Origin of the sequence: Clostridium rhizosphaerae, from assembly GCF_016765585.1 — a bacterium.
GTDB classification, from domain to species: domain Bacteria; phylum Bacillota; class Clostridia; order Clostridiales; family Clostridiaceae; genus Clostridium_AT; species Clostridium_AT rhizosphaerae.
In genome coordinates this window covers 173,015-288,357 of record NZ_JAESWC010000002.1, presented here as the reverse complement: position 1 = coordinate 288,357, position 115,343 = coordinate 173,015, and the positions used below count along the sequence as shown (strand labels likewise).

The window sequence follows — 115,343 nt, the reverse complement described above, 5'->3', positions numbered from 1 at the left end:
AGAGGAACATAGCCCTTATTCAGAACGAAAAATACTCGGAAGTTATAGGAAAGACCTTCGATGTGCTTCTATCACAACAGGCAAAATACAGTGAGCTTAAAACCATGGTTTTAGGCAAGCTTGATATACTATACTCAGAAGACGTCAGCAGCGAGAGAATACTTGAGCAGATAGGCGACATAAAGATGGTCTTAAACGGCCTTGACAAGGCTATTTTTTTCATAAGGAAGCTTCATGAGAGAAAGGACTCCTTCAGCAGTCAGTTTAAGGAGCTTTTAAAGAGCGCTATGTTCATAAACTACAACGGAAGGTTTGACTTTGAAAAAGAGATAATGCAGAAGATAGAAAAGGATGCCTGTCTTATAGGAAATCTGGACAGAATATACAAACCTTTGTTCAAGCTTCAGTCACCAAATATCTTTTCGCTCCATGTTCCTTATGATGAGCAGAACATACAAGGGGAGAAAGTCTTAAAAGAGATTGAAGTTATGAGCGAGGAAGTTGAATTGGAAGATGAAAGGGAAGAAATAATGAGAGCCTACAATGCTTTCTATGAGGACTTTCTAAGGACGCTTTTAGATTATGGAATAAGATGCGAGAGCTTTTATCTTTCAGCTTTTCTTGAAGATTTGAAGAAGGACAAAGACAGCTATGTTGAGAAAACAAGATATGGTGGCCTTGTGAGAAATATGCTTCTATTTTTTGCACATGAAGGGGAGGAAATAAACTTAGAGGAAGTCAGAAAAGAACTTAGAAAGGTTGCGGTGGTTAATCCCTCAGAAAGCTTTGACATATTGTACTCCGTAAGCACACTGAGCAAATACTACAGGAAACTGCCAACAATAAAGATTTCAGTTTCTGATGAAACCTTCACTTTTTTAACGTCCATAAATCTGGAGGAAAAGACTGCAACAAAACTTACCGTTCCGGATATGGAATTTACTTTTATTCAGCAGGGAGGCCTTGAATGATGGAAGAGAAGATAAAAGGAGCTACAAAAATTTACTATCAGCTTTTAAAAGGCGGAGAAATAAAAAGGACGCTTAATAAGGACCTATACAACCTTTATGCAAACTACAGCGACGTTCAGGAAACTTTAAAATTTATGGCTGAAGAGAGCAAGTGCGACCTTCTTCTTACAACAGATGCGCTGTACATGATACCAAGACCAGAGAACGACATTATAGGTTTTAACTACAAAAATGATGAAGATTTTAAGAGCGTTAAGGATGAAACGGACTACTATCTGGGCCTCTACATAATAACAGTTATTATAAATGAGTTTTTTAATAGTATTTCACCAATGGAGTTCATATCCGTAAACGAACTTGTGAAAAAGGTTGAAAGAAGGCTTGAAGCTGCAGCATCAAAAGATAACGCAGAAGATATTGAAAATGAATACAAATATAATATCAGAAGCCTTAAAGATGCATGGTTTGCAAAGGAGAACATACCCGGGGACAAGGAAGAAAGACTGGGAAAGCAGACCTGGTCTTTTCAGTACAGGTACGGCTGCGTCAGGAAAATGATAATCTTTATGACAAATCAGGAGCTTGTTATGTATTCAAAGGAAGATGACGAGATAAGGCCTACACAGAAGCTTAACGACCTCATGAACTACTATTTCCTTGACAACAGACGAAAAGCTGAGATCGAAAGCATATTCTTTGACGGCATCAGGGAGGACGCATAATGTTTATAAATAGATACAAATATGTAAATTTCGTATATGGGGACAATAAAAACCGAATAATGACATGCGAGCCTTTTGAAGCCATGGGCAGAAATATGCAGGTGGAAGCCACCAATACAGCAGGCAAGTCCATATCCATAATTACACTTTTGCAAGCGGTTGTTCCTCTGGTGGATACGGACAAGAATGCAGTTGACGTATTTACCAGCAAGGAACCGGTCTATATGCTTATAGAATGGATTTCTGAAGACAACACAAGAGTTTTGACCGGTATAGGCATAGAACGAAAAATGCAGAACTTCGCGGAGGACGATAAAAGACAGGACAAGTCAAAACTATTTGACATAGTAACCTTTATAGTTGAATATGACAGGCCAAACAAATTTGACCTAGACAGCATAGAGATAACTTATGAAAAGGATGAAAAGCTCTTCTGCAAAAGCATATCAGAGGTATGCGCCATGTTTGAAAAGAACATGGAAAAGCCAGCAGGTGTAAAGTTTATTAAGCACTACAAGAAATCCTATCTTAAGGAGTACAAGGAGAAGCTTGAGGAATACGGCATATTCCCAGATGAATGGGCTACTGTCATAGCAAGGCTTAACAAGGGGGAATCTGTGCTTTCCAAATATTACGAGGATAACAATACAACGGAAAAGCTAATGAAGAACCTGATTGTGCCCACAATTGAGGAGAACATAGAAAATTCAAAAGGCAACTCATTTATTAAAGACATCCAGGAGTCACTTAAAAAATACAGGGAATTCTCAAAAGAACACAGAAATGAGCTTATAGAATACGATAGCCTATGCATAACAAAGGAAAAGCTTCAGGTGCTGATGAATGCGTCTACAGCCAGGATAGAGCTTGAGGAGTCAGAAGAGGATATAAGGATAAAATTCGGTGAGCTTTATAATTCCGTAGAAGATGCTCATAAATCCTATGGCTATAGGATGGAAGATAAACATAGGGAAAATGAAGAGCTTAATGCCAAGTCATTATCCATAAAACTAAACAGGGATTCCAAGGAATATTTCAATCTTGAAACTGAAGTAAAGAAGCTGAAGTCAGACATTTATACTCTAAGGGATGAACTGGAAATCACGGAAGACCTTATTGAAGATAACACAAGGATGGCGGCACTGTGCAGCCTAAAAGAGTGGACAGACAGAAGAAACAGAATAGTAAGCGATATTTCAAAGCTTGTGGCTGAGAAGGACAAGAAGGAAAAAACACAGAATGAAATAATGAAAAAACTTAACAATTTGGGCTTTTCAATAAGAGAGTATTATGAAAAGGAAATAAAGGAAGTACAGAGAAAACAGGAAGAAAATAAGCAGGAAGAATCAAAGCTTTTTGGAGAAGAAAATGCTTTAAAGGAAGAAAATATAAAGCTTATAGAGGAAGCAACGCAAACAGCAATACAGCAGGGTGAGCTTAAGGAATTCTTTAGAGGTTATGAAGCAAAGGAAGCTGAAGTAATAAAAAGGTACAGTGATGCTTCTGAGTATATAATTAATACTCTTGAAGGGAAAATGTTCAACATAGACAAGCTTGTAAAAGCCTCGGAGGACTTAATAGGAAACCTTAATGAAGATACTCTGAAGATTAAGAGTGAAATAACCGGTCTTGAAAATGAATTGAAGGACTCCGACATAAAAATGACTGAATTAGACTCTCTAATAAAGCAGAAGCATGAAACAGCAGCAAAGCAGGAGGAGGAACTTGAAAAATTCATTGAAGCAAAGGAATATCTTACAGAGACAGCTTCAAAGTTCCTTTTAGATGAGTCAAATATCTTTGAAAGAGAGCAATTTAAAAGAGAGATATCCGATGCAATATTAAAGAAAAAAGAAAAAGCAGACGGCCTAAGCGAAAATAGGAAAAAGCTTCTTAAGGAATTGGAGTTTCTTAAGGGGGACAGCAAGCTGCAGCTTCCGGACGCTTTCAAAGAGGAGATGGACAATCTTGGCATTAAAGTAATCAGCGGGCTTGATTACCTTAACAAACAGGGACTTTCAGCTGAGGAAAAAACAAAAATATATAAAGAGAATCCACTTATAGTAAGTTCTTTAATGGTCACAAGAAAAGAGCTAGAACTTATAAAAGGGATTTCCTTCAAAATAAACAGCAGCACACCAATACCTTTAATGCTGAGAGAAGACTTAAGTAAAGAAGGACTCTGGGAGCTTACAAATAATGTTGCTGAAAGTGCCAGCGGAAGATTCATAATGCTCTACGACAGCAGCATGCTTGATGAAAAAGCACTGTTTGAGAAGGTTGAAAGCCTAAATGAGCAGCAGTCTAAGCTGAGTATTTCAATAGCAAAGCTCAATGAGGACATTGAAGCCTTATACAGCCTGAAAAACAAGGCAGAAAGCTTTAACTACCATATGCAGTATGAGCAGAGAACCAGGGCTTCAATAAGCCTTCTATACAAAAATATAGAGGATATGGTAGCAAGCTCAAATGAGATCGAAAGAAAAATACCGGAGATAAAAGCTGGTCTTAGAGAGAAAGAGAACAGTATGGTGAAAATCGAAAACCAGATATCAAAACAGAAGGATAAAATAGACAAGCTTACTGAATTCAATGATAGCTACTGCGGAATATATAATAAAAACTATGTTAATAAGGAAGCTCTCTCAAGAAAAGCAAAAGAGATAGATAGAGCTCAAAAAACAAACCGGGAGAATCAATATTCCATAGGAAAGCGCAGGGAAGGAATTATTGAATACAGGGCAAAACTTAATGAGAGACTTGAAAGCTTAAAGGATAAAAACTCTGAGTACAACATATATAAAGAAGGCGTACTGCTTACGGAAGAGCCGACAGTGCTTATAGGCATGTTCAAAGAATACAGTTCAAACTCGGAAGCAAACAACATAAGCAAAATAAACGAAAACTTGAGCCGCAGGGAAGAAGAAAAAACAGAAGCTGAAAACAAGATGAAAAATTATGAGAGAACTGCCAAGACAAGCAATTTTGATCTTTTAATAAAAAGCCTTGAAGAATACGAGAGAACTCTTAATGAATTAAAAGATGAAAAAATGAAAATTTACGGGCAGAAGGAGCAAAAGACAGGTGCACTAAAAGAAAAGGAAAATAAATTGTCTGCAGATTATAATAAAATAGTAAATTCCTATGGAGTTCCGCCGCTGCCTCCGGAAGAGATAATAGAAATGAATTACAGCGAAGAAATGCTCAGCATAGACAGAGCAAAACAAAAAAATGAAAGTGAGCTTAAGGACTTGGCTGAAACTTCAAAAAACCTGGAAGTATATTCAGTACAGCTTGAAGACTATAAAGGCGTCACAAACAATTTTGAAGCAATGAGCATGGAAAAAATAAAATCTGACTACAGCAGCATCCAGGAAAGAAAATCCTCCTTGGATGCAAAGATTAAAGAATGCAATGACAATCTCATGAGAGCGCAAAGCGAATTGGCCCCTCATTTAAGCGGAGAAAGAATAGAGGTCTATAATACAATAGCAGGAATGACTGACATCAACATGAAGGCTGGCTTCCTTGAAAACGTGATTATAGCAACAGATGGAGAGTTAGACAGGCTTCTTGCAAGAAAGCTTGAAATAGATGGAGAGAAGGAATACATCTACAACATAATAAAAGACTACGTGGATGAGGTAATAAAGGGGCTTAAAAGGCTCAATGACATAGCAAGGATAAACAGGGAAAGGCTTATGAAGATAACACTTAAGGAGGAGAATATAGACTATAACGAGATAAAAAATATAATAGATTCTGTAGCCTCTAATGACAATCTAAATATAAGCAGCCTTGTGACAACATATTACCTTCTTGATGTTGTAGCAAAAATAAGGAGAATACAGGTGGACATAATGAAATATGAGCTGTTTAACAGCACCATGAAGAATTGGGACAGCTTAAAGACCAGTTCCACCGGAGCACAGAAATTCTGTATTTCCTTCATACTCCTTGCAGTGCTTCTTGAATACAAGAGGTTTGATGAAAGATACCCGGAAAGAAGCTCTCTTGGAAAGGTACTGGTTATGGACAATCCGTTTGGAGAGATTTCAGAAAACACCTTGCTTAAGCCAGTATTTGAATTGGCTGAAAAGCTTAAAATTCAGATAATATCCTATACACATATACAGAATCAGGCTATAAGGGACAGATTTGACAAGATATATCTTCTTAAAGTAAATAAAACAGCTTCGGGAAGGGAAATAGTAAAACTTGAAACCTATAAGGACACAATTACTGAAAGAGCTTCAGTAAGTCCGTTCTTTTTAGAGCAAGTTGCGTTTGATTCCATATAATAAAAAGAGGCCGGTTAAGAACTCATGTAGAGTTCTTAACCGGTCTTTTATATTTATTTGATATAAAATTTAGTTTGTGGAGGAATTTGGATAAAGTTGTAGAATAATGAAGTAGGTGTAAATATTTGATGAGGCTTTATGTCCATAATGGTAAGCTGGGCAAAGAATTATTTGGAGAATTGATTAAGCGAATTTAGAATATAATGCAGTGAACCGTATCATAAATAACGTAGACTTTGTTCTCAGGTACTGAAGTACCATGTAAAAGGGGTTTAATTCATTAGGTTACAAAATGGACAATTCGTTATCGAAATTGGGATATGGTCCTCAGTCAGATATATATCTTCTTCGATAACAAAATTGCACAAAACATCTAATTTTCAATTATTAACCTTTAGCAAAGAGAGAGAGAATACACAAAATTATTTACATACTCTCATCTCATCAAAAAACCTAGATAAGTAGTTGGATTATCTAGGTTTTTTCTTAATCTTTAAGTCTAGCTGGTGTATTATCAACACAATCCGAGAAATGCATATGGTTAAATTTCCACTTTCCATCTCTCTTTACTAATACTCCAACAAATCTCATAGAAAGAGTATTTTTATTATTTTCAATTAGAAGCGTATGTAATGCATTATTGATAGATTCTAGCATTAAATTTAGTAATTCTGTATTTGTTTTATTTTCTTTAAAATAGTATTCAAGAGCGCCTTTAGGCCATGAGCAAACCTTTTTTTCAGGCCAAGTAAATTTTATTAATGATTTTGAACAAACTACTGCTATATTATTTAAAATAGAGATAAAAGAATTTTCTCTGTTTAAATTAAAATCGCCCCAATACTTCCAATCAGATTCTAATAATTCTTTTGCTTCATTAAAGCCGTAGAAAACTTCTCCTGAATCTGTTCCAATTATAGAGGTAAGTTCATTATTATCAAGCAATTCTTCTCCATAACTATCTACTAAGCTGGCATCACGTTTATCATAAGCTTCTTGTAAAGTTTTTAGAACCTCTTGAACCTCTCTAATTTCTATACTATCTTTATTATCTATAGGAATAGTTTTATATTTATCATCAATATTTTCATTGTTTAACATATTTAAATCATCTGCACAGTAAGAAAGATTCATATGCTTTATCATCCATTTTAAGCCATCGTTAGCCATAACTATGGTAATTCTAAAAGGAAATACATATTCTTCTCCCATTTTTATATGATTTAAAGTTTCTGTAATTTTAACTGAAAGTCTAATTAAATCTGATTTTGATAAATCTTCATTATTTAGTGTTTTCGATAATTGCTCAATCATAGCTTCACATACTTTTTTTTCTTTAATATTTCTTGTATTTTTACCATGAAGAGCTATTATAGCTGTTGAATTCTCTACATTAATTATAGCTTTATCAATATCTAGTTCTATCTTTTCTAGATAGTTACTTTCATCTTCCCAATAGGTCTTTATCATATTAGTTATCTTTTCTAGTCCAAAACACCAGCTGTCTAGTCCAGCACCTATAAAGCTTGTATCTTCTTCATCTACAAAAAACTCTTTAACATAGCTTTTTATATTATAAAGGTTTCCTTCATTGTATTTTTCTTGAAAATTTATTAATCTTGATTTTATATCCTGAATGATTTGTTCCATATGTTTACCCCCCTTAATTAGAACATTTGAGAATAATTATTTATACTTATGCTTTTATTTTAATAGTTAATGTTGTGGAATTATACACCGAGAATATTTCTATAGAGTTTTTTATACAACACAGCAAAGAGCTCCTACTCATCATAAAGGGTAGGAGCTTCTCTATAAAATTATGTACTTTTAGAGTAAATAATCTTCCTAATGCTGTATACTGATAGAAAAAAGTCTTCAGCTAAAGCATCAATTGAATATCCTTGGTCATATTTACTACGTATTTCTTCATTTCTGTTTTGTATATAGTCTCTATGACCTGAATTTTCTCCCCACTTTTTTTTCTTTTGTGGTTCTGATGGAATATATACATATTGTCCTTGAATATATTTTTGAATTTCTTTAATTAAATTATCCGGTAATATTGTTTCTGCTTTTGCATAGTTCATAAAGCTCAGCTCCTTAAATATATATTTAAATTTAAGAAAGCAAAGCCTGCATTATGAATAATTAATGGCGATAAGACTTTATCTCTGTGCAAACCATCGCCAAGTCCATATTTACAGACTTTGCACAGAGTTTTCCATTAAAAATATAATCTTGAGTTAAAACAAAAATCATATTATTCACCCCCAGCTAGATTAATAATTACATAATGATATTATTATAAAGCTATAATATCATCTTTATTGATTATTCTCAATATTTTGTAAATATTAATGCGTTTGTGTATATGGATAATAGTTTATAAGTTAAGCTATAATTTAAAATTATGTGAAAGTATTTGCAGTATAATTAAGTATTTATTAATAAGGTGTGTATAGTATTACCTAGAAAGGAACTATCTATATAATTAATTTGATTTTCTATATATAATTAGATTATGAAATAAATGGATCCGTTAAATTTCAAAAAGATGCAAATAATCAGGAGGTTATATTATGAAAAGAGATAAAAAAGTATTAGAGATAGTAAAGAATAAAATTTTGAACGAGTATAAGAATGATATTTTACTGCTTGTAGTTTATGGAAATGATAAGGCGGATGAAGATGAGAATTTGGGAATACAGTTTTATTTCATTCCTAAAAATGAGAGAGGAAAAAACCTTTCAACTCAATTCATTATAGAAGGTGTAAGCTATGACTTGTTTCCGATAAGTTGGGAACGATTGATTGCCAATGCTGCGATGGATAGTCCCCAAGGGTATTTACTTTTGGTTACAAAAGTTATTTATTATTCCGATGAAGAAGCCCTTAATAGATTTGAAAATATGAAGGATAGTCTTAAAACTGTATTAAGTGGTAAGTATGATGAGGCTTTAGTAAATAAAGCTTATGAATACTTTAATGAGAGCTATATCTATCTTTATAATATGTATAAGTATAAAGATAGTATGAGTAGTGTAAGGCTAGAAGCAGGAAAATTACTCAATAAAATTGCAAATTCATTGGGCTTTGCAAACAGGGAGTATTATAAAAATGGAAATGGCTCTGTTTTGAGGGATTAGTAGAACAAGAAAGAAAATTTATGAGCAATATTATAAACGACGAGAGTGGTCTTTTTCTAATTGCGCAATTAAGCGGTAGAATCATAGCAAATTGTTCAGTTGGAATAGTTTCAAATAATAAAAGGTTTCTTCATAGAGCAGGAATGGGCATCACTGTAAGAAAGGAATATTGGAACAAAGGTATTGGGAAGATAATGATGAAGGAATGCATTAATTGGTGCAAAGAAAATGGTGTTGAACAACTTGAACTTGAAGTTGTTACACAGAATGATCGAGCTGTTTCAATGTATAAAAGTTTTGGTTTTGAAATTTAGATTTTCAATAATAAGAATTCTTCTTAGAAAAGTGCTAATCTTGCGAAGATGGAGCACTTTTTTCATTGCGCTTAATTTCTTTTATGTGGAAAATTCCATACTTTAAATAACGTATCAATCAATTGGAAGTAACAAATAATAAAAAATAGATTAGGAGAATAATTATGGAAAACAAAATTATAAAAATGTGGTGCTAAGAAGAGGTTATAAATGATAAATAAATGTAAAACATTGATAATACTAGTGATTTGTGCGAGTTTTGTATTATCAGGCTGCACAAATTCAGCAAATACAATTGGACTAAATCAAGTTCAGATACAATCAAATAAGAAACAAGAAGATATTAGTAAGATATTAAAGGAGTTTTTACAGCCCGGTGCTGAATTTATAACACTAAAGAAAGAGGATCATAAAGAAAGTATTTTTGTAGAAGACATAGATCAGGATGGTAAGCAGGAGGCGTTTGTTTTATACAGAGACACTAAAGAAAATAAGCAAGTTCATCTATTAGTGCTTAAAGAAGAAGGTGAAAAATGGAAGATACTATCAGATACAGCTACCGGCTTTAATACTCTTGATTATTTCAAGCTTAAAGACCTTGAGGGAAATAATAATAAAGAATTGATCTTGGGAGTTTCAGCTGGAGATTCTGAAGTGAAAAAAGAACTCTTTATTTACGAATGGCACAAAAGCAATTTGGTGAAAACAGTTAATCGCTCTTATGAAGGTATAGATATAGCTGATTATAATGGAGATAAAAAACCAGACCTGCTCATAGTAGATGGAGAAAGAAATAAATTACAAACTGCCCAATTGTTTAGTTATGAAAAAGGTCAGCTAAAAGTTTTATCTTCGGTGGAGTTGAATCCAGATAGCTTTCATGAGAACATTGTTTTCGGTAAATTAGCTGACGGGAAAAAGGCATTATATATTGATGGTGGATTGGGAGCACATTCCATGCTGACAGAAATTGTTGCATATAATAATGGAAAGCTCATTAAGGTTGGCAAGGAAGATGATGGCACCTTATTTAAAGCATACCCTCTTTATAGCAGGGACATAAATAATGATGGAGTTGTTGAAGTTGGAGGAATGTATATTACAAAAGGTTTTGAAGATGCAGCTATGGCAGAAATACCTTTTATTTATACCTACAGTGACTATCGAATAGATGGAAGCAAGCAAATAATTGAAGAAAGATACACCGATAACTGTAAGAAATTTTATATTACTATACCGCCTAAATTGTATGGCAAGGTAACAGTAAAAAAGCTTGATAACGGTGTTAGTCTTATATCCAATTTAGACGAGAAAACCTTATTTAAGGTAAAATGGATAAACAAAGAATCCTATGTTGCATCAAATACAAAGCTTAAAGAAACAAAGGATACTGTATTTTATACTGATACGAAAGAAGATTTGTCTATTCCAAATGATAATTTTCATTTGCTTCAGGATGAATTCTGAATATTAAAAAGTGGCCGGTTAAGAACTCATGTAGAGTTTTTGACCGGTCTTTTATATTTATTTGATATTAAAATTTAGTTTGTGGAGGAATTTGGATAAAGTTGTAGAATAATGAAGTAAGTGAAAATATTAGATGAGGCTTTATGTCCATAATGGGAAGCTGGGCAAAGAATTTAAAAACAAATATAAGTATCAATTATTACAAAGAAGGAGGGGAAGTGATTAAATGGAAGAAATTAAAATCGGTTCATCATTATCGTTCGGCAGTTATAATTGGCGTGTGCTTGATATTCAAAACAATGCGGCTTTGATTATAACTGAGTATATGATTGAACAACACCCCTATAATAATTACGCTGGTGATGTGACATGGGCTGACTGCTCGCTAAGAAAATATCTTAACGGTGAGTTTTATAACAAATTCACCGCGGCCGAACAGTCAAGAATAATTCCGGTAATAAATAAAAATTTGGACAATCAGTGGTACGGTTCAAGAGGCGGAGAAGATACTCTGGATTACATATTTCTTCTAAGCATTGAAGAAGTAGTGTGCAAATATTTCGGTGACAGCAGTAAAAACCTTGAAAATCGCAGTGCCAAACAACGATACTGGTTTCAAAAGAAAGACCAAAACAACGACAAGCGAAGATCTACATTCGATGGGTATGTATGGTGGTGGTGGCTTCGGTCGCCCGGGCGTGACAATAGAAGAGCCGTATATATCCATGGCGACGGCAATATAGGTATTCAGGGAAACGGCACCTTCCGCTACAGCAGTAACACTATTCACCCTTCAACAGGCGATAACTGTGGCGGTGTTCGTCCAGTATTCTGGTTAAATCTGGAATTATAAATCTTGGGCCACGTTTCAAGTGGTTTGGTTATAGTTAAAGCATAAAAAAATAAATTTAGAAAAGGAGAAATTTGAAATGAGCAAATATGAAAATGCAATGAAACTTATGGAGGAACGCTCTGGAAATGGCAAAGAGGAATTTATTGCCCTTGCGACAATATCACTATCCTCCAATGCTGCCGGTAATCCCTGCCCTGCGGTACGTATGGTTTGTGCTTATTATGAAGACGGCGTGTTTTATGTTTCTACAGACGCCCAAAAAAATAAAATGCTGCAAATTGAGAAGAACAACGAGGTTTCCGTCGCTGGGTTAGATTGGTACGCTTTCCATGGCACAGCTGAAAATCTCGGTTGGGTCAAGGACGAGAAGAATGTGGAAATCAGAGCAAAATTTAAAAAAGTTTTCGATTGGTTCGATGAAGTTGGCGACGAAGACAATCCGAACTCAATCGTTCTGCGTATCTCCCTCACAGAAGGTACGATTACTGACAACGAAGAAAAATACGGTGAACGTCAGTATGAAGTTGATTTTATCAATAAAACGGCGAAATAAATCCGTAGAGAATAAGCAGTTTCTAACTTGTTTAAAATATAGGCTCTGTTAAAGAACTGTGTTGAAAATTGGCTACTATCTGCAAAATTGGGTATAATAAGACTAACGAATGATTACGGAGGTATTACTATGCCAACTGTAGAGTCAGTAAAGAATGATATATAGGCTTTGGGAACAGCAGGACAAGAGGAAATACTGCACTATCTTGAAGAAGTATTTGTGTTAGGTTCATTTGCAACAGAAGTTACAAATGAAGTTAAGGAGAACAGATTTTCAAGGGGGAAAGTCTGCCCTCATTGTGGGCATGATGAAGTATCCAGAAATGGAAAGTATAACGGAAAGCAAAGATATATCTGCAAGTCCTGCCGAAAGACATTTACTGACTTTACACTCTCTCCAAAACACAATAGCAAGAAAGATGTTAAACAGTGGATACAATATGCCAAATACATGATAAATGGGTATTCCATAAGAAAATGTGCCGAAGAAGTTAAAATAAGCATACCTACATCATTCTATTGGAGGCATAAGATATTAGACGCAATTAGAGCCTTTATGGGTATTGGAAATGTTGGTGGCGTTATAGAAGTTGACGAAGCGTTCTTTAGGGAGTCCTTCAAAGGCGACCATAAGAAAAGCACTACTTTTACAATGCCTCGAAAAGCCCATAAAAGAGGCGTTAAGGGTAGTTATAGCAGTAAAGATGAAAAGAGAAAAAGAGGTATCTCAAAGGAACAGGTATGAGTTTTGTGTGCTATGGACAGAGCAGGAAATCTTATTACTGAACTTATATGTAAAGGAAGAATGAAGCATACAGATTTAGAAAGGCTATTTACTGGTAGGATTGAAAATGAAGCCATTCTTTGTACAGACTCACATAAGAGTTATATTCAGTTCACCAAAAATTTAGGTATAGAACTCCAACAAATCAAGCGTGGGAAACATAAAGAAGGAATATACCATATACAACATATTAATGCTTTCCATAGCAAAGTAAAGAAGTGGATGTATAGGTTTAATGGTGTTGCAACTAAATATCTGGCTAACTATATGTATTGGTTTAAATGGCTTGAAATCTTCAATACCGAGAAAGATACTATAAAGAGCAAAAATTTGTTGGTACAATCTCACACTTCTCATATAGACACAAAACTAAAGGATTTTAGGATAAGAGAAGCAATTTATTCATAACTTATGTAAAATATTTGTAATTTTACATTGATATTATGTATAATTTAATAAATAAACTGTTGTAAATGTTGTGAATGTGGGGGTTTATATGAAAAAAAGAATACTAATTGTGCTAACTTTGATTTGCTTGGTATCTATTATAACTAACATTTTTCAATTTAATAGAATTAGAAAATACAATTCAGATGAACGTTTTTACACTACTGCTGTTGAAAATTCTTTTAAAGGTTTCATCGCAGGTTTAGATTATTACGATGGCAAAACTAGTGCTTTATCAAATGAAAGTGCAATAAAAAATAGTGTGAGTGCTGTTGCAGGAATTAGAAATATTGCTCCTTTGTCATCATATAAAGACAATAAGCCACTCTCTTTAATGCTATTAAATTTAGATATGTTTTTTGTAATGGAGTCTAATGAATATATAAACAAAAATATAGATAGTATTAAGCCTCAATTAACTAATATATCGAAAAACTTAAATGATGAAAAAGCAATTACGGAGTTAAATACTGTATTGGAAAAGTTAGTATCAAACAAGTAAAACCTTAATTTACTTAAATAGTAATTTACTTAAAATGTAAGTAAGGGAACTGTTAATAGAGTTCCCTTTAAAAATGGTATATTATCAGTACTATTCTTTCACAGAGCCAAAATATAATATATAAATTTTTTTTGTAGGATATTAATTAAGAATGAAGCATTAATCTTTAAGATGTGGGTGCTTCTTTTCTTTTGCATTAATTTCCTGTTCGTAGTCACATATAAGAATTTACTAAATAATACTTTAGAATAATAATATATTTATGCAGTATGTATAAGGTGATAAAATGGAAAAACCTCACTTACTACTGATACGGAGAACCGTACCATAAGTAACGGAGGTTTTTTCATTATATGTTTCCGCATACAGCTCACGTGGAGTGTGTGGTGAGGATAGAGAAGAAATAGGCTGGTAGCAAAGGCCTGGGGCATTATGCCCCTTTTTCTTTTGTGTGTGTTATGTTTCCTCAGACTTAAGGTTTGTTATGGATTAGACCCCGGGGGTATATAAATACGCAAAAATCATAACAAATACGCAATTATATAGATAGACTTTGTAATCAATATAAAAGCAGGCTTAACCAAATAAGCTTTTATATATGCTATTTGCCTCCTTATATCTTCTATTTGATTCTAGATATCTTATTAATAATAACTGTACCTTGTTGTAGATATTCAAAAATCCTATTTTTTTATAAAAAGGTAATGTGATTTTTGTTACTTGAACATAAAAAATGTCTTCATCAAATTGAAAGATACTTAGGTATAAAGTATGGAGATAATGGTAATATAGAGAATTCTTATAGGTAGAAGTTAGATATCGATCAAATATTTCTTTACTATTTAAAAACTCCTTCAACTTTATAAGAACTTCTATATATATGCATGCAGCTATCATAGGCTCTTCGTTTGCATGCCAGGCGGATTTTTGCCATGGATCTGTATTTGTAGATAGAACAGGCGCATTCATGGCAAGTTTACAAAATGTAATACTTTCTTCGTATCTATTCATATTTAGATACAGGCTGGCAAGACTAGTATATATACCAAATATATTCTTATTTAATGAGAAGAATTCCGAACCACTGAGAACAGTCTTAAAATGATAGTCTGCTTTAGCATATATTTTTAATGACTCGTAGCATGACCCTAAAAAGTTATGACATTCCAAAGAATTTCTGTACCTTCCTGTCATTGCATAGCTGTTTAAAGCCTTCTCAAGGTAGATTACAGCTTTTAAAGGCTCAAGACTATGAAGATAAGCCACTCCTAAGCGGTAGTTTATCCAAGGTGTATCTTTCATTCTATAGGCTTTTTCTAAACGATTGATACCTTCGGTGTGATTGAGATTGTCATATAAAAATTTTCCTGTTGATAACAAAAATAGATACTGAAGGCCAATGTCTAAATTATAATAAATTTTATCAAGTTTATTTATTGAAGTTTCTAATTCTGTATAAGCTTTTCTATCAACCAGAATGTTGTACATGAGTTTATATATGTTGAATTCAATATTGTAAGCGGAATTTTGCAGGATTGGCTCTAAAGTCAACAATTCTGCAAAAGCCAGCTCTGCAGCATCATATTCAAAGCTTTCTATGTAAAAGGCAAGCTTATGCAGCTTTTGTCTTATTAATCCTATATACTTGACATCTGGAATAGTAGCGATTTTTAATCTTTTTAAGAGGGCCTCTATTATTTCTCTTCTAAGTCTTTTTTTACAGTTTTCAAAATAGCTCAAGTGACTTACAGAACATATTCCGTGAGCTAAAGCCTCCTGACTGATACAGGATTCCATCCTATTATATTTAATCCAGCAGGATAAAAAGTCATATTCAAATTCACTCCCCAATATACAAACAGTATTGTCCATAAATAAGCCTCCTAAAAAATAAATATTTTCACTAAATATAGTTAAATTATAGATAAATTGTATCACTTAAGTACGCTAAATTAAAACAATTATTCAATATAAATCTTTTGAAGTATTGCTGATATATTAATATAATTAATTTGTGAAAGAAGTATAAAAGGAGGGGAAGACATGGTTTCAAAAATTGAACCTTATAAAGGTATCGCAGCTACTTATGATGAAATAAGGCCAAGCTATCCTGAAAAACTTATTGAAGATATAATCACTAAGACTGGAATTAGTCTTGGTGACAGATTGTTAGAAATCGGGCCTGGAACAGGAAAGGCAACCATACAATTTGCTGATAAAGGATTTTCTGTCCACGGAATAGAATTAGGGGAAGATATGGCGGCGATACTCCGTAATAAGTGCAAGCAATATGAAAAAGTTACTGTGGATGTTGTACCATTTGAGCAATGGACAGGCGTAGATAATGAAGAGTATGATATGATTTACTGTGCTCAGGCCTTTCATTGGCTTGATCCGAAGATAAAATATGAAAAATGCCACAAACTTTTAAAGGATGGCGGATATCTCGTTCTATTCTGGTACAATCCTTGTGATGACGATTCACTTAAAGCAAAAGAAAGGCAAAATAAGATTAATACGATAGTCAAAAAATATGTTTCAATATCTTTTGTAAAAAATGAAAATTCACGAAGACGAGAACATGATGGAGTATATAAAGAAGATGAGAGATTAAAAGAGATTGAAAACTCAAGTTTATTTACTTTAGTCGAAAAAATAGAATATCTTCTTGAAACAAGAAATAATTCGGATGAATATTTAAAAGTTATGAAAACTGTACCAGCCTTTGCATCTATACTGGATGGTTTAGATGATATGTGCATTAGCAATATGAATAACGAAATTAAAGAGGTAATAAATGAATATGGTGGCTATGTAAGCTCATTTTTAAACTTTTCCTTGTACATAACAAAAAAAGTGAGTTAAGTTATTGAGCGGCTAATCATACCCCCCCTTTTGTTGAAAGGGGAGCCATCTTTGTTAAAGCTGGTATTTTAGCATATTAGTATCATCTTTCTAGCACAACCCATGTGGAGAAGGTAGCATGCTAGAACAGAATGTGATGGATCATAGTAATTGGGGCGGTAGCCCCTTTTATTTTTTTTGCTTTATCAGATGAGGATGCTCAATGTAAGTAACACTTTTTATTAGTGGGGAATATATTAATATTGGTGCACCGACATAAAGTATGTAAATGAGAGGTAATTGCAATGATCAAGCTTGCTTTGATAGGCTGTGGAAAATGGGGAAAGAATTATCTAAAAACAGTAACTGCAATAGAGGGCTGTGAATTGAAGTGGGCCTGCGACCTAGACTATCAAAGGCTAAATCAAGCAGCTCCTGTTTACCATCAGACCAGGTTCACTGAAAACAAAGCAGATATATTGAATGACAGTGAAGTACAGGGGATTATTATAGCCACAACACCTGAAAGCCATTACAAGTTGGCGAAGGAAGCAATAAGCAAAGGCAAAGCTGTTCTCGTAGAAAAGCCTGTGACAATTAACAGGAAAGACAGTAATGATCTGATTGAATTGGCTGCTGCACAAAATACCGTATTGATGGCCGGCCATACATTGATTTACCATCCTGCTATCAAAAAGATAAAGGGGCTTCTGGAAGAAAAACATATTATTGATGATCTATGTTACTTGAACATGTCCAGAACCAGTTCCGCCTCTCAGGCTCCCAAAGTAGATGTTCTTCATGATCTGGCAGTTCATGATATCTATCTTTCCCGCCACCTGATAGGGATGGACCCAATCTGGGTAATTGCCAATGGAGAAAGTTATATCCATAGTCCTTATAACAATGTTATTAATATACTCATGGGTTTTCCAAATGGTAAAATAGCTTCTATATTTGCTAGCTTCATTCATACGGAAAAAACTAGGAAAATGACACTGGTTGCATCGAAAACAAAATTAGTATTTGACGATGCACAGACCGCCGATAGAAAAATCCAACTCTTCGATAACGGAGAGCAGGAGTATTTCTTGGCAGTAGAAGAGAATCTGGAACCTCTGACACAGGAATGTCTTCATTTTATCGAATGCATTAGAGAAAACAAGGAACCTCTTAGCGGCAGTGAAAATATAGAATTTGTGGCAAAAATAATTGATTGCATTTCCGACTCTCTCGCAAAAGGAGGAGAAAAAATCATCATCAGCTGATGGAGAATGTTAGCATTATAATCAGGTAAGTGAGGTGAAATTATATTGGAGGTAAAGCGCTATTCAAAAGAACTTGAGAAGGAATGGGAGGGATTTGTGGGTTCCTCAGTTAACGGCACTTTTATGCAGGAAAGAAAATTCCTGGGCTATCATCCTTCAGACAGGTTTTCAGATCATTCCCTGATATTTATGGATGATAAGATAATCTTAGCCGTTCTTCCTGCTGCTGTAGTACAACAAGAGGATAAACGCATCCTGGTTTCTCACCCCGGCGCTTCCCATGGAGGGCTGATAATAAAGTCCAGTCTTAGCACTAAAAAATGCTTGGAGCTCGTAAGTGCCCTTGTTGAATGTTGTGCCATGAACGGTTTTGACTATATACGGCTAAAACCTGTTCCGAAGGTTTACCATAGAGAGCTTTCGGGCCAACTTGACTTTGCATTAAGGTTTTCTGGGTTTAGGCTTGAGTATACAGAGCTGGCCACAGTCCTTGAGCTGAAAAAAGATGAGGAAGCTTTTGTAAAACTGGTAATGAGCGACACAGCTTTTCGAAACTATCAGAAGGCATTGAAAAGTGGGTTATCAGTGGTTGAGGATGCCAACATAAATGATTTTTGGCCTATCTTAGAACATAAACTTAAACATAATCATAATGCAAAGCCAGCACATACATTTGATGAAATCAAACATCTAAAAACACTTTATCCAGACAGGATAAAACTCTTTGCAGCCTATGAAGGAGCAACTCCTGCAGCGGGTGTTTTGGCATTTTTACTGAACGAAAGAGTTATAAACTGTTTTTATATTGCCCACGACGATGGTTTCCAGCACCTGCGGCCGTTAAACCTTATTTTTGGTCATATGATGGAGTGGGGACTAAAAAACAGTTTTTTATATTTGGACTTTGGCATTTCCACTGAGGCAAAAGGAAGCATCGTCAATACAGGGCTGTTCCGTTTCAAAGAAGGTTATGGTGGTCATGGGATACTCAGAGAGTGCTATTTGTATGAAGTAAACAATAGTAAATAGTTTAAAGGGGTTGGGGTAGTGAAATTAGCAGGTCATCAACCGAATTATATTCCTTGGCCGGGATATTTTGTTAAGATGGCACAGTGCGATATTTTTTTTATTTTAGATACTGCTCAGTTTCAAACAGGCAGTTCACTTGATAATAGGAATCTTATCAAAACTTCCCAAGGGACTCAGATGCTAACTGTGCCGGTGAAACGCAAAGGCATGGGCTTGCAGCGATTTAATGAAGTTACTGTCATACCGGGGTGGAAAAGGGATCATCTTATGGCACTGAAAGTAAACTACGTAAAGGCACCCCATTTCAAAGAAGTATTCCCTATGATGGAGCAGGTATTGCAGGATACCGGATATCTTATAGATACCAACCTAGCTTTTATCAAGCTCGTACATGACCTGCTGGGACTTAAAACAAAGCTTGTCTTTTTATCAGATTTACCTCAATTTGGTGAGCTTCGAAAAAATGAACTGATAGCTGCAATCTGCTCCCACTTTTCTGCTGACAGCTATCTGTCCGGTATTGGAGGAAGGGCATATATTAAGCCAGAGGTTTTTGAAAAACAAGGTATTAAATTCGAGTATTTGGAATATGAGCCTGTAGTATATCCGCAGCTTTGGGGAGGTTTTATCCCCAATTTATCTATAGTTGATATGTTATTTAATTGCGGTGCACAGGGCACACGCAAGCTTTTGTTGAAAGAGGTGCAAGTATGAAAAGAATACTGTTTTTTGCACATAGTTCTAAATATACTCTTGGGCTGCCCCAGGGCTTTAGGGAACTGAATTGTCCTGTTTATATCCTCAGAGATTTAAGTAGAAGTTCTATTATAGACGCAGTTGACCACTTTAGGCCTGATATTATGATAACAACGGGATGGGCTTACCGCAGGTATAGCCGTGAGCATATAGACGAGCTTACTAAAAGAGCTGCTAAATATAAGGTGAAACATGTCTATTGGGCAACTGAAGATCCAAGATGGACGGAAAAGTGTTCCTTCAGGTGTATTGAAACCTATAAACCTGATGCAGTTATGACCATACATCCTGGCAGTGTAAATAAATACAGGGAGCTTGGGCTTCCTGCGGGGCATCTGGATTTTGGCTGCAATCCGGAATTTAATAAGTATGAACATCCAAGCAGTGAATATGACTATGATGTAGCTTTGATCGGAAATGGCGGAAGAGAGTGGAAGTCCTATCGTAAGGATAGCGTTCAGATATTACTTAAGCCTTTGGTGGAAAGGGGATATAACATTGCTATTTGGGGGAAGCGATGGGACAGTTTTAATGAGGAGCTGATGGGGTTTAAGATCCCAGCCCATATGATCAAAGGTGAACTGTCCTATGAGGAAACAAATAAAGTATATAATTCAGCTAGAATTATATTAGGCTTGCAAAATGACCATGACATGCTAACATCTCGGACTTTTGAAGTACTGGGTTCCGGCGGTTTTTTACTGACGGTACCAACACCATCTGTCACCAAGCTGTTTATAAATAATGTTCACCTATCCTGTGCTTCTTCCTCGGAAGATACAGTTGAACTGGTAAATTATTTTCTTAAAAATACTGCAGCACGTCAAGAGATATCTCGCAATGGCCAGCTGGAGGTTTACACAAAACATACTTATAAGGAACGGGCCAGACAAATTCTTGATTTCTGCTGTTCAGTTGAAAGGAATTGAAATGGAAATGGATAATCAGAAAACTATAAAACAAAAGGTTTCTCTAACTGGTACCAGCATTACTGGCGAAACTAATGCAAAGGTTACTTTTTATCCAGCCCCAACCAGTACTGGTATAATATTTATCCGTAATGACCTGCCAGGCAGCCCTAAAGTAAAATGCTCATTTGAAAAAGCAAATGTTGAATACAGATGGTCTTCTCTTGCTGATGGAGACGTTCGAATCGAACACACGGAGCATGCCTTGGCAGCCTTATCAGGATTAGGCTTGGACAACGTATTTATTGAGCTGGAACAGGCCAGTCTGCCCGTAACACCGGATTACAGCAGTAAAGAGTTCAAAGAAGCCCTCATTGGAGCTGGCATAGTGGAACAACCTGCCAAGAAGGAAATGATAAAAATACTTAAGCCCATCATTGTATATAAGCGTGAAAGCTTAGAGGATATGGAATATGAAAAGTTCCTGATAGCTCTTCCCTACGACGGATTCAAACTAACCTATATGCTTGACTATTCCAATGTGCCTGAGTTTTCTCAAGTAGCTGAAATGGACATAACTCCTGAAACCTTTGTAAGTGAGCTGTCAGATGCCCGTTCTTATATAATTGAGTCAGAGCTTGAAGAGATAGTAAACCTAACTGGGAAAGTCAGCTCAAATGTATTGGTAGTGAAATCCGGGGCTGAGTATAGCTCGTGGAAATGGCCCAATGAACCTGCTAGGCATAAAGTGCTTGACCTTCTCGGAGACCTTGGCTTACTTGGGAAAAAGGTACAGGGACATGTGATAGGCTTCAGATCCGGTCACCGGCTAAATCTAGAGCTGTGCAAAAAAATTTATGAGGAGTGTAATAATGATTGCTTTAGATAAACCTATGCTTGGCATAGAGGAGGTTGATTACATTGTCAGCAGCTTACAAAAATATGAATGAAATCAATGGTTCTCTGAGTGTATTAGTTACAGGTGCAGGTTCGGTTTACGGACTGGGTATTATCAGGTCACTTAAAGCATCGGTGCTTCCTGTTGAAATAATAGCAATTGATACAAACCCATATTCCCTAGGTTTATTTTTTGCAGACAAAAGCTTTATCGCTCCCCGGGCAGCAGATGAAGAAAACTATTATATGTTTATTAAAAACCTTTGTATAGATCATCAGATTAAAGCCATATTTATAGGCTCTACAGCGGAGCTTCCCTTTTATTCAAGAAATAGAGAATCCCTTGAAGCTTCTACAAGGTCAATGGTATTTGTAAATTCTCCGGAAGTGTTAGAGCTTTGTACCGATAAGTGGCTCACCATGTGCCATTTGTCTCGCTGCGGTTTTCAAATTCCCGCAACTATCAGGTATCCTGAAGATGCTGGTATGCTGTCCTCATTTATTGAAAGTGCTGGGTTTCCCCTGATAGTCAAGCCCCGTTTTGGACGTGGCTCAGTAGGTGTTGTTCTGGCTAAGGATAAAGAGCAGCTGCTTGAAAGTATAAAGGGTAAGGAAAGCCTACTTATACAGGAATACATCACAGATGAGGAGCAAGAGTTTACCGTAGGGATTTGCATAAATCAAAAGGGAAAGGTCATTTCCAAAATCGCTTTAAGGCGGTATCTGCAGGAAGGAGTTTCTATTGCTGCAGTTTCTGATAGTTATCACGATATTACAGATTATTGTGCGGTGGTTGCAAGTACACTGGGAGCGTATGGGGCTATAAATATTCAATTGCGCCTTAAAGATGATAAGCCAGTAATTTTCGAAATAAATCCCAGATTCAGCAGTTCCACAGGGATGCGGTTACTATTTGGAATAAATGAGCCGGAAAGCTTAATACGCTCAGAAGTGCTTTGCCAGGATGTAATACCCGGCTGCGCATCAACTGGTCTTGTACTCCGGCAATACACTGATTATTACTTCCCACTAGATAAGATCTTGCGTCCTAATATTACGTAAAAATTATTGAAAACCACGACTAATTAATTGATCGTGGTTTTTTATGTTTTAAAATGCAAATAGAGCAATGTAGAAATTTTAAAGGTAATAAGTATAACTTAGCAAATTCCAGCAACTTATACGCAATGGTTGGGAAATGCCACCTTTAATAGCTCAACATGAAGGAAATGATCTTTTAGTGAACGATGGGAACCACCGTCTGGAAGCTATGTGTAGGGAAGGTATTGAAAAGTGCTGGGTAATTATTTGGAATACTCATTATCAGGATAATATTAGTGCTTTTAAATAGGAATTCGATATATTTAATTACTGTAAAATTTTGAGGATATTTACTTAAATGCAAGAAGAAAATATTACTCATAAAAATCTACGTTATAACTGTCACGGTGAACCGTATCATAAGTAAATGAGGTTTATGCCTTAACCATTAAAATTGCTTGGTTAGGGCTTTTTTTATGGCAAAAATATCTTATAATAATTACTAAAATATACTAAGTCTAGCTATGGATTTTTACAAAATATGCTATAATTAAAAGAGATGAAATAAATGATACTGAAATTTTTAAGTATGGGATAAATAGTAATTTATAGGTGGGATGAAAGAAAAAATAAAGGGGCTGTGTAATTGTGGGTATATTGTTTCTTTTACGTTGCGTCGAAACTGTAGTTGCATTTATATGTATGAACCTGTCACTTGGGTCTTTTAAAAAAAATGCAAGATTTCAAAGGGTCATATCTGTTATTATGTTATTTGCAGTTTGTATTATTATAGCAATTATATATAATAATGCAGGTGTGGCAATTGTTGAAAAGATATATATTCCGATTATGATTCTTGTTATTTGCCCAATTATAATCATTAATTCTAATGATAAATTATGGGTAATATTATTTAATTTTTTTACCCAATTCCTTATATATAGTGGTATCAGTATGATATGTACTAATATTTATATGATATTTCCCTTAAAACCAGAATGGATTTATTTACTAACACGAGCTGTTGCTTTTTCTCTTATTATTTTCATTGAAGTAAAATATATACGAAAACATTTTCGATACTTTCTTCAAATCATTAATTCTGGGTGGCATATATATTTGTTATTAATAATTTCATTTTGTTTACTTATTGCGTTGCTAAGTGCATATCCTACAATGTATTATAACCGTTCTTTTTATTCACAACTGGAAATTGTAGCGGCTTATATCCTGCTGGCATTAGTATTATATGGAATGTATTATACTTTGTGTAACACGAAAGAAAAATATGAATTGCTAGAATCTGAGAAAAGTATAAAAGAAAAAGTTAAATATATGGAAAAAAATATAAAAATGAAAGAAGATATATTTGCAAATGTATCACATGAGTTTAAAACCCCTTTGAACTTAATTGTAAGCTCAAACCAATTAATAGAGGTTTATTTGAAAAATGATCTACTTACCGCTAATAAGGAAAAAGCACTAAAAAATATTAATATAATTAAACAAAATTGTTATAGGTTTACAAAGCTTATCAATAATATATTAGATATGTCAAAAATAGATTCAGGATTTTTAAAGCTGAATCTGAGCAATGAGAATATAGTTAGTGTCATTGAGAATATTGTAGATTCAGTAGCAGAATATATTAAGCTAAAAGGATTAAGTATTACTTTTGATACAAATACAGAAGAAAAGATTATTGCCTGTGACCCTGAAAAGATTGAGAGAGTTATTCTGAATCTTATTTCAAATTCAATAAAATTTACAGATTCAGGGGGCAGTATATTTATAAATATTTTAGATAAAGGACACATTGTTGAAATAGAAGTAAAAGATACGGGTATAGGAATAGATGCGGAACATTTGGATAGGATCTTTAAAAGATTCCATCAGATAGACAAGACTCTTTCACGTAATGTTGAAGGCACTGGTATTGGATTATCTCTGGTAAAATCACTTATTGAATTGCATGGGGGTAATATAAGTGTTGATAGTGAAGTTGGTAAGGGAAGTATATTTAAAATGGAGCTTCCTGTAAATACACTAGAAGATACAGAAACTGCTTTCATAAAAGACTTTACAAAAAATAAAATTGAAATGATTAATATTGAGTTTTCTGATATACATACAACTTAAGCATTGTAATTTAGAATTATATCATAATTATGTATAGATAAAATCATAGAAACAGGGAATTTAAAACCCTGTTTTTTTATACCTAAAATTCGGATTTCTATCAAAACACATGTTGAGAAAGTTTTCTTGATAAAGTGAGTTTAGATTGCTTTTATGTTCCCACTTAAGGGCTTGGCGGAAGCTTTAAAAAATCTATAAGTATACTCAGGACAGCTTAAAGACCAGTTCCACCGGAGCACAGAAATTCTGTATTTCCTTCATACTCCTTGCTATGCTTCTTGAATACAAGAGATTTGACAAGATATATCTTCTTAAAGTAAATAAAACAGCTTCGGGAAGGGAAATAGTAAAACTTGAACCAATAAGGACAAAATTACTGAAAGAGCTTCCGCGAATCCGTTCTTCTCAGAGCAAGTTACGTTTGATTCCATATAATAAAAATGGTACCTATATAGGTACCATTTAAAGTTATCTCACAACAAGATCAGTAACATTTCTCTCAGTTATCTGAGCTGAATGTTTAGCTATTAAATTTCCCCCGGTTGAAGAAAATATGTTTCCTGCTATTATAGTATCCATAACAACAGACACTTCCTGCTGACTTATATTGTCTTTAACATCGGGAAGTGTAACATTGGCTCTTGTGCCTTCTTCATTTAAAAAAGTCATTATTAAACTTTTATCTGCCATTTAAAATTCCTCCTTTCTTCTCAATTCTCAATTCTCAATTCTTAAATTACTCATTAACTAAAACACTGTCGTCGGTTCTTCCCACGCTGACAAACTCATTTTTTAATAGGGAGCCTAAAGCTGTTCCTATTTCAAGTAGCTTGTCAGGAGCTGCTGTCACTTTTACATTTGAAAACTTTTTAGCTTTTATAATGTCCTTTCCATTTGCGTCGATTCCAGCCTTAAACTTTATGCTTAAAGCTGAGCTTACAGGTGTGCTTACTACTGCCATATCTTTTCACCTCCTCGTTTGAATTTTGATTACATACATATATATGCAGTTTTTAAGGTCTTTTAAAAATTATTGCTTAAAATGATTAGAAAGTTTGTATAAAACATAATCCTTTTTCTTAGAAGCTTCATAATAGGTCATGCCTTTTTTCTCAGCATAGTTTTTAAGAGATAAACCTTTGTAATATACCATCGTAACAAGCTCCATTTCCTGTGGAGGAAGCTTTGATACTGCTCTTTTCACTTCTAGAGCTTCTTCAGTTTTGAGTACGTCTTCCTCCAGGTTTTCTAAAGAATCTATGCAGTCTATATACTCATTAGCTTTGCCATAAGGATCAACAACGGAATTTAGGCTCAAGGCCTTTTCATGCTTTGAGTTTTGCCTTGCAGTGTATTTAAAAGCATTTTTAATGGATTCATAAACATAGCTTGAAAAGGTGCAGGAGCCTGTCCTGTATTTTGAAAGCGCATTAATTATTGCCATGTAGCCTATCTGCTCCAGATCATAAATATCATAGTTTCTAATGTTGAATTTCCTTGCGGTTTTAAATATAAAAGGTTTATATTGCTTCAGGACTTTTAAAAGTTCCTCTTGATTTCCGTTTTTTGCTCCTATAACACAGGTTTCAATTTCGTAGTGATTCACAGTATCCCTCCTTAAATGCCTTCATAACGTAGGAAGGCATAATCAATATATAATGCAATAAAGTTCTTACATTAAGGATGTCATAAAATATCCAAGTTTCAAGGATTTTTAGGACATCCTTAATGTATTAGAACTTTTGCATTATATATATACAGCTGAAAGCATTGTTTTTGGACCTTTTTCGAAAATATGAGGTTTTTTGTATATGTATTAATGATAACAGAAAAATTGATTGGAGGGTAAAAGTGCTAAATGCACTTTTACGGGCAGTTTGCGAATGAGAATGAGCGTGTTTAAACTGCCCCGGTCCGACAGAAGGAGGTTGAAGTGCTAAATGCACTTCAACGGGTAATTTGCGAGGCTAAAGTCCTAAATGGACTTTAGTGGGTAACTTATGAGCGAAGCGAATATCTTAAGTTACCCAGTGCCCGAAAGGGAGCGAGTGCTCTAAATTACCCAGTGTTTCGAGTGAAAGGAGAGAAAGATGGATAGAAAAGAATTTATTAATTCAGTGAAAGAGGGTGCTTTAAAGGGCTATGCTGATTACAGGATTTTGCCAAGCCTTACTATAGCTCAGGCAATTCTTGAAAGTTCCTGGGGAAGCTCACAGCTTTCAGTAAGGGCAAGGAATTTATTTGGCATTAAGGCCTTTTCAAACTGGAGAGGGGATAAGATTACTCTGCCTACAACTGAATGGTATGGAGATAAGAAGCAGGTAATAAACTCTGATTTCAGAGCCTATGACAGTTTTAATGAAAGCATTGAAGACCACAGCAAGCTGCTTTCGAGTGTTAGGTATACGCCTGTTAGGGAGTGCTCTAATTACAAAGAAGCCTGCAGAAAGATTTATGAGTGTGGTTATGCCACAGATCCTGCATACCCTGAAAAGCTTGTAAGGATAATTGAAGAAAACAAGCTTTATGACTTTGATAATTCTGAAGTGCTGCCTGAGGTTTCTGTAGCTACTAAAGAGGATAAAACACTTAAGTTTCAAAGGCTGTGCAATAGTCTAGGAATAAGAGATTATGAAGGAAAGGCTTTAGCAGAAGATAATAAACTTGGGCCAAGAACAAGAAGCTGTATTGGTAAAATGCTGGTTCTAAAGGAGGGTTCAAAAGGGGAAGCTGTAAGATTTGTTCAGGAAATTGTAAAGGCAGTGCCTGTGGACGGAAGCTTTGGACCAATAACTAAAAAGTGTGTTATGGAATATCAAAGAGCTAAAAATATTGAGGTAGATGGTATAGTGGGCACCCAAACTTGGACTACAATTGTTACTACATAAAAAATCACACCTATAACAGGTAAAAATGTTATAGGTGTGATTTTCGTTTATGCAGATTTACGCTCATCATTACCGCCAAGCTTAACTGAAAGTATAGTTGAAAGCTGATTTATAGAGGCAGCCAGACTGTCCATTTTGCTTTCAATTCTAATAAGTAAATAGGCAGCAACTGCTATGGGAAAACCTACATTTGCTATAGCTTTTAAAAAGTCTTCCATGGTATTCCTCCCTTCCGTCGGAAGCACTGAGCAATTAAAGATTACTCGCTACCGCTCGCTAATTGCTCGTAAAAGTCCATTTAGGACTTTTACCTCCTTTCCACTCGGAACACGGGGCAGTTAAGAAACGCTCATTGCCACTTTCAAACTGCCCGTTAAATCCCATTTAGGGCTTTAACCTCCTTTCCTTGCGTTGATAATAATAAATATGCAGGAAAAAAGGAGGTTTTAGAAGTTATGAATATTTATAGCTCTAGCGAATCATATAAGAATATTGTGAATTAATATAACTTCTGATTATGCTCTTTTACAGGAGTTAGAGGAACTTATTCATTGATGTATGATTTGATACCCGAAATCCAAGATTTTCATATAATGGTCTTCCTTTTTCAGTAGCCATTAAATCAACTGCGGCAACGCCTAATAGCTTTGCTTCTGATAAAAGTTCAGTCATAACTTTCGTCGCAATTCCTTTTCCTCTATGTTGAGGGTATGTAAAAACATTGTATACCGTACCTACAAGATATGATGAAAACGCTATTAGCGGAGGTCTTTCCACGATTGACATAAATGCAGTTGCTAATACTTCATTTTCATTCTCGGCAATGATAGCAATAAATCTCTTGTTAAGGTGCTCCGTAAAATATTCTTCTAACTTCGTTCTAATATCTTGCACTTCTTCCGAAGAAGACACACCTTTTTCTGCAAACAGGTATTCCATACGAATCTTTATGAGGAGGTCAATATCCTCTTTAACCGTTTTTCTTACTTTCATGTTTTGCACCACCTTATATTATTTCTTTTTTACCTTATCATATTTTTATATTTAATCCATCATACGCAAATTCTATATTGTCATAATTCTTTGCTTTTTCCAAATAATCATCATATGATAATCCCCAATCCTCTTCTAAATGAGTCATAATAACCTTATTAACATTATACTGTTTTTTTAGTTCAACAATTTCATCCATAACAAACATATGTTTTCTCATCTCATTATCGTTTTCAATAATAAAATTATCTTTTGCTACATCTGAAGTTATTGTATCTCCAATTATCAACAAATTAGCATTATTAAATAAATCTTCATCTGGAAAAGGTTTTACATTACATGGTGCATAAATAACCTTTTTATCCTTTTGCTCAAATACAAATACTGAGCTAATCTTATTACTAACAGGTATGATTGTAATTTTTATATCATTTATATTTAGTTCTCTATCAACAAGATTTATTTTTATTAAATTATAGTTTTTTTCGTAATTTTCAACATACGGTCCGAATTTATTTTTTATTGATCTTATATCTTCAATTACATAATCCAATCCAAACACATTTATAGGTTTTTTATTTTTAATTCCAACCGATAATTCACACCAATTTATTTTTATCTGTTCAAAAACTCTCATCCCTAGAGTATGGTCGGGATGCCAATGGCTATAAAGCACATTATCAATACTCTTTACATCAAATTTATTTAGTGCAATATTGATATCCTCCGGAGTATCAATTAACAAATTGATATCCTCTATAAATAATGAACATCCAAAACGCGAATATGGGGTTCCCTTCTCCCTCGCTTCTTTACATACTCTACAACTACATGTTGCTCTAGGTATTGACGTACATCCTCCAGAACCCAATACTTTAAATTTCATGTAACTTACCTCCAATAATTTCTTTTTTCATCAAGCATAAGCTTTTTCTTTATGTTCTCAATATTTTTAACTGCTTCTTTTCCACTACTAAAATACTTTTTATAGGTGTTGGTATATCTTCAGGCGTAGGTTCGTTCTTATAGTTTTATTGCGTCATATTTTACAAAGTTGAAGTAATTATAAAACATTAATTATTACAACCTTTATGAAGATTCTGTATCAGATTATTTCATCATATTCAATGCTTTATCTATAGTCTCTTGTATAATAGGACTGCAACATTTGCCTAAAGGATTATTAATCTCACACTTTCCGTTTTTCTTTGCTCCAGTAAATTTAATAATATCCTTCATATCTTTTGCTCCGTCTTTAAGGACAGCACTAATGATTTGCTCTTCTGTTACTTGGTTGCAATAGCATATATATTTGGGATTAGCGTCTTTTTTATACCATATGGGAATTTTAATATCTTTCTTTTTAAATATCTCATTTGCTACAGTATCATAATAAACAACATCACAATCTTTGTTTAAGCAAATACGATAATTACCATCATGTACTTTAGTTGAAATATTATCAAGAACAAAATGTTTAACTGTTATATTTTTAACTTCTTGTGTAGGTTCTTTACATATAGGGCATACAGGGAGTTGTTCTACTGTACCAGTAGACTTTTCTTTACTCGCTCAACAAGTCATTTTAATATTTTTATTTTCCATAATTTTCACCGCCTAAATCAAATCGTTAGTTTGGAGTTTTCTACAAGGATACAATAGTCTTTAATTAAATCATATCATATAAAGATGAAAGAATATAAGTAATTGTTACTGTGCAGATGTTAGTGGGAGTATATGTGATAAGAGTTAAAATCTAAAAAGCTTAAGCTGGTTTAAAGGATAAGGAAACTTGAGGGCTTAATGGTTTGTACAAAGCTTCCATGTATCAGCTTCTTAAAAATTTATCTTCTTTTCTTCCTGAATGCAGAAGGTGCCGCTCTAATTTTTTTCAACAATAACTTTTAATGACCTCTTTTTCTTTACTAATTTTACAACAATTACTGACGCACTTATAGCAAGGGGATAGGTAATAGCCCATCCTGCAAAAATAAAAATAATAATAGTAGCTATCAGAGATATCAAGCTGACGATAAACTCTATCTTATTATCTTTAAGAAGTACAACTCCAGCAGCACAGCCCGCTAAATAAGTAAGAATAAAAGTTGCATTTGGAAGCTGTATTAGGGTTGTGAGAGAAACAATTTTTAAAAAATATAATGTAAGTACTACAAAAAAGCACAATGCTAAGAAAATAAGTCCTCCTACCGGTGTATTGTATTTTCTAGAAATGAGTCCAAAGAACTTTGGTGCTTCTCCGCTTTGAGATAGTGAAAATGCCAACCTTGAGGCAGCTCCTACATAAGCTAGTACTGTAGCTGTACAAATAAGCAAACTAACTATTCCTACTATTATGGCACCTGATGAACCCAAAATTCTTTCAATTATAGAAACCAGTGCTGCCTGTGAGCCTGCGCCGTAACTATTAGTACCTACTGTTATAAGTGCAGTCATAAAATATAATAATCCGACAATTATAGCAGAAATTATTGTGGCTTTAATAACATCTTTTTCTGGATTTACAAATTCTTCAGATAAGTGAGAAACTGCCTCCCAACCTATAAAGCACCAGAACAAAATAGTAGAGGCTTTAAAAGCACTTACAATTCCTTTTGGCGCAAAAGGAGTAAAGTTATAAGCCTTTATGCTTGGTAAAGCTCCAAAGATTGAAATAACAAGTATGACTATAATGCTTATTACTACCGCTACTTGAACTCCTCCAGCTATATTCATACCTATTAGGTTAATAGTTATAGCTATAATAAGCATAAACGCTGCTATTATTATTGTTGTATTTATACCAAGCCCAAAAGCAGAGCTTAAGTAGCTTGCTCCAGTTAAGGCTGCAATCGGTGCTCCTATAGGGACAGACATAAGGAAAAACCAACCGATAATTGCTCCTGCTCTATTACCAAAGGCTTTAGTCACAAAATGTGATACACCTCCGGCACTTGGATACTTTTGAGATAAAAATGCCATACAAAGTGCTAGAGGCAAAACTAATATCATCATTGCTCCCCAAGCGAGCATGGAGGCAGGACCTGCTATCTCTGCTGCAAGCCCTGGAATTATTAAAATACCGGAACCTAACACAGCACCTATATATAAAGCAATTGCCTGTGGCAGTCTAATGGTTTTATTAAAGTTATTACTCATAAACAACATCTCCTTTTTATTATCTTTAAGATTTATTTTTATTAAGCCTTCTGATATAATAAATTATATTCACTAACTGACATTCTTGAAAGTGACAATTTGTTTATTATTTATGGGGTCAGTTTGGAGGTTTTTATGTTTGAATTAGCTTCAATTTTTAAAAAAAATTTAGATTCCCCACTTTACTGTCAGCTATATCAGCACATACGGGAGGAGATAAAATCAGATAAACTACCTGTTGGAACAAAGCTTCCTTCAATTAGACAGTTATCTCAAGATTTAAATATAAGTAAAAATACTGTTGAATTGGCATATCAGCAGCTTACTGATGAAGGATATATAAAAAGCAGACCAAGAAGTGGTTTATATGTAGCAGAACTAGAAAAGGATTTTAATAGGAGGGTTCCAGTTTTAGCAGATTCAAGGCAAAAGGAAAAAGATAATTTAAAACAAGAATACAAATATGACTTTGATCCAAATGCAGTAGATCTTGAGCACTTTCCCTTTTCTACTTGGAAAAAAATAACTAATGAATGTTTAAATCCCTATAGAAATGATTTATTTAAATATGATGTTACAATGGGAAATAATAAACTTAGAGAAGTAATTTCAATGTATCTACGTCACAGCAGGGGAGTTTACTGTGATAGCAGCCAAATAATCATTGGTGCAACTAATCAACACCTGATAGGGATTCTCTTTCAAATCTTATCTTTTGATAAATTCAAGGTTGCTATTGAAGATCCTGGTTGTATAGAAATGAAATCCATATTCAAAAATTTTTGTTTTGAATTTGTTGGTATACCTGTTGATAACGATGGTATAGATTTAGAAAAATTAAAATGCAGTGGTGCAAAATTGGTATATATTACACCCTCTAAACAATTTCCCTGCAGTGTGGTTATGCCTATTGGGAAAAGGCTAAGTCTTTTAAAGTGGGCTGAGGAAGAAGATGTGCTGATTATTGAAGGAGATTATGATGGAGAATACAGATATCATGGAAAGCCAATACCTGCTCTTCAAGGTTTGACTAATGCAAACAATGTTATTTATTTAAGCACTTTTTCAAAGTATATATTTCCTTCTATATGTATCAGTTATATGGTGCTTCCGGAAAAATTAGCAAAAATCTATAATAATGGACTCTATTTTCATGAGCAGTCTGTTCCAAGAATCAGTCAGCAAATTCTGCATCAATTTATTGAAGGAGGTAACTTTGAAAGACATTTAAGAAAAATGAGAAATCTATATAGTAAAAAGCATATGATCCTTATTAATTCCATTAATGAATTTCTTGGAGATAAGGTCACTATAGTAGGGAAGGATGCAGGTCTTCATATTCTTATTCAAGTGGATAACGGCATGACTGAAGAAGAACTTATTGAATTAGCAGCCTTACGTGGTGTGAAAGTTTATTCTTATAAGGCCTATTTATGGAATAGAGATACCTATAGTATTCCAAGAATAATAATTGGGTTTGGAGGATTGAATATAGACTCTATAGTTTATGGAATAAAATTGCTAAAAGAAGCTTGGAATTAGGGAGAAAGATATTCTCCCTAATTCTATTTTTTTAGGAAATTAGCTAGATTGATTGAGTTTGCTAATTGCTCCATGGTATGCTGCTGAAATGGCATTTGTACACATACGAATATCACGCCAGTAGAACTTGCAGCACAAAGGAGTAATATCAGCTTCTTAAGAACATAGCTTCTTAAATTCTAAAGAAGTTAAATATAAAAATTCTAGTGTTAGTATATTTTCGTGGACACATTCACATTTAAGATATTAAGATTAATATATACGAAGGGAAGTGTCCAGATGAGACCGACAGGAAAGAGATATACAGATGATTTTAAAAGAATGATAATAGAAGTTTATAACTCAGGTAAACCAGTACGTGAGATTTGCAGCGAATATGGCATAACAAACCCAATTATATATAGGTGGTTAAAGAATCCTCCAAGCAGTGAACTGCAGAAGCCTATAATAAAAATTAATGATGATTTGAAGGAGATCAATAAAGATAAAGAGCTTATAAAACTCCAGAAGGAAATTGCACGCATTAAAGAGGAAAATGAAATATTAAAAAAAGCTATCGCCATGTTCGCAAAGGAAGAGAAGCTATACTAGGATTTATTGATGAAAACAAAGATAAGTATTCAGTTAAAACTATGTGTAGGGTGCTTGAAATAGCTCGAAGCACATTCTACAAGTTTCATAATAAAACACTAAGTAACAGGGCTATTGAAAACCAAAAATATGAAAAAGAGATACTTGCTATTTATGAGAAAAGTAGTAAGCGATATGGTGCACCCAAAATTCATAAAACACTTGAGAAACAAGGATACAAGATAAGTCTTAAGCGTGTTCAGAGGCTTATGAAAAAGCTAAATATATCATCTATCGTTATTAAGCAATATAGACCATATAGAAGCAATACTGAAATTAATGAACGAAAGAATATATTGCTCAGAGACTTTAGTACAAAAACAATCAATGAAAAGTGGGTAGGAGATATAACCTATATACATACAATGAAAGAGGGCTGGTGCTATTTGGCATCAGTTATGGATCTTCATACAAGAAAGATAATAGGCTATTCTTTCTCAAAAGTCATGGATACAAGCTTAATTATTACAGCTTTAAAAAACGCTTATGATACACAAAGGCCTAACGGCTCAGTTATTTTTCATTCTGATCTCGGAACCCAGTATACTAGTGAACTATACGTAGAACAACTTAAAAAATATAATATGACAGCCTCATATAGCCGTAAAGGCTGTCCCTATGATAATGCCTGTATTGAGTCGTTTCATTCTATTCTTAAAAAAGAAGAAGTTAGTCGTGTAATATACTACGATTTTGCTGCTGCAAGGCTACAGCTCTTTAAGTATATTGAGGGATGGTATAACAGGCAAAGGATTCATGGCTCAATTGGTTATTTAACGCCTCAGGCCAAAGAAGACTTGGCTAAGGCGTCAAATTCATAAAAAAATTGTGTCCAAAATATTGACCTAGGTCCAATTCTTAAATTCTTACGTTCTTTACTTATAAAATTCTTAAGAATTTAACTTCTTTTCATCCTGAAGGCTGAAGTTAAATATGTAGTTGTAGTAGTAAGATATAGCCATATCAACTATGGTGTTGAACAGCACATTAACATTCGGATGCTCTGCTTTCAATGCATTGAGCTTTCTTACTGTTGAAGGTCTCATGGCATAGGATCTCTTCACAGTAAAATTTTCTCCGTTTATAGGTGGAGTAAGGCCTCTAGGTGCAGAGGAATATGTTTGACTCTGAAGGCTCAGAGGTTCATTGCTCTTTGCTTGAGCTGGTACCTTTGGAGCTATAGCTTTATTATCGTTAGGAGCAGCACTCATTTCAAAGCTAAAGGATGACAGCACTTTTCCAGTGTTAATATCTCCTTCAATGAATCCTTCATCATCAATATCACATACATCAAGAAACTCCACATTAGAATTGTTTTTATTTTTTCTGCTTGTTGATTGAGCTTTTAATACCATGTTATCATCTCCTTTAAAAAATTCTTTCTAAATATATAAATACACATCTTTAGATGCATATTTATTAAATTATGAGTTCTGGGGATATTTTTTATTGCAGCTGGAGCTTATAAAATTTATAAACAAGGAGGTTAAAGTCCTAAATGGACTTTAACGGGCAACTTGCGAGGTAAAAGTTCTAAATGAACTTTTACGGGTAACTTGTGAGCGGAAGCGAACATCTTAAGTTACCCAGTGCCCAAAGGGGAGCGAGTATGGTAAGTTGCCCCGTGTTCCGAGAGAAAGGAGGAAATGCAGATGTTTGTTGATAATGCGGTAGTTAAAAAGTTTGAGGGAGGGGAGGTCTATGATAAGTTTGCCATTGCAGCAACTTTGTTTGATGTGAGCTTTAAGGGAGCTTCCTGCAGTGTTATTGAATCACAGGTGTTGAAGAATTGTGAGGGGTGCAATTTGAAGTTTTTATGTAGGAAGATTGATGAGGTTGTGAATGATTATACGGAGAAGACTGCCGTGGTGACGCAAAGTTTCAACTTTAGTAAATAAGATTAAATGGCTGCACTTTTAAGCAATTTTAACGGCTTGGAAATGCAGTCCTTTTATACGGAAACAAGAACCGCTCACATTATGACTTCTGCTTTATTTATCTGTTTCATAAGCGCTGATAGGATGCCCATTTTTTTTAGCCTCTGACTGTTTATTTAACAGTGTTGCCTTACGCAAGAATTTTGTATGTATTCCTCTTTTACATACTTCTGCTCCAAGTGGAGTTGCTAAAAAAGTCTTGCATTTCCGTACATCACTATATTTGCCATTGTCTCTAGAAATCTTAGTGATTACTACGCTCCATTAGAGGCGTAGGTTCATATTATTGTACAATAAAGAAACCATCAATTCATTTATAAACACGGCCCGAAGGTGACACCTGCATAATAATTTATATTGTAGAGGAATGTTCCTCATATTCATGTACTCTGTATCAATACGAGTAGAGTTATGTACGATACGGCCTAAAATAGCATCAGCCATAGTGCCACCCCCTAGGCGAGTATGGCTCTGACACATTTTACTGAGTACATAATAACGAGAATGGCAATCATATGATTTCTCAGTAAGCTCAAGAATGAACCTAACATCACATCAGATAATTCTTGAAGGAGCCATTCATCTAGAATCAGAAAGTTGGTATTTAGAAAATTTTCTTACTAATTTGCTGACCCACTTGCCTTGTAGAGTGACCTCAGCACGGAGTTTTAAAAGTTCTGGCACTCTTATGTAACGCACTCTATATAGTTGTCTACAGGCAGCTTTGCTTAATGCGCAAGCTAAAAAAGTTTTATCAGAGCCTGTAAAACCATTAAGCACAAGACTAAAATTATTTCGCATATATTGGCTGGTTGAAAGCTTGAGAATTTGATTTTTATCAAGCCCTCTATCTGCTTAGTAAATTGAGTTTACATCTGTATCGGTAAACTGAATTTAGCTTGCTTTATTAAGCGTCTTGAACGCTTATTGTTTTTTCTGATATAGACTCTCAGTAACTAAGGTAACTTTTTCATCAAGGGTCATGGCTGAGTAGAGGGAGTGATTGTCATCATGCATTTTTAGTATATCAATCATTTCATTTCTGGTTGATTAAAAGCATCTTACACAAAAAACTTGACAGACTTAGCTAAGGGGAACCTTCCAAAACAGGTTCCCCTTTTAAAATGTTATACTATTAGCATTATCCTTAAATAAAGTCTTATCCAAAACCACATCCTAGTGGTAAATAAAAAGGCATAGCTTCTAGCTGCCAGTTTTTTTGTAATTATTATTTGAGTCATGAAGTTTAACAAGTTTACTGCAAGTATTAGGTCCTGCGACTCCATCAACTACAAGATTGTTCTTCTTCTGATATTCTAAAACTGAGTTATAGGTATTTATTCCAAATATCCCGTCAATGTTAGCCATATAAAGATTCTCATTTCTTAATAGATACTGCAGCTTTTTAACATCGTCACCTCTACTGCCTCTCATTAAGATTCTTGTAAAATTAATGTCATCGTAAGTTTCTGTTGTTGTTCCATTGCCTGAACCAGTGCTGTTACCCGGACTTCCGGTATTGCTTGAGTTCCCAGGCTTTGTGGTACCACTATTTTCTAGGCCATTGCTAGAGGTTCCTGGAGAACTCGTATTGTCAGTTCCGGCAGTGGTGGGAGGATTATTATTGATTTTCTCTTGTATAGGGTTTAAATAACTTTTGTATGAAAAGTAATTTGGTCCGCCTTTAAGTAAGAAGAGAGCTGCAATTCCAATCATAATGATTAAATAAACTGCAAATCCAACTACTAACTTCTTTTTCAAGTACCCATCTCCTTTCCGAGTACTCACATTAATGTATATTCATGCAAAGTATGTAGATTGCCACTGAAAAGTAATTTTGTTAAACCTTTTATGATTTTATTACAGAGCAAGTGTAACACAATTGGTCCATACCTCATATTAATGTACTACGGTAACACTATATTAAGAAGTGATGGTGGTTTATACCCAAGCAATATCTAAATAACTGATGATGATCCGCTAAAATATAGACAAGCATTATGAGAGTAAAGAGTTAAACAAAACAGTTAATCAAAATAGTTCAGCAGATTAATTATTTAAAGGAGTTTCTATGAAAAGCAGTTGTTATAGCATGGGAGATATTGCACGAAAGACGAACATGTTATACGAGCTAAGTGATGAGGAAAGGCAGCAACTAAAACAAGTTTTGCTAGAGATATATCAGGATATTCTTAATTTCTGTAACAAGGAAAATCTGTGCGCCATGTTAGGCGGGGGAAGCGCTTTAGGCGCAGTAAGACATGGAGGATTTATTCCTTGGGATGACGATTTAGATTTAATTATGCCCCGTAAAGATTATGATTATTTTTTTAAAGAGTTTCCAAAGCATTATGGTGATAAATATACATTATATGTTCCGCAAGAAGGCTATAAAATGAGTAACTTATTTGGGAAAGTAATCAAAAAAGGTACAGAGTTGGTTGAGTTACAGAAAATCACAAGCGATTTTGATAAAGGAATCTATGTTGATATTTTTCCTCTTGAATTTGCTCCTGATAACATTATTGGTCAAAAGGTCAAAGGAATATTATCAACAATACTTGGTTTAATTGCAGTATCAATTTTTGCATATCAAATGAGAAACCCTTTGATAGATAAATTTATGAAACAAAACAAGCGCACTTATTTTGTCTATAAAGTTCGGTTATTTCTTGGTTGGTTGCTTTCCTTTAAAAGTTATGAATATTGGTATATGAAATTTGATAGATTTGTAAGATCAAAAAGAGTTACGAATTACGTTACTATTCCTACAGGTAGAAAGCGATATTTAGGAGAACTGCAAAAAAATGAGGTCTATTTTCCAATAAGGCCTGTTGAGTTTGAAGGTAAAGAGGCTTATATACCAGGAGATTATAATAAATTTCTTACAGATCTTTATGGTGACTATATGAAAATTCCACCTGTTGATAAAAGGGAAAGACATTATTTTGTAAGTTTTAAAATTTAGTGTGTTGAGGGGATTCAAATGAATACAGCTCTAATATTTGCCGGAGGAGCCGGTAAAAGAATGAATAACAAAGCAAAACCTAAGCAGTTTTTAGAGTTAAATGGCAAGGCCATTATTATATATACCCTAGAGTACTTTGAAGTAAATGAAGAGATAGATAATATCGTCGTTGTATGCATTGACGGGTGGATAGATTACCTAAAGGAATTAATTAAGAGAGATTTTATTACAAAAGTTAACTGGATAGTTTCAGGTGGAGCGACAGGGCAGGAATCAATTTATAATGGGCTTAAAACGATATACGCTGAGTGCGATAATCCAAAAGATTCTATTGTCCTTATTCATGACGGGGTACGTCCATTAATTAATCAGAACCTCATAACTGAAAATATAGCTTGTGTTAAAAAATATGGTTCTGCAATAACAGTTGTGCCACAAACTGAGACTGTTGTTTCTATAAATGATAAAAATGTTATTACTAGTATTGGTGACAGGAGTATTTCCAGAATTGCCCGCGCGCCGCAAAGCTTTATATTGGAAGACATCATTGGGGCCCATAATCAAGCATTAAAGGAAAATCGATTAGATATGATTGATTCGGCCTCTTTAATGATGCATTATGGGCATACTTTGCATACGGTGAATGGACCTATGGAGAATATTAAAATTACTACACCCTTTGACTTCTATGTTTTTAGAGCAATATTTCAGGAAAGAGAAAATTCACAGATTTATGGAACTTAAGGTTTACTGACAGAGTTGCAGCTTTTTAATCATGAGCAAGTCTATGGATTAGGGAGGCTTACTTAAGAATGATCAAAAGCATGGAAAATACAAAATCAGAATAGCTAGTTTGAGGTGAAAAGCGTGAGACTGAGGGAATGGAGGGAGCTGCCGCAGTTTATGCGGAATGATAGTGTTTTACCTTATTACAATGCCTTAAAGAGACACAGATGGGCTATATTTTTTAAAAGAATCTTTGACATCGTTGTATCGCTTGCGCTTCTAGTGGTTTTGTCTCCTTTAATAGTAATAGTGGGTGTACTCATAAGATTAGATTCAGAAGGACCTGTTTTTTTTAAACAGATCAGAGTTACCCAATACGGCCAAATGTTTAAAATAATAAAATTCAGAACAATGGTTGTTAATGCTGACAAGTTTGGTTCTCTGCTCACATTAGAAAATGATCCGCGTATTACTAAAATTGGATCAAAGCTTAGAAAATATCGTATTGATGAAATACCTCAACTTATTAATATTTTAAAGGGAGAAATGAGTTTTGTTGGAACAAGACCTCAAGTTGTCAAATATGTTGATAAATATACGGATGAGATGAAGGCTACACTTTTGCTGCCGGCAGGGGTGACTTCAGAAGCAAGCATTAAGTATAAGGATGAAGATAAAATAATAGCTAACGCAGATGATGTAGACACGGTGTATGAGAAGATAATACTGCCGGGAAAAATGAAACTTAACCTAGAAAGTATTAAAAATTTTAGTTTCCTAAGGGAACTCGGAACCATGGTTAGAACTGTTTTGGTTGTAGCCGGCGGAAAGAAGGAGAGCGTAAAAAGAGAAAAGCGAGGTAAAGGGGTAAATATGTGATGAGTATTATTGTTTCTGTGGTTATACCAGTCTTTAATGAAGAGAAATATATAGACTCATGTATAAGATCAATGATAAATCAGGATTTCCCGAATGAGCTTATGGAATGGATATTTGTAGACGGCTGTTCTAAGGACAGGACAAAATCCATTGTTGAGGAATATAAACAAAATATGCCTAATTTAATAAGAATATATGATAACCCCAACAGGATCCAGTCCTACGCAATGAATATTGGCATTAGACATGCCAGAGGCAAGTATATTATTCGTCTGGATGCGCATTCGGAATTTGCCTGTGATTATATATCAAAATGTGTTCATTACCTGGAAACAACAGATGAAGATAATGTCGGAGGTATAGCTCTAACCAAGGGCAAAAGCTTTGTTGGAAGAGCCATTGCTCTAATGCTATCTTCAAAATTTGGAGTGGGAAATTCGCAATTTAGAACGAGCAGAAAAAGCGGGCATGTAGATACAGTTCCTTTTGGAGCCTTCCGAAGAGAGGTATTTGAAAAATACGGCCTTTATGATGAGAGATTAATCGGGTGCGAAGATTACGAAATGAACTACCGCATTAGAAAGAATGGCGGGAAAATATATATGGCAGAGGATATAAGTTTCGTATATTACTGCAGGGATAATATGAAGGGGATTGTTAATATGGCAATGAGAAATGGCAAGTGGAATATAATTACGTCTAGATTATGTCCGGGTGCTATGAGTATTAGGCATTTTGTACCTTTCTTATTCCTGTTATCTCTGATAATTGCACCAATATTAATATTGCTTTTTAAGCCTTTTCAGTACCTATTTACAGTGGAATTGTTAATGTATTTTCTATTAGATTTAATCTTTTCTATTAAGTCAGCAGCTAATATAAAGTATGCATTTTTACTATTCATTTTATTCCCAATCTTTCATTTATCCTATGGATTTGGTTCCTTAATTGGATTAATAATATTAAGACGATATATATGAAGCACTTCCAATGTAGATTGAATATTATAGTAATGAGAAGGCATCAGGTATGAACATGGGGAGCTTGCAATGAATACTTTATAAAGATGTTTTGAATGTTTAACAGGGGGATTTACTAACAATGATAAGATGGCCTGATGGAAAGAAGTTTGCATTTACAATTGTAGATGATACAGACTATGCAAAAGTTTGTAATGTGATGCAGGTATATGATTATTTATATAAGTCAGGATTGAAAACTACGAAAACAGTATGGGTATACCCTTCAAGAGATAAGTTTCAGGGTGAAACCTTGAGCGATGAGAATTACAAATGCTTTATAAAGGATTTAATAGATAAAGGCTTTGAGATAGGTTTCCACGGGCCAGGCTCAGGTGAATTTAGCAGAAAAGAAATAATCTCTGCTTTAGATAAATTCAAGGATATAATCGGATACTACCCTAAAATTCATATTAACCATGCACATAACCCGGATTCTATTTACTGGGGGAGCAAGCGGTTTTCTTTTCCTCTAAATAAGCTGTTTAATTTTTTTAGAAAGCTTTTAAAAGTAAAAAAAATCAACTCACAGGGAGAAAATATTGCTTCTAAAGTATTTTGGGGTGATTACTGCAAGAAGCATATTAAGTATATTCGAAATAAAGCTTTTTCAGATATTAATACTTTAAAATGCGATAAGAAAATGCCTTATATTGAAAGAGACAAAGAGCAATATTCAAATTATTGGTTTAGTTCAAGTGATGGATATGATTTTAATACTTTTATTAAGCTTCTAAGCAAGAAAAATATTGATAATTTGATTTGTAAAGGTGGATGCTGCATAGTATATACCCATTTTGCTCTTGGTTTCGTAGATGAAAATGGTAAGCTAAGAGATGAGTTTAAAAATGCTATTGACTATTTATCAAAACAAAATGGGTGGTTCGTTCCTGCCACCCAGCTCCTTGACTACATCAATACAAATCGAAAAGATAAGCCTTTTGCAAATAAATTATATTTAACTAGACTTGATATTAAATGGTTTTTTCAGAGAGTTTATAGAAAATTAATATGGAGAGTGTAGAATGTATTGCTTTGAAATAGTTAATATTGATAAGCTTCATATTGTTGAGTTTAACGGATTTCCCAATAAGAATCTGTTTACTACCATTGAATGGATAAATTTTGTAAAAGAAACGCAAAATGCAGTGCCTATAATAATAAGAATTACAGATGATCAAGAACTAATCGGATATTTTTCTGGATTAATTGTGAAAAAATTTGGTGTAAAAATACTGGGAAGCCCTTTTAATGGCTGGACAACAGGGTATATGGGATTTGATGTTATTGAGGGATACGACAAAATCAATTTAATTGAACCAATAGCAAAATTCTTATTTAAAACTACTAAGTGTCTGTTTATTCAAATTTCAGACTTATATATAGAAGAAACTAAACTTAAGAATACAAAATATAAATATATCATGAATAAATCTATTGAACTTAACATTGACAGAACAGATGAGGAACTTTTTAGAGGGTTTAAAGCTACATGCAGAGCGCTTATAAGACAGTTTGAAAGACGTGGAGCAAGTATTGAAATAGCTGAGCCTGATGAACAATTTGCGGCAGAATATTATGAGCAATTACAAGAGGTTTTTGCAAAGCAAAAGCTGGTTCCTACCTACGATATTTCAAGAGTTTTGGGCTTAATAAAAAATTTAAATAGCGACCAATTATTATGCTTGAGGGTTAGAAATCCAGAATGGAAATGTATTGCCACTTCAATTTTTGTGGGATATAATCAAAGATTTTATTTCTGGGGAGGAGCAAGTTTCAGAGCGTTTCAGTCATATAGACCAAATGAGTATATGCTTTGGTATGCAATGAGATATTTTAGAGAAAAAGATTACAGATACTTTGACATGTACGGTGAAAGAGATTATAAATATAAATTCCGCCCAAATAGAATTGCTTACCCTTGTATTATGATTGCCAGGTTTAAAATTTTGCTTAACTTAAGAGATTTAGCTAAGAGGCTATTTTGGGTTTTATTGAGGATTAGAGGTCTTAAAAAAGGCTTAAGTAATATAATCAGTTGTAAGGATGATGTATAAAGTGAAAGTGGAAATCTTATGTGCTGCCATGCATCAAAAGGATTTGTCAAAGTATAAAGAAATGAATATCCAAACAGACATGGTGCTTGCAAATCAGGATAATCGCTATGAATACGTTGAAGAGAAGATAAATAATAATATGGTAAAAATGATTACAACTCCATATCGAGGTGTTGGCAAAAACAGAAATACAGCTTTGCTGCATAGTTCTGGCGATATCTTGATGTTCAGTGACGATGACATAGTTTATGTGGATGGTTACGCAGAAGGTGTAGTTAAGGCATTTGAAGAGCTGCCAGACGCAGATATGATAGTCTTTAATTGTATTAAACATTCCAATAATTCCAGGGGTCGCATAGGCAAGGTATCCAGAGTAAGGCTTTGGAATTTTATGAGATATGGAACTGTTAGCTTTGTAATAAAAAAAGAAGCAGTATTAAAGTATAATTTAAATTTCTCACAATTATTTGGGGGAGGCTCCAGATATTGTTCAGGAGAAGATAATTTATTCTTAAGAGAAGCATTAAAAAAGAACTTAAAGGTATATTCCCATCCATTCACCATTGCACATATAAATCAAGGACCCTCCACTTGGTTTGAGGGATTTAATAAAAAATACTTTTATGATAATGGTGCATGGCTTCAAGCAGCTTTTCCAATATTGAGGCATTTATTGGTATGGTATTTTGTATTAAAGTTTGCTAAAAAAACTAATTTAAGTCGAATGGACACCTTAAGGCTGCAATATTCGGGCATGAAGGCTTTTAAGAAAGGTTTGAGCTATGACGAATGGCATCTGGAGAAAATACCCCAATCTATTATGTGAACAGCAGAGGCCGCCTCCTAGTACTTATATAGAAAGGAATGATGGTAAGTTGAAACTAATTCTTAACGCGGATGACTTTGGATATAGCTCATATGTAAATCATGCCATAGCTGATTCCTTTGAACAACATTTATGCTCCAACACCACTCTGATGGTTAATATGCCTTCTGCAGATGAAGCTGTGGAGCTAGCATATGATAAGGGATTTGCCAATAAGGTTGGTCTGCATATAAATCTTACTGAGGGAAAACCATTAACAGATTCAATAAGAAGATTGAAACTGTTCTGTGACGAAAATGGCAGTTTTAATGGCAGCTTTAATGACAATACATTTTCAAGGCTATTCCTAGACTTAGAAACTATTAGAATAATCAGGGCGGAAATTGATGCACAGCTGGAGAGGTATACCAAATACCACTTACCTTTATTACATCTGGATTCCCATCAGTACACCCATACCAATTTACCCGTATTTTTAGCAATGAAACCGCTAATGAAAAAGTACAATATTAGATCTGTTAGAATAGCAAGAAATATAAACAAAAAAGAATCAATACACAATAAAGTCTATAAGTTTTTATATAATATTTATCTGTCTAGGTATTCGCCTTATGTCACTAATTACTTTGCCTCAATGGATGAATATCTTCTACTGAATAATGAGATTAAAGATAATGAAAATGTTACGTTGGAGATAGTGCTTCATCCTATATATAAGGATAATGCTATATGGGATGGAGAAATTGAATTGAATAAAAAAATAGTGATGATAAATCCAAAGCATCAGTTCATTTCCTATGCTGATATCATACTATAGATGTAGGGGCATATATTATTAATATATACTCCATATTTAAACTTACCAATGAGACAGATTTGAGCATTATTAAGGTTTTATGCGCACAATATGCAGGTTGGAAAGCATTCAAGAAAGGTTTGAGTTATGATGAATGGCAAAAAGAAGTTGCTAATTGTAAATAATAATCTTGACCTAGGTGGTATACAGAAGTCACTAATAAATTTGTTATGGGAATTGGATAAGAGAAAAATATATGATATTGATTTGTTTTTGTTTAGTAATACCGGTGAATATAAGACTGAAATACCACCGTCAATAAAGGTGTTTGAAGGTAATAAATTTATAAAAACACTTGGTGTTTCTCAAATGGATTCTAAAAAGATAGGAGTATTTTATTATTTTTTTAGAGGGGGTTCAGCTTTCTATGCAAGGATTATTGATAGAAGACTGCCGGTAAGGTTTATTCTGTCAACTCAAAAAAAATTTACAAACTATGATGCGTCAATTTCCTTTATGCAGGATTCAAACGAGCATTCTCTATACGGATGCTGCAATAGCTTTGTTATAGATAGAGTTCATGCTAAGAGGAAAATTGCATTTGTGCATTGTGATTTTTTAAGCCACGGTAATAATTGGTTAAGCCGCTTATTATATGAAAAATTTGATGCCATTGCTACTGTATCAGAAAGTTGTAAAGAAAATTTTATTAAAGCTACCCCGAAACTTAAGAATAACGTTTTCACAGTTCTAAATTGCCAAAATTATGATGAAATTAAAAAACTGTCAAATGTGAATTGTATAGTATATGAAAATGCTAATTTTAATATATTTACCGCCGCACGAATAAGTTCAGAGAAAGGGATTATAAGAACAATAAATGTTATTGAAAAGCTTGTTAAAGATAATAAAAATGTGCTTTGGCACATAGTTGGTTCTGGACCATTAGAATATGAAGTCAAAGCAATAATCAGGTCAAAGAAGCTTGAAAAAAATATAATTCTGTATGGGAATCAGTACAATCCTTATAGGTATATGAAAAATGCGGATTTGCTATTAGTGCCATCATTTCATGAAGCTGCGCCTATGGTATTTGACGAAGCTAAATACCTGGGTATTCCCATATTAACTACAAAAACAGCATCTGCAGTTGAAATGGTAGAACGTGATGGTGCTGGATGGGTTTGCGAGAATAACGAAGAAGGAATATATAACAGCCTAAAATATATTTTAGATAATCAGAAGGAGCTTACTAGGGTTAAAGAACACTTGAATAATTTATGTTTTAATAATAACACTGCAGCAGCACAGTTTATAAATTTGGTTGAGGGAAGAAAATGAATGAAATAATAAGCTCTAATAAAGTGCTATTTATAGCTTTATTAAATGTAACATTATTATCCTTTGCACAAGCATATGGTAATGGGATTTTGATAGCTTTATCAATTGCTTTGTTCTGCAGTTTAGTAATATTATCTACAAAAGAATTATTCTTGGCATTAATGCTTTTTTATTTGCCATGGGGTCCAATTATTAAAATGCAGCCTGATGGATTTACATTTTTTACATTGATAATTCCAATAGTATTTTTAATCTTAATATTTAAACATAAAAAGATTGATTTACAAATTTCCATAATAACTTTCTTTTTTCTTACGTTAACCATTCTGGCAAAAATGATATACTCCTACGGTTTTAGCCTTGAGTATGGTTTTATTCTAATGATGTTTCTTTTTATTCCAACTTACTATAAATCCTATAATACCAAAATAGAATTTAAAAAATGTGTTTATTATTTATTCTTTGGAATAATAGCTGCCTGCATTTCATCCCAAGTTCTTATGAAAATTCCCCATATGCTGGCTTATATCTATATTGACAGTGCCGAGCACGTTGGACTTTTGAGATTTAACGGATTTTATGGAGATGCTAATTTTTATTCTGCTCAAATTTTAGCAGCAATAAGTGGCCTACTAGTACTGATTGGTGAAAATACGGAACATTCTATTTTAAATTATCTGCTAATTGTCATACTCTTATTCTTTGGTCTTCAATCGGTTTCAAAAATGTTTTTATTGATAACTGCAGCTTTATTATTTGTTTGGTTTATATTTTTTATTATTGATAGAAGGGCTATTTCAAAAAAAATTGGCATTACTTTACTAATTGCTATTACAGTAGTTTCTGTAGTTACACTTAATATTTTTCAGCAGCAAATTAATTATTATTTTATAAGGTTTGGGATGATTACGGACGTAAATTCATTAACTACCGGCAGAAGCAGTATATTAATGAGTTATCTTAATTACTTTAATACAAACATACTATCAACTTTTTTTGGAGTTGGACTATCTTTTGTATTAGTAAATAATAGAGCCTCCCATAATACAATAATTGAAGTCATATATCAACTAGGCTTGGTTGGAGGTGTAGGGCTCCTACTTTGGGTAAAACTTGCTTTTAGGGATGCTAACGCTTCTATTGTTTCTAACAAATTTAATCGACATATTATATTACTTTTTATTGGATGCTTTGCATCCTGGCTGGCGCTTGACATGTTAACCTTTGATGAATTCTTTTATTTCATTCTGTTTTTCTTTATGGGAAAAAAATATTTAAATTGCAATAAGGCTATATTTACAGAGGGGCACAACAATGAGGACAAAAAAATTCATCTATAATATTATAAGTTCAGCACTATACCAGGCTTTAGGTCTTCTGTTTGGATTGATTTTACCTCGATTATATATTATTACCTATGGTTCAGAGATAAATGGGCTTATATCTTCCACTGTTCAATTTGTTTCGTACTTCCAATACGTGGAATTTGGCATAGGAGCAGTACTTATATATGCATTATACAAACCACTGGCTGATAATGATTATGATAAAATCAATGGAATTATAACAACAGCAAAAAAGTCCTACATTAAAGTAAGTGCTTTGTACTTTTTATTGGTAATAGTTCTGGCACTTTTTTATCCTGTGATTTTAAGCAGAGATAATGTAGATTTAATAACCACTATATTATTGATTATTGTTATCGGTGCCTATGGAGCTCTTGATTTTTATACACTTGCTAAATATAGAGTTCTATTGACTGCAGATCAAAGATACTATGTTGTAACTACAGCTTCAATAGCAGCTTTAATTTTAAACTTTGTTATGACAGCTGCATTAATAAATTTAAATGTAAATATCATTGTTGTTAAAGCTGTTCCTTTAATGACGTTTTGGATACGTTCACTTATATTAAAAATTTATATTAAAAAACAATATCCGTATTTATCATATAACACAATCATTGAGTTAAAAGTTGAAAAGTTTAAAAGAAGTGATGCGCTAATCTTTGATGTGAGTATTAGTTTAATGACTGCTCTTCCTATTATTATTGTTTCGTTTATTTCATTAAAACAGGCAAGTGTTTTTTCAATTTATAATATGATATTCATGGGGGTTACAGGTATACTATCTGTATTTACAATGGGAAGTTCAGCATTCTTTGGTAACGTTATGGCAAGTGATGACCGGGATACCTTAATAAAAATTAATAATCAATACGAATTTTCACTTTGTTTTATTATAGCGTTGCTTTTTTCCACTGCTTTAATTCTATGCATCCCTTTTGTAAAAGTTTATACAAAGGGAATTGAGGATGCAGTATATTCTAACTATTTGTATGGAGTCCTATTTGCAATTTGGTGTGTGATATTTAATGCCAGGCTGCCGCAAACAGCTGTAGTAAATGGTGCAGGTATTTACAAAGAAACGACTCGTGCAAATATTATCCAAATAATAATTTTTATAGTAACGGCTACTATACTTACAATTAAGTTGAACATTCTTGGAGTATTAGTTGCAATGATTATTGCCGCAGTATATAGAACAATAGATTTGATAAGTGTTGTTGATAAAGTTGTTATTAAAAAGGGAATAAATACTAGTTTGCTGCGAATAGGAAGAATATATACAATAATTTTACTAACTTTTATACCATTTGTTTCACTTATAAAAATAAATTGTTCTACGTTAAGTCAATGGTTTGCTTGGGCAATTATAGTATTTATTTGGTGCACAATTGTAACCACTGCTATTAACTTAATTTTTGATAGGAAGGTATTTATAGAAAGCGTGAAAACACTTACTTCTATTTATCAAAAAAAAAGAAGCTAATAACACAAGGTTAACTAATAATCTTTATATAGGATTTTTAACGCTGTCTAAAAGTTTTTAGTTGGAGGGTAAAGAGTATGAATTCCAAAACATTTGAATTTAAGATTAAAAAGTTACTAAAGAAATTAAAACTATTCAATTTTTTTAAAAATAATATTTTAGTAAGGAGTATTTTAGGTTACATTCATAAAAAAAACTTGGCTAAAAGAAAAGCAATATTTGATAAATATAGGGAGCAATGTTTAAGTGAGGCTAGTAATGCATTAAAAGATTTGGATATAGTATATTGGATAGATTGCGGCACATTGCTGGGAGCTATTAGGGACAATGATTTCATTTCACATGATTTAGACATTGATATAGGAGTATTGCCAAGCGATAATGATTGTAAAAAAGAAATTGAGTTGGCGCTTTGTAAGAGAAAATTCATCAAGGTGAGAGAGTTTGAGCTGGATGGAGATATAGTTGAACAAACATTCTTATTTAACGGTGCAACACTAGATATTTTTTATTACTCTGAAAACCAACAGGGAATATATTCATATTGGTTTGATGAAGCTGAAAATTATAAAGAAATTAGCAAAGGGACATTTAAGGAAGCTTCAGGATTTAATATTTACAAGGCACAGTCAAATATCAAAATTTATATACAGTATATGGAGTTTAAGAATATCAAATATCCAATTCCTCAAGATTATAATTTATATTTAAAGGGTAAATACGGAGAAAGGTATATGATAAAAGATGAAAATTGGAATCCCGATAAATGTCCGTCAAAATCTTGTGTTTATGATAAATATGCAGTATGTAGGCTGTACAATAGTGATTAAAACTATTTTATATTTGAGTTTCTCAGCAATATTATAATAGGAGGGAAAAATGGAACTTAGAGAATACCTGCTGATATTAAAGAAAAGATGGATGTTAATTTTAGTAATTACATTTATAACAACCTCATCCAGTGCAGTATTTAGTTTTTTCATTATAAAGCCTATGTATAAGTCGGATATATCTGTTATAATTGGCAAGGTTGGCACTGATGGCAAAAGTCAGCCGGTGAGCTATGATGATATTCTAATGTATCAGATGCTTGTTAAAACCTATAGTGGATTAGCAAGTTCAAGAACCGTGGCGGAGGATGTCATTAATAAGCTAAAACTAAAGGTGACTCCTGAGCAATTTGAAAAAATGATTACAATAAACTCAAACAGTGATACTGAATTTTTAAACATTACAGTAAGATCAAAAGACCCTGAAGAAGCTATGCTTATAGCAAATCAGCTTGCAAAATCTCTTAAAGAAGTAAGCATTTCTGTTAAAAAGATGGATGATGTTCAAATTTTAGATCCAGCGCAGCTTCCAACGGCACCGGACAGCCCAAGGCCAGTGTTTAACATATCTATTGCTTTTTTCCTTGGATTAGCCGCTTCAATAGTACTAATATTATTAATTGAGTATTTAGATAATACTGTTAAAACTCAAGAAGATATAGAAAAGCTGGCACGTGTACCTGTCATTGGAATAATACCTAATGAAGGAGAAACCACAGAAGACAAAAAACTTATTTCCATAAAAGCCCCAAAGTCACTGGTCTCAGAAGCATATAGAACACTAAGAACGAGTATACAATTTTCATCCTTTGATAAAAAAATAGAAACTATAGTAGTAACCTCATCAAAGCAAGGAGAAGGAAAAACCACAATAGTTTCCAATCTTGCTATTACAACAGCTCAAAGTGGAAAAAAAGTACTTCTTATTGATTGTGATCTAAGAAGGCCTAGGATTTACAAGAAACTTGGAATCTTGAATAGAGAAGGTTTAACCAATATTGTTGCAGGGGAAAGAAAAAAAAGCGAATGCATTAGAGCTATGGATTTGCCTAATCTCCATGTTATTACCAGTGGTCCAATACCTCCAAATCCAGCTGAGATATTAGGAAGCATTAGGATGAAAAATCTCTTAAAAGAACTTAAAGAAGATTTTGATATGATACTTATAGATACTCCTCCTGTACTTGCTGTGACAGATGCTCAGATTTTATCCACCTTATGCGATGGAGTTCTATTGGTTGCATGCTGCGGTGAGACTGACAGAAATGATTTAATAAGAGCGAAGGAACTTATAGACAAGGTTGGAGGTAAAGTCTTAGGGGCTGTAATCAACAAAGCGAGTAAAGAAGTAAAGCAGTACAACAGCTATTACTAAGGCAAAACTAATTTTAGTTAACATGATTGTTATTTATAATGAGACTAAAAAAATTTTGCGTAAACTGAATGAACAATACTCTTTCTTGGCAATGATTTGGATAAAGAGATTACCAAATATTACAGGTAAGAGTATTTTTTATGTCTAGTTTATCAAAAGATGTTTTAAGAGATTGCATTAAGGAGCAGAACTCCAAGAGTCCAGACGAGATATTTGCAATGAAAGAGATGTTAAGAGATGTTCTATAGGAATCATTAGAATCAGAAATGGCTGCACAACTAGGATATGATAAGTATAAAGTATAAGAAAAACGCCAAACAGCAGAAATGGCTGTTCAAAGAAAACGGTAAAGTCTGAATTTCGACCAGTTGAGCTCATTATACTACGGGAAAGAAACGGTGAGTTTGAACCTAAGATTATCTCTAAGTACCAAAGAAATATAACCTGAATTGAAGAGAATGTAATGGCTCTCTATGCAGCTGGCATGACAACAAGAGATATCGGAGAACAGGTGAAGAATCTATACGATTAGTTAACTATAGGTACTCCAAAATCAATATAACCATCAATAAAGCCTTCATCATCTGCTTCACATGCGTAAAGGCTTTCTATGCCCAAAGCTTTCTTGATTTGCTATTGTTGCCAAAGTTTTTTTATCTCCAAATTCTCATCACATTGTAGATATAATTTTTTTCTTACAAATATATAGATACACACTTTCGAACTACATATTTATGAAAATGTACAACCACTATCATTACTTTTGATGCGGATAGAGTAAAAATATGAAGGAGTGATATTATGTTAGAATGAAAGAGTGTTTATAGAGTGTAATATATAATCTATACGCACTCTTTTCTATTATAAATTTGAAACTATACTTACAATCTAAATATACATTAATAAAGATAGATATTACCTAAACACTTACTAAATATTGGCACAAATATTACATAAAATATGTTCCTCTATACGAGCCACGTGGAGAGGGTAGTAAGGCTGCAAAGGCAAGATATGTAAATAATATGAACGGTTTGAAGTCCTCTAGTATATGTACCCATGCTCGAGGGCTTTTTTATGCGGCAACATAAAAATAGAGCAAAGAGCGAAAATAATATGTGAAAACGTTATTGACAAAAAAAGTATTAACATTACAATGTAAATAGATAGTTCGAATTGTTACTTTAAGTAGGCGAGATCAACATCAATTTTATTGGTATTGGTCTTTTTTTGTTTAGGCCAAGCCGGATTTCGTAAGAAAGGAGGCAAGTATGTTTAATTGGTTGAAAAAGGATTTTAGTATTAACTCACCAGTTCAAGGAAGCTTAATCAAACTTAGAGATGTTAATGATTCAACGTTTAGTGAAGGATTGATCGGAAAAGGCATCGGAATCTATCCATCTAATGGTAAAGTATTTAGTCCGATTTCGGGAGAGATCACCATGGTCTTCCCAACCAAGCATGCCATTGGGCTCAAAAGAAAAGATGGATTAGAAATTTTGATCCATATTGGAATTGATACAGTGAACTTAGAAGGTGAAGGATTTACAGTTCATGTAAATAGTGGTCAATCTATCGAAAAAGGTGAGAAACTGTTAGATTTTGATATTGAATTTCTAAAAAGCAATAACATTGATCCCACCGTCATCATAGTAGTGACAAACTGGAATGACTATGAATTATCTGTATATGATGAGATAGGTTCATTATCATTAGAGGATGTGATTATGGATGCGAAATAAAGATTGTAGATTTAAGATTACTCGAATCATCAACAATAATGTACTAACATCCAAGGACCATCAGAATGAAGTAGTATTGATGGGAAAAGGAATCGCATGGAATAAAAAAGTTGGAGATGTTGTAGAAGAAAAAAACATCGAAAAAATATTCACTTTAAAAGAAAATGAGAAAAGTCGTTATTTAGATTTCATTGAACAAATTGATTCTTCCTTTTTTGAAATGGCTATCGAAATCTTGGACGAATCTCAAAAGGAAACAGGAATCGAACCTAATCCTATTGCTTATTTAATGCTTGCGGACCATATCAGTTCTGCGGTTGAAAGATCAAAAATGGGCATTAATCTAGTCAATGAGAACCTAAATGAGATCAAAAGGTTCCATAGCAAAGAATTTAACGTGGGTAAAGCCGCTCTAGATAAGATTGAAGCAAAATATGATGTAAGGCTCAAGCTAGATGAAGCAGGATTTATTGCGCATCATTTGATTAATGTGCTCGGAAGTACAGATGAAGAAACCAATCGAAATCAATTTATCCAGAAGATTATCGAGCTTGTTGAGAACTACTTTGAAATTACTTTAGACAAAGAATCTATTCCTTATGAAAGATTTCTTACACATCTTAGATATTTTAGCTCTCGAATCTTTTCTAAGAAATAAGATGATGAGCTTTCTAAAGATGATTTTGTCTTTAATCGAATATCCAAAGACCACTAAGTGTGTGGAAATGATCAAGGAATATATTGAGTATCGCTTCCAAGTGGAAATCAGTAATGCAGAAAAAGGTTATTTAATGATTCATATCAATAATATATTAAGAAATAAGATAGTTACCAAATAAGGGCTAGACTTAATCAGTAGTGATAAGTCTGGCTTTTTTTATTAAGAAAGGAGTAAATAAAAATGAAACATGAAAAACTAGTCAAAGACATTTTAAAGGTCATCGACAAAGAGAATATCAAAGATGTATTCTTTTGTGTTACGCGCTTGAGATTTATATTAAAAGACATGAGTAAGTTCGACAAGAAAGCCCTAGAAAACATTGAAGGAATCATGCAAGTAAAGACAGTGGGAGATCAATTACAGCTGGTTGTTGGATCAAAGATCCAGTCAGTTTATAATGAATTCTGCGAAATCTCAGGAATCCAGAAAAATGAGGAAGTGGATGCTGTTGAAGAGGAAAAGAAGAAGTTTGAATTGAAGAATTTTGGCACTAGCATCCTAAACACTCTATCTTCCATCTTTGTACCTGTTATGCCTGTCTTTGTAGCAGGTGGTATGATGAAGAGCTTAGTGCTGATTTTAAGCATGCTCAAAGTCATTTCAGCAGAAAGCGGCATTATGGCAGTGTTAAATGCAATTAGTGATGCACCATTTTACTTCTTGCCATTTATGGTTGGTTATACCACAGCAAAGAAGTTCAAGTTAAACGAACTTTTTGGACTCATGATCGCAGGTGTTTTGCTATATCCAACATTTATGAATCAAACAGCAGGTAAAACAGTGAGCTTTCTCTTCATGAGCATTCCGCCTTTGAACTATGCTTCTTCTGTATTACCAACTATATTATGCGTTATAGCCTTTGCTTATTTATATAAGCTTGTAGATAGATTTATTCCGAACAATTTGAAGCTTGTATTTTCGGGACTTATAACCTTCACGATTTTTATGCCCATCTTATTAGCTATTGTTGCACCAATTGGTAATTTTTTAGGAATACAGTTAAGCAACATAACTGTGGGTTTATTTAGTACGTTAGGACCAGTGGCTGGAGCATTATTTGCTGAATTTATGCCATTCATCATCATGGCAGGTATGCATACCGCATTAGCCCCAATCATGATCCAAAACCTATCTTCATTAGGATACGACTTCCTATTACCAGCATTCTTTATCAATAATATCGCCGTTGCAGGTGCAACACTTGGCGCAGCTTTTAAGATTAAGGATTCAAAAATGAAGGCGGCAGCTTTCTCAAGTGGCGGACTAGGCATCATCGGAATCACTGAGCCAGCTCTTTACAGCATAAGTATCCATTATAAGCAGCCTTTATTTGGGGCAATGATTGGTGGTGCGGTAGGAGGATTTATTTACACACTACTAAATGTAGTAGCCTACGCCTATACCATGCCAGAAATATTTAGTTTACCTACTTATATTCATGGTGGAAGCAACCTGATCAAGATTATCATTTCAATACTTGCGGCTTTCATAGCAAGTTTTGTATATTCGTTTATATTCACAAAAGAGAAAAAAGGAGTGAAAGTTAATGAGTAAATTTCCAAAGAATTTTTTATGGGGTGGAGCAACTAGCTCAGCACAACTTGAAGGAGGCTTCGACAAAGGTGGGAGAGGTAAATCACAGCTAGATTATGTAAGTTATATTCCAGCTGAAGAAAGAATTGGAGTTCCTGGTACCCTAGAAGTATCTGAAGAACGTTTTAACTATGGCGTAGAACATGAGGGTGAAGTAAATTTTCCATATCGTAGAGGAATCGACTTTTACAATCACTATAAGGAAGATATCAAACTATTTGCTGAGATGGGATTTAAGACCTTTAGAATGTCAATTGCTTGGACTAGACTTTTCCCCACAGGACTAGAAGAACGACCAAATCCAGAAGGACTTCAGTTCTATCACAATGTTTATGATGAACTTCATAAATATGGTATCGAACCCTTAGTTACTATGATTCATTATGAAGTACCAATTGAGCTTACAAAGAGATATAATGGATGGGAATCTCCTGAAGTTATCGATCTATTTGTAAAGTTTACGAATGTCCTCATTGATGAATATAAGGATAAGGTCAAATACTGGATTACGTTCAACGAAATCAACATGAGCCTGAACTCACCCTATACCGGTGCCGGCATGTTCGTAACGAAGTCCAACAAGAACCCTTTATCTGCAATCCATCAAGCTTTGCATCATCAATTTATCGCCTCTGCAATAACAGTAAAATATATGCATGAAACTGCTAAACAGTGTTTAATCGGTTCTATGATTGCAAGGTTAGAATGTTATCCATATACCTGTAAGCCAGCTGATGTTGCTGCCACTTTATTAGAAGAACAGATAAACTTTTATTTTTATGATGTTATGGCAAGAGGACACTATCCAAAGAAAATCCTGAAGTATTTCAAGGACTATGATATCTCCATCGATTTCGTGGAAGGATATGAAGAAATCCTTGCTGAAAACAAAGTGGACTTCTTGGCTTTTAGCTACTATATGACCTATGTGGTGAGTGCAGATGAAGATAAAAAAGAAAACCCTGGAAATCTCGTGAAACTGCTCAAGAACCCTTATATCGAGAGAAGTGAGTGGGGATGGGCCATCGATCCTGAAGGATTAAGGACCACATTAAATAAGATATATGATAGATATAGGCTTCCAATCTTCATCGTAGAAAATGGCTTAGGAGCTAAAGACACTTTGGTAGATGGGCATGTTCATGATGATTATCGTATCGATTATATCAAGAAACATGTAGAAAAGATCGGAGAAGCCATTGAAGATGGCGTAGAGGTCTTAGGGTATACCACATGGGGATGCATCGACTTAGTATCAGCTTCCTTTGGAGATACGACCAAGAGATATGGCTTTATCTATGTGGATCAAGATGATGAAGGAAAAGGAACACTAGAAAGATATAAGAAGGATTCCTTCTACTGGTATAAGAATGTGATTGAGACCAATGGTGAAGAACTAGAGTAGACAGGAAGAAAGTAATCTTATCACAGGTGCTTCAAGTGAGATTGGAATATCTACCGTCATACTGTTGGCTGAAAGTTCTGCTGCTAATGATAATGAGTGAATAAAATTAAAAATATATAAAGAAACACCTGCATATGCCAATGCTACTATGCAGGTGTTTCTAAAACTATTTTAGTATAATATAGATGTATCTTATAGTTTAATGAATGAAAACTGCTTATATATAATATGTAGGAATTTTAATGATAAGACATATAACCTGCCGTAGGCAATGAAATATCTCTTATGGATGTACTTAGCAGTGATGATGATTCCATAATTGAGGTTGTTGAAAACAAGATTCAAGTAAAAAAATTATACAGTAAAATTGACAACTGCCTCGCTCAAAGAGAAAAGCTTGTAATTGAAATGAGATATGGGCTACTAGACGGTAAACCAAAAACACAAAGAGAAATTGCAAAGCTTTTAGGTATTTCAAGATCATATGTTTCAAGAATAGAAAAGAGAGCTTTAAAGAAGCTATTTAAGGAATTAAATAATGTAAGTAAGTAGGTAACTTAGTGAATATTTACTTTAAAACAGTAAGAAATATCAAAAACCTGAATATTTCTTACTGTTTTAATTTATGCTAATTTATAGATATACAATACGAAAACTAAACTTACAGACAATAAAAATAGCAAATCTTCAATGCTTTTTTATTGTTTGTAAGTTTATAGTTGAAGTTGTTTATATTTATATGAATTCTACATTTCAATAAAAGGATTTCGGCTGTAAATGTTGAATACTTAGGTGTATAAAAGTTTTAGGAGTGATATATTGAAAAAATGCGGTCTTTTAGGGGAAAATATACAATATTCTTCATCTCCCTCAATACATAATGATTATTACTTGAAAAAAGCGGTTAAACTTACCTATGAGATTTTTGATATATCCCATAGCGATTTGCCACACTTTATAAAAGGCTTGTCAGAAGAGCAAATCATAGGATTTAATGTTACTATTCCTTATAAAGAAAGTATTATAAAATATTTAGATAAATTAACCTATCCAGCAGATAGAATAAATGCGGTTAATACTGTGTTAGTAAAAGATAAAACTCTAGTTGGTTTCAACACTGATTATTTTGGATTTATTAAGAGTTTAGAAGAGTATAACTTAAATCTAGAAGGTAAACATGCACTAGTTATTGGAAATGGCGGCGCAGCTAAATGTATAGCAGTTGCACTTCAGGATTTAAAATGTGAGAGCATTGATATAGCCGCAAGGGATATCGCAAGGTCAAATGATTATTTTAATAAATTTTGTAATATCAGGGACCTTAAAGATGTTAATGACTTGACAAAATATAATATTATTGTAAATTGTACACCTTTAGGAGGAGTAAATTATAAAAATATTAGCCCCGTGGCTATTAATCAATTGGCAATGGGCTGCATTGTTTACGATTTAGTTTATAATCCTAAATTAACAAGATTTTTAAAAGAAGCAAGAGAATATGGTGCACTAATAATAAATGGAGAAAGTATGTTAAAATATCAGGCCTATAAGGCAGCAGATATTTGGTTAAGCTATAATAATATGATTTAGTTACGGGCATCATTTTATACAAGGGGGATAAAAATGACATTTAACGAACTTTTGGAATTGACTATAAGTAAAAAAGCTTCCGATTTACATTTGACAGTAGGTATACCTCCTACAATTAGGGTTAATGGAGAATTAATTCAGGAAGATTTAAATAGATTAGTTCCAAGTGACACAGAAAGTTTTGTAAAGCAGATATTAAATGATGAGGATCTAAAAAAATATTTAAAAGATGGTGAAATAGATACCTCATATTCTATTAATGGTCTAGGAAGATTTAGAGTAAATATTTTTAAACAGCGTGGCAGTGATGCATTAGCTATAAGAGTAGTATCCTTGGACATACCTACATTGGAAAGCTTGGAGTTTCCTTCTGTTATAAAGGATTTGACTAATAAACAAAGAGGCTTGGTTCTTGTTACTGGTCCTACAGGAAGCGGTAAAAGCACCACATTAGCTGCAATGATTAATGAAATCAATATGACAAGGCCAGCACATATAATTACACTTGAGGATCCGGTTGAATATTTACATAAACATAATAAATCTATTATAAATCAAAGAGAAATTGGGAAAGATAGTCTTAGTTACCAAAATGCATTAAAATCGGTACTCCGTGAAGATCCCGATGTAATACTTGTTGGTGAAATGAGAGATATTGAAACGATATCAATAGCAATTACTGCTGCAGAAACAGGTCATTTGGTATTCTCTACACTTCATACAATAGGTGCTGCAAAAACTATAGATAGAATTATTGACGTTTTTCCACCATTTCAGCAGCAGCAAATTAAAGTACAACTTGCCGCAGTATTGCAAGGAATTATTTCACAGCAATTGCTTCCTACATCTTCTGGAAATGGCAGGGTAGCGGCCTTAGAGGTTATGATTGCAACTCCAGCCATACAAAACTTGGTCAGGGAAGGAAAAACCCATCAAATTGAATCTGCGGTGCAGACAGGTGCAAAATATGGTATGAAAACTATGGATAATGCTTTATCTGAGCTTTATAGGAAAGGTTATATTTCAAGCGAAACTGCCCTTACATATGCAATTGATAAAGAGATGCTCGGCAGGCTTATAACATATTAGAGCCGTTGAGTTCGTTAAAATTATTAAAATAATTAGTAAACCCTATAGTAATTACAAAAAAATTGTGTTAAAATATCTGTGAACTAGGGGGGATTGATATTGGATATTATAAAATCAATAATGGAGACTCTTCTCCTGATTTTGAGTAAGTTAATATTTATTATTTCAATGTATTATTTATGCATTTCTTTTTTTGGTCTTTATAGAAAAAAAGAATCAGAAGATGTAGAGCCTAAAAAAAGCTTTGCATTAATAGTTGCAGCACATAACGAGGAAAAGGTAATCCAAGATATTATCCATAGTTTGAAAAGATTAGATTATCCTAAGGAACTGTATGATATATTTATAATTGCTGATAATTGTACAGACAAGACTGCTGCTAAGGGAAGAGCTGCTGGTGCAATTGTTCATGAAAGATCCAGCAAAACAAAACGTGGTAAGGGTTTTGCCTTAGAGTGGATGTTTGATAAAATATTTAAAATGGATAAAAAATATGATGCTGTCGTTATTTTTGATGCTGATAATCTAGCATCAAGAAATTTTTTAAGAGAGATGAATAAAAAGTTATTAGAAGGCTTTAAGGTTGTTCAAGGATATCTTGATAGCAAAAATCCTCACGATACTTGGATAACTGGCGCATACTCAGTTGCTTTTTGGACTTCTAACAGAATGTTTCAATTATCTAGAAGAAATTTAGGCCTTTCAAATCAACTTGGAGGTACAGGATGCTGCATAGATACTGAAATTTTGAAGGAGTTGGGCTGGGGAGCAACCTGCTTAACTGAGGATTTGGAGTTTACCTGTAAATTAGTTCTTAATGGAAAAAAAGTAGGATGGGCTCATGACGCAGTTGTTTATGACGAAAAACCTCTTACTTTAGCACAATCTTGGTGGCAAAGAAAAAGATGGATGCAAGGATATGCTGATGTAGCAGAAAGATACTTTTTCAAACTTGTAAAAAAAGCAATAAAAGAATTAAATTTTAGCGCATTGGACTGTGCATTGTATAGTATTCAACCTATTATTACCGTATTATTAGGTGTTGCGCTTCTTGTTGATTTCTTTAACAAAATTGATTCTTTATTTAAGATACAAAGTTTATCAAGTGCTTTACATTCAGTTTTTAATTCTGCAAGTATTGATACAATGACTGTAGTTATTATTATAGTTTCAGTATTACAATTTATATATACTCCTATATTGTTAATAATGGATAAAAAACTTACTTTTAGAGTTTTCCTATACTATTTAATATTCCCTATTTATACATTAACATGGATTCCTATATCTGTTCAGGGAATATTAGATAAGAATAATAAGGAGTGGAGCCATACAGTTCATACTCGAAGCGTTAATATTTCTGAATTAGAAAAAGTAAACTAAATATAAAAGAAGATAGCTTTATACAGCTATCTTTTTTTATATTTACTCATTAAAAATAAAAAATAAGAAAATATTATAAAAAAACAAAAAATTAAGAGGAAAAACGGAATTCTTGTTGAATATATAAGTTAGGGTTCTCTTGTAAGGGGGGAAAGGACTTAATGGATGAATACATAGTGGGAATCGATATCGGATCTTCTAAAATATGTAGCGCTGCCGGAAAATTAGATAAACAAGGCAGACTTCAAATATCAGGAGTTACATCTGTCAAGTGTAGTGGTTTGAAAAAGGGAGTCGTAGTTGATATTGATAGCACTTCTGAAGCTATAAGAAATTCTATTGAACAACTATCTGGAATGCTTGATATTTCTATTGAAAATGCATATATATCACTTCCTGGTGGAATTTGTAAGCTGATACCAAACAATGGTGTTGTAGCAATATCTTCAGAGGATAGAGAGATAACTAAGAGAGATGTTCAAAGAGTTTTAAATGCCGCGAAAATTGTATCAATACCATCTGGTGAGGAAATAATTGGTGTAATACCTAGGCAATACATTATTGACAGTTATGATAATATAAAGGATCCTATAGGAATGTCAGGTATGAAGCTTGAAGTGGATGCACATATAATTTTAGCACAAACAACTATAGTTGCAAACTTGATTAAAAGTGTTAATAAAGCAGGAATTAATGTTAATGGTATAGTTCTTGAACCGTTAGCTGTATCAAAGGCTTCAATGAAAAAGGATGAAATAAATATGGGAACAGCACTTATAGATATTGGCTCTGAAAAAATAGATATTTCTATTCATAAAAAGAATGATATAATATTCACAGAAACAGTTCCTCTTGGTGGTAATACAATAACTAATGATATATCTATTTGTTTAAAAATACCATTTTCTGAGGCTGAAAAATTAAAAATTAAGTATGGAAACTTAGTATTGCTTGATAGTTTTGATGCTGAGAGTGTTAAGACATATGATAGCATTAGTGTCGATGTATCAATATTAAAACAAATTATTGAAGCCAGAGTTGAAGAATTCTTACAAATCATCGATTATAAACTGAAAAACAGTGGTTTTAATGAAGCTGTTTCCGGAATTGTAATTGTCGGTGGCGGAATAGCATTATTTGATGGTATTTGTGATTTTGCTAGACAAATATTTGATAAACCTGTAAGAATAGGAACACCGGAATATGTTGGTGCCTCAACTCCGATTCATAACACATCCATAGGAATAATAAAAGATGTAGTTAATACTGCTCATTTTAGTGAGTCTCCTAACAATAGTAAGGGTATCTATAACACAAAGAAAAAGGGTTCTTTCGAAGAGAAAAGTTATTCGGAAGATAAAGGAGTATTATCAAAAATCAAAGGATTTTTAGCAGATTTTTTCTAATAGGGAGGTATTATTGTGCTAGATTTTGATGTTGAAATTCAACAATTTGCGCAGATTAAAGTTATAGGTTGCGGTGGAGGAGGTAATAACGCCGTAAACAGAATGATTAAAGGTGGACTTAAAAATGTTGAGTTTATAGTTGTAAATACTGATAAACAGGCATTGATGCTGTCACAAGCATCTCAAAAAATACAAATTGGTGATAAGCTGACAAAAGGATTAGGAGCCGGCGCTAATCCGGAAATTGGTATGAAAGCTGCCGAAGAAAGCAAGGATGAAATTGCCCAAGCTATAAAGGGTGCAGATATGGTATTTATAACTGCTGGTATGGGCGGAGGTACAGGTACAGGTGCTGCTCCAGTTATAGCTGAGATAGCAAAATCCATGGGAATTTTAACTGTAGGAGTTGTTACTAAGCCATTTCCATTTGAGGGAAGAAAAAGAATGCTTAATGCAGAGCTTGGAATTAAAAATTTAAAGGATAGGGTTGATACACTTGTAACAATACCTAATGAAAGACTCTTGAGCATTGTTGATAAAAAAACACCTTTAGTAGAATCTTTCAGGTTAGCTGATGATGTTTTAAGACAAGGTGTGCAGGGTATTTCAGACCTTATAACAATTCCAGGACTTGTAAACTTAGACTTTGCCGATGTTAAGACAATAATGATTGACAAAGGTTTAGCACATATGGGTACAGGAGAAGGCCGTGGTGATAGTCGTGCACAAGACGCAGCTAAACAAGCTATATCTAGTCCTTTGCTTGAAACTTCTATTGTAGGAGCAACAGGTGTACTGCTAAATATAACAGGTGGACAAGACTTTTCCTTAATTGAAATGAACGAGGCAGCTGAAATAGTACAACAAGCGGCTGATCCTGACGCTAATATAATTGTTGGTGCAGTTATTGATGAAAATTTAAAGGATGAAATCAGAATTACAGTAATAGCAACCGGATTTGAAAATGAAAAATCCGAAGCTAAGGTTACCAAAACTGCTAATCCGAAAAACGAAGCTGCATTCACTTTAGAAAAAGAAAAATATGATGAAACAGATTTGGAAATACCTGCTTTCTTAAGAAGGTCTTCTAAAAGATAAAAGTGCCTATGGCACTTTTTTTATTTTTAAATATTTTTGGTTTAAATGTGATGTAATTTGGCATATTTTTGATTTAAAAAATAATAAGCCGTGATATAAAATGACAAAATTTTGAAATAAATAGATATATAATAAGTTTAAAGGAGGGGGGCATATGGTAGTAAACTTAGATGTATTGATTTTAGAGAATGCTATTATAGATTATTTTCTTTTATATATTACCACTCAAACTATTAGGATTAGAATTAAACCTAAAAAATTAATATTATCATCTATTATCGGAGGTATATATGTAGTTACTTTAATATTTCCAAAACTAAAATTGCTAACTTTGTTACCCTTCAAAATACTTGTTGTTTTAATAATGATTTCAATTCTTTACAAATTTAAAGATTTAATTTTAATACTAAAGGCCTCAGTCATATTTATACTTTATTCCATGCTGCTAGAGGGTTTTTGCTTCTTTATTGAGTTAAATACCAGTAATACACTTTCTAATCTCAGTTCATTAAAAATAAATTTTACTTATAAGAAGCTTATGTTAGCATTCATTGTCTGTTATCTCTTAATTAATAGATTAATTATTTATATTAAAGATAGGAAGGACATTAGTACATTAATTTATAAGGTAGATATAAAAAACAATAACATTTGTAAAACTTTCTCTGCATTTTTAGATACGGGAAATGAGCTTAGAGAGCCTGCAACAAATCTTCCGGTTTTGATTCTTGAAAATAAATATATTGAGGATTTTAATATTGAAGATAAAGATAAACTTTATATTCCTTATAAAATCATAGATGGGAGTGTAGGAAATTTAGTTGGCTTTAAACCGGAGTATGTAAATGTGTATTTTAAAGATAAAGTGACGAGAAAAGAGGTAATAATAGCGTTTTGCGAAAATAAACTAAGCGATTTAGATGATTACCAAGCACTTCTATCAAGAGGAATAATTTAGTCTTTATGAGGGGGATAAATATGTTAAACTTAAAGGTAATATTAAACAGACTATTAATTAAATTTAGATTTGGTATAAGAAAATTATATTATATCGGTGGAAATGATGCTTTACCACCACCGCTAAGTAAAGAGGAGGAAGAGGATTTAGTAGCCAGGCTTACAGAAGGTGATGAAAGTATAAGATCAATTTTGATAGAAAGAAACTTAAGATTGGTTGTTTATATAGCACGAAAATTTGAAAATACTGGGGTTAATGTAGAGGACTTGATTTCTGTTGGAACTATTGGGTTAATTAAAGCTGTAAACACCTTTGATCCAACTAAAAAGATTAAACTTGCTACCTATGGTTCAAGATGCATAGAAAATGAAATATTGATGTATCTTAGAAGAAATAGCAAGGTTAAGGCAGAAATATCCTTTTATGAGCCTCTCAACATTGATTGGGATGGTAATGAATTACTTCTTTCAGATATACTAGGTACAGAAAACGACTCAGTTTATAATTTGATAGAAGACGAAGTTGACAAACAACTTCTAGTCGTAGCTATGAAAAAACTCAATAATAGAGAAAAAGAAATTGTTCAATTAAGATTTGGACTAAATGGGGATAACGAGAAAACACAAAAAGAAGTTGCAGATATGCTCGGAATATCACAATCATACATATCTAGATTAGAAAAGAGAATAATAAAAAGATTAAAAAAAGAAATAAATAAAATGATATAGGTTGTCTTTAGTATAAAAAAACGCCCCTTGGGAAATAATTTTAATGCTATTATTTAAAAGGGGCTGATGACAGGATGATGATTAACAAAGTCGAAATATGTGGTGTTAATACCGCTAAATTACCAGTTTTAAAAGAAAGTGAAATGAGACAGCTTCTATTTAAGATGAAAGATAGGGATGAAGAATCGAGAGAAAAATTCATAAGAGGAAACTTAAGACTAGTATTAAGTGTTATTCAAAGATTCAATAATAGAGGAGAGAATGTAGATGATTTATTTCAAGTTGGCTGTATAGGCTTAATCAAGGCTATTGACAATTTCGACCTGACACAAAATGTAAAGTTTTCTACATATGCTGTTCCAATGATAATTGGAGAAATAAGACGATATTTAAGGGACAATAATTCAATAAGAGTTAGTAGATCTCTAAGAGACATTGCATATAGGGCATTACAGGTGAGAGATAAATTAATAAGTGAAAACAATAAAGAACCAACTATATCACAAATTGCTAAAGAATTAAAAGTTCCAAGGGAGGAAGTAGTATTTGCATTAGATGCAATTCAAGATCCTGTATCGCTTTTTGAACCAATATATCATGATGGCGGAGATGCGATTTATGTAATGGATCAGATTAGTGATAATAAAAATTTAGATGACAGTTGGCTTGAAAATATATCTATTAAAGAAGCAATGAAAAAGTTGAATGATAGAGAAAAATTAATACTTACCTTAAGATTTTTCGATGGAAGAACTCAGATGGAAGTAGCAGATGAAATTGGGATATCCCAAGCTCAAGTATCTAGATTAGAGAAAACAGCTTTAAGACATATGAGAAAGTATGTGTAAAAGAGCCGCTAGGCTCTTTTTTTATCATATATTAATGGATATATGAATATAAATTATATTAAGATTGGACAAACTTGTAAAAAAGGTTTGAAAAATAATAAAAGAATTTATTTAAAACGAGGTGAAAAAAATGGAAGATTCGTTGTATTCAATAGCAAACTTAAGATCTATGGAGGTAATTGATATTTCCACTGGGTCTAAGCTTGGATTTATAAAAGATTTGAAAATTGATTGTGATGAATATAGGATATTATCTATACTATTGCCAAATCAAAAGGTTTCCTGGTTTGGGAAAAATGATACTATTGAAATTCCTTGGAGCAAAGTACTGAAAATAGGTTTAGATGTTATTCTTATTGATGGTAATGGCTTAGTTATAAATAATAAGATGTAGAAATTATTATAATAAATGTGTATAATATTTATATATAACCTTTAATATCTATAAAATAGATAATATTGTACAAAGGATGTGGAGAAAGTGAAATGTCCATACTGTGGATATGAAGAAAGTAAAGTTGTGGATTCTAGGTCCACAGAAGATGATATGGCAATAAGGAGAAGACGGGAATGTCTAAGCTGCAGCAAAAGATATACAACATATGAGAAAATAGAAGATATTCCAATCCTGGTTATTAAGAAAGACATGAGCAGAGAATACTTTGATAAGTCCAAAATAATTAATGGATTATTAAAGGCTTGTCAGAAACGTCCCGTTTCACGTATGCAGATTGAAACAATAGCAAGCGATATAGAGAAACAACTGAGCAATCAAATGCTTACAGAAGTAAGATCCGAGTATATAGGTGAAATGATAATGGAAAGTTTGAAAAAGGTTGATGAGATAGCGTATGTAAGATTCGCATCTGTTTATAGACAATTTAAAGATATAAATACTTTTATGGAAGAATTAAAAAGTCTTATGATAAATAAATAGTAGAATGCCCTTAGGGCATTTTTTTGTATGTTAAATTCTAGTTAAATGAATAGCAAAAATTTGAAACCAGATAAAATAATGATAAAATAATGGAGAGGAGTATAATTAGTGGAACATATACTTATAAAAAATTATGATTTTATTACAACCTCATGTAATGATGCAAAATTTGTATTTTCTACTGCAAAAGAAAATTTGAATTTTAATATAAAAAAGAAGTGTGGTAATGATAATCTTTTAAGTTTAAAAGAATGGTTCAATGTAAGCAATATAGGCTATTTAAATCAAATACACAGTAATCTGGTTTATGACTATGACGGAAAAGTTTATGAAGGAGATGCTCTTATTACAAATGAACATAAAGTTGCAATAGGTGTATTTACGGCTGATTGTGTTCCTATTTTAATATATGATAAAAAGAAGAATGTGGTGGCAGCGGTACATAGCGGATGGAAAGGAACTATTGGTGGTATTGTAATAAATACTATCATCAAAATGGAGAAAGACTATAATTCTTTTGCTAAAGATTTAGTGGTTTATATTGGCCCTCATAATAGAGAGTGCTGCTATGAAATAGGAGAAGATTTAGCTGCTTTATTCAATAACTATGAGTTATTTAAAGACGAAAAAATAATAATAAATAACAAATTGAATTTAGAAAAATGTATAATTACGCAGCTGTTATCAATTGGAGTATTAAAAGAAAACATAAATTCTTTAAAAATATGCACCTTTTGTGATGAGAATATATCTTTACATTCATATAGAAAAGAAAGAGAACAGGCAGGGAGAATGTTTTCTTTTGTTTATCTGATTTAAGAGGGAGGAATACAAATGGCTCAATATAAAATTCTAGCTGTTGATGATGAAGAACATATTCAGGAACTTATTAAGTTTAATTTAGAAAATAGCGGTTACAAGGTTATCTGTTGCGGCGATGGTGCAGAAGCTCTGAAAATTATAAAAGAAGATGATTTTGATTTGATTCTGTTAGATGTTATGCTTCCAGGTATTGACGGATATGATGTGTGTAAAGAAATCAGAAAAGATAATAATATATCTAACATACCAATTATTATGATTACTGCTAAAAGCGAGGAGCTGGATAAGATACTTGGTTTAGAATTAGGTGCTGATGACTATATGACAAAGCCTTTTTCTATTAGAGAACTGTTGGCACGAGTTAAAGCAGTATTAAGACGTACAACTCTGCAGCCCTTGGATAAAGCTTATAAATTTGATAATGTTGTTGTAGATTTTGAGAAACATGAAGTTACAAAAGAAAGTAAAAGAATTGAGTTGACTTTAAAAGAATTTGAAGTATTAGAAATACTAATAAAAAATAAAGGAAGAGTAATAACTAGAGAATTTCTTTTAGATAAAGTGTGGGGGTATGAGTATATTGGTGAAACAAGAACAGTTGATGTTCATATAAGGCATTTAAGACAAAAAATTGAGGAAGATGATAAAGCTCCTAGATATATAGAAACAATTAGAGGTGTAGGATATAGATTTAATTATGGAGAATTAGCATGAAGAAAAGACTAATGATATCTATACTGGGTGTTTTAACAATAAGTGTTGTTATCTTAACATTATTTTTTATTGGTATAATAAATAACCAGTATAATCAAAATATTATACGTAATTTAAAAGAAAATAATCAATTTATTATAAGTATTATAGAAACTAATAATATAGTAGATAAAGATACTTTTTTTAAAAAAAACTTAAGTAATATAGAAATGAGAGTTACATATATTGATAAACAGGGTAATGTAATTTTTGATTCTGTAGCAGATAAGGAGTCCATGGATAATCATAACAGCAGATCTGAAGTTATTGATGCTAGGCTTAACGGGGTAGGTTCATCTATAAGATATAGCCACTCAATAAATAAGAATATGCTGTATGTAGCTACAAGTTTTGGTGATGGTTATATTATAAGAAGTTCAATGCCCATTGCTATTATAAACAGTTTTGAAAGCAAATATATACAATATTATTTAATAACACTGATAGCGGTATTAATTGCTGCTGCAATAGTATCATCAAAACTTTCTCAAGCAATGGTAAGACCTATTAAAGCGCTTCAGGCCATAACTTCCAGAGTAGCGAATGGAGAACTGTGTGAAAGGGTTAAAGTTTTAGAGGATAATGAAATTGGAGATTTAGGGAGAGCCTTTAATAATATGGCCGATAAGCTTCAAACCACGCTGAAAGAGCTTACTAACAGACAAAATAGACTTGAAGCAATTTTGAGGAGCATGGATAGCGGTGTAATTGCAATAGATAAGAATTATAAAATAATTATGATAAATCCATACGCCAAAGAAATATTTGGCATAGAAAAAGATATTATAGGTCAAAATTTAATGGATATTATTCGAGATTATGAACTTGAAAATGTATTTAAGAATAATTCAGAAGAATACAATGAAATAAAACTATTTTGGCCTAAAGAACGTGATTTAAGGGTTAGAACTGCTGAAATTATCGGTGAAACTGAATTAATTGGCAATGTGGCAGTAGTACAAGATATAACAGATATAAAAAGACTTGAGAATATGAGATCACAATTTGTTGCTAATGTATCTCATGAATTGAAAACTCCTTTAACCTCTATTAAAGGTTTTGCGGAAACCTTAAAATTTGTTGAAGATAAAGAAAAAAAAGAAAAGTTTTTAGATATAATAAATGATGAGGCTGATAGATTAACGAGATTGATTAATGATATTTTAACATTATCCTATATAGAGCAGCACAAGGAGACAAAAAATGAAGCTATAAGTGTTGCTGAAATTATTGAGGATGTATATAATCTTATGAAAAACACTGCAGATCTTAAGAATATTAAGATTAATATAGTTACTCAAAATGATTGTATAATAGAAGCTGATAGAGATAGATTTAAACAAATGCTAATTAATTTAGTTGACAATTCTATTAAATATTCTGAAGAGAATGCAACTGTATATATAGGTTTTGAAAATACTAATAATATATGTACTTTATATGTAGAGGATACAGGCGTTGGAATGTCAAAAGAACATTTGGACAGAATATTTGAAAGGTTTTATAGAATTGATAAGGCAAGATCAAGAGCTCAGGGAGGAACAGGACTGGGCTTGGCAATTGTTAAACATATTGTCTTAAGTCTTAATGGTAAAATTGAGGTGCAAAGTCAAATAGGAAAAGGAACTAAGTTTGTAATTAGAATACCAATAAAGAGATAGATGCACATCTATCTCCTTTGACTTTTTTGGGAAATAAAAGCACTTTATGTCCATAATAGCAGTTTTACATTGACTAAAGTTTTCAGTTCATGTATTATAACTTAATGAATACAATACAAAATTGGGAGTGAAAATATGAAAAATACTATAGTAAAAGTCAAACCTAATAGTATTGCAGAAGAATTGGAAATAGAAATTGGAGATAAACTAATAAGTATAAATGATACTGAAGTAAAAGATATAATTGATTATAAATTTCTCATGGCTGATGAATATGTGGAAATTGAAATAGAAAAAAGAGACGGAGAACATTGGTGCTTAGAAGTAGAAAAAGACTACGAAGAGGACTTAGGAGTAGAATTTGAAAATTCAATTTTAGATAGTGCTAGAAGCTGTTCAAATAAATGTGTATTTTGCTTTATCGATCAGCTTCCAAAAGGAATGAGAAAAACTTTATATTTCAAGGATGATGATTCAAGGTTATCTTTTTTACAAGGTAATTTTGTAACATTGACCAATATGAAAGATGAAGATATAGATAGAATTATTAGGTATCGAATAAGTCCTATTAATGTTTCTGTGCATACTACTAATCCGGAATTAAGAGTAAAGATGCTGAATAATAGATTTGCAGGCAACGTATATGAAAGATTGCAAAAGCTTGCTTCTGCAGGTATAGATATTAACTGTCAGATAGTACTCTGTCCTGGGATTAATAATGACGAAGAATTGAAAAGAACAACAGAGGACTTATTTAAGTTGTATCCTTCAGTAAGGAATGTAGCTGTTGTTCCAGTAGGGGCTACAAAGTTTAGAGAAGATCTTTTTAAAGTAACCTTATATGATAAAGGAAGCAGTGCAGCTGAAATTAATGCTGTTTCAATGCTTCAGGAGAAATATAAAGGTATTATAGGTCAACCTTTTATTAGATTATCAGATGAGTTTTATGTAACAGCAGGCTTTGATGTGCCTGAAACAGAATTTTATGGTGAATTTGAGCAATTAGAAGATGGAATTGGTATGATTAGATTGCTGCGAAATAATTTGGATAAAACGCTGCCTAATATTGATATGGAAATTAAAAATTCCTTTACAATGATAACAGGCGCATCAGCATATAAAGAAATTAAAGCTGTTGCTTCCAAAATTCAGAAAGCTAATCCAAATATTAATATAGATGCTGTTAAAATAATCAATAATTATTTTGGAGAAACTATTACTGTGGCAGGACTTTTAACTGGTAAGGATATAATTGATCAATTAAAAAACCAAAAACTAGGTAATTTTATAATAATGCCTAGAAATATGCTGAGAAGCGGAGAAGAAACTTTACTTGATGATATTATTGTTAAGGATATTGAAGATGCTTTTAATAGAAAAGTCTTAATAGTCGACTATTCAGGTGAAGATTTAATTGAGATTATAAATAAATTTGGCAAGGAGGAAAAATAAATGGGAAAACCTATTGTAGCTTTTGTAGGACGTCCAAATGTTGGAAAATCAACACTTTTTAATAAGATTGCAGGTAAAAGAATTTCAATTGTTGAAGATACGCCTGGTGTAACAAGGGATAGAGTTTATGCGGAGGCAGAATGGCTTAAGTATAATTTTACAATTATTGATACTGGGGGTATAGAACCTGAGAGTGGAGATATAATTTTATCTCAAATGAGAAGGCAGGCCCAAATTGCAATAGATACTGCTAATGTTATAGTGTTTATTGTCGATGGAAAAGAAGGCCTGACTGCTGCTGATGCAGAAGTTGCTCAAATGCTTAGAAAGAGCAAAAAACCAATAGTACTTGTCGTAAATAAGATAGATAGTTTAAAAGATGAGGATAATGCTTTTGAATTTTATAACTTAGGAATAGGCGAGCCTATAACAATTTCTGCTACTCAAGGTCTAGCTTTAGGTGATATGCTTGATAGAATTGTTGAACATTTTCCAAGTGGAACAGATGATGAGGAACAGGATGAATATATTAAGATAGCAATGGTTGGGAAACCTAATGTTGGAAAATCATCCCTCATTAATAAACTCTTGGGAGAAGAAAGAGTAATAGTTAGTGATATACCCGGTACAACAAGAGATGCCATAGATAGTACATTAGAAACAGAAGAAGGAAAATTTATCTTAATAGATACTGCAGGTCTTAGAAGAAAAAGTAAAATTAAAGAAGAAATAGAGAGATATAGTGTAATTAGAACATTAGCAGCATTAGAAAGAGCTGACGTTTGCATATTAATTATTGATGCTACTGAGGGCGTAACTGAACAAGATGAAAAAATTATTGGATATGCTCATGAACAAGGTAAGGCGATAATGGTAGTGGTTAATAAGTGGGACTTAATAGAAAAAGATGATAAGACCATGGAAAACTACAAAAAGACTTTACAAGGTAAAATGGCATTTATTGAATATGCATCCTTCTTGTTTATATCCGCCAAGACTGGTCAGAGAGTACATAAGGTTTTAAGTGAGGCTAAAGCATGTTATGCTAATTACTCAAAGCGTATATCTACAGGTATATTAAATGATGTTATAAATAAAGCTGTATTAATGAAAGAACCGCCAATAGTTGGATTAAAAAGGTTAAAAATCTATTATGTTACTCAGGCAGAAACAAAGCCACCACTATTTATTTTCTTTGTTAATGATACCCAGACTATACATTTTTCTTATGAAAGATATCTAGTTAACCAATTAAGAAATAACTTTGACTTTAAAGGAACTTCTATAAAAGTTCATTTTAGAGAAAGGAAAGAATAAAATGAATGCTAATGTTTCTTTCTTAGGTGGCGGAAGCTTCGGAACAGCATTGGGAATAATGCTTGCTAAAAAAGGACTTTGTGTTAGAATTTGGGATAGAAATAAACAAGTAATTGATGATATTAATGATAAAAGAGAAAATATTAAGTATCTGCCTAAAATAACAGTACCTTATAATGTTACGGGCTGTGTTGAATTAACTAAATGTGTATTAGATAGTGATTTTATTGTTTTATCTGTACCTTCTCATGCTATAAGGAATCTATGCAAACAAATTAAAGAACACGTGAATAAAAATCAAATAATTGTTAGTATAGCTAAAGGTATAGAAGAAGAATCCTTAAAACGTATATCAGAAGTTATAGAAGAAGAACTTCCAGATAATCCGGTTGTTGTTTTATCAGGTCCTAGTCATGCAGAAGAAGTAGCATTAGATATTCCTACCGCTGTTGTTGCAGCTTCTAAGGATTTAAATTCAGCACAAAAAGTTCAGGATTTATTCTTAACTAAGAAGTTTAGAGTATATACTAATGAAGATATTGTTGGTGTTGAAATTGGAGGAGCTGTTAAAAACATTATTGCTTTGGCAGCTGGAATTTCCGATGGTATTGGCTATGGTGATAATACTAAAGCAGCCTTAATGACTAGAGGAATGAGCGAAATCATTCGAATTGGTACAAAACTAGGCGGAAAGAGTGAGACTTTTTCAGGACTCACAGGCATTGGTGATCTTATAGTAACCTGTACCAGCATGCACAGCAGAAATAGAAGAGCAGGAATTTTGATTGGTAAGGGTACTACAGTAGAAGATGCAATATCTCAAATTGGCATGGTTGTTGAAGGTATTAAAGCTTGCAGAGCATTTCATGCTTTAAAGGAAAAACTTAATATATCTATGCCGATAACTGATACATTATATCAAGTTTTATTTGAAGGTAAAGATCCAAAGTATGGAGTTTATGAGCTAATGTCTAGGGAAAAGAAAGATGAAATTTACAATATAGAATAAAAATTAATACATTTAGTAATAAATGTTTTACTCTTTCAATATATATATAGTGTTAATAAGTATTAATTGGGAGGGTATGCGTTGGAAAATTTCGATATATATAAGGACATAGCCGAAAGAACACAAGGGGATATTTATGTTGGAGTGGTTGGGCCAGTAAGAACAGGTAAGTCATCTTTTATAAAACGATTTATGGATTTAATGGTTATTCCAAATATTGAAAACTCCTACAAGAAACAAAGAGCTAAAGACGAATTACCTCAAAGTGCATCAGGTAAGACAATTCATACTACTGAGCCTAAATTTGTTCCAAATGAAGCTGTTGAAGTTAACCTTGAAGATGGAACAAAATTCAAGGTTAGAATGGTTGATTGTGTTGGTTATATAGTAAAAGGAGCATCAGGATATACGGAAGGTGATTCTGCTAAGATGGTAAGTACTCCTTGGTATGACCATGAAATACCATTTGAAGAAGCTGCTGAAATTGGTACTAAAAAAGTTATTAATGATCATTCTACAATTGGACTAGTAATAACCACTGATGGTTCAATAACTGATATTGCAAGAGAAGATTACATTGATCCTGAGGAAAGAGTTATTGGTGAATTAAAAGCTATTAATAAGCCATTCATCGTAATATTAAATTCAGCTCATGTAAATGATCCTAAGACCATAGCTTTAAAAAGGGAGCTTGAAGATAAATACGATGTTCCTGTACAAGTGATGGATGTTTTAAATATGAATGAAAATGACATAGCAAACGTATTTCAAACTGTACTTAAGGAATTCCCAGTGGCTGAAATTAATATCGATATTCCTGAATGGATTGAGAAGCTTGAAACTAAGCATTGGCTTAAGACAAATTTCTTTAATTTAGTAAAGGATATGTGTAATAAAATCTATAAGGTTAGAGATATTAAGCGTTCTTTAGATGAATTTAGAGAAATTGAATTTTTGGATTTAGCTGGCCTTAATGAACTTAATATGGGTAATGGAACTGCTAGAGTATCCTTAAATCCTAAAAATGATTTATTCTATAGAGTTTTAAGCGAAGTATCTGGTCATGAGATTAAAGGTGAAAATGAACTTTTAGTAATAATGAAGGATCTTTATAAAGCAAAAGTAGAATATGATAAGGTTGCAGACGCATTGAGGGAAGTTAAAGAAACAGGTTATGGACTTGTAGCTCCACAGCTTTCTGAAATGAAGCTTGAAGAGCCAGAATTCTTAAAACAAGGCAGTAGATGCGTTGTAAAACTAAAAGCTAGTGCTCCGTCTCTTCATTTTATAAAAGCTGATGTAGAAACAGAAATTTCACCTATTATGGGCACAGAAAAACAAAGTGAAGAGCTTATGAAATCATTGCTTGAACAGTTTGAAAACGATAAGTCAAAGATATGGCAGAGCAATATGTTCGGAAAGCCTTTAGAAATCCTTGTAAAGGAAGAGCTGCAAAGTAAGTTGTACAAAATGCCTGAAGATGTACAAGTGAAACTTCAAAAAACCCTTCAGAAGATAATTAATGAAGGAACTGGTGGATTAATCTGTATTATATTGTAAAGTTTTTCAATATATATACAATGCAAAAGCTCTAATACATTCATAATGTCCCAAAAACCCTTGAAGATTGGATATTTTGGGACATTATGAATGTAAGAACTTTATTGCATTGTCTAATAATAAGCATATTTAACTATGCTTGTTTTATATTGATTTTTTATCTTCCTATGCTATAATATAACTGTTGACTGGGTATGGCGCAGATGGTAGCGCGCATGAATGGGGTTCATGAGGTCGCAAGTTCAAATCTTGTTACCCAGACCAAAAGCTTGTGGAATTATCGTTTCACTGGCTTTTTTTATTTTTTGCCTTTATATGATAAGTATTATGTTATTTTTGATTTTTAAAGACAGTTATATATAAACAACTTCAACTATAAACTTACAAACAATAAAAAAGCATTGAAGATTTGCTATTTTTATTGTCTGTAAATTAAGTTTTCGTATTGTTTATCTATAATTAACATGAATATTAATTATATTGCTTGGGTAGTATAATTGTGAAGGTGGTGATATTATGTCAACAAAATCAGATAAAAAAAGAAAAAACGATAATAAAACTACCAATACTAAGAGAGCTAATCCAATTACACTGGAAGTTAAAAGTGATGCAAGTGAGCCAACTAGAGGATTGCCAAAAGTATAAAATAATTTCTTCATTATAATATTAAGCCTGTATAAGTTATAATGCTTATACAGGCTTAATATTATAGTTTGTCTTCATAAAATTCTATAATTTTTGAATAGTTGCCGCCTAGTTTTGCAGTTAAATTATCAGCATATCCACCTGCAAATATATCAGCAATAGTGTTTAATGAGTCTTCTTCTATTGTAGAGTCCTGGCCGTTATTATCTAAAGGTCTATCAACCATGATATTCACCTCCTATAGTTAGGATGTGCAGAAACACTTTATATATTCATAAGCATGAATTGAATAAAAACAAATATATCAGTTAAAATATATATGAATTCACATAAGTTTTTATTGTTATTTTTAGCTAAAAATGAGATTATTATAGTAATAATAATTATTAGTAAGGAGATTTTGTATGGATAAGATTTATACTAAAACAGGCGATAAAGGTTTTACAACGAACCTTCTTAATAAGACTTACTCAAAAGCAGATATTGAAATGGAACTTCAGGGTGGAATAGATGAAATTAATGCCAATATAGGCTTTTTAAGAAGTATAATAAACAGTAAAGCCGATGTATTTAAGAAAGAAACCTTTGAGTATTTAGATAACAGCTTAAAAAGTATACAATATCATTTGTATTTAATAGGAGTAGAGGTTTCTACCGAATTTTCAGAAAAGTACATTGGCAATGACGAAGTTAACTATTTAGAACATGAAATAGACTATATGGTGGATTCTACTCCGCCTATGTCTTCATTCATTTATTATTCAGGCACTGAAATTGCAGTCTTTTCCCATGTAATAAGAACTGTAGTTAGGCGGGTTGAACGGATATTTGTAAAAACTGTTGAAAATAATATTTATCCTATAAGCTATCAATATGTTAATCGTTTATCAGATTACCTTTTCTCATTTAGCAGATATGTAAATAATATTGAAGGAATAACTGATGAACCTATGATATTAAAATAAAAACTTCTAAAGAAATTTTTAAATACAAGGTGACTTTATGAAATAAATATTGTAAAATATATTATGGATGAAAGATATATTTCAATTATATTAACATTTATGATATTTGTTTTGGAGGTGTAGTACCTTGGGATACAATACAGATGTATTAAAAAAGGTTGCTGTAATATTTAATGGTGGAACGATATCTATGAAAGTAGATCCAAGAATACAAGCTGCAGTGCCAACACTTACTGGAGAAGAAATAATGTCTATGGTTACAGGGATAGAAGAGTTTGCTCAAGTTGAATCCTATTCCTTTTCCAATCTGCCAGGCCCTCATATGACTCCGGAAATTATGCTTGATTTATCAAAGTACATTCAAGGATTTTTAGAAAGAGAAGATATAATGGGCGTTGTAGTAACGCATGGAACGGATACTTTAGAGGAAACTGCTTATCTGTTAGATTTGACAATTAAAAGTGAAAAGCCTGTTATTGTTACTGGCTCCATGAGAAATAGTTCTGAACTCGGATATGATGGACCAGCAAATTTAGCAGCTTCCATATGTACGGCAATTTCAGAACAAGCCAAAAACCGAGGTGTTCTTGTTTGTTTGAATGATGAATTGAATTGTGCCAGCGAAGTTACAAAAGCAAATTCCATGAGTTTGGATACATTTAGAAGCCCAAATTTTGGTCCTATAGGAATAGTTGACAGTAATGAAGTTATATTTTATCGTGATAGTCTACAAAAGCAACATATAATTACTGATAAAGTAGAACCAAAAGTAGATTTAATAAAATGTGCTGCTGGTATGGATTCAAAGTATATTGACTTTTGTATTAATGAAGGAACTAAAGGAATAGTCCTAGAAGCAATGGGAAGAGGAAATGTTCCACCAGAAATGCTTTCTGGCGTAGAAAGAGCAATAAAAAATAATATACCAGTTATCGTAGTATCAAGATGTTTTCAGGGCAGAGTTCTTGATTCTTATGGTTATCCTGGTGGAGGAAAGATATTACGAAATTTAGGAGTAATATTTGGAGATAATCTTCCTGGACAAAAGGCTAGAATAAAATTAATGCTAGCACTTGGAAAAACTAATAATATTAAAGAAATAAAGAATATTTTTGAAACAGGTCATTACCAGTATCACTAATCATGAAAGATTAGAATGGATATACATTCTAATCTTTTATGATTTAGCAAAGTATTTTATTCTTTATATAATGCAAAAGTTCTAATACATAAAAGATGTCCCAAAAATCCTTGAAGATTGGATATTTTATGACATCATTAACGTAAGAACTTTATTGCATTATATATATGTAACACTTATATATTTTTATGAATAATATAATAAAAAATCTATAAGTGAGGGAATACTTATGAGCTCTAACAATAGGCTGAATTCTATTTCTGAATATCACTTTCAAAAGTTAGATATTCTAAAGAAAAAATTAATTAATGATGGTAAGAAGATTGTTGATTTAAGCATAGGCGATCCAGACTTAGAAGTGGATAAAAGCATAATACAGAGTCTTATTGAAGGATTTAATGTAAATGGTTATAATAAATACCCACCTTATGACGGGATTGAAGAACTTAAGCTTGGAATAATTAATTATTATAGAGAAATATATAATGTTAAATTAACTTTAGATGAAGTACTTATTCTCATTGGTTCAAAGGAAGGAATAAATAATATTATACCTGCAGTTTGTGACATAGGTGATTATGCCATTGTGCCAAATCCAGGTTATCCTGTTTATTCAACGTGCTGCCATTTATGGGGTGTGAATACCTATAATATAGTATTAAAGGAGAATAATTCGTATCTTCCGCATTTAGGGGATATTGATAAAAAAGTTTTGGACAAATGCAGGCTTTTTGCCATTAACTATCCTAATAACCCTACAGGAGCAACTGCTAATAGTGATTTCTATAAGGAAATAGTAGAGTTCTGCAATAATCATAATATTATTATATATAATGATGCCGCATATAATGAAATAATTAAAAAAAATGAAGCTCCATTAAGCATACTGCAATTTGATCCCCAAAAAAAGTGCGTTGAGTTTGGAACCTTCTCAAAAACATATAATATGACAGGTTTTAGAATTGGATATGTAGTTGGAAATAGTAGAGTAATCAGTTCATTGCTAAAAGTAAAGAGTAATGTTGACTCCGGGCAGTTTATTCCAATTCAATATGCTGCTATTGCAGCTTTAAAACTAAGCAGAGATTATGTTAATTCTATAAGAAACACCTATGAGGAAAGAAAAAAGATTACAAAAAGGTTATTATATGAACATAATATTGAATTTTTTGATAGCGAAGGAACTTTTTATTTGTGGTGTAAAACCCCAGCTAAATTCAATACAGAAAAATTTTGCGAGGAATTGTTAAATGCAGGTGGTTTAGTAGTAACTCCAGGTAATGCTTTTGGAGATGCAGGAGCCGATAACTTTAGAATTGCTCTTACAAGAGACAAAATGGAAATATTTAATGCATTTAATAAAATTAGTGTATACTAGATAGAAATCAACAATTAATATAGATGCTTCTTCTTAATAGAAGCATCTATATTATTTAAAATGTATTGTTAAGCAAATTTAGCTTGCAATTATAATTAATGTTTATGTATAATTAGTATGAACTTATTAAAGGGTCGGAAGGATGAATTATCTATGACTAAAAGTATGACTGGCTTTGGGAGAGGAAGCATTGAAGAAGATGGAAAAAGTTATGTGATTGAAATAAAAAGTGTAAATCACAGATATTTGGACATAAATATAAAAATGCCAAGAAATTTAATATCTCTCGAAGACAGAATAAGAAAGACTATTTCACAGAAAATAAATAGGGGAAAAGTAGACATATTTATAACTCAAAATACATATGTGAGTAATAATACAGTTACTAATTTTAATCATAATCTTGGTGACAGCTATTTAAATTGTCTTAAGGAAATAAGAGATAGGTATGAAGTAAGAGATGATATTTCGGTTTCTTTAATTGCTAGATTCCCGGAGGTTATTACTCTTAATACAAAAGAAGAAGACTTAGATGAGGTTTGGAATAATTTAAAAATTCCTTTAGATGATGCCTTAAATTCATTTGTTTTGATGAGAGAAAAGGAAGGCCAAAACCTTAAGGAAGATATAACTAAAAGATGTGATTATATCAAAGAACAAATTGACAAAATTGAACTAATGGCTCCGGCAATTGTAGTAGAGTATAAAGAAAAACTAGAGAAACGATTAAAAGAGCTTCTAGGAGATATTAAAATTGATGAAAACAGAATAGCTATGGAATTAGCAATCTTTTCTGATAAAGCAAATATTGACGAAGAACTTGTAAGATTGAATAGCCATATTATTCAAATGAAAGATGCACTTAATTTAAGTGAGCCAGTTGGTCGAAAGTTAGATTTTATAGTTCAGGAAATGAATCGGGAGACTAATACAATAGCTTCTAAGGCAAATAACTTAGAAATCACAAATATTAGTTTAAACATAAAAAATGAAATTGAAAAAATCAGAGAACAAGTTCAAAATATGGAATAAATTAGGAGGAAGAACATGGGCATCAAATTAATAAATATAGGTTTTGGAAACATTGTTTCGGCAAATAGACTTGTTGCTATAGTGAGTCCTGAATCTGCACCAATAAAAAGAATAATTCAAGAAGCTAGAGACAGAGGTATGCTTATAGATGCTACTTATGGTAGAAGAACCAGAGCTGTTATAATTACTGACAGTGATCATGTTATATTATCAGCGGTTCAGCCAGAAACAGTAGCACATAGGTTATCTTCGAATAAAGAAGACGTTGAAATTGATGAGGTAGATGAATAATGAATCAAAAGGGATTACTATTAGTTATATCTGGACCTTCAGGTGCTGGGAAAGGGACAATTTGTAAAGCATTATTAGAGAAAAGTGAGTTTTGGCTTTCTGTATCTTCTACTACCAGAAATCCAAGGGCTGGTGAAGTCCATGGAGAAAGCTACTATTTTATTAGTAAGGAAGATTTTAAGAATAGAATAGATAAAGGTGATTTCCTAGAATATGCTGAAGTCTATGGTAATTATTATGGAACCCCTAAATCAAGCGTTATAGAAATGCTTGAAAGTGGAAAAGATGTTATATTAGAAATAGATATTCAAGGAGCTTTGAAAGTAAAGGAAGCATTTCCAGAAGGAATATTTATTTTTATACTTCCTCCATCAATGGAAGAATTAAAACAAAGAATTATAAAAAGGGGCAGCGAAACTCCAGAATCATTAATGACAAGATTTAAGTCTGCCTATAAGGAAATTAATTATGTATCAAAATACAGCTATGCTGTTGTTAATGATACTGTTAATGGTGCATTAGAGAAAATTGAAAGCATTGTTATAGCAGAAAGATGCAGAGTAGACAGAATGAAAGATACTATATTAAACTCAAGGGAGGAGTTAATTCATGAACAACTCTATGATTAATCCATCAATAGTAGAATTACTAAAAAAAGTTGATAACAGGTATTCATTAGTGGTTATTACCTCGAAAAGAGCTAGACAAATAATAGATGGAAGCAAACCATTAATAGATACAGAAAAAAATAAACCTTTGACAGTTGCAATAAATGAGGTTAATTTAGGTGCAATAACATATGAAACTGTGAAAGAAGGCATAAAGTAAAATGAACTCAAAAAAAACGGTGTTAGTTGGTGTTTGTGGAGGTATTGCTGCTTATAAGGCCTTAGATGTTATAAGCAGACTTAAAAAGGAAAATTATGACGTTCATGTAATAATGACCAAAAGTTCCTCGCAATTTGTAACACCGCTTAGTTTCCAATCTTTAAGTCAAAATATGGTCGTAAATGATATGTTTGCTGAACCTAAGGCGTGGGAAATTCAGCATATTTCTCTTGCAAAAAAAGCTGATTTAGTGCTTATTGTTCCTGCTACAGCTAATATTATAGGAAAAGTAGCAGGCGGTATTGCTGATGACATGCTGTCCACCACTATAATGGCTACAACTGCGCCGGTTGTTTTTGCACCAGCTATGAATACCAATATGTATAAAAACCCCATTGTTCAGGATAATATACATAAATTAAGTAATTTGGGATACAAATTTATAGCTCCTCAAAGTGGAAGACTTGCTTGTGGTGATGATGGTGAGGGGAAATTGGCAGATACTGAACTTATTACAAATTATGTTTCAAGTTTATTATATGATAAAAAGGATCTCAAAAATAAAAAGGTTTTGGTAACTGCTGGTCCTACTATAGCACCTATTGATCCAGTGAGGTTTATAACTAATAAGTCAACTGGCAAAATGGGGTATTCTATTGCTGAAGAAGCACGTGATAGAGGAGCTGAGGTTACTTTAGTTTCAGGACCTACTTCTTTAAAGACGCCTTTTGGAGTTAAGATTATTAATGTTGCTACAAATCAAGAGATGTATGATCAGGTTTTAGAACAGTTTAAAGACAGCGATATAGTTATTATGTCTGCTGCTGTAGCTGACTATAAGCCTTCACAATATTCTAACATTAAGATTAAGAAGAAAGAAAACAATTTATCTCTTGCCTTAGAAAAAGATAATGACATATTAAAGAAATTAGGAGAATTAAAAGAGCATCAATTGCTAGTAGGATTTGCAGCAGAAAGTAATGATCTAGCTCAGAATGCACAATTAAAATTGATAAATAAAAACTTAGACTATATAGTAGCTAATGATATACTAAGCAATGACACTGGATTTGCCTCAGATGAAAATAAAGTTTTAATAATGGGCAGATTAGGGGAAAAAATTCAATTGGATAAAATGCCTAAAAGAATTGTTGCTAGGGAACTTTTTAATTTAATTAATAAATAATATGGTTAGGGGCGAACCTGGTGATTTTATATTCCGGATTAACCCCTTTTTAATTTAAATAATATTAAAAGGGTGATTTAGTGTATAAATATGCAGGTATTATTGTCAATAACAGCTCTTTACAAGTAGATAAAATATTTACCTACTCTATTCCTAATAATTTGAAAGAAATATTAAAGTTAGGCTTTATTGTAAAGGTTCCTTTTGGTATAGGCAATAAAAAAATCGATGGTTTTGTTGTTGAACTATATGAAGAGTGTTCAGAGGAAACAAGGACAAAAGAAATATTAGGGATTAGCTATGAGTTTTCTTTCTTACGGGAAGAAGATATAAACTTGATTAAGTTTATGAGGGAAAGATATTTATGCACTTACTTGGAAGCTATAAAATCTATTCTTCCTCCTGGCATAACTAAAGGAATGCAAAGAAAGACTAGCCAAGTAATTTATGCAGGTAAACAATTGGAAGGCAAATATAACAAAGAGCCATATATATCAATTTATAATTTAATACTAAGTAATAATGGAAAGTATAACAAAAATGAATTGGTAAATAAGTTCGAAATATCACTTTCTTCTATCAACACATTACTGAAGTATAATTATTTAGATAATGAAAAGATATATATTGATAGATTTGATCAAAGAAAGTTTAATGCATACTCTGAAAAAACTTTAAATTATGAACAAAAAAATGTTTTAGATAAAATAAGCAGTTCTGATAAAAATATTTTTCTGCTTCATGGAGTTACTGGAAGCGGTAAAACCGAAGTTTACATGAAACTTGTAAGTCAGATGATTAATAATAATAAAGACTCTATAATTTTAGTACCCGAGATTTCACTTACTCCGCAAATGGTTGAGAGATTTAAAGGACGGTTTGGAGAAAATATTGCTGTTTTTCACAGCAGGCTTTCTGAAGGAGAACGATATGATGAATGGATTAGAGTAAAAGAACAGCGAGTTAAGGTAGCTATAGGAGCAAGATCTGCTGTTTTCTTACCCTTTAACAACTTAGGACTCATTATAATAGACGAGGAACATGAAACTAGTTATAAGTCTGACAGTGATCCCAAGTATACAGCTTATGAGATAGCTGAGTATAGATGTTCTGAAAATAAGAGTATACTTGTATTAGGATCAGCAACCCCTTCCATAGATACATATTATAAAGCAAAGTCTGATACAATTGAGTTATTAAAAATGAATACCCGTGCTGATAATGCTGTACTTCCAAGTATTAAGTTAGTTGATATGAGAGAAGAATTATTAGATAACAACAGATCTATTTTTAGTAAAGCTTTATACGAAGAAATTGAGATGGCTTTGACAAATAAAGAGCAGATTATTTTATTTTTAAATAGAAGAGGGTACTCGCCATTTGTGTCTTGCAGGAAATGTGGTTATGTATTTAAATGTCCTAATTGTGATATATCATTAACGTATCACAATGAAAGTAATTCTTTAGAGTGCCACTATTGCGGAATTAAACAAAAATCAACTAGTATTTGCCCAAAATGTAGAAGCAAATATGTAAAATATTTTGGTATAGGAACTGAGAAAATAGAACATGAGATTAAGAAATACTTTCCAAAGGCGAGAACCTTAAGAATGGATTTTGATACTACTAGAAATAAACATTCCTATGAGCATATTTATAAGTCTTTTAAGCATCATGAGGCTGACATTTTAGTAGGAACTCAGATGATAGCAAAGGGCCTAGATTTTAAAAATGTTACTTTGGTTGGAGTAATTGCCGCAGACTTATCTTTAAACTTACCAGACTACAGGTCGGGAGAAAGAACTTTTCAACTTATAACTCAAGTAGCTGGAAGGGCTGGAAGAGGAGAAAAACCTGGGAAGGTTATAGTACAAACATATAATCCCGAAAATTATAGCATTGGTTACTCAATATCTAATAATTATGAAGGATTTTATAATGATGAGATATCCATAAGACGGGATATGAACTATCCACCATTTTCAAAAATATTTTCTATAAATATGAGCAGTAAAAAAGAGGATATATTAATAAAAAATATACAAAATATTGGCGTATTATTAAAACAAATATTGAAAAAAGATGATAAAATAGAAATGCTAGGTCCCTGTCCGTGCTCCATCTCTAAAATCAATGAATATTATAGGTGGCAGATATTATTAAAGGGTCAGATAGATTATGTTTTAGCAAATAATATAAAAAATATTATTTATGATTCACTAAGACAAGTTTATAATGAAATACGCGTAAGTTTGGATATTAACCCTACAAATTTATTATAGATAACTGGAGGTATAACTATATTATGGCAATAAGAAATATTAGAACAATTGGCGACGAAATATTAAGAAAAAAGTGTAAAAGAGTTGAAGAGGTAAATGACAGAACTTTAACTCTTATAAAAGATATGATAGAAACAATGTATGCAGCTGATGGTGTTGGATTAGCAGCTCCTCAAGTTGGTATCTTAAAAAGAATAGCCGTAGTTGACGTGGGCGATGGACCTATCGTCGTAATAAATCCGGAGATTATTGAAACAGAAGGAAGTTACTTAGATGAAGAAGGTTGTTTGAGCATACCAGGAGAACAAGGTAAGGTTTTAAGACCAGAGAGAATAAAAGTAAAAGCCTTAAATGAAAATAGCGAGGAAATTATAATTGAAGGTGAAGGCCTTTTATGTAGGGCTTTATGCCATGAAATTGATCATTTAGATGGTGTATTATTCGTAGATAAATTAGTAGAAGGTGAAGAATAACATGAAAATAGTTTTTATGGGTACACCGGAATTTGCGGTGCCTTCATTAAAAAAACTTATTGAACATCATCAGGTTGCTGCAGTTTTTACACAACCTGATAGGCCAAAAGGCAGAGGTAATAAGGTGACTATGTCTCCTGTAAAGAATGAAGCCTTAAAGAATAATATCTCTGTATTTCAACCTATTAAGATAAAAAATGATAATGAGTGTATAGAGTTACTAAAAAAGATAGAACCTGACTTTATAATTGTTGTAGCTTTTGGGCAAATACTTCCTAAAGAAGTATTAGATATCCCAAAGTTCGGTTGCATAAACCTGCATGCTTCTCTTTTACCTAGGTATAGAGGAGCCGCACCTATAAATTGGGCAATAATTAATGGTGAAAGTAAGACAGGAAATACTACAATGCTAATGGATATTGGACTGGATACTGGCGATATGCTTTTAAAGAGCGAAGTTGAAATTTCAGAAGACTTAACTGCTGGCGAACTGCATGACATACTAATGATAGACGGTGCAGATTTACTGATTGATACTATTGAAAAATTATCAAATAATGAAATTATGACTGTTAAGCAGGACTCAAGCTCTAGCACATACGCATCTATGCTTACAAAAGATCTGGGAAGAATAAATTGGAACCTAAAAAGCAAACAAATTAAAGATTTAATTAGAGGTTTAAATCCACGACCTGCAGCTCACACGGAGTACAATGGTATAAACATGAAAATTTTTGATGCTGATATAATAAATAAAAAAGTTAATAATTTACCTGGCTATATCATGAAAGTAACAAAGCTTGGTATAGAAGTAGCAACTGGTGATGGAGTGCTGCTCTTGAAAAAAATACAGTTTCCAGGAGGAAAGCCATTAAGTGTAGAGGAGTTTATAAAGGGGAATGCTATAGAAGAAGGAGTAATTTTAGAGGAAAGTAAGAAGTCCTAATTAATTGTACTTTCATTTGAAAGGAGGAATATCTGTGATATTTGATAGCAGTTTTATTATACTTATCCTAGCATTAATAATATCTCTTTTTGCTCAACATAAAATCAATTCTACTTTCAATAAATATTTGCAAATAAATAGCATTAATGGGTATACAGGAGCACAAGTTGCTCGAATGTTGCTTGATTATAATGGTCTTTACGATATTCCAGTGGAAATAATAAGCGGTAAACTTTCAGATCATTATGATCCTTCAAATAAGGTAATGAGACTTTCACAGGATGTATTTTATGGTGCTTCTATTGCTTCTATAGGAGTAGCAGCTCATGAAACAGGCCATGCAATACAGCATAAAGAAAATTACGTTCCATTAAGTTTAAGAAATTCTATTGTTCCAGTGGTTAACCTAAGTTCTAATCTATCATGGATACTGTTTATTTTAGGTATGTTCTTAGGATGGTCAGGACTTTTTAGGTTAGGTATATTGTTATTTACTGCTGTAGTTTTATTTCAGCTTATTACCTTACCTGTAGAATTTGATGCTTCTAGAAGAGCTTTAAATATACTAGAAAATAAGTCCATTCTTTCTAACGACGAATTAGCTGGAGCAAAGTCAGTTTTAAGTGCAGCTGCAATGACTTATGTAGCAGCTGCTTTAATGGCAATTTCGCAGCTTTTGAGATTGATATTGATAAGCAACAGAAGCAGGGATTAAATTATAACATGAATTGAGGTTTAATGATGAACTATACTAGAAAACTAGCTGTAGATATACTTGAAAGTATAATAAATAAAGGTTCTTACTCAAACATAGTAATTAATGCAGAGCTTAATAAATCAAACCTTGATGATAGAGATAAAGGACTTGTAACTGAAATAGTCTATGGTACACTTAAATATAAGTATACCATAGACAAAATATTAGCTGTTTTTTTAAAAACAGGCACATCTAAACTGGATAGTTTAGTGCTGAATGTCTTAAGAGTTTCAGTATATCAAATTAAATATTTAGATAAAGTACCCGATTTTGCAGTTGTCAATGAAGCTGTAGAATTAGTAAAGAAATACAAGTCTTTATCTGCATCAAAACTTGTGAATGGTGTTTTAAGAAACTATCTTAGAAATAAAGATAACTTAAATATTGTATTTAAAAATAAAATTGATGAAATATGTTTTATCTATTCGTTTGATCCTTGGATGGTAGATTTATTTGTAAAACAGTATGGGTTAGAGAATACAGAAAAGATACTAAGCGGACTTAACTGTACTCCCAATGTTACTCTTAGAGTCAATAGCTTAAAGACTAATTATGAAGATGCATATAATCTTCTTGATTCTGCTGGTTATATTATTGAAGAGGGTGCTGTTTGTCCTGAAGCGATAAAAATTATAAAAGGGAAAAATATAGAACAAAATCCTTTATTCAAGGAAGGATTCGCTACTGTTCAAGACGAAAGTGCTATGCTTGTAGCGCCATCAATGGATATAAAGCCGGATTTAACTGTTTTGGATCTTTGCAGCGCACCAGGAGGAAAAACAACTCATATTTCAGAAATTATGAATAATACTGGAAAAGTATATGCATTTGATGTTCATAAGGATAAGTTATCATTAATAAAGAAGAATGCAGATAGACTTGCAATTAGCAATATAGAGTATGGAGTTTTAGACTCAACCACATATGATGAAAAACTTAATAATACTGCGGATAGAGTATTAATAGATGTTCCATGTTCCGGTCTTGGCATTATTAGAAAAAAACCTGAGATAAAGTGGACTAAAAATAATAACCAGCTTAAAGACTTAGTAAATATACAAAAGAGCATTATGAATAATGCATCTAAATATGTTAAGGTTGGAGGAGTACTTATGTATTCAACCTGTACTCTTAATAAAAAAGAGAATGAAGAAAATGTTAAATGGTTTTTAAGTAAGTTCAATAACTTTTCAATGGAGTCTTTATTTTTTGGTAGTGCTGAAAATATAGTTTATGGTGAATTTGGAGTAACCATTTTACCAAATGAATCAATGGACGGATTTTTTATTGCAAAATTCAAAAGATTACAGTAGGTGTTTGTATGATTAATATTTTAAATTTAACATTAGATGAACTAAAAGATTGGATGAAAGACAATAGTGAAAGTACATTTAGAGCAAAGCAGATTATGGACTGGATATATAAAGGTACATGGTGCTTTGATGATATGAACAATATTCCAGCTTTGCTTATAAATAAATTAAAGGACTATTTTTATTTAGAAATACCTGAAGTAGTAAATTTATTGATATCAGAAAAAGATGGAACAAGTAAATTCTTGTTAAGATACAGCGATGGTAATATTATAGAAAGTGTAGTTATGAAATATAAGCATGGAAATTCTATTTGCGTCTCTACACAAGTGGGTTGTAAAATGGGCTGTAAATTTTGCGCATCAACCCTGGAGGGTGTTGTCAGGAATCTGAGCAGTGGTGAGATTTTATCTCAAATTATGGTTTGCCAGAACGAAATTGGTGAAAGAATTTCAAATGTTGTACTGATGGGAAGCGGAGAGCCCTTAGATAATTATGAAAATGTTGTAAAGTTTATTAAACTTGCTAATTCAGAGTACGGTTTAAATATTGGTCAAAGACATATTACACTTTCAACCTGTGGATTGGTACCTAAAATATACGAATTGGCAGATTTGAATTTACAAATTACCCTTGCAATTTCTTTGCATGCTCCAAATGATGCACTAAGAAAATTAACTATGCCTGTTGCATATAAATATTCGATAGCTGAATTAATCGATGCATGCAAGTATTATACACAGAAAACAAATAGAAGAATAACTTTTGAATATGCCTTAATTAATAATACTAATGATAGTAATGATCATGCTAAAGAGCTTTCTCACTTAATCAAAAATATTTTATGCCACGTTAATTTAATACCTATAAATGAAATAACTGAAAAGTCATATAAAAAATCTTCTTTAAAGAATGTTGAAAACTTTTATAATACTTTATGTAATTATGGAATAGAGACAACTATAAGAAAGGAAATGGGCTCAGATATAAATGCAGCTTGTGGACAGCTAAGAAGAAGTTTTATTGAACAAACAAAAAGTGAAGAAGAGGTGTAGGTAATGGTGGGGTTGATGTCAGATATTGGCAACATAAGAAAGATTAACGAAGATAGTATGGGGTATCATGAGGACGATATCAAAAAGATCTATGTGGTTGCTGATGGTATGGGAGGACATAATGCTGGAGAAATAGCCAGTAAAATAGCTGTAGATAAAGTTATAGATTATATAAATTCTTTACAAAGTTTAGAAGATTTAGAGATAGTAATAAAGGATGCAATTCAGTTTTCCAATAAGCAAATCTATGAATTCTCACAAACTAATACTACTTTAACCGGTATGGGAACCACCATAACAGTTTGTTTAGCAGCGGGTAACAAATTGGTAGTAGCAAATGTAGGAGATAGTAGATGCTATGTTGTAAGCAAAGGTAGACTTATTCAAGTTACAAAGGATCATTCTCTTGTTCAGCAGCTCGTAGATAATGGTACTATAACTGCTGAGGAAGCGGCAGCTCATCCTAATAAGAATATTATAACTCGTTCATTAGGTACAGCTCCTGTAGTAGATGTGGATACCTATCTGGTTGATCTACAATATATTGATAGGGTGCTTTTATGTAGCGATGGGTTAACAAATTCTTTGACTGAAGATGAAATCTATAATATTGTTATCAATAACACTAATGAGACAGCCTGTAAAAAATTAATAGAGCTAAGCAAACAAAATGGTGGCAGAGATAACATAACAGTTATTATATTCGAAGGAGAGTGTAAGAATGATAGGAACTTTACTAGGGAATAGATACGAAATTATAGAAAAGATTGGCGAAGGCGGTATGTCTATAGTATATAAAGCAAAATGCCATCTTTTAAATAGATATGTAGCAGTAAAAATACTTAAAGATGAATTTTCAAAAGATAAGGAATTTGTAGATAAATTTAAAGCTGAAGCAGCTGCGGCTGGAAGTATTACTCATAGTAATATCGTTAATATTTATGATGTAGGTTCTCAGGAAAATATCAATTATATTGTAATGGAATATATACATGGGAAGACTCTTAAAGAAGTTATTATTCAAAATGGCAGATTAGATTATAATAGAACTTTGGATATTTCTATTCAGATTGCAAAGGCTATTGAATGTGCTCATAAAAATAATATAATACATAGAGATATTAAGCCTCAGAATATTATGGTTACTGATGATGGAATTGTAAAAGTGACAGACTTTGGTATTGCTAAAGCGGCAAATTCTGTTACTATAACAAATACTAACAAAGTTATGGGATCGGCACATTATTTTTCTCCAGAGCAGGCAAAAGGTTCTTTTGTGGATTCAAGAACAGATATATATTCACTCGGTGTGGTAGTTTATGAGATGCTCACTGGCAGAGTGCCCTATGATGCTGAAAGTCCTGTTTCAGTGGCTTTAAAGCATCTTCAGGAACCGGTGGTACCACCTAAACAACTAAATAATAATATTCCTGATGGATTGAATAATCTTATATTAAAAGCAATGGAAAAAGATCCTATAGCAAGATATCAAAATGTAAAAGATTTATTATTGGATTTACAAAGGATTAAGAACAACTCAAACTATAAAGTTGAACTAGATAATTCGACAGATGATTATACAAGAGTTATGAGTCCTGTTACAAATTACGATACAGAAGATAGTGAAACTAAAAAAACATCTAAAATGAGTACAAAAAAGCTTGTTCTTATTCTAGTACCACTTGCTGTTTTAGTAATTGCTGTGGGTTCTTTTGCAGGGTGGTACTATATGGATAAAAAATTTAATCCTAACAAAGCATCTGTATCACAAAATGAAGTTGCTGTTCCTGCAATAAAAGGATTAAGTGAGAACGATGCTAGAAAAACTGTTGAAGATAAAGGATTAAAGCTTGTTGTTGTTGATAAACAGAAAAGTGATAGTCCTGAAGGTACAGTAATAACTGTCTCTCCTGAAGAGGGAACTACTGTTAAAACAAATTCCGAAGTAAGAGTATATTTAAGCTCGGGTACTGGAACTGCAGCTGTACCAAGCGTGAAAGAAATGGATATAGCATCAGCAATTAAGATGATAGAAAACAGCGGTTTTACAGTTGGAAATAAGAGTTATGAACCTAGCGATACCATTCCTCAAGATTCTATTATAAGGCAAAACCCTGAGGGTGATACTCAGGCAAATCCAAAATCTAAAGTAGATTTGGTGATAAGCAAAGGGAAAGAAATTAAGTATACAACTGTACCGAATTTATATGGAAGAACTTTAACAGAGGCTGATGGGCTTTTAACTAGTGTTAAACTTAAATTGGGAAATAAAACGAAGATAGATACTAATGATCCAAATGAAAATGGAAAGATTGTACTTCAAAGTCCAAATGCTGATACTAAGGATGTTAAAGAAGGCAGTACAGTAGATGTAACTTACAAGGTATATAAAGAACCTGAAAAGGTAACTGTGCCTGATTTCACAAAATCTACTGTAGCAAATGCAAAAGCTAATTCTGCTGGCTTTAATTTAATTGTTAATGGCGCTGCTGATACTGATATTGTAGTGGATCAAAGCCTAAAAGCTAATACGCAGGCTCCAAAGGGTTCAAGTATAACACTAACTACATCAAAGCCTGATGCTCAGGGACAGGGTACACCCACAACAAAACCTTAACCTCAACATTTAAACTATAGGAGGACATATGCAGGGAACTATAATAAAGGGTATTGCTGGATTTTACTATGTTAAAATTGATAATGATATAATTGAATGTAAGGCAAGGGGAAGGTTTAGGTTAGATGAACTTACCCCTATGGTAGGAGATAGAGTTGAGATAAGTGTTAAGAATAATAAAGGGGTTATAGAAAAAATATATGAAAGATCAAGTGAACTTATTAGACCTGCGGTTTCTAATGTTACTCAGGCATTTATAATATTCACTTTTAAAAACCCTGACTTAAACTCAGATTTACTTAATAAGTTTTTAATGATTTGTGAATACCATAATTTAAAAATAGTTGTTTGCTTCAATAAAATTGACTTAGTTGATATTGACGAGTATATGAAAATAGTTAATATGCTTAGAAAAGCTGAATATGAGATCATGCTCATTAATGCTAAATCAGGAGAAGGCATAGAGGAGCTAAAGAGACATTTAAGTAATAATATTACTGTCTTTTGCGGACCTTCGGGAGTTGGTAAATCTACAATTTTAAATCAATTAATAGGGAACGACTTAATGAAAACTGGAGATATAAGCGCTAAACTGGGAAGAGGGAAACACACTACAAGGCATAGCGAATTAGTTGATTTTAATGATGGATTTATTGTTGATACTCCTGGTTTTACTTCTCTTGATACATTATTCATTCCAAGAGATGAAATACAATTTTATTTTCCTGAATTCAGAGAGTTAATTGGACAATGCAGATTTACTGGCTGCATACACTATAAGGAGCCTAATTGTGCTATAAAAGAAGCTGTAGACGAAAATGAGATAGATAAGGAAAGATATGATTTTTATGTAAAATGTATTGAAGAAGCACCAGATGGGAGGAATAAACGATGATAAAAATAGCACCTTCTATATTGTCAGCTGATTTTTCTAAGTTAGGAAATCAAGTTGAAACTTTAGAAGCTTATGGTGCAGATATTATTCATTTAGATGTAATGGATGGAAGATTTGTACCTAATATTACTTTTGGTGCACCTATTGTAAAAAGTATAAGAAATTTTACTAAATTACCTTTTGATGTTCATCTTATGATAGAAGAACCTTCAAGATACATAGAGGACTTTGTAAAAGCAGGTGCTGATATAATAACAATTCATTATGAAGCTGATAAACATATTGATAGAACAATTAATTATATAAAGAGCTTTGGAGTTAAGGCTGCAGTTGCCTTAAACCCTGGAACACCAGTTTCAAATATCACAGATTTGATTCCAAATTTAGACATGGTGCTTATTATGTCTGTTAATCCGGGGTTTGGTGGTCAGAAATATATTAATTATGCTTCAAACAAAATAAAAGAGGTTAAAAATTTAAGTTTAAAGTACAATAACGATCTTCTTATTGAAGTTGATGGTGGAATAGATACTCATAATATCAAGCAGGTTGTAAGCTGTGGTGCAAATGTTATTGTAGCAGGTTCAGCTGTCTTTAGGCAAAATAATATACAGCAGAACATAAGCGAATTAAAAAGAGGATTTTAACATGAAGGTAATTATAGTTGCTGGAGGTACACCGCCTAGCAAAACATTAATTGATAAGCAAATTTCTCACGATTCAATTGTTATAGCAGTAGACAGAGGTGCAGACTGTCTTCTCAAATATAAAATTACTCCAGATTATCTTATTGGAGATTTTGATTCTATTAGCACAGAAACACTTAACTACTTCTATACTAAAAGTTGTAATATAGAGAGGTATAATAGTGAAAAGGATGAAAGTGATACAGAGCTTGCTATCCTAAAAGCTAAAGAGCTAAATGCTGATGAAATAGTTTTTTTAGGATGTACAGGAAGTAGATTAGATCACACCCTTGTTAATATAAATCTATTATATAAATGTTTGAAATATAAGATTAAAAGTTCCATAATTGATAGTAATAACCTTTTGTGTTTAACAGATACATCTGTTGAGATTTCAGGAGATAAAGGCCAGTACTTTTCAGTGCTTCCGTATTATTCTGATGTAAAAGGCTTAACAATAAGAGGTGCAAAATACTGTTTGAACAATTATAATCTCAATATAGGAAGTTCATTAACTTTATCTAACCAATTTAAAGAAACTACAGTTGATATTAGTTTTGCAAGCGGTATTTTATTAATATTAAAAAGTTTTGATTAGGATGACATCATCCTAATTTTTTTTGTAACTAAAATGGATTTTCAATCATATAATAATAATAAAGCAGTACTAGTGAGGGAAATATTTTGACTAAGAAAAGTATTTTTAAGAAAACAAATTTAGGATGGATTGTAGCTTCTATTGGAGTTGGTATAATCATTACTTTTATAATTCCTATTTGGGGTTGGATGATCGCAGTAGGTGGCGGTCTGATTTATGCAGGGTGGTATATAATAGAACATTCTCATCATTAAAGGAGGGATATATATGAAAATTGTTGCAATTAAACTTCCAAAATTTTTATCTGCTATTATAAAAGTTTTCAGAAGAAAACACTAAAAACATAAAAATAAAAAATGCAATTGATTAACAATTGCATTTTTTATTTTTATATAGCACGTTGAACTTTTCCAGAACGTAAGCATCTAGTGCAAACGTGTATTGTACTTGGGGTTCCATTAACTATAGCTTTAACTCTTTTCAGGTTTGGGGCCCACTTTCTCTTTGTGTGTATTACTGAGTGGCTGACCTGGGAACCTGATATAACACCCTTATTACATATTTCACATCTTCTTGACACGGAAAACACCTCCTTAGAAATTGTGAAGAATAATCTTCTCAATCCAAACATTTATTATTTTATCATACAATGTATAATTTTTGCAAGAGTATTATAAAATTATTATTGAAAACATATTAATATAGAATTAAATTTATTGAATAAATTCGTTATTTAATATAAAATAGTCTATAAGGTGTTTTTATACAAGGAGGGTTATATATGATAGGCAGTATTCAAAATGAGAATGGATATATTAATTATTCTGAAGAGGTTATTGCTAATATAGTAGGCGTATCAACTATGGAGTGTTATGGTGTAGTTGGTATGGCTTCAAAAAATGCTAAAGATGGACTTTGGGAACTTATAAAAGGTGAAAACTTAAGCAAAGGTGTAAAAATTCACTCAAAAGAAAATCAAATTTCTATAGAGTTATATATTATAGTTGAATACGGAACTAAGATTTCAGTAATAGCTAATAATATAATTCAAAAAATAAAATACAACGTAGAAAATTATACTGGACTTAAATTATCTAGTATAACAGTTAACGTGCAAGGTGTTAGAGTCTAAGGGGGTACTTTAAATGGAATACTTAAAAATTAATGGAACACATTTTTATAACATGGTAATTAATGCGTCAAATAAGCTAGAGGAGCAAAAAGTCTTTGTAAACTCTTTAAATGTATTCCCTGTTCCTGATGGAGATACTGGAACAAACATGTCAATGACGTTTAGAGCTGCAGTAACTGAAATTGAAGGTATGTCAACTACTTCAATAGGTGAGATATCTAAAAAACTCGCTAAAGGTGCTTTAATGGGCGCTAGAGGAAACTCTGGTGTTATATTGTCTCAAGTATTTAGAGGAATAGCAAAAGGTTTAGAAGATAAAGAAGAGGTAAATTCATTAGAATTTGCTAATAGTCTTTTAGAAGGTTCAAGATCAGCTTATAAGGCTGTTATGAGACCAACTGAAGGAACGATATTAACAATTATCAGAACAGCTGGAGAGAGTGCTGTAAAAAGCAGGCATACTGATGTGATTTCACTTATGGAAGAAGTATGTTTACATAGCGAAAATATCCTTAATAAAACTCCAGAAATGCTGCCAGTTTTAAAGAAAGCTAAGGTTGTTGATGCCGGCGGTATGGGGCTGCTAATAATTTTAAAGGGTATGTATGAAGCTTTAAAAAATGATATTAAGGCTAAAATTATTAGTTCGGAGGCTAATTCAGTTGAGTCATTTGCACCTGCTTCTTCAATAGAAGAGGCAGATATTACGTTTGGATACTGTACTGAATTTTTTGTACTTGGAAAAAATATTAGTGTTGAGAATTTTAGAAATGAACTTGAACCACACGGTGATTCAATGATAGTGGTTGGAATAGAAGATGCTGTTAAAGTTCATATTCATACTAATGACCCAGGACTTGTTTTATCTAAGGCTGTTAAGCTAGGTGAACTATCTAAAATAAAAATAGATAATATGAGAGAACAACATAGACATATATTGCATGAGGAAGCTCAGTTTAATGGAAATGAAGCTGCTCAAACAAAGGAAGAAAAGAATGAAGAAAAGAAAAAATATGGTTTTATTTCTGTTGCCATGGGTGATGGAATAAAAAATATTTTTGAGGATTTTGGTGTTGACTTTGTTATTGAAGGCGGTCAAACAATGAATCCTAGTACGCAGGATATACTAGATTCAATAAATAAAATTAATGCAGAAAATATTTTTGTTCTTCCTAATAATAAAAATATAATTATGGCAGCAAATCAAGCTGCAGAGCTTACGGATAAAAATATAATAGTAATTCCTACAAAGACTATTCCTCAGGGGATTACTTGTGTTACTATCTTTGATGCTGAGACAGGATTAGAAGAAAATGTAGAAGCGATGAAACAGTCTATAGCTAATGTTTCTACAGGCCAAGTTACTTATGCGGTAAGAGATACTGAAATGGATGGAAAAAACATTAACGAAGGAGATATCCTTGGAATCGTTGAAGGTAAAATAAGCCAAGTTGGAAGCGATATTTATGACGTTTGTCAGTCAATAATCATAAATATGTGCAATGAAGACAGCGAATTAATAACTATTTTTTATGGAGAGGGCGCAGATGAAATCAAGGTTAAATTATTAGTTGAAGCCCTTGAAGAAAAGTATCCTGATAAAGATATCCAAAGTTATAATGGCAAACAGCCATTGTATTATTTCATAGTATCTGTAGAATAAAAAAAAGCCCTTGGGCTTTTTTTATTCTTTAGAGTTTGGAGTGGTAAGTTGTGAAACTGTCAGATAATATAAGTAGTATAAAAGGTGTAGGTCCGAAAATGAAGGATATATTAAATAGCTGCGGTATATATTCTATTTTAGACTTACTCCTTTATTTTCCGAGAAATTACGAGAAAGTTTATATACAAAATAACAACTTAAGTATTAATAGTGGCATGACTATATTGAATTGCTCGGTACTTAAAATAGATAGAGATATAAGAACTAATAATAAAAAGATTATTTCTACTGTAATTTTCAAGTGTGGTGATACTACAGTAAAAGGAAAGTGGTTTAACCAGCCTTACATGAAGGACAAATTCACTTTAAATAGAAGCTATACAATAACTGGTAAACTTCAGGATTACAAAGGAGAAACAATAATTTTAACTCCTTCAATAGTAAGTGATTCTTATATTGAAAATGCAGAAAACAGAACAGAATCTAGTAAATATAAAATCATCCCTAAGTATTCTCTAAAAGATGGTATTACTAATAACTTTTTCATTAAAATTATTAGCTATTTGTTAAAACAAGTAGAAATAGGTGAAAACTTACCAGAATGGATAATAAAAAAATACAAATTTTGTTCTCTTCAAAAGGCAATTAATAGTGTTCATGCTCCAGTAGATGAAAATACTTTGCTTGAAGCTCAAAGAAGATTAAAATTTCAGGAATTATTCACTTATTCTTTAAAGCTTATTGTATTAAAAGATTATATTAATAAAAATAATAAGGGAATTAACTTTTATATATCACCTGAGTTGAAGCTGCTTAAGGAAAAGCTGCCATTTCCATTGACTAATGCTCAAAGTAGAGTTGTAAGAGAAATTTTATTAGATCAAAAAAAGAACAAGCAAATGAATCGTTTAGTTCAGGGAGATGTGGGTAGTGGTAAAACAATAGTAGCTATAATAAGCATGTTTAATGTAGTAAAGAATGGATACCAAGCAGCTATTATTGCACCTACAGAGATACTATCTAATCAACACTATAATGAGCTTAAATTTGTATTAAGAGATTTCAACATTAATATTGAGCTGCTTAATGGAAGTATACCTCAAAAGAAAAAAGAAAAAATTAAGGAAGAACTTAAAAATGGAAATATAGATATAATTGTGGGTACGCATGCGCTTTTACAGGAAGACGTGAGTTTTAATAATTTAGGAATGGTAGTAACAGATGAACAGCATAGATTTGGAGTAATGCAGAGAAGCAGTTTATTTAATAAAGGAAGAAACATCGATATGCTTGTAATGACTGCAACACCAATTCCTAGAACATTGGCTCTTTATTTATATAGCGATTTAGAGGTTTCTATTATTGATGAACTTCCTCCGGGAAGACAGAAAATAGACACTTATTTCATAAATGAAAGAAAAAAAGAGAAGGCCTATGAATTTGCCTTAAAAGAAATAAAAGAGGGAAGACAAGTTTACATTGTTTGCCCGCTAATTGAAGACAATGAAGAATTAAATATAAATTCCGTAGAAAAATTGTATATGTGGTTAAAAAATGGTTATTTTAAAGATGTTACTTGTTCAATTTTACATGGCAAGATGTCCAATACAGAAAAAGATGAGATTATGACTAAGTTTAAAAAAGATGAGATTAAAGTACTGATATCAACAACAGTTATAGAGGTTGGTATTAATGTTCCTAATGCATCTGTGATGATTATTGAGAATTCTGAGAGGTTTGGGTTGGCCCAACTTCATCAATTAAGAGGCAGAGTTGGCAGAGGTCACTCAAAGTCTTATTGTATTTTAATTGGTAATGTAAAAAGTGAAGTAACTAAAAAAAGATTAGAAATAATTCAAAATAACACTGATGGTTTTAAAATCGCAGAAGAAGATTTAAAGATAAGAGGCAGCGGCGAATTATTTGGAATAAAGCAGCATGGAGATACTAATCTTATTCTTGCAGATTTATTTAGAGATGCAGATTTACTAAAAATAGCCAACCAAGAAGCTAGGAGACTTACTAGCAGTAATGAGGAAAAAGATATAAAAATCAAAATGGAAATATTAGAAGGTATTGAAACTACTTCAAAATACATATGTTTTAATTAATATAACCTTTTTAAGTGTATAATTTTACAACATATAATATTATACATATTAAATTTTCTTGAATTATGATGAATTTTGTATTAATCTATGTATATATGTTCAATTCTTCTAGAAATAAGGGAGGATACCGTATGAGAATTATTTCAGGAATTGCAAAAGGAAGGAAACTACTATCTCCTGAAGGAATGTCTACAAGACCAACATTAGATAGAATAAAGCAATCAATTTTTAACATTATTCAACATCGAACTGTTGAAGCTAAGGTTTTGGATGTTTTTGCCGGCACTGGAAGTTTAGGACTTGAAGCTGTCAGCAGAGGTGCAAGAGAATGTTTTCTTATTGATAAAGGAGATACTACATATAAACTTCTTAAAGAAAATGTGGATAATTTAAACTTTAATGATAAATGCAAGTGCTTTCAGAAAGATTCTTATGCAGCATTGAAAGAATTTGGAACAAAAAACTTAGTCTTTGATTTGATTTTTATTGATCCACCCTATGCAAAAGAAATGATACCACCTGCTGTAGACATCATCACAGAATATAATCTTTTAGAAAAAGATGGCTTAATAGTGTCAAAAATAGATAGTTCTGAAGAAATATATAAAGGTAACGATAAGATTACTTTATTTGATTATAGAAAATATGGAAATACAACCGTATGTTTTTATGGTTTTACTGATTCTACCTTTTAAAGGAGGATATGATGAAAAGGGCAGTATACCCGGGAAGTTTTGACCCCATAACTAATGGACATTTAGACATAATTGAAAGGGCGGCTAAAGTTTTTGATGAAGTGATAGTAGCAGTTTTAGTTAATCCTGATAAAAAAGGGTTATTTGATATTAATGAAAGGGTCATGCTAATAAAAAAGTGCGTTAGTAAGTTTAATAATATTAGAGTTGAGGGTTTTAGCGGATTATTAATAAATTTTATGAAGCAAACCGAATCTAGTGTTATTGTGAAAGGACTTCGTGCTGTTTCTGATTTTGAATATGAATTTCAAATGGCTTTAATGAATAATAAGCTGGATCCTAATATTGAAACAGTATTTATGATGACAAATGCTAAATACTCTTATCTAAGTTCATCTTCAGTAAAACAAGTAGCTCAATTTGGAGGATGTATCAAAGATTTAGTTCCAAATGATATCATTGATGATATAACAAAAAAAATAAATAACATGGGGGAAAAGGGATATGGAAGTTATAAAATTACTGGAGTATCTCCAAGAGATATTTGAGACATCTTCAAAGGTTCCAGTAACAGGTAAAATCCTTGTAGATAAAAAGGAAGTATTAAATATATTAGATCAAATTATTAATTATTTACCTGATGAATTTAAGAAGGCTCAGTGGATTGTTGAAGAAAAGGAAAGAATACTTGGTGAAGTATTAGAAGAAGCAACAACCTTAAAAAAAGAAAGCATAGATATGCTAAAAAAACAAATAGAAAATCATGATATAAGTAAAGAAGCAAAAGTAAGAGCTGAAGAGATAATAGCTTCAGCTCAAAGAGATGCAAAGGCTATGCGCTTAGGTGCGAGAGATTATGCGGATGAAATACTGTGCCAGCTTGAAAAAGAAATAAATGAAAAAGGTCAAGCTATGATATTAAATATAAAGAAACAAGTTGAAGAATTCATGATCTCTTTAAATAACGAAGTAGGTAATGACCTAGATACTATACGTGAAAATATTAAAGAGTTAAGAGGCATGAAATAGTCTGCGGAATCTGTTTAAAATATATGGCATCATTAATAATATTAAGCCAAAAATTATATATATGTTGAGGCTATTAAAGTGTTGTGAATTAAAAGTTTGCACAGAAAAATTAAATAAAGGGAATTTGTATATAACGATCGATATAGCCGAACCTATGCATCCCTGTATCAATTTTCTAAATATATATTTTTTCATGGATAAGTTGTATTTATATGTAAACGAATGAACTTGTGATATAATCGACAGCCCACTAAATGCTAATAAAAAACTAATTGCTATAACTTTAATGTACATATCTATGGATGCAATGGAAAGTATATAGCAACCATTGGTCATCTCTATTAAGCCTAGTAAGAATCCTGATATTAATTCTTTATTTATATTTGTTATTATATTAATATTTCTAACAGCAATATCAAACAAGATATTGCTTTTTATCATGTTTGTAATAACACTAAATAATATAACAAAGCCTCCGATGGATAAACAAGTAGTAATTGAATTCTCAACACTATGTTTTACTATGTTTCCTATATTTTTATTGTTATCTTTTATAATATTATGTACTTCTTTTTCGCTTATAGATTTACCGGGAAGCAGTATCCCCATAATAAAGCAAGAAAGATAATTTGAAATTAATAATATATATCCTATATAACTACTTCCTAACATAGCTGTTCCTACAGAACCTATAGCAAATAGGGGACTAGTATTTGACGCAATGTTTATTAATCTCTGGCAGGTTTTTAAATCGATTAACCCTTGTTCGTATATGTCACATGCATATTTTGCTCCAAGAGGGTATCCGCAAAGAATACTAACTATTATTACGAAAGTACACTGTATTGGAAGCCTAATTGGTTTGCAAAGAAACTTACCTAGCATCTTTGAATAAATTTCAATTCCGTCATAATTCATCATAATACTTGATACTACTAAAAATGGAAATAATGATGGAAATACCTTTTCTACAAACAGTCTAACTCCTATAACAGCTGAATCTAGACAAAGCTTTGGTGTAAGTATTATTTGTATGATTAGCAGAGTGCATATACAAGTTGCCACTACACTTCTATTCATGGTTTTTATCAGTTTATATACAAAAATAAAAATGAGTAAGAAAATTAAATAGAGTAGTAATTTCAATTTTAAATCTCCTATTTGTAATTAATTCTTTTAATAGTATATTTATTTACTTGAATTAATTATTATTACTACAGCTTTATTGGATTTATTAAATAATCACTGAAAGGAGATATAAAATTATTTATTAGACTATATGAGTTAGTTGCTTGAATGTCTAATTTTAAGCAATCATCCAAATCTCTTGGAAGCTTTGTGTATATTGGTATCGATGAGTTGCCTTTAATATGTTTAAGGATTTTCATACCAGTTTCATTGAAACCAAGAACTCTAGCATAAGGGCAAGATTCAGTTCTAAGTCTATGTGAATCAAAATGTTCAAATCCAATAAAGTATTGACATAATATCCTGCTTATACGGGTATATGTATATCTTTTACTTTTAATTTTGCTAACTAGTTCGCTATAGTTTTCAGATGAGCTTATAAGCTTATAAATTCTATTATCTATTCCTTCGGAAGCATCTGGAATATTAGAAATATTATTTTTATCAGTAAAACATTTGTATTTTATAAAAGGAAACATATAGTCCTCATGAACAAGAGGATAATTGGCAGATTCATATTTTTTTATAGCTTGTAAGGTTCCTTCTGGAATATGATTATTAAGTTCATCAATATTGTTATGTTCTTTTAAATATTTTCTGATTGATGTAGCACTTGAAAACACTTCATTAAGACTAGTGCTATTATATGCACCTCCTTCTCTTTTTACAGTAATAGGCTTTATAGGGCTGTTAAGTTTTAATAAACTTTTGCAATATTCAATAGCTAAAATATTATTTGAAGAATTAAGAATGCTTTCTGTTTCTGTTGTATTTTGATTAATTGTATTTAAGTAATCGATTATAGCCCTACTTCTAGAATTTGGGTAAGCATATCCTTTAGATAAATATTCTTTTAAATTCTTATTAAAATCTTCAGGCTCTTCTAAAAGTATTTTTGATACTGTTTTAATAAATTCAATTTCTCCAAGTTCGCTTCCAAAGCTAATTGTATCTACTACTCCTAAACTATCAAGCAGGCTTACTGCTCCAAAAGCAAAGAACTCAGCAGATGAGAGGCTATATACTGCAGGAAGTTCTATTACTAAGTCCACTCCACACTGTAAGGCAGCTCTAGCTCGGCTCCATTTATCAATTATTGCTGGAACTCCCCTTTGTACATAATTACCGCTCATTATGCAGATAATACCTTCTGAACTAGATATTTCTTTAGTTTTATTAATATGATATATATGTCCTTTATGAAGCGGATTATATTCGGAGATTATAGAAGATATTTTCATTAAATCACTACCTCTCTATATAGTGTATAAATTATCTTATACACTAATATTCTATTAAATTCAAATATTTTTACACAGATTTGACTTATTATGTGGAAATATTTTATGTTTTTATTGAAAAACACATTATATATGAGTTATTATTATATATGGTGTATATGTATTGTATAATACAGAAGGGAGAAATAGTTATGGAACTTATGAAAGAATTTTGGAAAATGGCAAAGTCTGATGTAAAGAGAATTGTACTTCCTGAAGGAGAAGAAGACAGAACTATTTTAGCTAGTGCTATGATAAAAAAAGAAGGACTGGCGGATTTAATATTATTAGGAAACATTGAAAAAATTAAAAATAAAGCTAAAAATTTAGGTGTTGACATTAATGGTATAAAGATTGTTGATCCTCAAACATCTGAAAGTAAACAATTGTACGCTAATGGGTTTTATGAGCTTAGAAAAAGCAAAGGCGTAACTTTAGAAAAAGCTGAAAAAACAATTGAAGATCCTATGTACTTTGGTACAATGATGGTAAAACTTGGTGATGCTGATGGATTAGTATCAGGAGCTGTTCATACAACAGGAGATTTATTAAGACCAGGCCTTCAAATAATCAAAACAGCACCTGGTATATCAACAGTTTCAAGTTTCTTCATTATGCTTGTTCCAAACTGCGAGTATGGAGACAATGGAATGTTCATTTTTTCAGACTGTGCTGTTAATCCAAACCCAACTGCTGAACAATTAGCTGCTATTGCAATTTCAACTGCTGAAACAGCTAAAAATCTTTGCAATATGGATCCTAAAGTTGCTATGTTATCTTTCTCTACCAAAGGTAGCGCAGCAAATGAATTAGTTGATAAGGTAAGTAAAGCTACAGAGATAGCAAAAGAATTAAGACCTGATTTACAGATTGATGGAGAATTACAGTTAGATGCTGCTTTAGTTAAAAAAGTAGCTGACCAGAAAGCGCCTGGAAGTACAGTAGCAGGTCAAGCTAACGTTTTAATATTCCCTGATTTACAGGCTGGAAATATAGGATATAAATTAGTTCAAAGACTTGCAAATGCTGAAGCTATCGGTCCAGTTTGCCAAGGCTTTGCAAAACCAATTAATGACTTATCAAGAGGATGCAGTGCAGAAGATATAGTTAATGTTGTTGCTGTTACTGCTGTTCAAGCACAAAAGAATGTATAATTTAAGGAGGAATTAGAAGTGAATGTACTTGTTGTAAATTGTGGTAGTTCATCACTAAAATATCAGCTTATTGATATGAAGGGTGAAGTTGTACTTGCAAAAGGACTAGTTGAGAGAATTGGTATTGAAGGTTCCATATTAACTCAAAAGGTTGAAGGAAGAGAAAAGTATATAATAAAGCAACCAATGGCTAATCATAAAGAAGCTATAAAATTAGTACTTGGAGCTTTAGTTGATAGTACTAATGGTGTTATAAAAGATATGTCTGAAATTTCTGCTGTTGGTCATAGAGTTGTACACGGTGGAGAAAAGTATTCTAATTCAGTATTAATAGATGATGAAGTTATGAAAGCTTTAGATGAATGTTCTAAGTTGGCTCCATTACATAATCCACCTAATATTACAGGTATTAATGCGTGCAAAGAACTTATGCCAACTACTCCAATGGTAGCTGTGTTCGATACCGCTTTCCATCAGACTATACCTGAATATGCATATATTTATCCTCTGCCATATGAGTTGTATACAGAACACGGAATAAGAAAATATGGTTTCCATGGTACATCTCATAGATATGTAGCTTCAAAAGTAGCTGAATTAATGAATGATGACTTAAAAAACTTAAAGGTTATTACTTGCCATCTTGGAAATGGTGCTAGTATTGCAGCTATTAAAGATGGAAAGTCAATTGAAACAAGTATGGGATTTACTCCTCTTGAAGGTATAGCTATGGGAACTAGATCTGGAAGTATTGACCCAGCTATAGTTACTTTCCTTATGAAGGAATTAAATTACTCAATAGATGAAGTAAACGACGTTATAAATAAAAAGTCAGGTGTATACGGAATATCAGGTGTAAGCAGTGACTTTAGAGACATAGAAGATGCTGCGTGGAAAGAAGATAATAAGAGAGCTGAGCTTGCTTTAGATGTATTCCATTATAAAGTTAAGAAGTTTATAGGTTCTTATGCTGCTGTTATGAACGGTGTTGACTGTGTTGTATTTACCGCTGGACTTGGTGAAAATTCACCAGAGACTAGAGAAGCTATCTGTGAAGGTTTAGACTATCTAGGAATAAAACTTGATAAAGAGAAAAATAAAGTTAGAGGTAAAGCAGTAGAAATAAGTGTTGAAGGATCAAAGGTGAAAGTGTTTGTAATTCCTACAGATGAAGAACTTATGATTGCTAGAGATGTAAAAGAACTAGTTAAATAGTTTTTACAAAATTATACTTAAAATTCATTTTCAGCTTGACTTTTAATATGGATGTTTATATAATAAATTGTGGCTAATGCATTGAGGTGAGACTATGATAGTTGATGTAGCAGATTTAATTAAGAAAAAAGTTTCAAGAAAAGAAGTGCATTTAGTTTATGACGAAGAAAATTTTTATGATGATAGAGAAAAAATTGAGTTTCTAAAGCCTGTAACTTTAGAAGGTGAATTACATTTAACTGGAGACATTATTACTTTAGATGGTGAAATTATTACAAAAATAAGCTTACCATGTTCTAGATGTCTGGTTAATTTTAATCACGATGTGGATATCTTGATTCACGAAGAATTTTCAACTAATTTTGATAATAAAGATGATGAAATCATTTTTATTGATGGTGATACTATTGATATCACGAATATAGTTAAAAACAATATCATTTTATCTTTACCAATTAAAAAATTGTGTAATGAAGATTGTAAGGGATTATGCCAGCATTGTGGTATAAACTTAAACGATACATCTTGTAGTTGTGAAAAAGATGATATTGACCCTAGATTTGCTAAGTTGAAAGATTTGTTTTCTGCTGATTAAGGAGGTGTTGATAGTGGGAAATCCTGCAAGAAGATTTTCTAAATCTAGAAGAGATTCCAGAAGAGCGCAAACATTTAAATTGAGCCTTCCAGGAATAGTTGAATGTCCTCAGTGCCATGAGATGAAACTTGCTCATAGAGTATGCAAGAACTGTGGATATTACAAAGGTAAAGAAGTAGTTGCATCAGAGAAATAATTAAAAGAGAAAGTCATATGACTTTCTCTTGTTTTTTAAGTGTTTATATTGATAATCAAAGCATTGTATAATATACTTCTTATTAAACAATACTATTCTTATAACTAGAAAGGATGTGAAAATCCTGTTTTAATTACAGGTAATTTTATGAAAATTGCTGTTGATGGTATGGGGGGAGACTTTGCTCCTGATTCAGTTATCCAGGGGTGTGTCGATGCTGTAAAAGAATTTAATATTGATGTTATTATAACTGGTCCAGAAGATTTGATATTACAAAAATTAAGTTTATATGATTATCCAAAGAATAAAATCAAGGTAGTAGATGCAAATGAAGTTATTTCTCCAAATGAAGAACCGGTAAAGGCTTTAAAAAAGAAAAAAGATTCAAGTTTAGTTAAAGCTCTTAATCTAGTTAAATCAGGTGAGGCTGATGCAGTTTTATCAGCTGGGAGTACTGGTGCTCTTATGGCGGGTGCTACTCTTTTAATAGGAAGAATTAAAGGAATTAAGAGGGTTGCTCTTGCTCCAATTATGCCTGGGAAAAAGTCGCCGTTTATGATTGTAGATGCAGGTGCTAATGTTGATTGTAAGCCTTTGTATCTTTTACAGTTCGCGTTAATGGGTAAAATTTATTTTGAAAATATTTTAAAGACTGTTAATCCATCTATAGGATTAGTTAACATTGGTGCAGAAGAAGAAAAAGGCAATGAACTTGCAAAAGAGACGCATAAATTATTAAAAAAAACTGACTTTAATTTTATAGGTAACGTAGAACCTAGAGATGTACCATCAGGCGAAACAAACGTTGTTGTTTGCGATGGATTCGTTGGGAACACTATATTAAAAACCTATGAAGGAGTAGCCTCAACTATTTTTGGTATGCTAAAGGAGGAAATAATGTCTTCTTTTAAGAATAAATTAGGCGGGCTCCTATTAAAATCTGTTTTTAATAAATTTAAAAAGGATTTTGATTATACTGAATATGGCGGTTCTGCTTTTTTAGGCGCACAAGGTATAGTTATAAAAGCACATGGAAGTTCAAATGCGAAAGCGATTAAGAATGCTATTAAACAAGCCTTAGTATGTTACGATAACAAAGTTATTGATAAAATTAAATCTGAAATAGAGAAACTTGATATTGATAATAATGAAAATTTATAGTTCTAATTTATTTATAAATATTGACGCTAGATTTTTTATGTAATATTATCTAAGTATAGCTTTAAATTTGGGAGGTGAAATTGTGATATTTGAAAAAGTTAAAAATATAATATCAGATCAATTAGGAATAGATGCTGACGAAATTTCCATGGAATCTTCCTTTATGGATGATTTAGGTGCTGATTCTCTTGATATAGTTGAATTAATTATGGCATTAGAAAGTGAATTCGATATGGAGATACCAGATGAAGATGCTGAAAAAATTAGCATCGTAAGCGATGTAGTTGAGTACATAAAATCGCATATTGAAGAATAATTACTGGTCCCGTATTTACTACGGGACTTAAATTTTTTTATTAATTAAGCAGTGCATTCTTGAATTTGTTATATGGCAAATTGAAGAATACACTTCTTTATATGGTAGGTGTTATACTAATGATAAATGAAACATTTAATATAGAACATTTAGAAAAAAAATTAAACATAATATTTAATAGCAAAGACTTGCTTCTTGAAGCATTAACTCATAGTTCATATATTAATCAACATAAGGAAAATAATCATAATGAGAGATTAGAATTTTTAGGAGATTCTGTGCTTCAAATTTGCATATCTGAATATTTATATAAAAATTACCCTGACAAATCTGAAGGAGAGCTTACAAGGTTAAGGTCTCTAATAGTATGTGAAAATTCCTTATATGAAATATCAATTAGCTTAGAGCTCGGTAAATATTTAAGAATGAGCAAAGGTGAGGAATTAACAGGTGGAAGAGATAGAATTTCAATTTTAGCTGATAGTGTAGAAGCTGTAATTGCAGCAATTTATTTAGATAAAGGAATAGAGAAGGCTAAAAAATTTATTATATCTAATTTTAGGGATATAATCGGGAGAGCTATAAATAATCAAATAATATTAGATTATAAAACTCGTCTCCAAGAAGTTATTCAGCAAAAGGGTGAAACTTTAATAAGTTATAAGTTATTAAGATTTGAAGGTCCTCCTCATAGGCGAAAGTTTTATACAGAAGTAGTTATTGATAATACTGTACGCGGAGAGGGATCAGGATACAGTAAAAAAGAGTCGGAACAAAATGCTGCTAAGGATGCTCTTGATAATTTGGAGGTAATCTATGAATAAAGGTCATTATATAATTCCAATTTTTGTACCTCATGAAGGATGTCCGCATGATTGTGTGTTTTGCAATCAAAACAGCATTACTGGAAGTACTACTAAAGTAAATTCGGAATTTGTTATAAATACTGTGGAAGAATACCTTAAAACAATTCCTAAAGCAGATAGAATCTTAGAAATTTCTTTCTTTGGCGGCACCTTTACAGCTATTAATATTGAAAAGCAAAATGAATTATTAAAGGTTGCAAAATATTACAAAGACTTAGGTCTTGTAGACTATATTAGATTGTCTACAAGACCAGACTATATTAATGACAATATACTTACAAACTTAAAGAATTTTACTGTAGATATTATAGAATTAGGGGTACAATCTTTAGATCGAGAAGTTTTGAAAAAATCTGCTAGAGGTCATTCAATTGAGGATGTAATTATGTCTTCAAAACTAATAAAAGAATACGGCTTTGTTTTAGGTCATCAAATAATGCTTGGACTCCCCGGAGATAATTTTGAAAAGGATATAATTACTACTAAGGAAGTAATTAAATTGTCGCCTCAGATTTGCAGAATTTACCCGTCCTTAGTAATAAAAGATACTCCTATGGAGATAATGTATAAGCAAGGAATTTATAAGCCTTATTCATTAGATGAGGCTGTACATATTTCTAAAGTAGTTTATGGGATGCTTGCAGCAAATAATATTAACGTAATTAGATTGGGGTTACAGCCAACTGAAGAGATAAATGAAGGCGGAGATATTATTGCCGGTCCGTTTCATGCTGCTTTTAGAGAGTTAGTTGAAGGAAGTATACTTAACGATATTATTAAAGAATCTGTACCAGGAAACTATTCTGGAATGCTTACAATAAATTTAAATCCAAAGGATATTTCCAAACTTTATACTTCTAGAAAGAAATTTTTTAATGACACCAAAGAACATCTTAAGACAATAAATATTATAGTTAATCAACGTGATTGTGTTAAGAGGGGAGAAATGATGTTAAGTTTCAACGATAATTGTATAAACGTGTCGATATACGATTATTTGAGAAACAAGTACAAAGAAGGAGATTTAAACATTTTATAGAATATATTCTCTGTGAAATTTGTTAACAGATTTTGTAGGGAGGAATTAATAATGGAAGTATTAAAAGTATCAGCACAATCTCAGCCAAAATCAGTAGCAGGAGCTTTAGCAGCAGTTCTTAGAGAGAATAGTGCAGCGGAAGTTCAAGCAGTAGGAGCAGGTGCAGTTAATCAAGCAGTAAAAGCTATAGCAATTACAAGAGGATTTGTAGCTCCAAACGGAATAGACTTAGTTGTTGTCCCTGCGTTTTCAGAGATAATTATAGAGGGAGAAGAAAGAACGGCAATTAAATTTATTGTAGAACCTAGATAAGTAAGCAAAACCGTGCGAGTCACGGTTTTTTTATTTGTACATTGATATTTTTTTTATTATACTATAAACTTATGTAGTATAATAAAAGCTTTATGCAAGGAGTGTATATGAATGAATAAAAAGCAACGTGAAAAATATACAAAAATATTAGTTTACTTTATGATTTTCATATTTATATTAGGATTGCTACCTATGCTTTTTAGATAAGGAGTGTACTTATGTTCTTAAAATCAATAGAAATTAGAGGCTTTAAGTCTTTTGCTGATAAAACAGAGCTAACCTTTATAAAAGGCGTTACGACAGTTGTAGGTCCTAATGGCAGCGGAAAGAGCAATATATCTGATGCGGTAAGATGGGTACTGGGAGAGCAAAGTATCAAAAGTCTAAGAGGCGGAAAAATGGAAGATGTTATTTTTGCAGGTACTCAGTATAGGAAACCTGTTGGTCTTGCGCAAGTAGCATTAACTCTAGACAATAGTGACGGTGCTTTACCTATCGACTACTCTGATGTAACCATATCAAGAAGACTTTATCGTTCTGGAGAAAGTGAATACTATATTAATAATACTCACTGCAGATTAAAAGATATTCAAGAGCTTTTTATGGATACGGGAATAGGTAAAGAAGGATATTCAATAATTGGACAAGGTAAAATTGATGCTATTTTAAGCGGCAAACCAGAAGAACGAAGAGGACTCTTAGAAGAAGCTGCTGGTATAGTTAAGTTTAAAACTAGAAAAGAAGAGGCCGAAAAAAAATTAGGAAACACAGAGCAAAATTTAATTAGAATAAAAGATATAATAAAGACATATGAAGATAGATTAGAACCTCTAAGATTAGAAAGTGAAAAAGCAAAAGCTTTTTTAGATTTCTCACAGAGTCTTAAAGAAAAAGAAGTTAATATAATTATCTATTCCTTAGAAGAAATAAAAAGCAAGGATAATTATATTAAACAGGAAATAGAAAAAATACAAGAAAGTATACACAGTCTTGTTATAAAGAAGGATGAATATAAAAACAAGTTGAACACTCTGGAAAATGAATTAGAAAATCATGAGGTATCTACGCAAAACAACCAGCAAAAATTTTATGAACTAAAATCTGACTATCAGAATATTAATTCTGAAACAGATCTTATCAAAGAAAGAATAAATAATCTACAGCTATCAATAGAAAAAAATATTAGTGATATTAAAGAAATTCAAGATAAAGCTAAAAATATAACTGAAACAAAAAATAACCAAGAAGAATTTTTAAAACAGTATCAAGAAGAGCAGCTAAATATTAATGGACATATTGAAGCTTATGAAAAGCAAATTATGGATATAAATTATTTGATAAACAATAATGAGTTGCTAATAAATCAATACAAAGATGAAAGTATGAATTTATTAAATCAAATAACAAATAATAAAAATGATATTTCTATTCTTAATAATGAGCTTCAAAGAATGAGCAAAAAAATAGATGAGTTGAAATCTTTTTGTGAAAATAATATTAATTCAGTCAAAATTAATTCTACAACTATAGCTATGTTGGAAAAAAATGTGATTGAAATTAATAATAAGATAATTGACTATGAGAATAAAATAAAAAATAACAAACAAGAGATTTCTAAGCTGAATTTAATAATTAGCAAGGATGAAAAACAGCTTAAAGATCATAGTATATCAGCTAACAAACTTGAAGCTAATTATCAGATGCTCCTTAATCTTGATAAACAATATGAAGGCTATAATAAATCTGTAAAACTACTAATGCAGCATATTAACAGTGGAAAAATCCAAGATGCTTTTTCAAAATGTTATGTTCTGGGAGAAGTTATAAATGTAAAAAAAGACTTGGAAACTGCAATTGAAATTGCATTAGGCGGAGCTATCTCAGATATTATAACTGATAATGAGGATACAGCAAAAAAGTTAATTATGTACCTCAGAACTAATAATATAGGAAGGGCAACATTTTTGCCACTAAGTATTATTAAAGGTAAAAAAGTATCTAATATCGATAGCCTTAAAAATGCTGCAGGTTTTATAGGTATAGCAAGCAATCTTATTGAATATGATAAAAAGTTTACTAATGCTATAGATTATATCCTAGGAAGAACCATTATTGCCTCGAATATGGATTGTGCTTTATCTATAGCTAAAAAAACTGACTATAGTTATAAAATAGTTACACTGACTGGTGAAACTATTAACCCAGGTGGTTCTTTAACTGGAGGAAGCACATTTCACAAATCAACCAGCATAATAAGCAGGAAAAGAGAGATAGAGGATCTTTATATAAAGCTTCAGGAAGAAAATAATTTAATTAATAATTTATCATCTTCTGTAGAATCTAATAAAAAAATAGTAAGGGCTTTAGATGAAGAGTGTTTAAACTTGAAAGATGAAGAATATAAGGAAAACATTGAAATAACAAAACTAAAAGGAAAAATCGCTGCTATAGCATCAGAAAATGATAGGCTGACTAAATCACTTGAATCATCAAAATCCGAAATACAAATACTAAAGAAAGATTATGATAGCAGTCGAGAGGAAATTACAAAAAAAGAGTTATCCTTAAATGAATTGCTCAAAAATCAAGTTGATAATACTAACAATCTGAATGAATATGAAGCACAAATAATAAGCAAATCAAATCATATAAAGGAACTTAAAGAAAAGCACACAAGTTTGAAAATTAAAAAGGCCCAAGTAGATGAGATAGTACTTAATAAAATTAGAGAACTAGAAAGATTATCAAGTGAGCTTGAAGAGTTAAATAAAAAAGGTTATACCCTCGAAAACGAATTAGCTAATTATAAAATTTCAATAAGTGAAGGATATTTACAAATTAAAAATAATGATAATAAAATTAATTCAATTAAAGCTTCAATAGAAAATTATGAAGAAACGTTTAGACAAAGTGAAATAGAAAAAATAAGAATTAAAGAAGCTATTAAAATTACCAATAATATATTAGAAGAGAATGTCCTTTTACTATCAAAAAAAGAAGATGAATACCATAAACAGCAGGTTATATTAGCTAAGCTTGAAACAGAAATCGAGTCATTATATTCCAGACTAAATGAAGAAATGGGATTAACTTATGCAGAGGCGCTTCAATACAAGACAGAGGTAAAAAATGTTGATTCCTTAAAGAGGAGTATTTCAGAACTTAAGCACCAGATTTCTAATTTAGGGGTAGTTAATGTAGGCGCTATAGAAGAATATAAAGAAGTTATAGAAAAGTATACTTTTATGAATTCCCAAAAGGAAGATTTGGTAGAGGCAAAATTAGAACTTATCCAAATGATTAATGAAATGACGGATAAAATGAAGACGGTTTTTAATGAAAATTTAGCTAAGTTAAAAATTATATTTAATGAAACCTTTAAGGAGTTATTTAAAGGCGGAAGCGCTGATTTGATTTTATCAGAAGGTGATGAACTAACTGCTAATATAGAAATCAATGTTGAGCCGCCTGGGAAAAAACTGCAAAATATAAATCTTATGTCTGGTGGAGAAAAGGTATTATCAGCTATTGCGCTTCTGTTTTCAATATTAAAAATGAAGCCTACACCCTTCTGTATATTAGATGAAATAGAGGCAGCACTCGATGATGCAAATGTACTTAGATATGCAGAATTTTTGAAGAAGTTTTCAAATAATGTTCAGTTTATTGTTATAACACATAGAAAAGGAACAATGGAAGTAAGTGATGTTTTGTATGGTGTTACTATGGAGGAAAAAGGTATTTCAAAAGTAGTATCTGTAGATTTTAATAAGCATCCATATACAGCTTAATTTACTTACTTATATTTAATTCTTGATTATGGAGGAAAATAATGTTTAATGCTTTTTTCGAAAAACTCAAAAATGGTCTTTCTAAGACCAAAGACGGATTAACTGATAGAATAGGAGAAATGCTTAATCTGTATGTAACTATAGATGACGAACTCTATGACGAACTTGAAGAAATACTAATAACCTCAGATATAGGCGTAGAAACTGCTCTAGAAATAATTAACAGAGTAAGGATAAAAGTTAAAGAAGATAGAATAAAGCAGCCTAGTGAAGTTAATAATTGTCTAAAACAAGTTTTAATAGAAATGATGGATTCGAATGAAGAAAATAGTTTAATTTCAAAGACCCCATCTATTCTTCTTATAGTAGGAGTTAATGGAGTTGGAAAAACTACTTCAATAGGTAAAATTGCTGCAAAGCTCAAGAATGATAATAAAAAAATTCTCTTAGCTGCAGCTGATACCTTTAGAGCTGCTGCAATAGATCAGCTTGAAGTTTGGAGCAATAGAGCTTCAGTTGATTTAGTTAAGCATCAAGAAGGTTCTGATCCTGCAGCTGTAGTATTTGATGCAATACAAGCTGCAAAGTCAAGAAAAGTTGATGTGCTTATATGTGATACTGCTGGAAGACTTCATAATAAAAAAAATCTAATGGATGAATTAGGTAAGATAAACAAAATAATAGAAAGAGAGTTTTCTGAA

The 115,343-nt window shown here is 32.3% G+C and carries 111 protein-coding genes, 1 tRNA gene and 5 pseudogenes (2 of these 117 running past the window's edge); 99 read left to right on the top strand and 18 right to left on the bottom strand.

Features of this window, described 5'->3' with window-relative positions:
- The 3 genes in view from JK636_RS04590 to JK636_RS04580 are tightly spaced (each overlapping or abutting the next) and all read left to right on the top strand, a layout consistent with a single transcriptional unit that may run on beyond the window.
- Positions 1-971 carry the 3' portion of a hypothetical protein gene (locus JK636_RS04590; protein ID WP_202747657.1) on the top strand. It extends 637 nt beyond the left edge of the window, so only the last 971 of its 1,608 coding nucleotides appear in the window; its start codon lies off the left edge, out of view; it ends in the stop codon at positions 969-971.
- The gene (locus JK636_RS04585) at positions 968-1,693 is read left to right on the top strand and encodes a DUF6063 family protein (RefSeq protein ID WP_202747656.1); all 726 of its coding nucleotides are present in this window, start codon (positions 968-970) and stop codon (positions 1,691-1,693) included. The genes JK636_RS04590 and JK636_RS04585 overlap by 4 nt, the downstream gene beginning before the upstream one ends.
- A complete protein-coding gene (locus tag JK636_RS04580; protein ID WP_202747655.1) occupies positions 1,693-5,994 on the top strand; it encodes a coiled-coil domain-containing protein in 4,302 nt (1,433 codons plus the stop codon). Before JK636_RS04585 ends, JK636_RS04580 begins: the two co-directional genes overlap by 1 nt.
- Before the next feature lie 486 nt (positions 5,995-6,480).
- Here the strand turns inward: JK636_RS04580 and JK636_RS04575 are convergent, their stop codons facing one another.
- On the bottom strand, positions 6,481-7,644 hold the full coding sequence (locus JK636_RS04575) for a nuclear transport factor 2 family protein (protein ID WP_202747654.1): 1,164 nt from the start codon (positions 7,642-7,644) through the stop codon (positions 6,481-6,483).
- A gap of 170 nt (positions 7,645-7,814) precedes the next feature.
- Positions 7,815-8,084, bottom strand: coding sequence for a CD3324 family protein (locus JK636_RS04570; RefSeq protein WP_021653177.1), 270 nt, complete (start codon positions 8,082-8,084; stop codon positions 7,815-7,817).
- A gap of 492 nt (positions 8,085-8,576) precedes the next feature.
- On the opposite strand from JK636_RS04570, the gene JK636_RS04565 reads away from it, so the two are divergent.
- The 7 genes and pseudogenes from JK636_RS04565 to JK636_RS04535 all read left to right on the top strand — a co-directional run bounded on the left by JK636_RS04565 (position 8,577) and on the right by JK636_RS04535 (position 14,062).
- Positions 8,577-9,143: a hypothetical protein gene (locus JK636_RS04565; RefSeq protein ID WP_202747653.1), complete on the top strand. Its 567-nt coding sequence runs from the start codon at positions 8,577-8,579 to the stop codon at positions 9,141-9,143.
- Positions 9,144-9,154: 11 nt separating this feature from the next.
- Positions 9,155-9,457, top strand: a pseudogene (locus tag JK636_RS04560) (N-acetyltransferase family protein); the annotation flags it as partial.
- 210 nt (positions 9,458-9,667) lie between these two features.
- Positions 9,668-10,924: a hypothetical protein gene (locus JK636_RS04555; protein WP_202747651.1), complete on the top strand. Its 1,257-nt coding sequence runs from the start codon at positions 9,668-9,670 to the stop codon at positions 10,922-10,924.
- Positions 10,925-11,150: 226 nt separating this feature from the next.
- Complete coding sequence (locus JK636_RS04550) at positions 11,151-11,777, top strand: DUF6273 domain-containing protein (protein WP_202747650.1); 627 nt, start codon at positions 11,151-11,153, stop codon at positions 11,775-11,777.
- Between the two features lie 76 nt (positions 11,778-11,853).
- Positions 11,854-12,330, top strand: coding sequence for a pyridoxamine 5'-phosphate oxidase family protein (locus JK636_RS04545; protein WP_202747649.1), 477 nt, complete (start codon positions 11,854-11,856; stop codon positions 12,328-12,330).
- Positions 12,331-12,498: 168 nt separating this feature from the next.
- A pseudogene (locus JK636_RS04540) lies at positions 12,499-13,521 on the top strand (IS1595 family transposase).
- Positions 13,522-13,609: 88 nt separating this feature from the next.
- On the top strand, positions 13,610-14,062 hold the full coding sequence (locus JK636_RS04535; RefSeq protein ID WP_202748818.1) for a hypothetical protein: 453 nt from the start codon (positions 13,610-13,612) through the stop codon (positions 14,060-14,062).
- A gap of 576 nt (positions 14,063-14,638) precedes the next feature.
- Here the strand turns inward: JK636_RS04535 and JK636_RS04530 are convergent.
- Entirely contained in the window at positions 14,639-15,934 is a 1,296-nt protein-coding gene (locus JK636_RS04530; RefSeq protein ID WP_202747648.1) for a tetratricopeptide repeat protein, read from the bottom strand.
- A 171-nt stretch (positions 15,935-16,105) separates the two neighbouring features.
- On the opposite strand from JK636_RS04530, the gene JK636_RS04525 reads away from it, so the two are divergent.
- The 8 genes from JK636_RS04525 to JK636_RS04485 all read left to right on the top strand — a co-directional run bounded on the left by JK636_RS04525 (position 16,106) and on the right by JK636_RS04485 (position 24,944).
- The gene (locus JK636_RS04525) at positions 16,106-16,927 is read left to right on the top strand and encodes a class I SAM-dependent methyltransferase (protein WP_202747647.1); all 822 of its coding nucleotides are present in this window, start codon (positions 16,106-16,108) and stop codon (positions 16,925-16,927) included.
- A 284-nt stretch (positions 16,928-17,211) separates the two neighbouring features.
- Complete coding sequence (locus JK636_RS04520) at positions 17,212-18,174, top strand: Gfo/Idh/MocA family protein (RefSeq protein ID WP_202747646.1); 963 nt, start codon at positions 17,212-17,214, stop codon at positions 18,172-18,174.
- A 45-nt stretch (positions 18,175-18,219) separates the two neighbouring features.
- Positions 18,220-19,203, top strand: coding sequence for a GNAT family N-acetyltransferase (locus JK636_RS04515; RefSeq protein ID WP_202747645.1), 984 nt, complete (start codon positions 18,220-18,222; stop codon positions 19,201-19,203).
- An 18-nt stretch (positions 19,204-19,221) separates the two neighbouring features.
- The gene (locus JK636_RS04510) at positions 19,222-19,917 is read left to right on the top strand and encodes a WbqC family protein (protein WP_202747644.1); all 696 of its coding nucleotides are present in this window, start codon (positions 19,222-19,224) and stop codon (positions 19,915-19,917) included.
- Complete coding sequence (locus JK636_RS04505; RefSeq protein WP_202747643.1) at positions 19,914-20,888, top strand: CgeB family protein; 975 nt, start codon at positions 19,914-19,916, stop codon at positions 20,886-20,888. Before JK636_RS04510 ends, JK636_RS04505 begins: the two co-directional genes overlap by 4 nt.
- Before the next feature lies 1 nt (position 20,889).
- Positions 20,890-21,756 carry a UDP-3-O-acyl-N-acetylglucosamine deacetylase gene (locus tag JK636_RS04500; protein WP_202747642.1) on the top strand — a complete coding sequence of 289 codons (867 nt, stop codon included), beginning with the start codon at positions 20,890-20,892 and terminating at the stop codon, positions 21,754-21,756.
- Between the two features lie 32 nt (positions 21,757-21,788).
- Positions 21,789-22,826 carry an ATP-grasp domain-containing protein gene (locus JK636_RS04495; RefSeq protein WP_202747641.1) on the top strand — a complete coding sequence of 346 codons (1,038 nt, stop codon included), beginning with the start codon at positions 21,789-21,791 and terminating at the stop codon, positions 22,824-22,826.
- A gap of 1,098 nt (positions 22,827-23,924) precedes the next feature.
- On the top strand, positions 23,925-24,944 hold the full coding sequence (locus JK636_RS04485; RefSeq protein ID WP_243428117.1) for a sensor histidine kinase: 1,020 nt from the start codon (positions 23,925-23,927) through the stop codon (positions 24,942-24,944).
- 468 nt (positions 24,945-25,412) lie between these two features.
- On the opposite strand, the gene JK636_RS04480 is transcribed toward JK636_RS04485, so the two are convergent.
- From JK636_RS04480 to JK636_RS04470, 3 genes are all read right to left on the bottom strand, one after another.
- Entirely contained in the window at positions 25,413-25,634 is a 222-nt protein-coding gene (locus JK636_RS04480; protein ID WP_202747639.1) for a DUF2922 domain-containing protein, read from the bottom strand.
- A gap of 46 nt (positions 25,635-25,680) precedes the next feature.
- Positions 25,681-25,905: a DUF1659 domain-containing protein gene (locus JK636_RS04475; protein ID WP_202747638.1), complete on the bottom strand. Its 225-nt coding sequence runs from the start codon at positions 25,903-25,905 to the stop codon at positions 25,681-25,683.
- Between the two features lie 69 nt (positions 25,906-25,974).
- Positions 25,975-26,550 (bottom strand): sigma-70 family RNA polymerase sigma factor, encoded by a 576-nt coding sequence (locus tag JK636_RS04470; RefSeq protein ID WP_202747637.1) that lies wholly within the window; start codon positions 26,548-26,550, stop codon positions 25,975-25,977.
- A 484-nt stretch (positions 26,551-27,034) separates the two neighbouring features.
- On the opposite strand from JK636_RS04470, the gene JK636_RS04465 reads away from it, so the two are divergent.
- On the top strand, positions 27,035-27,832 hold the full coding sequence (locus JK636_RS04465) for a glucosaminidase domain-containing protein (RefSeq protein ID WP_202747636.1): 798 nt from the start codon (positions 27,035-27,037) through the stop codon (positions 27,830-27,832).
- A gap of 47 nt (positions 27,833-27,879) precedes the next feature.
- Here the strand turns inward: JK636_RS04465 and JK636_RS04460 are convergent, their stop codons facing one another.
- The 5 genes from JK636_RS04460 to JK636_RS04440 form a co-directional block, all read right to left on the bottom strand.
- A complete protein-coding gene (locus JK636_RS04460) occupies positions 27,880-28,050 on the bottom strand; it encodes a YvrJ family protein (protein WP_202747635.1) in 171 nt (56 codons plus the stop codon).
- A 316-nt stretch (positions 28,051-28,366) separates the two neighbouring features.
- Positions 28,367-28,825, bottom strand: a complete 459-nt coding sequence (locus JK636_RS04455; protein ID WP_202747634.1) for a GNAT family N-acetyltransferase — start codon at positions 28,823-28,825, stop codon at positions 28,367-28,369.
- Positions 28,826-28,862: 37 nt separating this feature from the next.
- The gene (locus tag JK636_RS04450) at positions 28,863-29,711 is read right to left on the bottom strand and encodes an MBL fold metallo-hydrolase (RefSeq protein WP_202747633.1); all 849 of its coding nucleotides are present in this window, start codon (positions 29,709-29,711) and stop codon (positions 28,863-28,865) included.
- Between the two features lie 224 nt (positions 29,712-29,935).
- The gene (locus tag JK636_RS23795; RefSeq protein WP_338025725.1) at positions 29,936-30,430 is read right to left on the bottom strand and encodes a Csac_0668 family 2Fe-2S cluster-binding (seleno)protein; all 495 of its coding nucleotides are present in this window, start codon (positions 30,428-30,430) and stop codon (positions 29,936-29,938) included.
- A gap of 276 nt (positions 30,431-30,706) precedes the next feature.
- Positions 30,707-31,981, bottom strand: coding sequence for an APC family permease (locus tag JK636_RS04440; protein ID WP_202747632.1), 1,275 nt, complete (start codon positions 31,979-31,981; stop codon positions 30,707-30,709).
- 135 nt (positions 31,982-32,116) lie between these two features.
- Between JK636_RS04440 and pdxR the strand changes: the two genes are divergently transcribed.
- Positions 32,117-33,523, top strand: coding sequence for a MocR-like pyridoxine biosynthesis transcription factor PdxR (pdxR, locus tag JK636_RS04435; protein ID WP_202747631.1), 1,407 nt, complete (start codon positions 32,117-32,119; stop codon positions 33,521-33,523).
- A 279-nt stretch (positions 33,524-33,802) separates the two neighbouring features.
- Positions 33,803-34,974, top strand: a protein-coding gene (locus JK636_RS04430) for an IS3 family transposase (protein WP_420839261.1) whose coding sequence is annotated in 2 segments (ribosomal slippage) — positions 33,803-34,076 and positions 34,076-34,974 — 1,173 coding nt in all. Because the reading frame shifts where the segments join, the coding sequence is not laid out codon by codon here.
- Positions 34,975-35,043: 69 nt separating this feature from the next.
- On the opposite strand, the gene JK636_RS04425 is transcribed toward JK636_RS04430, so the two are convergent.
- Positions 35,044-35,508: a hypothetical protein gene (locus JK636_RS04425; RefSeq protein WP_202747629.1), complete on the bottom strand. Its 465-nt coding sequence runs from the start codon at positions 35,506-35,508 to the stop codon at positions 35,044-35,046.
- 291 nt (positions 35,509-35,799) lie between these two features.
- Between JK636_RS04425 and JK636_RS04420 the strand changes: the two genes are divergently transcribed.
- Positions 35,800-36,051: a hypothetical protein gene (locus JK636_RS04420; protein WP_202747628.1), complete on the top strand. Its 252-nt coding sequence runs from the start codon at positions 35,800-35,802 to the stop codon at positions 36,049-36,051.
- A gap of 618 nt (positions 36,052-36,669) precedes the next feature.
- Here the strand turns inward: JK636_RS04420 and JK636_RS24115 are convergent.
- Positions 36,670-36,927 (bottom strand): annotated as a pseudogene (locus tag JK636_RS24115) (ATP-binding protein); the annotation flags it as partial.
- A 366-nt stretch (positions 36,928-37,293) separates the two neighbouring features.
- Positions 37,294-37,851, bottom strand: a complete 558-nt coding sequence (locus JK636_RS04410) for a peptidoglycan-binding domain-containing protein (protein ID WP_202747627.1) — start codon at positions 37,849-37,851, stop codon at positions 37,294-37,296.
- A gap of 331 nt (positions 37,852-38,182) precedes the next feature.
- On the opposite strand from JK636_RS04410, the gene JK636_RS04405 reads away from it, so the two are divergent.
- The 39 genes and pseudogenes from JK636_RS04405 to JK636_RS23790 all read left to right on the top strand — a co-directional run bounded on the left by JK636_RS04405 (position 38,183) and on the right by JK636_RS23790 (position 76,456).
- Positions 38,183-39,058 carry a LicD family protein gene (locus tag JK636_RS04405; RefSeq protein ID WP_202747626.1) on the top strand — a complete coding sequence of 292 codons (876 nt, stop codon included), beginning with the start codon at positions 38,183-38,185 and terminating at the stop codon, positions 39,056-39,058.
- 18 nt (positions 39,059-39,076) lie between these two features.
- Complete coding sequence (locus tag JK636_RS04400) at positions 39,077-39,802, top strand: IspD/TarI family cytidylyltransferase (protein WP_202747625.1); 726 nt, start codon at positions 39,077-39,079, stop codon at positions 39,800-39,802.
- A 159-nt stretch (positions 39,803-39,961) separates the two neighbouring features.
- Positions 39,962-40,663 carry a sugar transferase gene (locus tag JK636_RS04395; protein ID WP_202747624.1) on the top strand — a complete coding sequence of 234 codons (702 nt, stop codon included), beginning with the start codon at positions 39,962-39,964 and terminating at the stop codon, positions 40,661-40,663.
- Positions 40,663-41,643 carry a glycosyltransferase family 2 protein gene (locus JK636_RS04390; protein WP_202747623.1) on the top strand — a complete coding sequence of 327 codons (981 nt, stop codon included), beginning with the start codon at positions 40,663-40,665 and terminating at the stop codon, positions 41,641-41,643. Before JK636_RS04395 ends, JK636_RS04390 begins: the two co-directional genes overlap by 1 nt.
- A gap of 121 nt (positions 41,644-41,764) precedes the next feature.
- The gene (locus JK636_RS04385; protein ID WP_202747622.1) at positions 41,765-42,706 is read left to right on the top strand and encodes a hypothetical protein; all 942 of its coding nucleotides are present in this window, start codon (positions 41,765-41,767) and stop codon (positions 42,704-42,706) included.
- Between the two features lies 1 nt (position 42,707).
- The gene (locus JK636_RS04380) at positions 42,708-43,739 is read left to right on the top strand and encodes a GNAT family N-acetyltransferase (protein WP_202747621.1); all 1,032 of its coding nucleotides are present in this window, start codon (positions 42,708-42,710) and stop codon (positions 43,737-43,739) included.
- 1 nt (position 43,740) lies between these two features.
- Positions 43,741-44,565, top strand: coding sequence for a glycosyltransferase (locus JK636_RS04375; protein WP_202747620.1), 825 nt, complete (start codon positions 43,741-43,743; stop codon positions 44,563-44,565).
- Entirely contained in the window at positions 44,522-45,382 is an 861-nt protein-coding gene (locus JK636_RS04370) for a ChbG/HpnK family deacetylase (protein ID WP_202747619.1), read from the top strand. The genes JK636_RS04375 and JK636_RS04370 overlap by 44 nt, the downstream gene beginning before the upstream one ends.
- 126 nt (positions 45,383-45,508) lie before the next feature.
- Positions 45,509-46,702: a glycosyltransferase gene (locus JK636_RS04365; protein ID WP_202747618.1), complete on the top strand. Its 1,194-nt coding sequence runs from the start codon at positions 45,509-45,511 to the stop codon at positions 46,700-46,702.
- Positions 46,699-48,042, top strand: a complete 1,344-nt coding sequence (locus JK636_RS04360) for a hypothetical protein (RefSeq protein ID WP_202747617.1) — start codon at positions 46,699-46,701, stop codon at positions 48,040-48,042. The genes JK636_RS04365 and JK636_RS04360 overlap by 4 nt, the downstream gene beginning before the upstream one ends.
- Complete coding sequence (locus JK636_RS04355; RefSeq protein ID WP_202747616.1) at positions 48,017-49,534, top strand: polysaccharide biosynthesis protein; 1,518 nt, start codon at positions 48,017-48,019, stop codon at positions 49,532-49,534. Before JK636_RS04360 ends, JK636_RS04355 begins: the two co-directional genes overlap by 26 nt.
- 77 nt (positions 49,535-49,611) lie before the next feature.
- Positions 49,612-50,364, top strand: coding sequence for a hypothetical protein (locus tag JK636_RS04350; RefSeq protein ID WP_202747615.1), 753 nt, complete (start codon positions 49,612-49,614; stop codon positions 50,362-50,364).
- Positions 50,365-50,413: 49 nt separating this feature from the next.
- The gene (locus JK636_RS04345; RefSeq protein WP_202747614.1) at positions 50,414-51,739 is read left to right on the top strand and encodes a tyrosine-protein kinase domain-containing protein; all 1,326 of its coding nucleotides are present in this window, start codon (positions 50,414-50,416) and stop codon (positions 51,737-51,739) included.
- 140 nt (positions 51,740-51,879) lie between these two features.
- Positions 51,880-52,268 (top strand): annotated as a pseudogene (locus JK636_RS24110) (transposase); the annotation flags it as partial.
- A 742-nt stretch (positions 52,269-53,010) separates the two neighbouring features.
- Positions 53,011-53,481: a PTS sugar transporter subunit IIA gene (locus JK636_RS04335; RefSeq protein ID WP_202747613.1), complete on the top strand. Its 471-nt coding sequence runs from the start codon at positions 53,011-53,013 to the stop codon at positions 53,479-53,481.
- On the top strand, positions 53,471-54,139 hold the full coding sequence (locus JK636_RS04330; protein ID WP_202747612.1) for a PRD domain-containing protein: 669 nt from the start codon (positions 53,471-53,473) through the stop codon (positions 54,137-54,139). The genes JK636_RS04335 and JK636_RS04330 overlap by 11 nt, the downstream gene beginning before the upstream one ends.
- Positions 54,081-54,320, top strand: coding sequence for a PRD domain-containing protein (locus JK636_RS24105; protein WP_420839260.1), 240 nt, complete (start codon positions 54,081-54,083; stop codon positions 54,318-54,320). The genes JK636_RS04330 and JK636_RS24105 overlap by 59 nt, the downstream gene beginning before the upstream one ends.
- A gap of 62 nt (positions 54,321-54,382) precedes the next feature.
- Positions 54,383-55,756 carry a PTS transporter subunit EIIC gene (locus tag JK636_RS04320; RefSeq protein ID WP_202748727.1) on the top strand — a complete coding sequence of 458 codons (1,374 nt, stop codon included), beginning with the start codon at positions 54,383-54,385 and terminating at the stop codon, positions 55,754-55,756.
- Positions 55,749-57,200, top strand: coding sequence for a glycoside hydrolase family 1 protein (locus tag JK636_RS04315; RefSeq protein WP_202747610.1), 1,452 nt, complete (start codon positions 55,749-55,751; stop codon positions 57,198-57,200). The genes JK636_RS04320 and JK636_RS04315 overlap by 8 nt, the downstream gene beginning before the upstream one ends.
- Positions 57,201-57,467: 267 nt before the next feature.
- Positions 57,468-57,752, top strand: a pseudogene (locus JK636_RS04310) (sigma-70 family RNA polymerase sigma factor); the annotation flags it as partial.
- A gap of 267 nt (positions 57,753-58,019) precedes the next feature.
- Positions 58,020-58,790 (top strand): shikimate dehydrogenase, encoded by a 771-nt coding sequence (gene aroE, locus JK636_RS04305; RefSeq protein ID WP_202747609.1) that lies wholly within the window; start codon positions 58,020-58,022, stop codon positions 58,788-58,790.
- A gap of 33 nt (positions 58,791-58,823) precedes the next feature.
- A complete protein-coding gene (locus tag JK636_RS04300; RefSeq protein ID WP_202747608.1) occupies positions 58,824-59,879 on the top strand; it encodes a type IV pilus twitching motility protein PilT in 1,056 nt (351 codons plus the stop codon).
- Between the two features lie 120 nt (positions 59,880-59,999).
- The gene (locus tag JK636_RS04295) at positions 60,000-61,262 is read left to right on the top strand and encodes a glycosyltransferase family 2 protein (RefSeq protein ID WP_207751715.1); all 1,263 of its coding nucleotides are present in this window, start codon (positions 60,000-60,002) and stop codon (positions 61,260-61,262) included.
- Between the two features lie 161 nt (positions 61,263-61,423).
- Positions 61,424-62,668 (top strand): cell division protein FtsA, encoded by a 1,245-nt coding sequence (gene ftsA, locus JK636_RS04290; RefSeq protein WP_202747607.1) that lies wholly within the window; start codon positions 61,424-61,426, stop codon positions 62,666-62,668.
- A gap of 15 nt (positions 62,669-62,683) precedes the next feature.
- Complete coding sequence (gene ftsZ, locus JK636_RS04285; RefSeq protein WP_202747606.1) at positions 62,684-63,766, top strand: cell division protein FtsZ; 1,083 nt, start codon at positions 62,684-62,686, stop codon at positions 63,764-63,766.
- Positions 63,767-63,920: 154 nt separating this feature from the next.
- Complete coding sequence (spoIIGA, locus tag JK636_RS04280; protein WP_202747605.1) at positions 63,921-64,724, top strand: sigma-E processing peptidase SpoIIGA; 804 nt, start codon at positions 63,921-63,923, stop codon at positions 64,722-64,724.
- A 20-nt stretch (positions 64,725-64,744) separates the two neighbouring features.
- On the top strand, positions 64,745-65,452 hold the full coding sequence (gene sigE / locus JK636_RS04275; RefSeq protein WP_202747604.1) for an RNA polymerase sporulation sigma factor SigE: 708 nt from the start codon (positions 64,745-64,747) through the stop codon (positions 65,450-65,452).
- Between the two features lie 74 nt (positions 65,453-65,526).
- On the top strand, positions 65,527-66,300 hold the full coding sequence (gene sigG / locus JK636_RS04270; protein WP_202747603.1) for an RNA polymerase sporulation sigma factor SigG: 774 nt from the start codon (positions 65,527-65,529) through the stop codon (positions 66,298-66,300).
- A gap of 130 nt (positions 66,301-66,430) precedes the next feature.
- Positions 66,431-66,694, top strand: coding sequence for a YlmC/YmxH family sporulation protein (locus JK636_RS04265; protein WP_202747602.1), 264 nt, complete (start codon positions 66,431-66,433; stop codon positions 66,692-66,694).
- Positions 66,695-66,781: 87 nt separating this feature from the next.
- Positions 66,782-67,237 (top strand): transcriptional regulator NrdR, encoded by a 456-nt coding sequence (gene nrdR, locus JK636_RS04260; protein WP_202747601.1) that lies wholly within the window; start codon positions 66,782-66,784, stop codon positions 67,235-67,237.
- A gap of 108 nt (positions 67,238-67,345) precedes the next feature.
- Entirely contained in the window at positions 67,346-68,056 is a 711-nt protein-coding gene (gene pgeF, locus JK636_RS04255) for a peptidoglycan editing factor PgeF (RefSeq protein ID WP_202747600.1), read from the top strand.
- A gap of 15 nt (positions 68,057-68,071) precedes the next feature.
- Positions 68,072-68,773 carry a response regulator transcription factor gene (locus JK636_RS04250; protein ID WP_202747599.1) on the top strand — a complete coding sequence of 234 codons (702 nt, stop codon included), beginning with the start codon at positions 68,072-68,074 and terminating at the stop codon, positions 68,771-68,773.
- Positions 68,770-70,473 (top strand): two-component system histidine kinase PnpS, encoded by a 1,704-nt coding sequence (gene pnpS / locus JK636_RS04245; protein WP_202747598.1) that lies wholly within the window; start codon positions 68,770-68,772, stop codon positions 70,471-70,473. Before JK636_RS04250 ends, pnpS begins: the two co-directional genes overlap by 4 nt.
- Before the next feature lie 135 nt (positions 70,474-70,608).
- Entirely contained in the window at positions 70,609-71,925 is a 1,317-nt protein-coding gene (locus tag JK636_RS04240) for a DUF512 domain-containing protein (protein WP_202747597.1), read from the top strand.
- Positions 71,926-73,242, top strand: a complete 1,317-nt coding sequence (gene der, locus JK636_RS04235) for a ribosome biogenesis GTPase Der (protein ID WP_202747596.1) — start codon at positions 71,926-71,928, stop codon at positions 73,240-73,242.
- Position 73,243: 1 nt separating this feature from the next.
- On the top strand, positions 73,244-74,251 hold the full coding sequence (locus tag JK636_RS04230) for an NAD(P)H-dependent glycerol-3-phosphate dehydrogenase (RefSeq protein WP_202747595.1): 1,008 nt from the start codon (positions 73,244-73,246) through the stop codon (positions 74,249-74,251).
- 81 nt (positions 74,252-74,332) lie between these two features.
- On the top strand, positions 74,333-75,811 hold the full coding sequence (spoIVA, locus tag JK636_RS04225) for a stage IV sporulation protein A (RefSeq protein ID WP_202747594.1): 1,479 nt from the start codon (positions 74,333-74,335) through the stop codon (positions 75,809-75,811).
- Between the two features lie 188 nt (positions 75,812-75,999).
- Positions 76,000-76,075: transfer RNA gene (locus JK636_RS04220), tRNA-Pro, on the top strand.
- Positions 76,076-76,327: 252 nt separating this feature from the next.
- Positions 76,328-76,456, top strand: a complete 129-nt coding sequence (locus JK636_RS23790; RefSeq protein ID WP_274601591.1) for a hypothetical protein — start codon at positions 76,328-76,330, stop codon at positions 76,454-76,456.
- 61 nt (positions 76,457-76,517) lie between these two features.
- Here the strand turns inward: JK636_RS23790 and JK636_RS04215 are convergent, their stop codons facing one another.
- The gene (locus JK636_RS04215; RefSeq protein WP_202747593.1) at positions 76,518-76,682 is read right to left on the bottom strand and encodes a hypothetical protein; all 165 of its coding nucleotides are present in this window, start codon (positions 76,680-76,682) and stop codon (positions 76,518-76,520) included.
- 178 nt (positions 76,683-76,860) lie between these two features.
- On the opposite strand from JK636_RS04215, the gene JK636_RS04210 reads away from it, so the two are divergent.
- The 21 genes from JK636_RS04210 to spoVM all read left to right on the top strand — a co-directional run bounded on the left by JK636_RS04210 (position 76,861) and on the right by spoVM (position 95,238).
- Positions 76,861-77,421 carry a cob(I)yrinic acid a,c-diamide adenosyltransferase gene (locus JK636_RS04210; protein ID WP_202747592.1) on the top strand — a complete coding sequence of 187 codons (561 nt, stop codon included), beginning with the start codon at positions 76,861-76,863 and terminating at the stop codon, positions 77,419-77,421.
- A 127-nt stretch (positions 77,422-77,548) separates the two neighbouring features.
- The gene (locus JK636_RS04205) at positions 77,549-78,562 is read left to right on the top strand and encodes an asparaginase (RefSeq protein ID WP_274601590.1); all 1,014 of its coding nucleotides are present in this window, start codon (positions 77,549-77,551) and stop codon (positions 78,560-78,562) included.
- A gap of 229 nt (positions 78,563-78,791) precedes the next feature.
- Positions 78,792-79,940, top strand: a complete 1,149-nt coding sequence (locus tag JK636_RS04200; protein ID WP_202747591.1) for an aminotransferase class I/II-fold pyridoxal phosphate-dependent enzyme — start codon at positions 78,792-78,794, stop codon at positions 79,938-79,940.
- A gap of 153 nt (positions 79,941-80,093) precedes the next feature.
- A complete protein-coding gene (locus JK636_RS04195) occupies positions 80,094-80,972 on the top strand; it encodes a YicC/YloC family endoribonuclease (protein ID WP_202747590.1) in 879 nt (292 codons plus the stop codon).
- 15 nt (positions 80,973-80,987) lie between these two features.
- Positions 80,988-81,263, top strand: a complete 276-nt coding sequence (gene remA / locus JK636_RS04190) for an extracellular matrix/biofilm regulator RemA (protein ID WP_202747589.1) — start codon at positions 80,988-80,990, stop codon at positions 81,261-81,263.
- A complete protein-coding gene (gmk, locus tag JK636_RS04185) occupies positions 81,263-81,892 on the top strand; it encodes a guanylate kinase (RefSeq protein ID WP_202747588.1) in 630 nt (209 codons plus the stop codon). Before remA ends, gmk begins: the two co-directional genes overlap by 1 nt.
- Entirely contained in the window at positions 81,873-82,091 is a 219-nt protein-coding gene (rpoZ, locus tag JK636_RS04180; RefSeq protein ID WP_202747587.1) for a DNA-directed RNA polymerase subunit omega, read from the top strand. The genes gmk and rpoZ overlap by 20 nt, the downstream gene beginning before the upstream one ends.
- Position 82,092: 1 nt before the next feature.
- Positions 82,093-83,277, top strand: a complete 1,185-nt coding sequence (gene coaBC / locus JK636_RS04175) for a bifunctional phosphopantothenoylcysteine decarboxylase/phosphopantothenate--cysteine ligase CoaBC (protein ID WP_202747586.1) — start codon at positions 82,093-82,095, stop codon at positions 83,275-83,277.
- Between the two features lie 80 nt (positions 83,278-83,357).
- Positions 83,358-85,559, top strand: coding sequence for a primosomal protein N' (priA, locus tag JK636_RS04170; RefSeq protein WP_202747585.1), 2,202 nt, complete (start codon positions 83,358-83,360; stop codon positions 85,557-85,559).
- 23 nt (positions 85,560-85,582) lie between these two features.
- The gene (gene def, locus JK636_RS04165) at positions 85,583-86,032 is read left to right on the top strand and encodes a peptide deformylase (protein WP_202747584.1); all 450 of its coding nucleotides are present in this window, start codon (positions 85,583-85,585) and stop codon (positions 86,030-86,032) included.
- A 1-nt stretch (position 86,033) separates the two neighbouring features.
- Entirely contained in the window at positions 86,034-86,978 is a 945-nt protein-coding gene (gene fmt, locus JK636_RS04160) for a methionyl-tRNA formyltransferase (RefSeq protein ID WP_202747583.1), read from the top strand.
- 34 nt (positions 86,979-87,012) lie between these two features.
- Positions 87,013-87,693, top strand: a complete 681-nt coding sequence (locus tag JK636_RS04155) for a zinc metallopeptidase (protein WP_420839259.1) — start codon at positions 87,013-87,015, stop codon at positions 87,691-87,693.
- A 26-nt stretch (positions 87,694-87,719) separates the two neighbouring features.
- Positions 87,720-89,048, top strand: coding sequence for a 16S rRNA (cytosine(967)-C(5))-methyltransferase RsmB (rsmB, locus tag JK636_RS04150; RefSeq protein WP_202747582.1), 1,329 nt, complete (start codon positions 87,720-87,722; stop codon positions 89,046-89,048).
- A gap of 8 nt (positions 89,049-89,056) precedes the next feature.
- Positions 89,057-90,103: a dual-specificity RNA methyltransferase RlmN gene (gene rlmN / locus JK636_RS04145; protein WP_202747581.1), complete on the top strand. Its 1,047-nt coding sequence runs from the start codon at positions 89,057-89,059 to the stop codon at positions 90,101-90,103.
- A gap of 3 nt (positions 90,104-90,106) precedes the next feature.
- Positions 90,107-90,850, top strand: a complete 744-nt coding sequence (locus JK636_RS04140; protein WP_202747580.1) for a Stp1/IreP family PP2C-type Ser/Thr phosphatase — start codon at positions 90,107-90,109, stop codon at positions 90,848-90,850.
- Positions 90,825-92,720: a Stk1 family PASTA domain-containing Ser/Thr kinase gene (gene pknB / locus JK636_RS04135; RefSeq protein WP_202747579.1), complete on the top strand. Its 1,896-nt coding sequence runs from the start codon at positions 90,825-90,827 to the stop codon at positions 92,718-92,720. The genes JK636_RS04140 and pknB overlap by 26 nt, the downstream gene beginning before the upstream one ends.
- 28 nt (positions 92,721-92,748) lie before the next feature.
- Positions 92,749-93,615: a ribosome small subunit-dependent GTPase A gene (rsgA, locus tag JK636_RS04130; RefSeq protein WP_202747578.1), complete on the top strand. Its 867-nt coding sequence runs from the start codon at positions 92,749-92,751 to the stop codon at positions 93,613-93,615.
- Positions 93,612-94,262 (top strand): ribulose-phosphate 3-epimerase, encoded by a 651-nt coding sequence (gene rpe, locus JK636_RS04125; RefSeq protein WP_202747577.1) that lies wholly within the window; start codon positions 93,612-93,614, stop codon positions 94,260-94,262. Before rsgA ends, rpe begins: the two co-directional genes overlap by 4 nt.
- Position 94,263: 1 nt before the next feature.
- Positions 94,264-94,899, top strand: coding sequence for a thiamine diphosphokinase (locus JK636_RS04120; RefSeq protein WP_202747576.1), 636 nt, complete (start codon positions 94,264-94,266; stop codon positions 94,897-94,899).
- Positions 94,900-94,985: 86 nt separating this feature from the next.
- On the top strand, positions 94,986-95,153 hold the full coding sequence (locus tag JK636_RS04115; protein WP_202748817.1) for a hypothetical protein: 168 nt from the start codon (positions 94,986-94,988) through the stop codon (positions 95,151-95,153).
- A gap of 13 nt (positions 95,154-95,166) precedes the next feature.
- On the top strand, positions 95,167-95,238 hold the full coding sequence (gene spoVM, locus JK636_RS24100; protein ID WP_202748723.1) for a stage V sporulation protein SpoVM: 72 nt from the start codon (positions 95,167-95,169) through the stop codon (positions 95,236-95,238).
- A gap of 49 nt (positions 95,239-95,287) precedes the next feature.
- On the opposite strand, the gene rpmB is transcribed toward spoVM, so the two are convergent.
- Positions 95,288-95,479 (bottom strand): 50S ribosomal protein L28, encoded by a 192-nt coding sequence (gene rpmB, locus JK636_RS04105; protein WP_021655048.1) that lies wholly within the window; start codon positions 95,477-95,479, stop codon positions 95,288-95,290.
- A 201-nt stretch (positions 95,480-95,680) separates the two neighbouring features.
- Here rpmB and JK636_RS04100 point away from each other — a divergent pair, with 201 nt between their 5' ends.
- The 6 genes from JK636_RS04100 (at position 95,681) to JK636_RS04075 (ending at position 101,529) form a co-directional block, all read left to right on the top strand.
- Positions 95,681-96,031, top strand: a complete 351-nt coding sequence (locus JK636_RS04100; protein ID WP_202747575.1) for an Asp23/Gls24 family envelope stress response protein — start codon at positions 95,681-95,683, stop codon at positions 96,029-96,031.
- A 13-nt stretch (positions 96,032-96,044) separates the two neighbouring features.
- The gene (locus JK636_RS04095) at positions 96,045-97,694 is read left to right on the top strand and encodes a DAK2 domain-containing protein (RefSeq protein ID WP_202747574.1); all 1,650 of its coding nucleotides are present in this window, start codon (positions 96,045-96,047) and stop codon (positions 97,692-97,694) included.
- Positions 97,695-97,744: 50 nt separating this feature from the next.
- A complete protein-coding gene (recG, locus tag JK636_RS04090) occupies positions 97,745-99,805 on the top strand; it encodes an ATP-dependent DNA helicase RecG (RefSeq protein ID WP_202747573.1) in 2,061 nt (686 codons plus the stop codon).
- A gap of 131 nt (positions 99,806-99,936) precedes the next feature.
- Entirely contained in the window at positions 99,937-100,500 is a 564-nt protein-coding gene (gene rsmD, locus JK636_RS04085; protein ID WP_202747572.1) for a 16S rRNA (guanine(966)-N(2))-methyltransferase RsmD, read from the top strand.
- A gap of 11 nt (positions 100,501-100,511) precedes the next feature.
- Positions 100,512-101,048 (top strand): pantetheine-phosphate adenylyltransferase, encoded by a 537-nt coding sequence (gene coaD / locus JK636_RS04080; protein WP_202747571.1) that lies wholly within the window; start codon positions 100,512-100,514, stop codon positions 101,046-101,048.
- Positions 101,005-101,529, top strand: a complete 525-nt coding sequence (locus JK636_RS04075) for an ATPase (protein ID WP_202747570.1) — start codon at positions 101,005-101,007, stop codon at positions 101,527-101,529. Before coaD ends, JK636_RS04075 begins: the two co-directional genes overlap by 44 nt.
- Here JK636_RS04075 and ylbJ read toward each other — a convergent pair.
- Together ylbJ and JK636_RS04065 are read right to left on the bottom strand one after the other, a co-directional pair.
- Entirely contained in the window at positions 101,512-102,675 is a 1,164-nt protein-coding gene (gene ylbJ, locus JK636_RS04070) for a sporulation integral membrane protein YlbJ (RefSeq protein WP_202747569.1), read from the bottom strand. The genes JK636_RS04075 and ylbJ overlap by 18 nt on opposite strands.
- A gap of 68 nt (positions 102,676-102,743) precedes the next feature.
- Positions 102,744-103,958 carry a nucleotidyltransferase gene (locus JK636_RS04065; RefSeq protein ID WP_202747568.1) on the bottom strand — a complete coding sequence of 405 codons (1,215 nt, stop codon included), beginning with the start codon at positions 103,956-103,958 and terminating at the stop codon, positions 102,744-102,746.
- Between the two features lie 191 nt (positions 103,959-104,149).
- On the opposite strand from JK636_RS04065, the gene pta reads away from it, so the two are divergent.
- The 11 genes from pta to ftsY all read left to right on the top strand — a co-directional run.
- Positions 104,150-105,151 carry a phosphate acetyltransferase gene (gene pta / locus JK636_RS04060; RefSeq protein WP_202747567.1) on the top strand — a complete coding sequence of 334 codons (1,002 nt, stop codon included), beginning with the start codon at positions 104,150-104,152 and terminating at the stop codon, positions 105,149-105,151.
- Between the two features lie 18 nt (positions 105,152-105,169).
- Positions 105,170-106,366, top strand: coding sequence for an acetate/propionate family kinase (locus tag JK636_RS04055; protein WP_202747566.1), 1,197 nt, complete (start codon positions 105,170-105,172; stop codon positions 106,364-106,366).
- 94 nt (positions 106,367-106,460) lie between these two features.
- A complete protein-coding gene (locus tag JK636_RS04050; RefSeq protein WP_202747565.1) occupies positions 106,461-106,961 on the top strand; it encodes a YceD family protein in 501 nt (166 codons plus the stop codon).
- Between the two features lie 13 nt (positions 106,962-106,974).
- Entirely contained in the window at positions 106,975-107,157 is a 183-nt protein-coding gene (rpmF, locus tag JK636_RS04045) for a 50S ribosomal protein L32 (RefSeq protein WP_021655060.1), read from the top strand.
- Between the two features lie 147 nt (positions 107,158-107,304).
- Entirely contained in the window at positions 107,305-108,318 is a 1,014-nt protein-coding gene (plsX, locus tag JK636_RS04040) for a phosphate acyltransferase PlsX (protein ID WP_202747564.1), read from the top strand.
- 82 nt (positions 108,319-108,400) lie between these two features.
- The gene (gene acpP, locus JK636_RS04035; RefSeq protein ID WP_202747563.1) at positions 108,401-108,634 is read left to right on the top strand and encodes an acyl carrier protein; all 234 of its coding nucleotides are present in this window, start codon (positions 108,401-108,403) and stop codon (positions 108,632-108,634) included.
- A gap of 119 nt (positions 108,635-108,753) precedes the next feature.
- Positions 108,754-109,458, top strand: a complete 705-nt coding sequence (gene rnc / locus JK636_RS04030; RefSeq protein WP_202747562.1) for a ribonuclease III — start codon at positions 108,754-108,756, stop codon at positions 109,456-109,458.
- Entirely contained in the window at positions 109,451-110,539 is a 1,089-nt protein-coding gene (locus JK636_RS04025) for an elongator complex protein 3 (protein ID WP_202747561.1), read from the top strand. The genes rnc and JK636_RS04025 overlap by 8 nt, the downstream gene beginning before the upstream one ends.
- A gap of 51 nt (positions 110,540-110,590) precedes the next feature.
- Positions 110,591-110,851: a stage V sporulation protein S gene (locus JK636_RS04020; protein ID WP_202747560.1), complete on the top strand. Its 261-nt coding sequence runs from the start codon at positions 110,591-110,593 to the stop codon at positions 110,849-110,851.
- Positions 110,852-111,069: 218 nt separating this feature from the next.
- On the top strand, positions 111,070-114,642 hold the full coding sequence (gene smc, locus JK636_RS04015) for a chromosome segregation protein SMC (RefSeq protein ID WP_202747559.1): 3,573 nt from the start codon (positions 111,070-111,072) through the stop codon (positions 114,640-114,642).
- A gap of 41 nt (positions 114,643-114,683) precedes the next feature.
- On the top strand, positions 114,684-115,343 hold the 5' portion of the coding sequence (gene ftsY, locus JK636_RS04010; RefSeq protein WP_202747558.1) for a signal recognition particle-docking protein FtsY. The gene runs 255 nt beyond the window's last position; only the first 660 of its 915 coding nucleotides appear in the window; its start codon is at positions 114,684-114,686; its stop codon lies beyond the right edge, outside the window.

Bases quoted from the DNA above. Each gene is read 5' to 3' on its own strand.
- pdxR (WP_202747631.1), top strand. From the start codon at position 32,117: ATGTTTGAATTAGCTTCAATTTTTAAAAAAAATTTAGATTCCCCACTT.
- gmk (WP_202747588.1), top strand. From the start codon at position 81,263: ATGAATCAAAAGGGATTACTATTAGTTATATCTGGACCTTCAGGTGCT.
- JK636_RS04095 (WP_202747574.1), top strand. From the start codon at position 96,045: ATGGAATACTTAAAAATTAATGGAACACATTTTTATAACATGGTAATT.
- JK636_RS04215 (WP_202747593.1), bottom strand. From the start codon at position 76,682: ATGGTTGATAGACCTTTAGATAATAACGGCCAGGACTCTACAATAGAA.
- rpe (WP_202747577.1), top strand. From the start codon at position 93,612: ATGATAAAAATAGCACCTTCTATATTGTCAGCTGATTTTTCTAAGTTA.
- remA (WP_202747589.1), top strand. From the start codon at position 80,988: ATGGGCATCAAATTAATAAATATAGGTTTTGGAAACATTGTTTCGGCA.
- JK636_RS04575 (WP_202747654.1), bottom strand. From the start codon at position 7,644: ATGGAACAAATCATTCAGGATATAAAATCAAGATTAATAAATTTTCAA.
- fmt (WP_202747583.1), top strand. From the start codon at position 86,034: ATGAAAATAGTTTTTATGGGTACACCGGAATTTGCGGTGCCTTCATTA.
- JK636_RS04210 (WP_202747592.1), top strand. From the start codon at position 76,861: ATGGATAAGATTTATACTAAAACAGGCGATAAAGGTTTTACAACGAAC.
- JK636_RS04550 (WP_202747650.1), top strand. From the start codon at position 11,151: ATGGAAGAAATTAAAATCGGTTCATCATTATCGTTCGGCAGTTATAAT.
- rnc (WP_202747562.1), top strand. From the start codon at position 108,754: ATGATAAATGAAACATTTAATATAGAACATTTAGAAAAAAAATTAAAC.
- JK636_RS04250 (WP_202747599.1), top strand. From the start codon at position 68,072: ATGGCTCAATATAAAATTCTAGCTGTTGATGATGAAGAACATATTCAG.
- JK636_RS04240 (WP_202747597.1), top strand. From the start codon at position 70,609: ATGAAAAATACTATAGTAAAAGTCAAACCTAATAGTATTGCAGAAGAA.
- JK636_RS04355 (WP_202747616.1), top strand. From the start codon at position 48,017: ATGAGGACAAAAAAATTCATCTATAATATTATAAGTTCAGCACTATAC.
- rpoZ (WP_202747587.1), top strand. From the start codon at position 81,873: ATGAACAACTCTATGATTAATCCATCAATAGTAGAATTACTAAAAAAA.
- JK636_RS04365 (WP_202747618.1), top strand. From the start codon at position 45,509: ATGATGAATGGCAAAAAGAAGTTGCTAATTGTAAATAATAATCTTGAC.
- rsgA (WP_202747578.1), top strand. From the start codon at position 92,749: ATGCAGGGAACTATAATAAAGGGTATTGCTGGATTTTACTATGTTAAA.
- JK636_RS04505 (WP_202747643.1), top strand. From the start codon at position 19,914: ATGAAAAGAATACTGTTTTTTGCACATAGTTCTAAATATACTCTTGGG.
- JK636_RS04345 (WP_202747614.1), top strand. From the start codon at position 50,414: ATGGAACTTAGAGAATACCTGCTGATATTAAAGAAAAGATGGATGTTA.
- JK636_RS04440 (WP_202747632.1), bottom strand. From the start codon at position 31,981: ATGAGTAATAACTTTAATAAAACCATTAGACTGCCACAGGCAATTGCT.
- rsmD (WP_202747572.1), top strand. From the start codon at position 99,937: ATGAGAATTATTTCAGGAATTGCAAAAGGAAGGAAACTACTATCTCCT.
- JK636_RS04300 (WP_202747608.1), top strand. From the start codon at position 58,824: ATGACATTTAACGAACTTTTGGAATTGACTATAAGTAAAAAAGCTTCC.
- JK636_RS04320 (WP_202748727.1), top strand. From the start codon at position 54,383: ATGAAACATGAAAAACTAGTCAAAGACATTTTAAAGGTCATCGACAAA.
- JK636_RS04140 (WP_202747580.1), top strand. From the start codon at position 90,107: ATGGTGGGGTTGATGTCAGATATTGGCAACATAAGAAAGATTAACGAA.
- JK636_RS04450 (WP_202747633.1), bottom strand. From the start codon at position 29,711: ATGAAATTTAAAGTATTGGGTTCTGGAGGATGTACGTCAATACCTAGA.
- JK636_RS04295 (WP_207751715.1), top strand. From the start codon at position 60,000: ATGGAGACTCTTCTCCTGATTTTGAGTAAGTTAATATTTATTATTTCA.
- JK636_RS04455 (WP_202747634.1), bottom strand. From the start codon at position 28,825: ATGAAAGTAAGAAAAACGGTTAAAGAGGATATTGACCTCCTCATAAAG.
- JK636_RS04265 (WP_202747602.1), top strand. From the start codon at position 66,431: ATGGAAGATTCGTTGTATTCAATAGCAAACTTAAGATCTATGGAGGTA.
- JK636_RS04390 (WP_202747623.1), top strand. From the start codon at position 40,663: ATGAGTATTATTGTTTCTGTGGTTATACCAGTCTTTAATGAAGAGAAA.
- smc (WP_202747559.1), top strand. From the start codon at position 111,070: ATGTTCTTAAAATCAATAGAAATTAGAGGCTTTAAGTCTTTTGCTGAT.
- pknB (WP_202747579.1), top strand. From the start codon at position 90,825: ATGATAGGAACTTTACTAGGGAATAGATACGAAATTATAGAAAAGATT.
- JK636_RS04580 (WP_202747655.1), top strand. From the start codon at position 1,693: ATGTTTATAAATAGATACAAATATGTAAATTTCGTATATGGGGACAAT.
- JK636_RS04555 (WP_202747651.1), top strand. From the start codon at position 9,668: ATGATAAATAAATGTAAAACATTGATAATACTAGTGATTTGTGCGAGT.
- JK636_RS04480 (WP_202747639.1), bottom strand. From the start codon at position 25,634: ATGGCAGATAAAAGTTTAATAATGACTTTTTTAAATGAAGAAGGCACA.
- JK636_RS04360 (WP_202747617.1), top strand. From the start codon at position 46,699: ATGAATGAAATAATAAGCTCTAATAAAGTGCTATTTATAGCTTTATTA.
- JK636_RS04200 (WP_202747591.1), top strand. From the start codon at position 78,792: ATGAGCTCTAACAATAGGCTGAATTCTATTTCTGAATATCACTTTCAA.
- pnpS (WP_202747598.1), top strand. From the start codon at position 68,770: ATGAAGAAAAGACTAATGATATCTATACTGGGTGTTTTAACAATAAGT.
- rsmB (WP_202747582.1), top strand. From the start codon at position 87,720: ATGAACTATACTAGAAAACTAGCTGTAGATATACTTGAAAGTATAATA.
- coaBC (WP_202747586.1), top strand. From the start codon at position 82,093: ATGAACTCAAAAAAAACGGTGTTAGTTGGTGTTTGTGGAGGTATTGCT.
- JK636_RS04400 (WP_202747625.1), top strand. From the start codon at position 39,077: ATGAATACAGCTCTAATATTTGCCGGAGGAGCCGGTAAAAGAATGAAT.
- JK636_RS04075 (WP_202747570.1), top strand. From the start codon at position 101,005: ATGGAAGTTATAAAATTACTGGAGTATCTCCAAGAGATATTTGAGACA.
- pta (WP_202747567.1), top strand. From the start codon at position 104,150: ATGGAACTTATGAAAGAATTTTGGAAAATGGCAAAGTCTGATGTAAAG.
- JK636_RS04350 (WP_202747615.1), top strand. From the start codon at position 49,612: ATGAATTCCAAAACATTTGAATTTAAGATTAAAAAGTTACTAAAGAAA.
- JK636_RS04570 (WP_021653177.1), bottom strand. From the start codon at position 8,084: ATGAACTATGCAAAAGCAGAAACAATATTACCGGATAATTTAATTAAA.
- JK636_RS04585 (WP_202747656.1), top strand. From the start codon at position 968: ATGATGGAAGAGAAGATAAAAGGAGCTACAAAAATTTACTATCAGCTT.
- JK636_RS04025 (WP_202747561.1), top strand. From the start codon at position 109,451: ATGAATAAAGGTCATTATATAATTCCAATTTTTGTACCTCATGAAGGA.
- JK636_RS04195 (WP_202747590.1), top strand. From the start codon at position 80,094: ATGACTAAAAGTATGACTGGCTTTGGGAGAGGAAGCATTGAAGAAGAT.
- JK636_RS24105 (WP_420839260.1), top strand. From the start codon at position 54,081: ATGAAAGATTTCTTACACATCTTAGATATTTTAGCTCTCGAATCTTTT.
- JK636_RS04465 (WP_202747636.1), top strand. From the start codon at position 27,035: ATGGATAGAAAAGAATTTATTAATTCAGTGAAAGAGGGTGCTTTAAAG.
- JK636_RS04405 (WP_202747626.1), top strand. From the start codon at position 38,183: ATGGGAGATATTGCACGAAAGACGAACATGTTATACGAGCTAAGTGAT.
- JK636_RS04120 (WP_202747576.1), top strand. From the start codon at position 94,264: ATGAAGGTAATTATAGTTGCTGGAGGTACACCGCCTAGCAAAACATTA.
- JK636_RS04385 (WP_202747622.1), top strand. From the start codon at position 41,765: ATGATAAGATGGCCTGATGGAAAGAAGTTTGCATTTACAATTGTAGAT.
- JK636_RS04230 (WP_202747595.1), top strand. From the start codon at position 73,244: ATGAATGCTAATGTTTCTTTCTTAGGTGGCGGAAGCTTCGGAACAGCA.
- coaD (WP_202747571.1), top strand. From the start codon at position 100,512: ATGAAAAGGGCAGTATACCCGGGAAGTTTTGACCCCATAACTAATGGA.
- JK636_RS04395 (WP_202747624.1), top strand. From the start codon at position 39,962: ATGCGGAATGATAGTGTTTTACCTTATTACAATGCCTTAAAGAGACAC.
- JK636_RS23790 (WP_274601591.1), top strand. From the start codon at position 76,328: ATGTCAACAAAATCAGATAAAAAAAGAAAAAACGATAATAAAACTACC.
- der (WP_202747596.1), top strand. From the start codon at position 71,926: ATGGGAAAACCTATTGTAGCTTTTGTAGGACGTCCAAATGTTGGAAAA.
- JK636_RS04460 (WP_202747635.1), bottom strand. From the start codon at position 28,050: ATGGAAGACTTTTTAAAAGCTATAGCAAATGTAGGTTTTCCCATAGCA.
- JK636_RS04545 (WP_202747649.1), top strand. From the start codon at position 11,854: ATGAGCAAATATGAAAATGCAATGAAACTTATGGAGGAACGCTCTGGA.
- sigE (WP_202747604.1), top strand. From the start codon at position 64,745: ATGTTAAACTTAAAGGTAATATTAAACAGACTATTAATTAAATTTAGA.
- ftsA (WP_202747607.1), top strand. From the start codon at position 61,424: ATGGATGAATACATAGTGGGAATCGATATCGGATCTTCTAAAATATGT.
- def (WP_202747584.1), top strand. From the start codon at position 85,583: ATGGCAATAAGAAATATTAGAACAATTGGCGACGAAATATTAAGAAAA.
- JK636_RS04370 (WP_202747619.1), top strand. From the start codon at position 44,522: ATGACGAATGGCATCTGGAGAAAATACCCCAATCTATTATGTGAACAG.
- spoIIGA (WP_202747605.1), top strand. From the start codon at position 63,921: ATGGTAGTAAACTTAGATGTATTGATTTTAGAGAATGCTATTATAGAT.
- JK636_RS04335 (WP_202747613.1), top strand. From the start codon at position 53,011: ATGTTTAATTGGTTGAAAAAGGATTTTAGTATTAACTCACCAGTTCAA.
- JK636_RS04050 (WP_202747565.1), top strand. From the start codon at position 106,461: ATGATAGTTGATGTAGCAGATTTAATTAAGAAAAAAGTTTCAAGAAAA.
- JK636_RS04565 (WP_202747653.1), top strand. From the start codon at position 8,577: ATGAAAAGAGATAAAAAAGTATTAGAGATAGTAAAGAATAAAATTTTG.
- sigG (WP_202747603.1), top strand. From the start codon at position 65,527: ATGATGATTAACAAAGTCGAAATATGTGGTGTTAATACCGCTAAATTA.
- JK636_RS04535 (WP_202748818.1), top strand. From the start codon at position 13,610: ATGAAAAAAAGAATACTAATTGTGCTAACTTTGATTTGCTTGGTATCT.
- JK636_RS04330 (WP_202747612.1), top strand. From the start codon at position 53,471: ATGCGAAATAAAGATTGTAGATTTAAGATTACTCGAATCATCAACAAT.
- JK636_RS04520 (WP_202747646.1), top strand. From the start codon at position 17,212: ATGATCAAGCTTGCTTTGATAGGCTGTGGAAAATGGGGAAAGAATTAT.
- JK636_RS04315 (WP_202747610.1), top strand. From the start codon at position 55,749: ATGAGTAAATTTCCAAAGAATTTTTTATGGGGTGGAGCAACTAGCTCA.
- JK636_RS04500 (WP_202747642.1), top strand. From the start codon at position 20,890: ATGGAAATGGATAATCAGAAAACTATAAAACAAAAGGTTTCTCTAACT.
- plsX (WP_202747564.1), top strand. From the start codon at position 107,305: ATGAAAATTGCTGTTGATGGTATGGGGGGAGACTTTGCTCCTGATTCA.
- JK636_RS04065 (WP_202747568.1), bottom strand. From the start codon at position 103,958: ATGAAAATATCTTCTATAATCTCCGAATATAATCCGCTTCATAAAGGA.
- JK636_RS04100 (WP_202747575.1), top strand. From the start codon at position 95,681: ATGATAGGCAGTATTCAAAATGAGAATGGATATATTAATTATTCTGAA.
- JK636_RS04530 (WP_202747648.1), bottom strand. From the start codon at position 15,934: ATGGACAATACTGTTTGTATATTGGGGAGTGAATTTGAATATGACTTT.
- JK636_RS04525 (WP_202747647.1), top strand. From the start codon at position 16,106: ATGGTTTCAAAAATTGAACCTTATAAAGGTATCGCAGCTACTTATGAT.
- JK636_RS04380 (WP_202747621.1), top strand. From the start codon at position 42,708: ATGTATTGCTTTGAAATAGTTAATATTGATAAGCTTCATATTGTTGAG.
- JK636_RS04425 (WP_202747629.1), bottom strand. From the start codon at position 35,508: ATGGTATTAAAAGCTCAATCAACAAGCAGAAAAAATAAAAACAATTCT.
- JK636_RS04475 (WP_202747638.1), bottom strand. From the start codon at position 25,905: ATGGCAGTAGTAAGCACACCTGTAAGCTCAGCTTTAAGCATAAAGTTT.
- JK636_RS04020 (WP_202747560.1), top strand. From the start codon at position 110,591: ATGGAAGTATTAAAAGTATCAGCACAATCTCAGCCAAAATCAGTAGCA.
- rlmN (WP_202747581.1), top strand. From the start codon at position 89,057: ATGATTAATATTTTAAATTTAACATTAGATGAACTAAAAGATTGGATG.
- JK636_RS04420 (WP_202747628.1), top strand. From the start codon at position 35,800: ATGCAGATGTTTGTTGATAATGCGGTAGTTAAAAAGTTTGAGGGAGGG.